Consider the following 109,035-nt stretch of genomic DNA (forward strand, 5'->3'; position numbering starts at 1 on the left):
CCATGGCCGGAACGAAGGGGCTCATGCCGTACCGCCCGGCCGGACGCCCGCCGGGGCGGGGGGCGCTCACTCCGCACCGTCCACGAGTGCGCGCCCGGTGGCCTCGGCCCAGTCGTCGGGCCCGCCCTCCAGCACCCGCAGATCCCGGTGGCCGGTGCGCTGCAGCAGGCTGGCGGCGGTCATGGCCCGCTCGCCGTGCCCGCACATCACCGTCACCGGTCCGCCCGGCACGTCACCGGCCCGGGCGGGCAGGGCGCCGAGCTCGATGTGCAGCGCACCGGGGACGTGGCCGGAGGCGTACTCGGCGTCCTGGCGCACGTCCAGCACGTGCGTGCCGTCGAGCCGGTCGGCGCCGACCAGGCCGATGCTCTGCGCCGGGCCGGTCCAGGCGCTCATACCGCCGGTCAGCTCCCCGGCGCACGCCTCGTAGCCGATCTTCGCGGCCTGCCAGGCGATCTCCGCGGCGTCCTGGGCGGGGTCGCGGACGATGACGTACGGCGTGGCCGGGTCGAGCAGCCAGCCCAGCCAGGAGGCGAACTGCGCGCGCAGCGGGATGGAGATCGCACCGGTGATGTGCGCGGCGGCGAAGGCCCGCGCCGGCCGTACGTCCACCACCACCGCACCCCCGGCCCGCAGCCCGCCCACCGTCTCGGCGTCCAGCGGGGTGAGGGCGGGGGCGCCGGTCATGATGGCCGGGCCGCGCCGGTTGGCCTCGGGCAGGTGCAGGAAGTACGGCGGGAAGCTGCCCAGGCCGCCCAGCAGGGCGGCGACGAAGGCGTCCTCGTCCGCGGTCCGCAGCAGCGGGTTGGTGGCCTTCTCCGTGCCGATGGTGGAGGTGCGCTCGGCGCCGGGCGGCGCCGAGCAGAACGAGCCCGCGCCGTGGGTGGGCCACAGCGCGGCCTCGTCCGGCAGCTCCGCCAGGCGCCGCAGCGAGCGGTACTGGGCACGGGCCAGCGCTTCGGTCCGCTCTGCTCCGGACAGGTCGGTGCGGGCGGCCGAGCCGACGATCAGCGACCCGCCGGAGAACACTCCCAGCGGCGCCGCGCCGTCCAGCAGCACGAAGGCCAGGTGCTCACCGGTATGACCGGGCGTGGCCAGGGCTCGCAGGGTCAGGCCGCCCAGGTCGACCTCGTCGCCGTCGGCCAGGGCGGCGTGGTCGAAGGCCCGCATCCCGGCGGCCGAGGCCAGCACCCGGGCGCCGTCGTCGGCGGCCAGCTGGAGGGCGCCGGACAGGAAGTCGGCGTGCAGGTGGGTGTCGGCGGCGAAGGCCACCGTCAGGCCGTGCGACGCGGCGGCGGCGCGCAGGGCGCGCAGGTCCCGGCCGGCGTCCACCGCCAGCGCCCGGCCGTCACCGAGGTCGACCAGGTAGGACGTGTTGCCCAGTCCTTCATCCACGATCGGAATCACCATGTTGTCCCCTCCGCTTCCACCTTTTACACTATTCCATGGACTTATGGAGGAATGTCAATGGGTGACGTGATTGCCAAAACGGCGCTGTTCGACGGCTTCGCGCAGGTCGGCAAGGCCTTGGCCTCGGCCAAGCGGCTGGAGCTGGTGGATCTGCTGGCCCAGGGCGAGCGCTCGGTCGAGGCCCTCGCGCAGGCGGCCGGCCTCGGGCTGACCACCGCCTCCAACCACCTGCAGGTGCTGCGCCAGGCCGGGCTGGTGGCCACCCGCAAAGAGGGCACGAAGGTCTTCTACCGGCTGGCCGGCACCGACGTGGCCGCACTGTGGGCGAACCTGCGAGGCGTCGCCGCCGCGCACCTGGCCGAGGTCGAGCGGGCCCGCGCCGCCTATCTGGGGCCCGACGACGCCGAGCAGCTCACCCGGGAGGAGCTGCTGGAGCGCATCCGGACCGGAGACGTCATCGTGGCCGACGTGCGCCCGGCCGTCGAGTACGCCGCCGGGCACATCCCCGGCGCCGTGTCGATCCCGCTGGACGAGCTCGCCGACCGGCTGGCCGAACTGCCCGCGGACGGGCACATCGTCGCCTACTGCCGGGGCGCCTACTGCGTGATGGCCCACGAGGCGGTGCGGGAGCTGGCGGCCCGCGGCCGCAGCGCGGCGCGGCTGGCCGAGGGCATGCTGGAATGGCGCCTGGCCGACCTGCCGGTGGCCGTATGAACGAGCCGACCTGCGGCGATCCGGTCGTGCTGGACGGCGGCGATCCGGTCGTGCTGGACGGCGATGATCCGGTCGTGCTGGACGGCGGCGATCCGGTCGTGCTGGACGGCGGCGACCGCCGCTGCGTGCAGCTGCTGATCGAGCTGCGCCGTCTCGTCACCGGCCTGCCCCCGGGCACCGTGGTGCACCTGATCGCCGCCGACCCGGCCGCGCCCATCGACCTGCCCGCCTGGTGCCACCTGACCGGCCACACCTATCTCGGCCCCACCGGCGCCTACGCTCCCCGAGCGGCCTACGCCCTCGCCGTGGCCGCCCACGCCCGGACCACCGCACCCGGGCGGCCCTGGCATTCCGGCGACCATTGAGAACTCATGGTCTCCGGCCCCGGGGAAGGGCTGCCCGGGGAAGGGCTGATCAGTCCCAGCGCAGCCGCTCTTCCAGCAGGGCCTGCTGGGCGGGGTTGGCCGTCAGTTCCAGCGCCCGCGCGTCAGATGTCCTGGCCTCGGCGCCCCGGCCCAGATCCCGCAGCAGCTCCGCCCGGGTGGCGTGGAAGAGCGGATAGCGCTCCAGCGCCCCGCCGAGCTCCTCCAGCTCGGCCAGCGCCGCCTCGGGGCCGACGGCATAGCGCAGCGCGACGGCCCGGTGCAGCCGGGTCACCGGGGACGGGGCCAGCCCCAGCAGCAGGTCGTACAGCACCACGATCTGGCGCCAGTCGGTGGCGGCGAAGGACTCGGCCTCGGCATGGCAGGCCACGATCGCGGCCTGCAGCTGGTACGGCCCCGGCCGCCGGTGCGTGCGGGCGGTGCGCGTCAGCAGCGCTATAGCCTCCCCGATCGCCGCCCGATCCCACCGGGTGCGGTCCTGATCGGCCAGCAGCACCAGGCGGCCGGCGTCGTCGAATCGGGCCGCGCCGCGCGCCCGGTGCAGCCGGATCAACGCCAGCAGCCCGGCCGCCTCCGGTTCCCCGGGCAGCAGGCCGACCAGCAGTGCGGCCAGCCACTCGGCGTCGTCGACCAGGTCGCGGGCCTGGGCGCGCTCGGCCGTACTGGACAGATATCCCTCGTTGAACAGCAGGTAGACGACCGCCAGCACCTCGCCCAGCCGCTCCGGCAGTTCCCCGCCCGCCGGGATCCGGTACGGGATCCCGGCCTCGGCGATCTTCTTCTTGGCGCGGGTGATGCGCTGGGCCACCGTGGTCTCGGGCACCAGGAACGCCGCGGCGATCTGCGCGGTGCTCAGCCCGCACACCACGCGCAGGGTCAGCGCGATCTGCGCGGGCCGCGACAGCGCCGGGTGGCAGCAGGTGAACACCAGCCGCAGACGGTCGTCCGGCTCGGCGGGGACCGGCCAGGTCAGCTGGGTCAGCTTGGCCCGGTAGGTCGATTCGCGGCGCAGCACGTCCAGGCCGCGCCGCCGGGCCACGACCAGCAGCCAGGCATCGGGCCGGTCCGGGATGCCCTCGACCGGCCAGCGCTTGAGCGCGGTCTCGACGGCGTCCTGCACCAGGTCCTCGGCCGCGGAGAAGTCGCCCAGCAGCGACACCAGGGACGCGGCCAGCCGGCCCGCGTGCTCGCGCACCACGCGGGCCAGCACCTCACGCGTCGCCGCCTCGTCCACGCCCCGGCCCTCGTCCACGACTCAGCCCCTGCTGCCCTCGTCCACGCCCCGGCCCTCGTCCACGCGTCGCCGCCTCGTCCACGACTCAGCCCCTGCTCACGCCTCGGCCCTCGTCCACTCCGCCGGTCACGAAGCGGGACGGATCTCCACGATCGGGCACGCCGGCCAGGATCTCGCCAGGACCAGGGCCTCGTCCAGATCGGCCACCTCGACCTCGGCGAACCCGCTGACCACCTCCTTGCCCTCCACGAACGGCCCGTCGGTGACGACCGGTTCACCGCCGTCCAGCCGTACCGTGGTGGCGGTGTGCACCGGGTACAGGTGCGTGTGGTGGGTGATCTTGTCGGCGTGCTCGGCGAACCAGCGGCCCACCGCCGCGTAGGCCGCCTCCCGCTCGGCCTCGCCCATTGCCTCCAGGTCCCGGGCGAACTGCTCGGTCTCGACGAACATCAGCACGTACTTCATGCGCGTTCTCCTCACGGATCGGCGGATCGGCGGATCGGCGGGCCGGTGTCAGGTGGCGGGCAGGGCGGCGTACAGGTCGACGCCGGTGCCGTCGGGGTCGGTCACGGTGGCGTACCGCATACCCCAGAAGGCGTCGAACGGCTCGGCGATCCCGCGGTAACCGGCCCCGGTCAGCTCGGCGTACTTGGCGTCCACTCCGGCCGGGGAGTCGAACTCGAAGCACAGCAGGGCGCGGGGCCCGCCGGTCGGCGCGCTCCAGCCGGGCAGGAACGGGGTACGGAAGGCCTCGCCGTCCAGCATCAGGTGCAGCCCGCCGGGCAGGTCGCACGAGGCGTGCTCGGGAGTGGCCGGGTCGAGCTTGAACTCCAGCCCGAGCCGGGCGTAGAAGGCGATGGCCGCCCGCATGTCGGAGACCACGATGTCGATGGTGTTCAGCGTCGGATTCATGACCTGCTCCGTTCGGAATCATCGGACTGTCCCGGCTCGGCGGCAGCCGCCCCAGGGTGATGAGCGGGTCCGGTCTCCTCGTTCATCACCCTGCCGGGCGGTCTGCTCACCGGCCTCACCTGCAAGACGATTCGCGGTCAGGCCTGTACGACACTTTCCCGAAGATTTTTGTGCTCGAATCGCGCCACGGTCGCATGGACGCCTCGCGGCTACGGGTGCTCGTCCGTCCAGCCGGCCTCGAGGATGGTGTTGGTGTTCCACACCGTCCCCGGCTCCAGTCCGGCCTGCATGCCGCCCGGCTTGACGACGACGCTCTCGCGCGCCAGCGCGCGGCCGGACCGCTCGTCGATGATCAGCCGCACCTGCACCACGCCCTTTTCGGTGTCACCGGCCTTGGGCTGCGAGGTGCCGTCGATCGCGATCGCGGTGCCCGTGCGCCCGGCGGCGTCGGTGACCTGGCCGAGCGAGGTGACCGACGGCAGGTCCGCGAGCATCCGGAAGGCCGCCGCGCGCACCTCCGGGCTCACCGGCATGTCGGTGATCAGCCCCTCGGTCACCCGGAACAGCCAGGCGTCCTCCGCCATCGGGGCGCCGGACTCGGTGTCCTTGCCCTCGTAGAAACCGAGCAGATGGGCCTTGAGCGCCTCCGGACCGGTCGGCAGGTTCCGCAGGTCGGCCATGGTGACGTTGCGGCCGAGCCAGAAGAGCTCGTCACTCTTCGTGTGACCGGTGTGCGGCTTCCCGGCACTCTCCTTGATCGGGATTCTCTTGCGGCCCGCGAAGGTCAGCTCGCGCGGCGAACCCGCCTTCTCCCAGGCCGTCCGGTCGGCGTCGGTCGCGGGCCTGATGGCGAGGATGCGGCCGGAGCCCCACTGCTCCCTCGCGCCCACCCAGCTCTCGCTCTCCTGCTCTATGGTGATCACGAAGCCCTCGTTGACCGGCTGGAGAGTGCGGGAGCGGCTGGAGACGTGCCAGTAGTCGCCGGTGGCGGGCTGGCGCTCCGCGCTGGTCGCGGCCACGAGCAGCACCTCCTTCGCCGAGAGGGCGACCGGCCGCGTCGCCGTACCCGATGCCGTCGAGGTCACGACGGACGCCGGCCCCTGGGCCGGACCGCCGACCAGCACGACCGCGGTCACGACCGCCGTCGCGCCCGCCAGGCCCAGGCCCCAGCCCAGCGACTTCCTGCCGCGCCGCGGCACCTGCCTGGGCTGGGCGAAGGCACGGGCCAGTTCGGCCTGCCGGGTCCGCGGGTCGATCGGCCCGTCGGCCAGATGGGCCGGGCGGGCGGCACGCAGTTCTTCCATAGCATTCATGACAATTCCTCCACAAGCCCGGTCTGCGACGGCACTGGCGATTCGAGTTCGGCCCGCAGGCGTTTCCTCGCCCGGTGCAGCCTGACCCGGAAGGCCGGCACCGAGCAGCCGAGCACCTTGGCGGCGTCTCTCATGCTCAGGCCCTGCCAGGCGACGAGAATGAGGATCTCCCGTTCGTCCTGGGTGAGCCTGGCCATGGCCTTGAGGACGCCCAGGCGCTCGGCCACGTGGTCGGCCACGTCACCGGTGATCCACTCGCGCATCTCACGCCGGATCCCCTCCCGCCTGACCTCGGCCCTGATGGTGTCGCGCAGCACGTTGCGCGCCACACCCAGCAGCCACGGCAGGGCGTTCTGCGGCACCTGGTCGAACTTGCGCCAGGCGATGGCGAACGTCTCGCTCACCACCTCGTCGGCCACCTGCCGACCGGCGCGGCTGACCACGTAGGCCCAGACCCGCTGCCGGCATTCGTCGTAGATGGTGGTGAAGCGCTCTCGATCGCTCGTCACCGCCCCAGCCCCTCACATGTCCCGGAAACCGCTGACAGGAGGAAGTGGTCCGGGATCCTCAAAAGTTACAAGCCATCTCCTGACCGAGCACGGGCCTGCGGGACGGTGAAGGTGCACGGCAGGCGTTTGCAGCCGTTGACGAAGCTGGACAGCAGCCGGTCGGGCTCGCCTGCGGTGATGTCGGGCAGACGGGTGAACAGCTCGCGGAACATCACGGTGATCTCCCGGCGGGCCAGGTGCGCGCCCAGGCAGAAGTGCGGTCCCGGACCGCCGAAACCGACGTGCGGGTTGGGAGAGCGGGTGATGTCGAAGGCGTCGGGATCGTCGAAGACGGTCTCGTCGCGGTTGGCGGAGGCGTAGAACAGCATCACCTTCTGCCCGGCCCGGTAGTGGTGGCCGTTGATCTCGACGTCGCGGGTGACGTTGCGGCGCATGAAGATGACGGGGGTGCTGTGGCGGACGATCTCCTCCACGGCGCCGGCGATGCGGCCCTCGAAGTCGGCCGTCAGCAGCCGCCGCTGGGCGGGATGGTCGGTGAACAGCTTCAGGCCGTGGGCGATCGCGGTGCGGGTGGTCTCGTTGCCGGCCACCACCAGCAGCAGGAAGAACGCGGCGAACTCACGCGGGCTCAGCCGTTCTCCGTCGATGTTGGCGTTGACCAGCGCGGAGGTGAGATCTCCGGTCGGCGAGTTCCGGCGTTGCCGGCCGAGCCGGGCGGCCAGCCGGTGCAGCCGCCATCCGGCCAGCGCCACCGTGGTCAGGGTGCGGATCACGCCCAGCGGTGAGACCTTCACCCGGGCGCCGGCGTAGGCCGCCGTCTCGCCGACGTACTCGGGGTCGGTGTAACCGACGACGATGTTGGTCAGCTTCACCACCCGCGCGTGGTGATGGGGCGGGATGCCGAGCATGTCGCAGATCACCTCGACCGGCAGCCGCATCGCCACCCGGGCCACGAAGTCACCCGGGCCTGCCGCGATCAGCTCGTCGACGATCCGCGCGGCCCGCCGCGCGATGTCGGCCTCCGCCGCGGCCAGCACCTTGGGGGTGAACGCCCGGGAGATGATCCGGCGGATCTTCGCGTGCCGCGGGTCGTCCATATCGATCATCGAGGTGAAGTAGCCGCTCATCCAGCGCGGCATGTCGGTGGGGCTGGTGGCGCTGGGCTCGCTGCTGAAGATCTCGGGACGGCGGCTGGCCTCCACCACGTCGGCGTGCCGGACCAGCGCCCAGTAGCCGGGGTCGCGCCGCAGGAAGGGAACCTTCGGCAACCGGAAGTACGACAGGTGGGGCTGGGCGCGCAGCAACGCGAAGGCCCGGGCGCGCTCGGCCGGCGGCCGGGCCCAGAACCGCAGGTCGCTCAGGTCGATGGCGGACACCGTGAGGGGGGAAGAGGATGGCGAGTCTTGGGTGGTCACAGGCGACCGCCTTTCCCTGAGCGGGCAGAGGACCGCATTTCTGGTGATTGCCAACACCAGAAATTATGGTGTCAACCATCACCAGATTCGACCGGAGTGTCAAGGGCTACGGCACAATCGGATGTCGTGACCTCCTCGACGCCCTCCGCGCGTCCCTACCGCGGGATGCCGGCCGAACAACGCCGGGCTCAGCGCCGCGCCGCACTCCTGGAGGCAGGCCTGGAGGTGCTGGGCGGCCACGGCTGGGCCACCGCGACCGTGCGAGGCGTGTGCAAGCAGGCCGGCCTGAACGACCGCTACTTCTATGAGAGCTTCACCGACCTGGACGCCCTGCTGCTGGCCGTCGTCGACGATCAGGCCGCCCAGGGCACCGCCGCGATCCTGACCGCGGCCGCGGCCGCCCCCCACCGCCTGCGCGCCCGCGCCCGCGCGGCGGTGGAGGCCATCGTGGACTTCCTGTCCGCCGACCCGCGTCGGGGCCGCATCCTGGCCCACGAGTTCTCGGCCCATCCGCTGCTGCAGCAACGCCGCCGCCGCATCATCCAGACGCTGGCAGGCATCTTCACCGCCCAGGTCCACGAACTGCTGGACGAGGTCCCCCTGTCGGCCGCCGATCTCGACCTGACCGCCCTGACCGTCACCGCCGGTCTGTGGGACCTGCTGACCAGCTGGTTCCGCGGCGACCTGGACATCGGTCGCGACCATCTCATCGACTACGTCGTGGCCTTCCTGCTGACCACCACCGAACTGGCCCCGGCGCTGCAGCACCGGCTGCAATGACCCCCGGCCGGCATCCCCGGGCTTCATTGGCGTGACCGGGCGCCCAGCTAAAACGATCTTGTCGGACAGGCCCCGCACGCGTCCCCGCACGGATGGGACTTCAGCCGGCTACGCGACCGGACGAGCGGCGGGAACCCGTCATGGCGGTACGTCGAGCGAGCCTCGGCGCTCCCCCCGGCGGCACCGTGGTCTTCCACCTGCGAGCCGTCCCGCGGCAGATTCGCGACTTCGATCCCGAACGCCACGAGCGGCCGCTACGGAGTCTTCATGAGCGCATCCGCGCGGATGGCGCCTTCACCGTTCGCAACCATCGCTTTCCCGTCGAGGCCGTACGCGAGGTCCGGATGCCGGTGAGCACGGCCGATCATCATGGGGAGTGACCTGGGCGCGTGGTGTCACCCAGGCCTGACGACCTTGCGCGTCCCATGGGCGGAGACCCGTGTTAGCGCTAACACTCCGTGGTGCAGCCTCCTTCGACACCCCGGCGTCTCTCGTGGTGATGGCGGCGAGTAAATACAGCCGGACCGGACGCCGTCAAGGGCGGGCGGTCCTGCACGCGACCGCGCAGGGCAGGCCCCGTCGGCCTGTACAGCCGATTTCCGGTTTCGCAACTTGCGATTCCACTATGAAAGTTTCATCGTCGATATCGGCACATCCCTGTCATATCCGTATACATGGGCCGCTTGCTGCTCGGAAGCACCGGCCGTCGAGCGCCACTCGCGACCGATCGATCCGAAAGTTTCGCTTAAGTATTGACATGTTTCGGTCGCGTTTCCACACTGATCTCCGAAGCGGTCGGCCCCGCCTGATGTGGTGATCGGCGGGGGCCGCCGGTCATGACGCCGTCGTGGTGTGCGCCTCCGGTCCGGGGTGCGGCGTCGTCCGCCGGGTTCCCGCATATCCCTCTTTCCGTGATTTCAGTATGGAGTCAGGCATGGGTATGAAGGCTTCACCCTCATCCGCGCGCAAACGCCTCGGTGCCCTGCGCGGCCTCGTGAGCACCGTGAGCGTCGCGGGTGTCATAGGCGCGGCGCTGATGGTGTCGGCCCCCGCGGACGCGGCGGCGAGCACGCTGGCCGCCGCCGCCCAGCAGAGCGGCCGGTACTTCGGCACGGCCATCGCCGCCGGCAAGCTGGGCGACCAGACGTACACGACGATCGCGAACCGCGAGTTCGACATGATCACCGCCGAGAACGAGATGAAGATCGACGCCACGGAACCCAACCGGGGGCAGTTCAACTTCAGCGCCGGCGACCGGGTCTACAACTGGGCGGTGCAGAACGGCAAGCGGGTACGCGGGCACACCCTCGCCTGGCACTCCCAGCAGCCGGGCTGGATGCAGGCGCTCTCCGGCAGCAGCCTCCGGCAGGCGATGATCAACCACATCAACGGTGTGATGGGGCACTACAGAGGCAAGATCTACGCCTGGGACGTCGTCAACGAGGCCTACGCCGACGGCAACTCCGGCGGCCGGCGCGACTCCAACCTCCAGCGGACCGGCAACGACTGGATCGAGGTGGCCTTCCGCACCGCGCGGGCCGCCGACCCGTCCGCCAAGCTCTGCTACAACGACTACAACATCGACAACTGGAACTGGGCCAAGACGCAGGGCGTCTACAACATGGTCCGCGACTTCAAGCAGCGCGGCGTGCCGATCGACTGCGTCGGCCTGCAGTCGCACTTCAACAGCAACAGCCCCTACAACAGCAACTACCGCACGACCATCCAGAGCTTCGCGGCCCTGGGCGTCGACGTGCAGATCACCGAGCTGGACATCCAGGGCGGCTCGGCCACCACGTACGCCAACGTGGTCAACGACTGCCTGGCGGTGCCGCGCTGCACCGGCATCACCGTCTGGGGAGTCCGTGACAGCGACTCCTGGCTCGGCGCGAACACCAGCCCGCTGCTCTTCGACGGCAACGGCAACAAGAAGGCCGCGTACAACTCCGTCCTGAACGCGCTCAACAACGCGAACCCGAACCCCTCGCCCACGCCGACCGTGACGCCCACGCAGAACCCCGGCGACGCGGGACAGATCCGGGGTGTGGCCTCCGGGCGGTGCGCGGACGTGCCGAACGCCACGACGACCGACGGCACGCAGCTCCAGCTGTGGGACTGTCACTCCAACTCCAACCAGCAGTGGTCCTACACCTCGGCGCAGGAGATCCGCGTCTACGGCAACAAGTGCCTGGACGCCGCCGGCACCGGCAACGGCGCCAAGGTGCAGATCTACTCCTGCTGGGGCGGCGACAACCAGAAGTGGCGCGTCAACTCCGACGGCTCCATCGTCGGCGTGCAGTCGGGGCTGTGCCTGGACGCCGCCGGCACCGGCAACGGCGCCCTGCTCCAGCTCTACTCCTGCTGGGGCGGCAACAACCAGAAGTGGACCTGGAACCGGGGCTAGCCAGATCCGATCATGAGACGGCGCCGGCCGGCGCCGATCGAGGCCGGACGGGATCTCCTGGGACGACGCGAGCGGGCCGCTTCGGAAATCGACTTTCCGAAGCGGCCCGCACGGGTGTCCGGGTCGTTTTCGTCCGGGGACGGCGAGGCCCCGCCCCCGGTGCGTGTGCGCGGTGGGGGCGGGGCGGCGGCCGGGGGCGTGCCGTGGTGGTCGGGCGGCGTGGTGGTCAGGCGAAGGAGACGGCGGCCAGGGCGATGGCCGAGCCGGCGAAGACCACGGTGTTGCGGATGTAGGTCTGGGCGCGGACCCAGCCGGGGAAGGCGCTCTCGGCGGCCTCGAGGAAGGGGGCGACCTGGACGCGGGCCAGCTCGGGGTCGCCCTTGCGGGCGAAGGCGGCCTGGACGGACTTGACCGCGGTGAGGTTGCTGTAGACGATCCCGGCGTTCATCAGCAGGACCAGGGAGCAGAAGATCCAGGTCAGCGGCTGGGCCAGGGCGGCGCCGGCGAGGTTGAGGGCGGCGGTGGCGATCATGATGGCGGCGACGGTGGCCGGGGCGGCGGTCTCGTGGCCGCCGGCGTCGAAGCGGAGCTTGTTCTCTTCGAGGATCTCGGGGCGGATGTTCTGGCGGCGCAGTTCGGCGACGGCGGCGTTCTTGGCGGCGGGGCCGAAGCGGTGGCGGACCAGGGGGATGCTGACGAAGGCGACGGCGACGAGCAGCTGCATGAGGGCGGCGAGGGTGTTCATGGGGGGTCCTCTCAGATCCGGTCCTGCACTTAGTTCAAGTGGCTGATGGGTAAACCGTACCCCACCACTTGAACTAAGTGCAAGAGCCTATTGAACTAAGTTGAAGACGTGCCCGCCGACAGGCCGGAGATCGCGCGCCGCGGTCGCGTCCCCGCTAGTCCCCGGTCATCACGGTGAAGGCGAAACCGGTGCTCGTCGGACGGCGCAGCGGGATGTCGCACTTGATCCGGCGCAGCACCTCGGCCCTGCTGAGGCCGAGCCCCTGCGCGATGAGCCGCTCCGGACGCACCGGCACCGGATCCTCGAAGACGACCTCCACCCGGACCGGCCACGCCTCCTCCAGCCGTGCCGACGGGGTGTCCAGCCGCCAGGCCCCCGTCCAGTCCAGGGTGAAGCGGTTGCGCCGGGCGAGCAGCGGATCCAGCAGCCTGGACGCCACCAGCTCCGGATCGTTGGCGTGGTAGCCGTCGAGCTCGGCCGGGTCGAAGGAACCGACCGGCGCCCGCTCGTGCACGGTGAGCTTGCCCGTCCGATCGCAGGACACGCAGCGCACCAGCAGCCACACGTCCAGCAGCTTGCCGTTGGCGTTGACGCGGAACCTGCCCTCGCCGGTGGTGGCCGACTCCGACCGGCAGTCCACGCACCGCAACGACAGCAGAGGCAGCCTGGTCCGGCGGACGACCCAGGGCAGCACAGTATGAGGTTGTGAAGACATGATCTCTCTAGACCTGACACGAGGCCGATTGCGCGCGGCCTCAAACGCTGTGTGACCGGGCGCACGCGGGCAGCCCGGCAGAGCCGGCGGGAGGGCCGGCCTGAAGGTGAGCGGAAGAAGGTGTCAGGTCTGAAGAGCAGGCGGGGTCACGCGGTTCTGTCCTCTGTCCTCACTGCGACGGGGCCGCAGGCAACCTACGGGAGCGCGGAAGGAGGGCTCAACCGGTTTTCCGGCGGCGGAGCGTCCCTCGGATCGCGTGAACGCGCAAAGCAGAAGGGCGCGGATGGAGCGTGCATTTGGTCACTGAGCCGCCCACCCCGCCTGCCGCACCCTGAGACACCGGCGTTTCGACATGGAACGCAGGTCAGCCAAGGGAGAAACGACATGCGATCTCACAAGCTCCTCGCGCTCGCGCTGACGGCGGGCCTGGCCGTCCCGGCGGCCGTGTCCGCGGCCTCACCCGCCGGCGCGGCGACCGCGGCCGCCACCTGCCGGGTGGAGGTGAACTACGTCGACGCCTACGACACCGAGGAGAACAACGGCGACGAGATCCGGATCAACCTCGCCGGGTACATGTATCCCGGCGGCGGCAGCTACGTCGCCATGAACAACGGTGACACCGCCTACTCCGGCAACTTCGGCAACCCGACCACCACCATCGGCGTCACCGCGTCGGCGAAGTTCAGCCTGCGCGAGGTCACCCCGCCCGTCATCGGCCAGGGCGACGAGCTCGGCTCGGTCACCGCGCAGGGCTCCACCTGCGCCACGCTCTCCACCGGGCAGATCGCCTACATCTCCAAGCACATCTTCGGCAACGGCTACTGGTACTACATGAGCCTGGTGATGACCGGCCTGTAGTTCCCGGGGATGGAGCCCCGGCGTTCGCCCCGGCCGGGTGGCAATCCACCGATCGGTTGATTCGGCGTCCCCACCGATCGGCAGTCAGGTCCCGTCTGCCGGTCGGTGCCGGGAAAAGCGCCGGTCCAGCAGGCTTGAGGCACGCCCGAACGACGAGGGGCCAGCCTGAAGGGACCACGCAGATGCCAGCAGTGATCGAGGTGCGCAACCTCCACAAGCGTTACGCCGACAAGATCGCGGTCGAGGATGTCTCCCTCACCGTGCAGGAGGGTGAGATCTTCGGGATCCTCGGCCCGAACGGCGCCGGCAAGACCACGAGCGTGGAGTGCGTCGCGGGTCTGCGGGTGCCGGACCGGGGCGAGATCAGCGTGTGCGGGCTGGACCCGCAGCGGGACCGCACCGAGCTGACCCGGCGGCTGGGCGTGCAGCTGCAGGCCGGTCAGCTGCCCGATCGGCTGCAGGTGGCCGAGGCGCTGGAGCTGTACGCCTCCTTCTACCCCCACCCGGCCGACTGGCGGGCGCTGATGGGTGACCTGGGTCTGACGGACAAGGCCAAGACCGCCTACGCCAAGCTGTCGGGCGGGCAGAAGCAGCGGTTGTCGATCGCGCTGGCGCTGGTCGGCAACCCCCGGGTGGCGATCCTGGACGAGCTCACCACGGGCCTGGACCCGCAGGCCCGGCGCGACACCTGGGAGCTGATCGAGGGCGTGCGCTCCCGCGGGGTGACGATCGTGCTGGTCACCCACTTCATGGAGGAGGCCGAGCGGCTGTGCGACCGGCTGGCGCTGATCGACGGCGGCCGGGTGGTGGCGGTGGACACCCCGGCCGGGCTGACCGCGCGGGCCCGCATCGAGCAGCGCATCCAGTTCCGCCCGTCGAAGCCGATGGCCGACCACCTGCTCACCGACCTGCCGGAGGTCTCCGGCCTGACCCGCCGCGGTGAGCTGGTCATCGTCAGCGGCAACGACAACGCGCTCAACGCGGTGACCGCCGTACTGGCCCGCAACCAGATCGTCGCCGAGCGGCTGCGGGTGGAGCAGGCCAGCCTGGAGGAGGCCTTCGTCCAGCTGACCGGCAGCCGCCTCGACTCCGAGTAGACACCCGACCCCGCAGCCCGGCCCCCGCGAAGAGACCAGTAGAGAAAGGCCACCCCCGTGTCAGTCCTGAACACCACCACCGCCGTTCCCGCCCCCGCCACCTCCGGTTCCGCGACCTGGCGGCTGATCAAGGCCGAGAGCAGGTTGAGCATCCGGGACAAGGTCGGTCCCCTGTGGGGAGTCGGCTGCCCGCTGATCGTGCTGGTCATCCTCGGAATGGTCCCCGCCCTGCGGGAGCGGGTGGAGGCCGCCGGAGGCCTGACGTACTTCGACCTGTACGTTCCGGTACTGATCTTGTTCAACCTGGCGATCCTGGCGATGACGGCCCTGCCGACCACGCTGGCGGGCTACCGGGAGAACGGGGTGCTGCGGCGCCTGCAGACCACCCCGATCGGCCCGGCCCGTGTCCTCACCGCCCAGCTCGTGGCCAACTTCGCCATCGCGCTGGTCGCGACGGTCCTGTTCCTGGCGGTGGCCGGGCTGGGCTTCGGTGTCGACCTGCCCCGGCACCCGGCCGGTTTCGTCCTGTCCTGGCTGCTGGGAGCGGCCGCGCTGCTGGCCATCGGCCTGCTGATCACCGCGCTGACCCCCGGGCGCGGCCCGGCCACGGCGGTCGGCACGGTGCTGTTCTTCCCGATGATGTTCTTCGCCGGGCTGTGGGTGCCGGTCGCGCAGATGCCCGAGGTGCTGCAGACCATCAGCCACTACACCCCGCTCGGCGCCGGCATGCAGGCCTTCCAGGCGGCCTATCTGGGCGACTTCCCCGCCGCCGCTCCCCTGCTGACCCTGGCCGCCTACGCGATCGGGTGCACGATCATCGCGATCCGCTGGTTCCGCTGGGAATAGGGCCTCCCGGAGGTCACCGGCGAGCAGATCGGCGATCTCGAACCACGGAAACGGCACCACCGCAGCCGGCAGGTGCGGGTCGGAGACCCGCACCTGCCGGCTTGTCGATCGCGAGGGCGGGCATAGCATCGATGGTGGTGTCTCTCCTGCCGGGAAGTCTTGACGATGTTGGATGAGCAGGAGGCTCAGGCGGTCGCGAGGCTGTTGGAAGCGATGGCCGGCCTACTGGAGAATGATCCGCTGGCTGACGAGGCCCGGCGGATGGCCGCGGTGATGCGCGGGCGCCTTGACCCGGCCCGCCACGGCGACCGGCCGGTCCCACCGCGGGAAGGCACCCATGCGCACCCGGAGGCGGCCTTCGCCCGGGATGAGGCCGCCGCGCAGCGCGATCTGGCCGCCCACCGGCGCGACGACGCGGCGTCCCGCCGTGACGAGGCCGCCGTGACACGCCACCAGGAGCAGCAGCGGGCCCAGGATGCGGCCGCCGCCGCCGATCGCGCCTTCCACGATGTGCTGTGGGCGGCCGAACAGCGCGACCGGGCGGCCGAACAGGCCGGCTTCTCGGACGACGCCGACCCGCAGAGGCAGGCCGTCGATCGTGAGCACAACCAGTGGGACCGCGCCGCGCTGCGCAACGCCTGGACACAGGTGCGCAAAGACCAGACGGCGGCCCAGACGGACGCGGCCGCGGCCCAGCAGGATCGGCTGCAGGCGCAACGCGACCGTCAGGCGAGCGCGTACGACCGGACCGCCGCCCAGACCGACCGGCAGGCGGCCCAGGCGGACCGAGAGCAGGCCATCGTCGAAAGCCAGCAGCGCTGGCCGCCGTGGCACGATGAGACCCCGCAGGACGACCTCACCATCGGCGACCGGACCGGCCGGCTCACCGAGGCGGTGAGCGACATGCGACGACAGGCCAGAGACGCCGTCCGGGGAGCCGAACGGGCCCACCACGACGCTGTGGCGGCCCACCGCCGGGCCGAGCAGATATCCCGGCGCCTGTCGGAGCTCCAAGCCCGCCGGGAGAGTACGGCCGGCGGCGATGAGCAGGCCACGTCGTGACCGCCCGGCGGACGGCGGGCCGGAACATCCCGGTGACGGTGCGCCGCCCGCGAACCGGCCCCCGCGAACCGGCCGCTGCCGCAGAACCTGTCGTCCCGGCGTTAGAAGACCGTGCATCCGGGTAACTGGAACGCTTGGCCCAGTCGCAACGTTGGGGGGCCGACATGCTCTTCGCCCCCGGGGATGCCCGGCTCACACTCATCGCGGCGCTCCGCCACGACAGCGATGCGATCATCATTCAGGTGGGAGGGGAATTCGACATCGCCTCGGTGCCCACCTGGCGCGAGCATCTCGGCCGGGTCTGGGAGCTGTCCGGCGTGCCCGCCCTCGTCCTTGACTTCACCGACCTGGTCTTCTGCGACACGGCCGGGCTCGGCGAACTCGTCAGGGCCTTCAAACGCAGTCAAGCCCGGGGCACCCGCCTGGTCCTCACCGGTGTCGACGGCCCCATGAGACGGATCCTGGACCTCACCGGCCTACGCGAGATCTTCGAGATCCGTCCCACCACAGCCGACGCGATGAGCGTCCTGTAAGGCCCTCCCCTACTCCCTCACTCCCCCGCGCGGGGGACAACGGAATGGGCGGCGTCGGCGATGTGCCGGAAGGGGGGTCCGCGGGAGCCTTACGGCATGTTCCTGAAGCTGATCACCGCCTTGGTCCTCGCATCCACCCCGGCGCAGGCCGCCCAACCTTCTGATCTTCCAGGGGTCGGCACACTCGTCGACGAGCACGTCACCTCGGTCATGGCCGAGGAGAAGATCCCCGGCGTGACCGTCACGGTGGTGGCCGACGGCCGGGAGGTGGTCGACAAGGGGTACGGCTGGGCCGACGTGGAGCGCCGTCTCCCGGTGGATCCCGAGCGCACGCGTTTCCTGATCGGGTCGGAGACGAAGCTGTTCACGGCCCAGGCGGCCCTGCAGCTGGTCGGTGAGGGCAGGCTGGACCTGGACGCCGACGTCAACACCTACCTGACCACCTTCAAGATCCGTGACACCTACCCGGGCCGTCCGGTCACCCTGCGCCACCTGCTCACGCACACGGCCGGGTTCGACGAGGACCACGTCCTGGGCAGCGGCTCGGATGTCCGGCCGCTGGGTGAGGGGCTGGCCGCGACCCAGCCCGCCCGGCTGCGCCCGCCCGGCACCGGCGTCTCCTACAACAACTACGGCGTCGCTCTGGCCGGATACCTGGTGGAGACGGTCTCGGGGATGCCGTTCGAGAAGTATGTCGAGCAGCACGTGTTCGCCCCCCTCGGCATGAAGGACTCGGTGATCGCCTGCGGCGGGCTGGGGGACACCAGGGCCTACCTGACGGACGGCTCGACGACCACGGCCGACTGCGCGGACTTCGCCGCCTCCGGCGCGGGGCCCGCGTCGACCGCCTCGGACATGGCCGCGTACATGCGGGCCCAGCTGGAGCTGGACCCCCGTCTCGGGACCGGGGTGGCGGCCGAGATGCAGCGGCAGCAGTACACCGAGGACCCCCGGCTGCCCGGTATGGGCTTCATGTGGGAGGAGTCGCCGTACAAGGGGCACCGCGTGCTCTTCAAGGCCGGTGACATGCCCGGCATGCACACCTACATGCTCCTGCTGCCGGAGCAGGGCATCGGCATCCACGTCATGTCCAACGGTGACGGCACCGGAGGGCACGGGCTGGACGGGTTCGAGCTGGCCCACAAGATCATCGACCGCTACCTCCCGGACGCGCGCCCGCCGTCCGTCAAGGCGCTGCCCGGCGCCTCCGCCGAGCAGTACGAGGGCTGGTACCAGAGCAGCCGGACCAGCCACGGCAGCCTCCTGAAGGTGCAGGCGCTCACCGACTCGCCGATCCACGTCACCGCGACCGCCGACGGCGGCATCCTCACCACCGGCGTCAAGCGCGGCCAGCGGCACTGGATCCAGTTCCAGCCCGGCGTCTTCCAGGAGGAGGGCGGCTGGGACCGGATCGCCTTCCCCGAGCCGGGGCAGCTGGCGATCAGCCGCAGCTCGGTCGTCTTCGACCGGATCGGCCCGCTGGACCACCCGTCGCTGCACCTCGCCCTGCTGGCCCTCGCGCTCCCCACCTCCCTGGCCGCGCTGCTGGGATTCCCCGTGGCGGCGGCGGTCCGGGCGGCTCGCAGGCGGTCGTCCCCGCCCTCCGCCGGGTCCCCCGCCGGGTCCCGCCTCCCGCGCCTGCTCGCCTGGTTCGCCGGTGCCGTCGTGGTCGTCTTCACCGTCGGCTTCGGCAGCCTGCTCGCCGACCAGAGCCGGGCGCTGCCGCTGGTCCTGGAAGGGGCTCCCATGCTGATCGCGCTGCTGGTGCTGGCGTCGCTGACGGTTCCGCTGGCCGCCGCCCTGCTGGCCTGTACGGCGATGGCCTGGTGGAAGCGCTGGTGGAGGACGCCGGGCAGGATCGCCTACACGCTGGTCGCCCTCGGCGTGACCGCGTTCGCCGTCGTGGCGGTCACGTACAACCTCGTCGGCCCCTCGTTCACCTGAACCCCTCGCCCATCTGAACCCCTCCGCCGCCTGACCCCCTCCGCCACCTGAACCCCTCTGAGTGCCTGAACTATGATTCATTCACTTATGCGATCTTCCGTCCGTGTCGTCCGCCAGATTCCACCGCTCGCCGTGGACATCGCCGTCGCCCTGGCCGTCCTCGCCGCGCACTCGGCTCCCTTCCTGCTGACGATCCGGGCGGCCGACCCGGTGACGGGCTACACGATCCAGCAGTACCTTCCGGTGCTCGGCCAGGCGCTGCCGCTGATCTGGCGGCGGCGCGCACCGCTGGCGGTCATGGTCGCGGTGATGGCCGCGACCGGCGCGTACCTGCTGAACGATCCCGACACCGCGCCGCAGCCCGTCCCGTACGCCCTGCTGATCGCGGTCTACACGGTGGCCGTGCACGGCTCGCGGCGCGAGCGGACATGGGGGCTGACCATCCTCGCCGTCGCCGCCGCCGCCCAGCTCGCCGGACTGATCCTGCGCATGCCGAGCGCGGACACGACGGTGCGCGGGCTGGTGATGTACGTCGCGGCCTGGGCGTTGGGGCGGGCGGCTGCCAACCGGCAGGCCCACGCCCGTCAGCTCGAACGCGAGAAGGAGATGGAGGCGCGCCGGGCCGTCGAGCGGGAGCGGGCGGCCATCTCCCGGGACATGCACGACATCCTCGGCCACGCGATCAGCCTGATGGTGGTGCAGGCGGAGGCCGGTCCGCTGGCCGTACGGCCCGATCCGGACCGCGCAGAGGCGGCCTTCGACGCCATCGCCGCGACCGGGCGTGACGCGATGGACCAGCTGCGCCGCCTGCTCGGCCTGTTGGGGGAGGACTCGGCCGAGGCCACCCCGACGGTGGCCCGCATCGGGGAACTGGTCGAGAACGTGGACCGCGCCGGGCAACCCGCCGCCCTGACCGTCAGCGGGACACCGCGCCCGCTGCCGCCGGACGTGGAGGCCGCCGCCTACCGGGTGGTCCAGGAGGCGCTCACCAACGTGGTCAAGCACGCCCGCGCGAGCAAGGTCTCGGTCGAGCTCGGCTGGCGGGCGGACGCGCTCGTGATCGACGTGACGGACGACGGCCGCGGCCACACCGGCGGGACGGGGCACGGACTGGTCGGCATCCGCGAGCGCGCGGCGGCCTGCGGCGGCTCGGTGTCCTTCGGCCACGGGCCCGGCCGGCGCGGCTTCGCCGTCTCGGTGCGCCTGCCGGGAGCCGCCGCGTGACCATCCGCGTCGTGGTCGCCGACGACCAGGAGCTCGTGCGCAGCGGTTTCGCCCTGATCCTCGACACGCAACCGGACATCACGGTCGTCGCGGAGGCCGGCGACGGCGCCCAGGCCGTGGAGGCGGCGCGCCTGCACTCACCCGACGTGGTCCTGCTCGACATCCACATGCCCGTCATGGACGGCATCGAGGCCGCCGGGCGGATCTGCGCCGAGACCGACGCCAGGATCATCATCCTGACCACGTTCAACAACGACGAGTACGTCTACGCGGCCCTGCACGCGGGGGCCAGCGGCTTCCTGCTGAAGGACGTGCGACGGGACGACCTCGTCCACGCCGTCCGCGTCGTCGTGGCCGGGGAGTCGCTGCTCGCCCCGGCCGTGACCCGCAAGCTCATCGACGACATCCTCCGGCGCGACACCCGCCCGCCGGTCGCGGTGCCGGGCATGGACACCCTGACCGCCCGCGAGCGGGAGACCCTGGCCCTCCTCGGCCGCGGCCTGTCCAACCCCGAGATCGCCGATGCCCTGGTGGTCAGCGAGCACACGGTGAAGAGCCACGTCAGCAACGTGCTGTCCAAGCTGGGCCTGCGCGACCGGATCCAGGCGGTCATCTGCGCCTACGAGTCCGGTCTCGTCCAGCCGGGCCACTGGCGCCGCTGACGCCCGCGGCCGGTCCGCCGGCCGGGACGGGCACCCCGGTCACGCGGATCCGGGCGGGGGGAAGCGCAGTACCCAGCGGCGCTGCCACGGAGTCTCGACGGCCCGGTGGTGGTGGTGCTCGCGCGTCCAGGCGACGGCGTCGGCCGGGTCGAGACCGGCCAGGACGGCGAGGCAGGCGATGACCGTGCCGGTACGGCCGACGCCGCCTCCGCAGGCGACCTCCACCGCGGCACCCGCCCGCGCCCGCTCGTGCAGAGCGCGGATCCGCCGTACGGCCAGATCACGGTCCCGGGGCAACAGGAAGTCGGGCCACTCGATCCACTCGTGCGGCCACGGCAGTCCGCCCTCGTGGTCGCGCCGGAGCCGGCCGGAACCGAGGTAGAGGCCGAAGTCGGGCGCCGGCCCCTCCGGCGGCGGACGGCGCAGGCCGCGGCCCCGGATCCAGGAGCCGTCCGGCAGCCGCAGGGCGCCTGCGAGCGGCGGCTCGCTCACCGGCCCGCCGGGTGCCGCTTCGTCCATGGGGTCTTCCATCGGGATTCTCCTTGCCTGTCTCGTCGAAGCCGGGGTGCCCGCCGTACGGCCTCAGGAGCCGAGATAGCGCAGGACCGCCAGGACCCGGCGGCTGTAGCCGGTGGTGTGGGACAGCGAGAGCTTGTCGAACAGCGCGTTGACGTGCTTCTCCACCGCGCTCTGCGACACGTGCAGCGTCTGGGCGATCGAGGCGTTGGTCAGGCCCTGCGCCATCAGCTCCAGCACCTCGCGCTCCCGGCCGGTCAGCCGGGCCAGGGGGTCGGCGTGGCTGGTGCGGGCCAGGAGCTGCCGCACCACCTCCGGGTCGAAGGCCGTGCCCCCGGCGCCCACCCGCTCCAGCGCGTCCAGGAAGTCGCCGACCTGCGCCACCCGGTCCTTGAGCAGGTACCCGACGCCGTCGATGTCCCCGCTCATCAGCTCGGTGGCGTACTTCTTCTCCACGTACTGCGACAGCACCAGCACCTTCACGTGCGGCAGGCGGCGCCTGATCTCCAGGGCGGCGCGCAGTCCCTCGTCGGTGTGCGTGGGCGGCATCCGCACGTCCACGACGACCGCGTCGGGTTCCCGTTCGGCCACCGCGTCGACCAGCGCCCGGCCGTCGCCGACTGCGGCGAGCACCTCGTGGCCCTCCTCCTCCAGCAGCCGCACGAGGCCTTCGCGGAGCAGGGTGGAGTCCTCGGCCAGGATCACGCGCACGGCGGCCCCGCCGTGGTCGGGGCGGGCCCGCCCGCCCGGTCGTCGTGATGTATGAGCACGAGGATCATTGTGTCGTGAACGCGCGCCTCCCCTTGCGGCGTTCCGTCAGCCGGACGCCCACGAAGACGAGCACGGCCAGCAGGACCAGGACGATCACCAGGTTGGTGCCCACTCCGACGTAGGTCTCCACCAGCGACCAGTTCTCGCCCAGGACGTAGCCGGTCAGCACGAAGATCGTGTTCCAGATGAGGCTGCCGGCCGCGGTCAGCAGTGTGAAGACGCCCAGCGGCATGCGTTCCACCCCGGCCGGGATCGAGATGAGGCTGCGGAAGATGGGGATCATGCGCCCGAAGAACACCGTCTTGCGTCCATGGCGGAGGAACCACGCCTCGGTCCTGGTGATGTCGGAGATCTTCAGCAGCGGGATCCGGGCGGCCAGAGCGAGCGTGCGCTCGCGGCCGAGCAGGGCGCCCGCCCAGTACAGCGCCAGCGCGCCCACGACCGAGCCCGCCGTGGTCCAGGCCAGCGCGTTCAGCAGGTTCATCTCGCCTCTGGAGGAGGTGAAACCGGCCAGCGGCAGGATCACCTCGCTGGGGAGGGGCGGGAAGAGATTCTCCAGTGCGATGGCCAGGCCCGCGCCCGGCGCTCCGAGGATTTCCATCAGTTCGATCAGCCAGTCCGTCATGCCCCAGAGGCTATGGACGATCATGGCGGGCCCGGAATGAGGCGCATGGCCGTTCCGGTACTGCGGAAAACCGCAGATACCGGCGGGCAGGGCCGGGGCGTGGGCCTGCGGACCGCGAATGTCCGCGAATCGGAGCGCGGAAGGTGTCCGGAAACGGGAGAGGCCGTTCGTCCTCTATATGAGGACCCTCCAGATGGGGGTTCCGTAGAGCAGGCGTTACGGGAGGACCATCATGAGCGAGCGGGACCAGACACTCGTCACGGGGATTCGGACGGTGGGGGTGCCGGTCACCGACCAGGACCGGGCGGTCGAGTTCTACGTCGGCGTACTCGGGCTGGACAAGCGGCTGGACATGCCCGTGGAACAGCTCGGCGGGCGATGGATCGAGGTGGCGCCGCCCGGGGCGGCGGTGTCGATCGCGCTGGTCCCGGCCCGGGAGGGCGTGCCCGCCGGGGTCGAGACGGGGATCCGGCTGACGACCGGCGACGCCGACGCGCTCCAAGCCGCGCTGCGCGCCCATGGCGCCGACGCCGACGACGTGCTGCGCTGGGACGGCGTCCCGGCCATGTTCGCCTTCCGCGACCCCGACGGCAACGGTCTGGAGGTCGTCGAGGCGGGGGCCGCCGATGACTAGCGCGGGACCGTCGCAGGCCGGAGGTACGGTGATCGTCGTGCCGTCCGGACGGACCGCGCCGCCGAGGAGGTCCTGATGCCGCTGTACATCGCACTCACCTACACCGGCGAGGTCGACTGGACCCGGCCGGAGTACGCCGAGGGCCTGCGGGAGTACGCCGCGTTCGAGGAGGCGCACGCGGCGGTGCTGAGGGGCGGCCACGCGCTCTACCCCACGGCGACCGCGACGACCGTGCGCGTCCCCGGCGGCGGGGGCGGGGACCCGATCATCAGCGACGGGCCGTACGCCGAGACGAAGGAGGCGCTGACGGGCTACTACCTGATGGAGTGCGCGGACCTCGACGAGGCGCTCGCCGTCGCCGCGGAGATCCCCGCGGCCCGGTACGGCACGATCGAGGTACGGCCCGTCCACCCCTCGCTCGACACCTGAGGATGGACTCCCGCGACGCGGTGGAACGGCTGGCACGCGAGGAGGGCACTCGCGTGCTGGCCACGCTGATCCGCGTGACCGGCGACATCGACCTGGCCCAGGACGCCGTCCAGGACGCCGTGGTGCGGGCGCTGGAACGGTGGCCCCGCGACGGCGTGCCCGACAGCCCGCGCGCGTGGATCACGGTGACGGCGCGGCGGCGGGCGATCGATCTCATCCGCAGGGAGGCCGGGCGCGCCGGGAAGGAGGCCGAGGCGATGTCGCTGCTCGACCCGGAGGGCGAGCCCGCCGAGACGATCCGCGACGACCTGCTGCGGCTGATGTTCACCTGCTGCCACCCGGCCCTGTCGTCCGAGGCCCAGGTCGCGCTCGCCCTGCGGACTCTCGGCGGGCTGTCCACCGCGGAGGTCGCCCGCGCCCTGCTGGTGCCGGAGCCGACCATGACCAAGCGGCTCACCCGCGCCAAGCAGAAGATCACGCACGCCCGCATCCCGTTCCGGGTGCCGCCCGCGCAGGAGCTTCCCCAGCGGCTGGCGGGCGTGGCCGCCACGATCTATCTGATCTTCAACGAGGGTTACACGGCCGGGGCGGGCGCGGATCTGATCAGGACCGAGCTGTCGGCGGAGGCCGTACGGCTGGCCAGGCGGCTCGCCGAGCTGATGCCCGGCGAGCCGACTCCGCTCGGCCTGCTCGCGCTCCTGCTGCTGCACGACGCCCGGCGTCCCGCCCGCCTGGACGAACAGGGACATCCCGTGCTGCTCGCCGACCAGGACCGGTCGGCATGGGACGCCGCGCGGATCAGGGAGGGCGTCGAGCTGGTCGGCGCCGCCCTGCGGCACTCCCCCGAACGGCCCGACCCGTACGCCGTGCAGGCCGCCATCGCCGCCTGCCACGCGCTGGCCCCCTCCTACGCCGGCACCGACTGGGACGCCGTCATCTCCTGGTACGACGTGCTGCTCACGGTGCACGACACCCCGGTCGCACGGCTCAACCGCGCCGCCGCCGTGGCCGAGCGGGACGGCCCGGCGGCGGCGCTCGCCCTGGTCGACCGGCTCGGCGGGCTGGACGGCTATCCGTGGTGGCACGCCACCCGGGCCGAGCTGCTGCACCGCCTGGGCCGTACGGAACCGGCGCGGTCGGCGTGCCTGCGGGCGGTGGAGACCGGCCTGAGCGAGCCGCTGGCCGAACGGCTGCGCCGCCGCCTGCGTGCCTGAGGAGCTCACCTGGAGGAGCTCACCTGAGCGAAGAGGCCGCGAGCGGGCCCGCCGCGGACCGCTTCCCCGTGACGCGGCGGCGCCGGACCGGCAGCCCCAGCGTCGGGTTGGCGACGCTCCAGGCGGCGCCCTTGCAGACCAGTTCCTTGTAGACGGCGGCGAGCCGTCCGGTCAGGGCCGCCCGCACGGCGCGGTCGTCGGCGGTGACGTACTGGATCAAGCCTTCCTTACGGCCCAGCGAGATGCACTGGTTGAAGTAGCGGAGCGGGACGTTCGGGAGCTTCCCGCCGGTCAGGCGCGCCGCGATCGCGTCGGCGGCCTGCCACGCGGTCGGGCCCCCCGTGGCGCACGACATCCGCAGCGGCTTGTCCCCGGGGCCCATCACCATGGCCGCGTCGCCGACGGCGTACACCTCCGGGTGGGAAACCGAGCGCATGGTCCCGTCGACCACGATCTGGCCGGTGCCGGTGACCTCCAGGGCGGTCGCCGCCGCGATCGGATGGACCGCGAAGCCGGCGGTCCACACGGTGACCGCGGCGGGGACGGCCCCGCCGCCGGCGGTGGTGACACGGTCGGCTTCGACGCCGGTGACGGCGGTGTGCTCGTGCACGGTGATCCCCAGCCTGCCGAAGACCTTCCGCAGGTGCTCACGCCCCTTGGGCGAGAGCCAGTCGCCGAGGCCGCCGCGGGCGACGAGGGCGACGTCCAGGTCGGGGCGGGTCTCGGCGATCTCGGTCGCGGCCTCCAGGCCGGTGAGGCCGCCGCCGACGACGACCACGGTCTGCCCGGCGCCGAGGCCGGCCAGGCGCTCGCGCAGCCGGAGCGCTCCGGGCCGGCCGGCGATCTCGTAGGCGTGCTCGGCCGTCCCGGGGACGCCCCGGGTGTTCCAGCCGCTGCCGAGGGCGTAGACGAGCGTGTCGTAACCGATCTCCCCGGGGCCGTTCGCGTCGGTGACGGCGACCGTCCTGCGGTCGACGTCGACGCCGGTGACCTTCGCGAGCCTCAGTTCGACGCCGGTGCCCGCGAACATCCGGCTGAACGGCCGGGACCTGAGGTCCTGGCCGGTCGCCAGCTGGTGCATGCGGACGCGTTCGACGAAGTCGGGCTCGGCGTTGACGAGGGTGACGGTCACGTCCTCGCGGCGGAGCCGCCTGGCGAGGCGGCCGGCGGCGCTGGCTCCGGCGTATCCGGCGCCGAGGACTACGATGCGGTGCTGCATTTCCCTGCTCCTGTCTTGCGCGGATCTTGTGCGGATCTTGTGCGGATTCGCCCCTTGAACCGGGCGGCCCGCCGTTTCCTGACAGGAACGCGGTGTGAAACACCTCACACGGCACTCAGAAGGCGTGGAACAGGGGCTCCCCGTGCTCGGCGGCCGCCCACTGCGCGGTCGCGCGCTCGAGCTTGTCGGGGTTGACCTGGCTGCGGAACGCGGCGATGCCCCCGGCGGTGACCTCCAGGCACATGACGGCGACGACCCGGCCGTCCACGACGGCCACGACGGCGGGGTCGCCGTTGGCGGTCCAGGCGTACACCCCGGGCGCGCCGCCGACCAGGGCGCGCTTGGCCTCGCCGGGCCTGAACAGGCCCCACAGGAACTTCGCGACCGCGACGGCGCCCTCGAACGCCTTGGCGCGGGCGGGGACCTTCCCGCCGCCGTCGCCGATCGCGATGGCGTCCTCGGTGAGCAGGCGCACGAGCGGCTCGATCCGGCCGCTGTTGGCGGCCGCCAGGAACTCCTCGACGATCCGCCGGGCGGCGGCCTCGTCGATCTCGGTGCGGGCCCTGCCGTCCGCGACGCGCTTCCCGGCCCGGTGGAAGATCTGCTGGCTGGCTGCCTCGGTGATGTCGAGGATCTCGGCGATCTCCCGGTGCGGGTAGCCGAAGGCCTCCCGCAGCACGTACACCGCCCGCTCGCCGGGAGACAGGCGCTCCATGAGGGTGAGGACCGCGTACGAGACCGATTCGCGCTGCTCGGCGGTCTCGGCCGGGCCGAGCATCGGGTCCCCGGCGAGCAGCGGCTCGGGGAGCCACTGGCCCACATAGGTCTCGCGGCGCGCCCGCGCGGAGGCGAGCTGGTTGAGGCACAGGTTGGTGAGGACCTTCGTCAGCCAGGCCTCGGGGACCTCGATGCGGCCGACGTCGGCGGCCTGCCAGCGCAGGAAGGTCTCCTGCACGGCGTCCTCGGCCTCCCCGGCGGAGCCGAGAAGACGGTAGGCGATGGCCTCCAGGCGCGGTCTGGAGGCTTCGAACCGGTCGACGTCGTCCGCCGTCAGGGGCATGACCCGATCCTAGATCGCACGTAGATCGCACGACGCGGACCGGCCGCCGTCATCCCAAGGTGTTCATACGGTGACCACGACCTTGCCCCTCGCGTGTCCCCGTTCGAGATAGCGGACGGCCTCGGCGGTCTCGTCCAGCGGGTAGGTCCGGTCGATGACGGGGGTGACCTTCCCCGATTCGATGAGCCCGCTGACGGCGGCGAGATCGTCGGCGCTGGTGCGGGACAGGAAGAACGCCATCCGGGGCATCATCGCGACCTTGACCATCCCGAGCACCGGCCCGATCCACTGCCCCTTCGACGGCGCGCACTCCACGAAGACGCCCGTGGGCGCGAGCACCCGCCGGTTCGCCAGGAGACCGTGGTTGGCGACCAGGTCGAGCACCACGTCGTACCGCTTCCCGGAACGCGTGTAGTCCTCCTTGGTGTAGTCCACGACGTGGTCGGCGCCGATCGAGCGGACCAGCTCCGTGTTCCCGGTGCCGCACACCCCGGTCACCTCGGCCCCCATGGCCTTGGCGATCTGCACCGCGAACGTCCCCACGCCGCCGGAAGCACCGTTGATCAGCACCCGGTGCCCGCGCCGGACCCGGCCTCTGTCGCGCAGCCCCTGGAGTGCGGTGAGCGCCGCCACCGGGACGGCCGCGGCCTGCTCGAACGTCAGCCCGGCCGGCATCTCGCGCAGCATGCCGTCCTGACGCAGACAGGCGTACTCGGCCAGGCCCGTCGTGCCCGGCACGAGGTCCAGACCGCAGCCGCCGTACACCTCGTCCCCCGGCCGGAAGGCGGTGACGTTACGGCCCACCGACTCGACGACGCCCGCCAGGTCGGCGCCCAGGGCTGTGTGCCTGGGACGGGTCAGGCCCATATCCAGGCGGGCGAAGTACGGCTCGCCCCGCATGTTGTGCCAGTCCAGCGGGTTGACGGAGGCGGCGCGTACGCGGATCAGCACGTCATCGGCCCCGACGGCGGGCATGTCCGCGTTCTCCAGTCGCAGCACCTCGGGCGGGCCGTAGGCGTGGTAGCGGATGGCTTTCACGGTTCCCAGAGTCGGACAGGCACCGGGCCCTGGGAATCACGTGAATTCGTGATTGGGCGAGTAGTGTCCGAGTCACGATGGCCAGACCCCCTCGCCGTCCGGGCAACCTGCCCGCCGAGGCGACCAGTTTCATCGGCCGCCGTCGTGAGCTCGCCGCGGTCAGGAGAAGGCTCGCCGAGGCCCGCCTGGTCAGTCTCGTCGGGCCCGGCGGGGTCGGTAAGACGCGTCTGGCGCTGCGGGCGGCGGGTGATCTCGGACGCGGGTTCCCCGGCGGCGCGTGGCTGGTGGAGCTGGCCGAGATACGCGATTCCGCGCTGGTCGGCGACGCCGTCATGGCGGCCCTGGACCTGCGCAGCCAGACCGCGGCCGGGCCGTCGGCGGTGCTGGCGGCGTACCTGCGGGACAAGAGGCTGCTGCTGGTGGTCGACAACTGCGAGCACCTGCTCGCGGCGACGGCCCGGCTGGTCGCGGAGATGATGCGGGCGGCGCCGGGCGTACGGGTGATCGCGACCAGCCGGGAACCGCTGTCGGCGCCCGGCGAGCACGTGGTGCCCGTACCGCCGCTCGACCTGCCCGCGCCGCCGATCGATCCGGCCGCGTCACCGCTCGATCCACCGCTACCGCCGCCGGCGGCGGGGCTGCGGCGGAACGAGGCGGTCATGCTGTTCACGGAGCGGGCCGCGGCGGCGTCGGGCACGTTCGAGCTGACCGCGGCGAACCAGGCGGCGGTGGCCGGGCTGTGCCGCCGTCTCGACGGCCTGCCGCTGGCGATCGAACTGGCGGCCGTACGGACGCGTGTGTTGTCCGCCGAGCAGATCCTCGACCGTCTCGACGACCGGTTCGGGCTGCTCACCGGTGGCGTCACGGCGCTCCCCCGCCACCAGACGCTGCGCACCACCATCGACTGGAGCCACGACCTGCTGGATCCGGCGGAGCAGGTGCTGTTGCGGCGGCTGTGCGTCTTCGCCGGCCGGTTCACGCTGGAGGACGTCGAGGCGGTCTGCGCGCAGGAGGGCCTGCCCGCGCTGGACCCGCTGGCGTCGCTGGTCGACAAGTCGCTGGTGATGAAGGAGGACGCCGGGGACCTGGCCTGCTACCGCCTGCATGAGACGATGCGCGAGTACGCCGCGCTCAGGCTGCGCGAGGCCGGCGAGGAGGAGGCGCTCGGCCGGAGGTTCGCCGACCACTACACCGCGCGCTGCCTTCGGGCCGCGCCTCAGGTCCGGCGGCGGCTGGCCGGGTGGCTCGACTGGATGGACCTGGAGATCGACAACGTACGCGCGGTGCTGCGGGGCTGCGTGACCCGTGACGGGGCGGCGCGCGGCATGAACCTGGTCTACGCCATCGGCTACTACTGGATCACCCGTGCGCCCAGCGAGGGGGTCCGGTGGGCCGGGGAGCTGCTCGCCTGCGAGGGAGCCGGGCCGGCCGAGCGGGCCAGGGCCGCCTTCGTGCGCGGTTTCCTGGCGGTGCTGCAGTCGGACGCGGCGAGCGCGGGCCCCGCGCTGGAGGAGGCGGTGACCGGGGCCGGGGAGGCGGGACTGCCGTCCCTGCTGGCGCAGTCGCTGTCACTGGCGTCGATGGCGGCGAGCATGTCGGGGGATCGCACGGCGGCCGGGCGGCTGGGCGAGCGGGCCCGTGCCGTCGTGGAGGGGCTCGACGACGACGCGGCCGTGCTCATGTTCCTGCAGTCGCGCGCGCTGAACGGCCTCTTCGAGGGAGACCTCGACGCGGTCGCGGAGGCGGCGGCGGAGGGCGTGCGCCTCGGCCGGGAGACCGGCGACCTCTACAGCCTGGGCATGATGCTGCTGAACCTGGGCTCCGCCCGGTTGATCGCGGGCGCGCTCGACGAGGCGGGGCCGCTGCTGACGGAGGCGCTGCGGGTCGCGCACCGGATCGACGACCGGGTGGGGCAGTACGTGCTGCTCGACGCACTGGGCTGCGTCGCGGCCGGTTCCGGGCGGGCGCGGCCGGCGGCGCTGCTGATGGGGGCGGCCGAGACCGTGCGCACGGAGGCCGGGGCGAGCGTCCTTCCCTTCCTCCCGCCGTTGCTGGCCCGGGCCGGGGAGGCGGCCAGGGCGGAGCTGGGGGCGGCGGCGTTCGAGGAGGAGTACGCGGCCGGGAGGCGTCTGAGCAGGGACGCCGCGATCGGGCTGGCGCTCGGCGGGCCGGCGCCGCCCGCCGGGACGCAGGAGGGGGCACCGGAGGAGACGCCTGAGGAGACGCCGCTCGGCAGGCGGCAGGCGGAGGTGGCGCGGCTGATCGCCGAGGGGCTCAGCAACCGGCAGATCGGCGAGCGGCTGTTCATCTCGGAGCACACGGTGGACAGCCACGTGCGGTCGATCATGAACAAGCTGGGCTTCAACTCCCGGGCGCAGATCGCCGCCTGGACGGCCTCCTCCGGCCCGTAGTCCCGCGCGTGCGCGCCGGCACGGGCGACGATCCTCTGGGCTGCGGCCGATGACCGTGGGATCCGAGCGCACACGCCTGATCGTGCTGCGCGGCAACTCGGCCTCGGGCAAGAGCACGATCGCCGCGCGGCTGCGCGCCGACACCGGCCTCACCGACGGCGGTCCACCCCCGAGGCGATGGGCCGGGGTGATTGCCGAATCATGACACCGTGCGTTCTTTCGTCCGGCCGCACGGGGGCATGGAGGGAGTGCCCCGGGAACGGACGACACGGTGGAGGTGATCGCGGTGCCGGTGCCGGAGAGGTCCCTGCCGCACCCCGGGCCGGAGGAGGGCGCGCGGCACGGCCGGCTCACCGCCCGCCCGGCCGCGAACCCCGTGACCGTCGAACCCGGGACACACCGGCTGGACGGCCAGGCGCTGCTGTACGTGCCCCCGTTCCCGCAGGGCGGGCCGTCCCGGCTGGCCGTGGTGCTCCACGGCGCGGGCGGCACCGCCGGACAGGCCCTGGGCTGGCTGTCCCCGCACGCCGACGCCGCCGGATCGCTGCTGCTGGCGCCGCAGTCCGTCGCGTCCACCTGGGACGTGATCACCGGCGGATACGGCCCCGACGTGGCCCGGCTCGACGCCGCGCTGCAGGAGGTGTTCGCGCGTACGGCGATCGCCGCCGGCCACGTGGCCGTGGCCGGGTTCTCCGACGGGGGCTCCTACGCGCTCTCGCTGGGAGTGGCCAACGGCGACCTGTTCCGCGCCGTCCTGGCCTTCTCCCCGGGCTTCACGGCGGCGATGGTGCACCACGGCCACCCGCGGTTCTTCGTCTCCCACGGCACCGGGGACCGCGTGCTGCCGATCGACCGGTGCAGCCGGCGTCTCGTCCCCGCGCTGCGGGAGAACGGATACCAGGTCACCTACCAGGAGTTCGAAGGCGGTCACGAGGTGCCGCCACAGGTGGTGAGCACGGCGGTGCGCTGGTGGACGGAATCCCCGTCGGCCGACGATTCCCAGACTCCCGGCGTTTCCGATACTTGAGCCCCGAGGACTTCCAGAGAAACGCTCAGGAATCGCTATGAGAAATCCGGCACCTGCATAAATAGACGCGTTTTCCGTACGGTCCCATCGACCGAGACAAGCGGCACAGGATTACAGTGGCCCGACCCTCGGAAAACCGGCCGACGGGAGCGGCGGATATTGTGATCATCGGGTCCGGCCGAGGCGCCAGACCGGCCCGTACGCGAGGGAACAACCGCCTCCTACGAGGAATCCGCCATCACCGGATCCGGCACCGGAGCGAAAGCACAGGCCTCTCCGCACTTCCGGGAAGACACCGGAGACTTCCGGGGACGGTGGAGCCGTCATCGTGGAGTCCGGCGATATCAGCACCCGGGGCCGGCGCCGCACACGGATACCCGCCCGGTCACGTGACCCGGCAGATGTCTTCCAATTCGCACCGATCAGCCACTGACGCTTGATCCGGCTTTCCCGTCGGCCCGATGGCCGCTCGTCATGGTCGGGCGGTCGCCGCGGGCGGGACCGGCACGGTCCGCGCCACCCGATCGGCGGCACCCGCCGACCGCCCGGACCGGTTCCGGACGGGAGGGCTTGACGGCGTGAGCCTCGGGGCGACCGGGCGATCGGGCCTCCGCACCCCGCCCTCCCGGCCCGGCGTTCATCGACATGATCATTCAGGCGGCGCCCCGGGGGCGCGGGCGCGCCGCCTGACCTGGGCGGATGAACTTTCCGTATCCGCACTCTTGCCAATACGACAAGTGCGACCCTATTCTCCCGAAGGGGAAAGCGCTTTCCTAATTTACCAGGCTCGCTCCGGCGGAGGCGACATCGCGACACCCACGGCGACTTCGCACATGAGCCCTTACCGGTCCGCTACGAGGGCTTGACCCAGGATGTCGACACCCTGCGGAACGCAGGGTGCGCGCCATTACAACGACGTATCGCGCCATCCACCGCGGTTTTAACGGCGACGGCTTCTCCTGACAGGCGGCCGGTCACACCCCCGGCGCGGAGCAGCACCCGGCATTCGACGAAAAGGGAAGGCGAGAATGAAACGACGAGTCGCACCGCGGCTTTACGCGGCCCTGGCCACGGCGACCATCGCGGCGGCGACCGGTGTGGTCCTGTCGAGCCCCGCGGCCTCGGCCGCGGCCGGCGGCGTCACCGGCTACGCGACCCAGAACGGCGGGACCACCGGCGGCGCGGGCGGGCAGACGGTGCGGGCCACCACGGGGACCGCGATCCACGCGGCCCTGTGCAACCGGGCCAGCACCAGCACCCCGATCATCATCCAGGTCGAGGGGACCATCAACCACGGCAACACCGCCAAGGTGTCGGGCGACAGCTGCAGCACCGCCGCCGGTGTGATCGAGCTCAAGGGAATCAGCAACGTCACGATCGTCGGGGTCGGCGCCGGAGCCGTCTTCGACCAGGTGGGCATCCACATCCGCGACTCCAGCAACATCATCATCCAGAACGTGACGGTCAGGAACGTCAAGAAGTCGGGCTCCCCCACCTCCAACGGCGGTGACGCCATCGGCATGGAGAGCACGGTCCGCAACGTCTGGGTCGACCACACCACCCTGGAGGCCTCGGGCGGGGAGTCGGAGGGCTTCGACGGCCTCTTCGACATGAAGGGCAACACCCAGTACGTGACCCTGTCCTACAGCATCCTGCGCAACTCCGGCCGCGGCGGCCTCGTCGGGTCCAGCGAGAGCGACCTCTCCAACGGTTTCATCACCTACCACCACAACCTGTACGAGAACATCGACTCCCGTACGCCCCTGCTGCGCGGCGGCATCGCGCACATCTACAACAACCACTACGTGAGCCTCAACGAGTCCGGCATCAACTCCCGCGCCGGCGCCCGCGCCAAGGTGGACAACAACTACTTCAAGGACTCCAAGGACGTCCTGGGCACCTTCTACACCGACGCGGCCGGTTACTGGCAGGTCAGCGGCAACATCTTCGACAACGTGACCTGGTCCAGCCCCGGAACCGACAACAAGCCCGCCGGGCCCAACCCGCAGTCCAACACCACCGTCGGCATCCCCTACTCCTACAGCCTCGACGCGGCCGGCTGCGTGCCGAGCATCGTGAACCAGACCGCGGGCGCCAACAAGGGCCTGAAGGTGTCGAACGGCAGCTGCTCGCCGCAGACGCCGACCGCGACCCCCACCGCGACGCCGACCAGCACCCCCACGTCGACGCCCACCTCGACGCCGACCAGCACCCCCACCTCCACGCCGACCCAGCCCGGCGGGACCAACCTCAGCATCGGGGCCGGCGCCGACGGCTCCAGCAAGGCCGACGGGACGAGCTACGGCAACGTGCGGGACGGGAACCTGAGCACCTTCTGGTCGCCGGCCGGCTCGACCGGTTCCGTCTCGATCAAGTGGGGCTCCGCCACCGCGGTGTCCAAGATCAACATCCGGGAGGCCTCGGGCTCCACCGGCGCCATCAGGACCTGGAGGGTCCTCAACGGTGACACCGGCGCCGTCCTGACCTCCGGCACCGGAGCGGGCGTCATCACCTTCCCCCGGACCTCGCTGCGCAAGATCACCTTCGAGATCACCGGCTCGACCGGCACGCCGAAGGTCGCCGAGTACGAGACCTACGCCGGCTGACGACGCGGTCCCGCCGGACACCGGCGCCGTGACCGCCGTCCACCGCCGATCACCCGGACCGGGGGCCGTCGAAGCTGACGGCCCCCGGTTTCGCGTATGTCCGCGGTACCGGGACGGTGCCCGCGGCAGGGGGCAGCCTTGCCGGCCCGAGCTTAATCGATTATCGTCGATTGACGATGAATGAGAGTCCGGAACCGCTGGACCGCGCCTCCGCCGAGGAGTACGCGAGCTGGTTCAAGGCGCTGGCCGACGCCACGCGCATCCAGATCGTCTCGCTGCTGGCGCGGCGCCGTACGCCCATGACCGTCGGGCAGATCGTGGAGGCCTCCGGGGTGGGCCAGTCCACGGTCTCCCACCACCTGAAGATCCTGGCCGAGGTCCGGTTCGTCCTGGTGGAGCGGCGCGGCACCGCGAGCCTGTACCGGATCAACGAGGCGTGCGTGCGCTGCTTCCCCACCGCCGCCGACGTGGTGATGGGCAACCCCGTCCCGGCCGCCCCCGCCTGCGAGTGAAAGGAGCCGGCGATGGCCCACGAGGAGATCGTCGAGCGCTACTCCGGCCTGGCCCGCGCGGCCCTGTCCGGCGAGAGGATCACAGACTGCGGTACCGCCGAGTTCGGCGAGGGCCGTTTCGGGGCGGCCGGCTACGGCGACGCCGCGGGTCTGCCGGAGGAGGCGCTGCGGGCCAGCCTGGGCTGCGGCGACCCGGTCGCCGTCGCCGAACTGCGGGCCGGGGAGACCGTGCTGGACCTGGGCTCGGGCGGCGGCGTCGACGTGCTGCTCTCGGCCCGCCGGGTCGGCCCCGAGGGCCGCGTGTACGGCCTGGACGCCAGCACCGAGATGCTCGAACTGGCCCGGCGCAACGCCGGGCGGGCCGGTGCGGCCAATGTCGAGTTCCTGCACGGGGTGATCGAGGCCGTGCCGCTGCCGGACCGCACGGTCGACGTGATCGTCTCCAACTGCGTGGTCAACCTCTCCGACGACAAGGCGGCCGTGCTGGCCGAGGCGTTCCGGGTGCTGCGGCCCGGCGGGCGCCTGGGGATCAGCGACGTCGTCACCGACGACGGCGTCGACGCGGTACGGCGGGCCGCGGCCGAGGCCCGGGTGGGCTGCGCCGCCGGCACCCTGGCCGTGGGCGAGTATCGCGGACTGCTCGCGGCGGCCGGCTTCACCGGCGTGGACATCACCCTGACCGCCGATCACGGCGACGGCGTGCACTCGGCCATCGTGCGCGCGGCCAAGCCCGCGATCGGGCCCGGCCTGGAGATCCGGCCGATGCGCGAGAGCGACGCCGCCCAGGTGCTGGAGATCTACCAGGCCGGGCTGGACACCGGTCAGGCCAGCTTCGAGACCACCGCCCCGTCCTGGGAGGACTTCACCGCAGGCAAGCTGGAACGGCTGCGCTATGTGGCCGCCGACGTCGCCACCGGTGAGGTCGCCGGCTGGGTCGCGGCCTCACCGGTCTCCTCGCGTTGCGTGTACGCCGGGGTGGTCGAGCACAGCGTCTACGTCCACCCGCGCCACCACTCGCGCGGCGTCGGCCGGGCACTGCTGACGGCCTTCGTCTCCGCCTCCGAGGACGCGGGGATCTGGACGATCCAGTCGGGCGTCTTCCCGGAGAATCTCTCCAGCCTGCGCCTGCACGAGGCGCTCGGCTTCCGGGCGGTGGGCGTACGCGAGCGCGTCGGCCGCCACCACGGGACCTGGCGGGACGTGGTGCTGCTGGAGCGGCGCAGCCCGGTCGTCGGCCGGTGACCGCCGAATCCGGCATGAGCATGAACCGGTGACGGCCGGTACGGAGCGCGGGCCGGTGACCGCCGGAGTTCAACCGCCGCAGTCGCAGCCGGGCCCGGCCTCCTCACCGGACCCGGCCTCCTCCTCGGAGGCGCAGCAGGCGCCCGCGGCAGGCGTGCCGCTCCCGCCGAGAGTGTCGGCGTCGGCCTTGACCACGTAGACCTCCCAGGGCTCGGCGCCGGGGCCGTGGACCCAGACCTTGTCCTGCAGGGCGTAGCAGCAGGAGGTGTCGTTCTCCTCGAAGGTGGCCAGACCGGCTCGCTTCAGGCGCTCGGTGGCGGCGCCGACCTCCTCGGTGGAGGCGACCTCGACGCCGAGGTGGTCCAGGCGGGTGTCCTGACCGGCCCGGCCCTCGATGAGGACGAGCTTGAGCGGCGGTTCGGCGATGGCGAAGTTGGCGTAGCCCTCGCGGCGCTTGGCCGGGGTGGTGCCGAACAGCTTCGAGTAGAAGGCGATCGAGCCTTCCAGGTCGGCGACGCGCAGGGCGAGCTGGACGCGGGACATGACGGCTCCTCGGTCTTGATTTGATGTCCGTCTATATAGCCGAGGTTGTCACTCTGAATAGATGACTGTCAACATAGAGATATGTCGAACCAGGTCACCGGAGAGTGCTGCACGCCGCTGGCGCGTGAGCCGCTCAACCAGACGGACGCGGTCGAGGTGGCGCGGATGTTCAAGGCGCTGGCCGACCCGGTCCGGCTGCGGCTGCTGTCGCTGATCGCCTCCCACGAGGGCGGCGAGGCGTGCGTGTGCGACCTGACCGGCCCGTTCGACGTCTCCCAGCCGACGATCTCGCACCATCTGAAGGTGCTGCGAGAAGCCGGGCTGGTGGGCTCCGAGCGGCGGGGGACCTGGGTGTACTACTGGGTGCGCCCCGAGGTCCTCGCCCGCCTGTCGGCTCTGCTGGGCGTCCCGGCCGGAGCGGGCACGTGACCCCACCGGCCCGTTCCGCGCTGGCCGAGTTCCTGGGCACCGGGTTGCTGGTGGCCGTGGTGGTCGGCTCCGGAATCATGGCCCAGTCCCTGTCGCCGCAGGATGTGGGCCTGCAACTGCTGGAGAACGCCATCGCCACGGTCTTCGGCCTGGGCGTGCTGATCACCGTGCTCGGACCGGTCTCCGGCGCGCACTTCAACCCGGTGGTCTCCCTGGCCGACTGGTGGCAGGGGCGCCGCACCCGCACCGGGCTGACGGCCCGCGAGCTGGCCTTCTATCTCCCGGCGCAGATCGGCGGCGCGATCGCCGGAGCGGTGCTGGCCAACGCCATGTTCGCCAGACCGGCCGTCAGCTGGGCGACCACCGAGCGCGCCGCGGGCCATCTGTGGCTGGGGGAGGTCGTCGCCACCGCCGGGCTGGTCATGGTCGTCTTCTGCCTGGTGCGGGCGGGCCGTACGGCTGTCGCCCCGGTGGCCGTGGCCGGCTACATCGGCGCGGCCTACTGGTTCACCTCCTCCACCTCCTTCGCCAACCCCGCCGTCACGATCGGCCGGGCGTTCTCCGACAGCTTCGCCGGCATCGCCCCGGCGTCGGTGCCCGGCTTCGTCGCCGCCCAGCTGCTCGGCGGGATCATCGGCCTGCTGCTGGTGACCGGCCTGTTCGGCCGCCCGACGGCCGGGGTCGCCCAGGAGGCGGTCATGGCGCACCCGGGCGAGCACACCGGCCACCACCCACCTCAGGAAAGGACCTCCAAGCGATGAGTGACAGGCCCAGCGTGCTGTTCGTGTGCGTGCACAACGCCGGCCGCTCCCAGATGGCCGCCGCCTGGCTGGCCCACCTGGCGCAGGGGCGCATCGAGGTCCGCTCGGCCGGCTCGACCCCGGCCGGGAGCGTCAACCCCGTCGCCGTGCGGGCCATGGCCGAGGTCGGCGTCGACATCACCGCCGAACGGCCCAAGGTGCTGACCACCGAGGCGGTGCGGGACTCCGACGTGGTGGTCACCATGGGCTGCGGGGACGCCTGCCCGTTCTTCCCCGGCAAGCGCTACGAGGACTGGAAGCTGGACGATCCGGCCGGTCAGGGCATCGAGGCCGTACGGCCGATCCGCGACGAGATCCGCGCCCGCGTCGAGCGGCTCGTCGCCGAGCTGCTGCCCGGCTGAGGCTCGCCCCGCCGCGCCGCCCTCATCGGGCGAGGACGGCCGGAAGGACCCGCAGGACGAGCAGGACGCGCAGCGTGCTGGCCGTCACGGCCAGCACCGCGGGCCAGGCCGGGACGGGACCCGCCACGGCGGCCGTGACCGACATCAGGACGTCGAGCGCGATGAGCGAGGCGAGGGCGCCCGCGGTCATCGCCCGGCTGCGGCGATAGGAGTGCCGTTCCCGGACGGTCATGAGCAGGAGCGCGACCGTGGCCGCCAGCGCGCCCCCGAACAGCAGCCTCCCCGCGAGCGGGACCGGCCAGGCGGGCGCGTGGGCGGTCAGCAGGGCCGTACCCCACAGGACCGCCATGACCGGGCCGCCGGCCAGCAGCGTCAGGGCGACGCGTCGCTGCGGCGATTGCCGCAGGAAGGCGGCCGTGATCACGTCGGCGTCACCGAAGTCGGCGATGGCGGTGCGGGCGGCGCGATCGGGGTCGCCGCACTCGCCGAGCCGGTGCTCGTAGGTCTCCCGGAGCCCGTCGGCGAGTTCCTCGGCCGCCGGGGCGGGCAGCCGCGCGGCCAGCACGTCGAGCTGGGCGGTGATCAGGGGGTGGCCGGCCACGGACGGGCCTTCAGGGCGAAGGTGACGGCGGTGGCGAACTCCTGCCAGCCGGCCCGCTCGCCGCTGAGCGCGGCGTGCCCGGCCTCGGTGAGCCGGTAGGTACGGCGGCGCCGCCCGTTGGCGACGCCCCAGGCGCCGCTGATCAGGCCGGCGCCCTCCAGGCGGTGCAGGGCGGGGTAGACGGTGCCGGTGGGCAGGTCGATCCGGCCGCCGGTGACCTCGCGCAGGGCCTCCTTGACCGCGTAGCCGTGCAGCGGCCCGTCCTCCAGCGTGGCCAGGAGCAGACCGTCGAGGTGGCCTTTGAGCGCCTCCGCCCTCATAGGTAGTAACGCTATATCGGGCCTCTCCCCCGGACAAGCGCTCCTCCTCGCGGAGATCGCGGCCCCGGCCTGCCGGTCTCCGCCCGCCCGGGCCGGGGCGCGGCGGAGACCGGTGGGTCCAGTGGGTTCAGGCGGGTCCAGGCGGGTCCAGGCGGGTCCAGGCGGGTTCAGGCGGGTTCAGCCGCAGCAGGCGCCTCCGGCGGTCGCCGTCGCCAGGGGCAGCGGCGCGGCCAGCAGGCCGCCGCTGACTCCGGTGGCCAGCCCGACGCGGGCCTCCTGGGCCTCGGCCAGGCCGGAGGAGCACACGCCGGTCTCGGGCAGCTCCAGCTGGACATCGCGGGCGGCCTCCCAGTCCCCGGCCAGGGCGGCGACCACCGAACGGACCTGCTCGTAGCCGGTGGCCAGCAGGAAGGTCGGGGCCCGGCCGTAGCTCTTGACGCCGACGGCGTAGTAACCGGGCTCGGGGTGGGCCAGCTCGTCGGCGCCGTGCGCGGGCACGGTACCGCACGAGTGGTGGTTGGGGTCGATCAGCGGGGCCAGCGCGCGGGTGGAGCCGAGGATCGCGTCCAGGTCCAGGCGGAGCTCGCCCGCGATGGAGTGGTCGGGACGGTAACCGGTGGCGGCGACGATCCGCTCGGTCACCACCTTCTGCTCCTCCCCCGACGGATCCCGGCTGACCACGGTGACCGTCTCGCCGTCGACGGTGAGGGCGTGGGCGAAGAAGCCGGTCAGCAGCGTGATGCGGCCGGACTCGACCAGCGCGCGCAGTCGGGTGCCGAGCGCGCCACGGGCCGGGAGCGCGTCGGCGGCGCCGCCGCCGTAGGTGCGGGTGGCGTTCCCTCCGCGGATCGCCCAGGTGATGCGGGTGCCGGGCGCCTCGTCGGCGAGCGCGGCCAGGGCGAGCAGGGTGGTGGCGGCCGAGTGCCCGGCGCCGACGACCAGGGTGTGCCTGCCGGCGTACCGGTCCCGGTCGGCGCCCAGCACGTCGGGCAGGGCGTGGTCGACGAACGCGGCGGCCTCGGCCTCGCCGTACGCGGGCAGACCGGAGGCGCCCAGCACGTTCGGGGTGGTCCAGGTGCCGGAGGCGTCGACGACGGCGCGGGCGGCGATCTCCTGACCGTCGGCGAGGCGGATCAGGAACGGAGCCCGCTCCCGTCCGGCGGTGCGGACGCGGTCGTATCCGGCCCGGCTGATGCCCGTGACCTTCGCGTTCAGGCGCAGGTGCGGGGCGATGGCGGGGTGGGCGGCCAGCGGCGCCAGGTACTGCTCGACGATCTCGGACCCGGTGGGCAGCCACTCGGGATCCGGCGCGGTCCAGCCGTGCGCGTCCAGCAGGCGGCGGGCGGCGGCGTCGATGTCGTACTTCCACGGGCTGAAGGTGCGCACGTGCCCCCACTGGGCGATGGAGGCGCCCACCCGGGATCCGGCCTCCAGCACCAGGAAGTCGAGGCCGCGCTCGGCCAGGTGGGCGGCGGCGGCCAGGCCTGCCGGGCCTGCGCCGATCACCGCCACCGGCAGGTGGTCCGGGCCGGGCGTGGCGCCGGTGGCCGGCACGGTCCGCTCGGCGGTGGTGACGGGTACGGCCTGTTCGGCGGTGGTGGCCGGGCCGCAGCATCCACTACTCATGATCCGTTCCTTCCGGGCGGCGGCGTGGGCGCACCCTTGATTTGAAGGTTGTCTAAGTAGGGCTCAGCTTGCCACTCTGATTAGAGAGATGTCAAATTAGACGAAAATCGAATCCGAGCGGTCCCAGGGTGCATCCGTTCGCCGGATCCGCCGTCTATCCCGGTGAAGTGTTTTCCTGAAGATGGAGGATCCGTCATGACCACGACCGACACCACCGGCGCCGCGGCCTGCTGCTCGACGACCACGCTGCAGACCTGCTGCGCACCCGAGGACAAGAGCGCCTGCTGCGGCACCCCGGCCGAGACCGCCGGCCAGGACGCCCCGGCGGCCCCCGCGACGTGCGGCTGCCGGTAACCCCAGCATCCGCCCGGGGCCGGGCCGACCGGCCCCGGGCACTCTCCGGAAGAAGCATGACCGTGACGACACACACCCACCAGGCCGCCGACATCACGGCGATCACGCAGATGCGCGCCCGCCTGGTCGCCTTCGTCGCCGCCCGCATCGACCGGCCCGACGAGGCCGAGGACATCGTCCAGGAGGTGCTGGCCCGCATCAGCCGCGGCGCCTCGGGCCCACGCGACGCCGGACGGCTGGAGGCGTGGGTCTACCAGATCACCCGCAACGCGATCATCGACCACCACAGGGCGGCAGTCCGCGCCGGGCGGGCGCGGGCCCGGGCGGTCTTCGACCGCAGCCTGACCGCCGAGGCGGCCGACCCCGGCGCGCTGAGCGCCCTGGCGGACTGCCTGGCGCCGATGCTGGCGCGGCTGCCGGAGCGCGACCGCCAGGCCATCACGATGGTCGACTACGAGGGCCTGACGCAGACCGAGGCCGCCCGCCGGCTCGGGCTCTCGGTGCCGGGGATGAAGTCCCGCGTCCAGCGGGCCCGCACCCGGCTGCGCGCGCTGCTGCTGGCCTGCTGCCGGATCGCCGTCGACGCGCGGGGCGACGTGCGCGAGGTGGTACGGCCCGCAGGCCCGTGCCCGTGCGGCTGACCGTGCCCGTGCGGTCGACCGTGCCCGTGCGGCTGACCGGGCCCGTCCCGCTCCGCGTCCCGTCTCGATCTACCGGCTCGGCGACTCGCCGGTCAACGTGGTCACTCCGCTGATGGTGTATCTGCCGTTCATCGTTCTGCTGGCCCAGCGCTACCGGCGGGACGCCGGGATGGGCACGGTCGTGTCGCTGATGATTCCGTACACGCTGGTGGTGGCGGTGACCTGGCTGCTGTTCTTCGTGGCGTGGTACCCGCTCGGACCCAACTCGCCCATCAAGGCCTGACCGCGCCGGGAGGCGCCGGCGCGGCCGCTCCGGGAGGTCAGCGGTTGTCGCGCCGGGCCTGCCGCCGGGCACCGGTCGCCCGGGTCGAGGCGTGGCGTTTGGGGATGCCGGCGTGGTCGGGCTGCCGGTCCAGCCGCTGCGACTCCAGCCGCTCGGACCCCGGACGGGTGAGCGGCCCCGGCGGGACCGGGTTGCCCGTCCGCCGCGCGGCGGCCAGCCGCTCGTCCTGCAGCGCCGCGGCGCTGGCCCGCGCCGCCGTGGCCAGCTGCTCGCTCACCCGGGCCAGGGCGTCCTCGAACACCTCCGCCTTGGCCCGCGTGCGGCTGTTGCGCGCGTACGCCTTGCCACGGCCGCCGGTCTCCTCGACCCGCGCGGCGGCCTGGCGGCGGTAGACCTTCACGTGCTTGGTACGGGCCCGCCGGACCCGGATGTGCAGGTCGAGCAGGGCGTCCTCGTCCAGCTCGGCCAGGCGCTCGGGCGCGGTCTCCCGTACGAGCAGGAGTTCCGCCTCGGTCAGTGAGTTGAGCAACGCGTCCATCTCAGCGTCCCTATCTCTCAGCGTCCCCCTTCCGGCAGGTCCCGTCCGGCAGGTCCCCGTCCGTCAGGCCTTTCCCGGCAGTCCCCCCTACCGGGCCATCAGGCCGGTGAGGGCGGCCGTGCGTTCGGCGCTCCACCCGTCCGGCGGGGCGATCTGCGCCCACGCCGCGACCGGCGCGGCGCCGTAGTTGTGCCCGTGCCCGGCCGGCGCGCCCCCCGCAACCGCCATGTCCGCGGTGACCTGCCAGAAGGTGACGAACGGGTACCACCGCATCGCCGGCAACACGTCGCCGCCCCGCGGCTCGTCGAGCCAGTCCGGCCGGCGCAACGCGAGCCGCGGCGACCACCAGGTGATCGGGTCGGAGGCATGCTGCAGATACACCACCCGGGGCCGGCCCCAGGCGGTCGGCGGGTTCACGAGGTCGGCGGCCGGGTCCGCCGCGAACCGGATCGTCTCGCCCCCTTCGTAGCCGGGCAGCACCTGCCGGGTGCCCGGATCCCGGTCCGCGGTGAACTCGCGCCACAGCGTGTTGCTGGACGGCGGGCCGACCAGCAGCATCCCGTCGACCCGGTTGCGCATGTCACCGCTGCCGCTGAACGCGGTCTCCGCGCCGAACGAGCCCAGGCTCTCACCGAACACCAGCAGCAGCGGACGCCGGTCGACCGGCAGCCGGGACCACACCCGGTACACCGCGTCGAAGAGCTCCCGGCCCGCCTCACGCGCCCGCTCCGCGTCGACGAGGAACGATATCCAGCTCGGCAGGTAGGAGTACTGCATCGACGCCAGCGCCGTATCGCCGTTGTACAGGTACTCCAGCGGGTCGACCCCCTGCGCGTTCACCCACCCGCTGCCCGTCGTGACGATCACGCACAGCACCCGGCGGGAGAACCCGCCGGTGCGCTCCAGCTCCCGCACCACCAGTTCCGCGCGCTCGCGCGTGCCCGGCGCCGAGTCCAGGCCGGCGTAGACCCGGATCGGCGACATGGCCGGCGTCCCGGAGAAGCCTTCCAGCTCGGCCACGCTCGGGCCGCCGCCGATGAAGCTGCGCCCCTGGTTGCCCAGCGACGCCCACGACACCGCCGATCCCGGGCCGCCGGAGCGGTCCGGGCTGCCCGGCGCCGCCACGCCGGGCGAGGTCTCCCCGTTGACCGCGGCGAACGTGCGGTCGGCGGCGCCGAACAGCCCCTGCAGCACCACCCCGTTGCCCACCCCGACGATCAGGGCGACCACCACGATGACGCCCAGCGCCCGCGCCGCAGGGGCCGCCATCCCCCGGCCGAGCAGGCGGGACAGCGCCCGCGTGGCGCGGCGCAGCAGCCGGGCCGTGCCCACCAGCGCCGCGAACAACAGCGCGGCCAGCAGTACGACCAGAACGTAACCGCCGCGCGGCGGAGGGGCCAGCCCCATCAGCCGGTGGATGTCGTGCTGCCAGCCCGAGCCCAGCCAGCAGAAGACCACGATCAGCACCACGGCGGCCGCGGAGAGGACCCGCCGTGCGGTTCCGCCCGGTGCGGGCAGGGCCGGGCGGCCGGAGACCCATCGGGCCAGCCAGGTGATGAGCACGCCCAGGCCGTAGCCGGTGGCGGCCAGCAGCCCGCTGATCACCCCCTGGAACACCCAGCCCCGCGGCAGCAGCGACGGAGTGACCGACGCGCAGAAGAACAGCGTCGCCCCCACCAGCCCGGACAAGGTGTAACGCCGGCGGCCGAGGAACCGCCGGACCCGCTGCGACCGGCCGCCCGGCGCGTGCTCGGGTCCGGTCATCCTGGTCGCTTGCTCCGGGGACGTCATGTTCAGCACGGCCTCGCTTCCGGGACCGGGCCCCGGTGAACAGGGCGGGCGGCCATCGTCGAGCCTCTCCGGTCACCGGCGTGACCGGCCTCATCCGCCGCGGGTGAATCAACGTCGGGCGCCGCCGTACGGGTGAACCGGCGGCGGGCGTGGTCGAGGTGGTCGTCCCGCCGCGCTCGCCGCTGGTCGGCGAGACCGTGTTCCCCGGCATGCTGCGCGCCTCGGACCTCGGCATCCTGGCGGTACGGCGGCGCGGCAGGGACCGCGGCAACCGCCCGACCGAGCTCGCCGAGGACGACACCCTCCTGCTGCGCGGCAGCTGGCCGGCGATCGAGTCGCCGGCCGACCACCGCGACATCCTCGTCGTGGACTCCCCGGACCTGGTACGCCACCGGGCGGTGCCGCTGGGCCCCGGCGCCGCGTCGTCATCCCGCTCGTCCGGCGCTTCCGAGGGGTAGGCCCCGCCGGGGCCGGGTAGGGGCCGGTCCCTGCCGCCGAAGGGAGTAACCGATGCGCGCGCTGACCGTCACACCGTCGCGGGCGGGCACGGCCGAGGTGCGGGAGCTGCCCGACCCCCGGCCCGCCGAGGGGGAACTGCTGGTCGAGGGCCTGGCCGTCGGCGTGTGCGGCACCGACAGGGAGATCGTCTCCGGCGTCTACGGCTGGGCCCCGCCCGGCCGCGACCACCTGGTGCTCGGCCATGAGTCGCTGGGCCGGGTGCGCTCGGCGCCGGAGGGCGGCGGCTTCGCCGTGGGTGACCTGGTGGTCGGCGTGGTGCGCCGGCCGGACCCCGAGCCGTGCGGGGCGTGCGCCCGCGGCGAGTTCGACATGTGCCGCAACGGCCGCTACACCGAACGCGGCATCAAGCAGCTCGACGGGTACGGCAGCCAGCTGTGGACGGTCGAGCCCGGCTACGCCGTACGGCTCGATCCCCGGCTGGAGCACGTGGGCGTGCTCATGGAACCGGCCACGATCGTGGCCAAGGCGTGGGAGCAGATCGAGAGGATCGGTGCCCGCGCCTGGTTCGCGCCCGAGCGGGTGCTGGTGACCGGGGCGGGACCCATCGGGCTGCTGGCCGCGCTGCTCGGCGTGCAGCGGGGGCTGGAGGTCCACGTCCTGGACCGGGTCACCGGCGGGCCGAAGCCCGAGGTGGTCAAGGCGCTGGGGGCCGAGTACCACACGGCCGGGGTGGCCGAGGTCGCCGGCCGCGTCCAGCCCGACGTCGTCATCGAGGCCACCGGCGTCTCCGGCGTGGTGTTCGAGGCGACGGCCGAGACCGCCTCCTACGGGATCGTCTGCCTGACCGGGGTGTCGTCGGCGGGGCGCAGGATCTCGGTGGACATCGGCGCGGCCAACCGCGAGATCGTGCTGGAGAACGACGTCGTGGTCGGCTCGGTCAACGCCAACCTGCGCCACTACGCCCTCGCGGCCGACGCCCTGGCCGGGGCCGACCTCGACTGGCTGGAACGGCTGATCACCCGCCGGGTGCCGCTGGAGCGCTTCGCCGAGGCGCTGACCGCCCGGCCCGACGACATCAAGGTCGTTCTCACCCTGACCTGAGTCTCACGCTGAGACCCGAGTCCCGCCCTGAGTCTCGCGCTGAATCAGGATTGGCGATATCACAGAGGGTACGGCCACAGCGGACATCCATCGAAGGAGGCAAGATGACCACCACGACGATGCCGATGCTGGAGACGTACCCGGCCGAGATCAACCTCGACCGCACCAAGCTCGCCGCCACCATCGACGCGCTGATCGCCTGCAGCGAGGCCTGTACGGCGTGCGCCGACGCCTGCCTGAGCGAGGGCATGGTCGCCGAGCTGACCAAGTGCATCCGTACCAACATGGACTGCGCCGACATCTGCGCCACCACCGCCCGGGTGCTGTCACGGCACACCGGCTACGACGCCAACATCAGCCGCACCCTGCTGGAGGCCTGCGCCATGGCCTGCAAGGCCTGCGGCGACGAGTGCGGCTCCCACGCCGACATGCACGAGCACTGCCGCATCTGCGCCGAGGCCTGCCGGGCATGCGAACAGGCCTGCCGCGACCTGCTCGCCACGATGTAGCCGATCACGGTCGCGCACGGCCCCGTCTCCGGGGCCGGAGCGGCCGCTCCGGGGTGTCCCCGCCCGGTGCGGAAACCACGGCGACCGTCACCGCGGTTTCCGCGCCGGGCTTCCAGGAGGGCCGGTTTTCCGAGGAAGGCCGGGCTTCCGGGAGGGACGACGGGCTGTGCCGATCGGACGCGCGGCTCGGTGGATGGACGGCTTCATCAGTCACAAGTAGGGCATAACGGCAGCGGCGATGTTTCTCCCGGCGGGAGGTCCACAGATGCTGGACGAGCACGAGGCGCGGGCGGTCACGACATTGCTGGAGACGCTGGCCGACCGGCTGGGGGACGACCCGCTCGGCGCCGACGCCCGGCGGATGGCCACGGCGTTGCGCAGGCGCCTCGACGGGGCCGCCGTCATCCCGGGGCGGACGGATCACCGGGCGGCGCAGGCCGGCCGCGAGCGGACCGATCCCGGGCAGACCGGCCGCGGACGGGCCGACCGTGAGCGGACCGTCGTCGAGCGCGGGCCGACCGTCGTCGAGCGCGGGCGGCAGGGGCCGCCGTGGCCGGACGGCGAACCCGCCCGCAGCGAGAGCACCCGGGCCCGCCGGCTCCTGGCGGACCTGCGCGACGCCCGGGGACGGACCGAGGACGTCATCGGGCGGTGCGAACAGGCCCGCCAGAACGCGATGGCGGCCCAGCGCCGGGCCGAGCAGCTGACCCGGCGCGTGCTGGAGCTCCAGGCCCGCCGGCAGGGCGCATCCGACGGCGGCGTACAGCACATGTGATGACCGACCCCCTGCACAGCGGGCCGTCTCCTCGACACATGAGTTCCCCGTAGCGGCCCGCTCCCGAATCGACGACCCGCTCCCGATTCGCGGATGCGAACACACAACCGCCCATCATGCCGCTTCTGCGCCACCGTTGCGGGCTTCATCCTGGAATCTGCGAAGTGTATGGTGATGGTCTGTGACGACGTTCCGGATCAGTGAGGCCGCCGCCCTGCTGGGGGTCAGCTCCGACACCGTGCGCCGCTGGGTGGACGCCGGACGGCTGGCCGCGCAGCGTGACGAGCACGGCCACCGGCGCGTCGACGGCGCCGATCTGGCCGCCTTCGCCCGCGCCCAGATCGGGACCGAGGACGGCGGCGGCCGCTCCTCTGCGCGCAACCGCTTCCGCGGGATCGTGACCGAGGTGATCCGGGACGCGGTGATGGCCCAGGTGGAGATCGCCGCGGGCCCGTTCCGGGTGGTCTCGCTGATGAGCCGCCAGGCCGCCGACGAGCTCGGCCTGGAGCCGGGCGTGGTGGCCCTGGCCGTGGTCAAGTCCACCAACGTCGTCGTGGAGATCCCCGACCGTGAACACGTGACCGGCAGCTGACGAGGAGCCCCGTTGGTGTTCAGACCCCTTTCCCGGTGGACCGCGGCTCTCGCGCTCGCACTGGCCGCGGTGTCCGGGTGCGGTTCCGGCGGGCCCGCCACCTCCGCGACGGCCCCGGCGGCCGGCGGGGACGCACGACAGCTGACGGTGTTCGCCGCCGCCTCGCTGACCGGGGCCTTCACCGAACTCGGCAGGATCTTCAAGGACGCCCACCCCGGCACCACGGTGATGTTCAACTTCGGCTCCAGCGCCACGCTGGCCCAGCAGATCACCCAGGGTGCCCCGGCCGACGTGTTCGCCGCGGCCAGCCCGGCCACCATGAAGACCGTCACCGACGCCGCCCTGGCCACCGCCCCGACCACCTTCGCGCGCAACAGGCTGCGGATCGCGGTGCCGGCCGGCAACCCCGCGGGCGTCGACGAGCTCAAGGACCTGGCCGACCCGGAGGTCAAGGTCGCGCTGTGCGCCGCGCAGGTGCCCTGCGGGGCGGCGGCCGTCAAAGCGCTGGAGGCGGCCGGGCTCGAGGTCACCCCGGTGACGCTGGAGCAGGACGTCAAGGCCACCCTCACCAAGGTCGAACTCGGCGAGGTCGACGCCGCCCTGGTGTACGCCACCGACGTGCCGGCCTCCGGCGGCAAGGCCACCGGCATCGACTTCCCCGAGGCCGACAAGGCGATCAACGACTATCCGATCGCCGCCCTGACCGAGGCGCCCGCCGGGCCGCTGGCACGGCAGTTCGTCGACCTGGTCCTGTCCCGGCAGGGCAGGGACGTGCTGGCCGAGGCCGGATTCCAGGTTCCCTGACGTGACGACCGCCACCACGCCCGCCTCCGCTCCCGGCCGCGCCTCCGGCCGGGAGCGGGGCGGCGTGCCCGGCCGCCTGCCCTGGCCGCTGGTGATACCGGCCCTGCTCGGGCTGGCCTTCCTGGTGCTGCCGCTGGCCGGGCTGCTCGTGCGCGCCCCCTGGTCCACGCTGCCGCAGCGGCTGGCCGAGCCGCAGGTCCTGCAGGCGCTGCGACTGTCGCTGGTCACCGCCACCATCGCCACCGCCGTGTGCCTGCTGCTGGGGGTGCCGCTGGCCTGGCTGCTGGCCCGCACCGCATTCCCCGGCCGCCGTCTGATCCGCGCCCTGGTCACCGTCCCGCTGGTGCTGCCCCCGGTGGTCGGCGGCGTGGCGCTGCTGCTGGTCCTCGGGCGGCGCGGCCTGATCGGCTCCTGGCTGGAGGCCGCCTTCGGCGTCTCACTGCCGTTCACCACCGCCGGGGTCGTCGTCGCCGAGGCGTTCGTGGCGATGCCGTTCCTGGTGATCAGCGTCGAAGGCGCGCTGCGCGCCGCCGACGCGCGCTTCGAGGAGGCCGCCGCCACGCTGGGCGCCTCCCGCTGGACCGTCTTCCGCCGCGTCACCCTGCCGATGATCGCCCCCGGCGTCGCCGCCGGGGCCGTGCTGTGCTGGGCCCGCGCGCTGGGCGAGTTCGGCGCCACCATCACCTTCGCCGGCAACTTCCCCGGCACCACCCAGACCATGCCGCTGGCCGTCTATCTGGCGCTGGAGACCGAACCGGAGGCGGCCGTCGTGCTCAGCCTCGTGCTGCTGGCCGTCTCGGTGGTCATCCTGGCCGGTCTGCGCGAGCGGTGGGTGAGCCGGATATGAGCGGACCCGCCCCGGACCTCCCGCCGCACGGCGGGCTGCACGCCCGCCTGGCCGTCGAGCGGCCCGCCTTCCGCCTGGACGTCGAACTGGAGGTGGCGGCCGGAGAGGTGGTCGCGCTGCTCGGGCCCAACGGGGCGGGCAAGACCACCGTGCTGCGCGCCCTGGCCGGACTCACCGGCCTGACCGGCGGGAGCATCACCCTGGACGGCCGGTCCCTGCACACCCTGCCCGCCGAGCAGCGCCGGATCGGCATGGTCTTCCAGGACTATCTGCTCTTCCCCCACCTGTCGGCGCTGGACAACGTCGCCTTCGGCCCGCGCTCCAACGGCGCCTCCAAGGCCGAGGCCCGCCGTACGGCCGAGGCCCTGCTGGAGCGGGTCGGCCTGGTGGAGTACGCCGCCGTCAAGCCCGGACGGCTGTCGGGCGGCCAGGCCCAGCGCGTGGCCCTGGCCCGGGCGCTGGCCGTACGGCCCCGCCTGCTGCTGCTGGACGAGCCGCTGGCCGCCCTCGACGCCCACACCCGCCTGGAGATCCGCGCGCAGCTCCGCCGCCACCTGGCCGACTTCGACGGCGCCACGGTCCTGGTCACCCACGACCCGCTGGAGGCCATGGTGCTGGCCGACCGGCTGATCGTCGTCGAGCACGGCTCCGTCGTCCAGCAGGGCACCGCCGCCGAGGTCGCCCGCCGTCCGCGCACCGACTACGTGGCCCGCCTGGTCGGGCTCAACCTGCACCGCGGCCGCGGGGACGGGGCCCACGTCAAGGTCGGCGAGCTGCTGCTCAGCACGTCCGACCACGTCGAGGGGCCGGCGTTCGTGGCCTTCGCCCCCGCCGCCGTGGCCCTGTACCGCACCCGCCCGGACGGCAGCCCGCGCAACCTGTGGCGGGCCCGCATCGACGGCATCGAGCGGCACGGCGACAACGTCCGCGTCCACCTGGACGGCCCGGTCACCGCCTCCGCCGACGTCACCCCCGCCGCCGTCGCCGAGCTCGACCTGAGCCCCGGGCAGGAGATCTGGGCGTCGGTCAAGGCCGCCGAGACCCACGCCTACCCGGCGTGAGCCCCGGACGGCCGCGACGCGATCAGGCGGCGAAGACGCCCTCCCGGCGGATCGTCTGCCAGGGCAGGCGCGCCCCGAGCACGGCGGTCGCCACCGACTGGATGACCACCAGATACATGAGCTGCCGGTAGAACAGCTGCTGCAGGGGCAGCGCCCACAGCACCGAGGCCGGTTCGCGGTCCAGCCGCAGCGCGTACCAGCCGCCGAGCGCCTGGAGCAGCCCGATGCCCGCCCAGACGGCGACCGCCGGCAGCGGGTCGCCCGTCACCGCGCCGTAGACGGCCATGACGTCCACGACCGGCGCGAGCAGCGGCAGCGCCACGTGGAACAGGGCCAGATAGCCCAGGCACCGGCGGCCGAACGGCCCCGGCTCCACGATCGCGCGGCGGTGTTTCCACATGGACTGCAGCGTGCCGTAGCACCACCGGTAGCGCTGACGCCACATCTGCCCGAGCGAGGCCGGCGCCTCGGTCCAGGCGATCGCGTCCTCGGCGTAGACCACCCGCCAGCCGCCCCGGCACAGGGCCATGGTCAGGTCGGTGTCCTCGGCCAGGGTGTCACCGCTCAGTCCTCCGGCCGCCCGCAGCGCCGAGCGCCGGAAGGCGCCGACCGCCCCCGGCACGGTCGGCATGCACGCCAGCAGGTCGAAGGCGCGGCGGTCGAGGTTGAAGCCGATGACGTACTCGATGTGCTGCCAGCGCCCGATCATGCCGCCCCGGTTGCCCACCTTGGTGTTGCCGCTGACCGCGCCCACGGCCGGGTCGGCCATCGGCCGGACGAGGTTGCCGACGGTGGCGGGCTCGAAGACCGTGTCACCGTCCACCATGACGATGATCTCGTACGAGGCGTGCGCGACACCGGTGTTCAGCGCGGCGGCCTTGCCCCCGTTGCGCCGCCGGATCATCCGCACCCCCGGCAGGCCGAGCGCGGAGACGACGGCGGCGGTGCCGTCGTCGGAGCCGTCGTCGACGACGATGACCTCCAGCGCTCCGGGATAGTCGGCGGCCACCAGTGAGCGCACGGTGGCCTCGATCCCGGCCTCCTCGTTGTAGGCGGGGACGATCACGGTGACGCCGGGCGGTACGGCGTGCGCCGGGTCACGCCGGACGTCTCCCGTACGGCCCCGCACGCGGCGGGTGTGCACCCGGGCCAGGACGAGGAAGACCACCAGCCGCAGCAGGGTGAGCGCCGCGGCGACGGCCATGATCCACGACATCGCCGAGGTGAAGACGGCGGCCGCGCGCTGGAGGAGGATCAGCCCTGAGCCGACGAAGCGGTCCGTGTGCCCGGCCGGAGTATGGGCCCCTGGCACGCCGAGCGCCGAGGTGAGCGTCGTCACCCGGTATCCGCGCCCGGCGAGCCGGGTGAGCAGCAGGTCCACCTCCTCGACCGTCTGCCCGGGGTCGTCTCCGGAACCGCGCATCATGACCACCGCGCTCCTGCGCGAGGCGGCCAGCCGGGCGATCCGCCCGGTTCCCAGCTCGGCCGGGTCCGTGGCGTCCAGGTCGCCGAGCGCGAGGAGATAGCCCTGCGCGCTCATCGAGCGCAGCGCCTCCAGCTCGGCGCCGGTGAGGGCGGGCGGCGCGGAGGAGTACGGCGGGCGCGCCAGGCGGGTGTGCACGCCCGCGGCGCCGGCCAGCGCCTTCTGGGTCAGCGACAGCTCCAGCCGGAGCCGCCAGGCGGGCGCGGCGGCGAGGTCGGCGTGCACGTAGGTGTGGTTGCCGATCTCGTGCCCCTCGGCGACGATCCGCCGGGCCAGCTCGGGATGCTCGGCGATCCTGGCGCCGACGGCGAAGAAGGTCGCCTTGGCGCCGTGCTCGGCGAGCGCGTCGAGGATCCGCGGCGTCCACCGGGGATCCGGGCCGTCCTCGAAGGTGAGCGCCACCGTCCGGGCCGGGAGCCGGGCGCCGGTCCACGCGCGGCCGGCCGGGCCGAGCACGGGTCCGCCGCGCCGTACCCGCTCGAGCTCGGCGGCGGCCGCGCCGGACGGCGGTCCGGCGGCGGCCCGGCCCGGCGGCGGCTGGACGGCGAGCGCCCCGCCCGCCCCGCCGGCCACGTCGGCGACGTAGGCGTTGAGCAGCAACGCCCCCGCCGTCAGGACCATGACGGCCGCGACCAGGAACCAGTGCCCCCGCGGATCGGCCTGCCGCCGACGCCGCCGCCGACCGGTGGACCGCCTCCCGTCCCTGCGCCCCGCCGTACGGCCCGACCTGGGAGGTTGACCGTTCCCTTCCCCGCGCCCCGCCGTACGGCCCCGCCCAGGCGACAGGCCATCGCCCTCACGCCCCGCCGTACGGCCCGGCCTGGACGGTGGGACGGCGACATGCCTCCTCAGGTCGTCCGAGCCCGGCGGCAACGGCCGCGGCCGCGGTCTTTCGCGCCGGGTCACTCTCCTGTCCCGACGTCCGTGCCGATGTCCTGGGCGTCCTGGCCGGGCATGGTCCCCTCCGATGACCCGGCGAGCTCCCGGCCGGGTCCGTCCGTGCCGGTCAGCTGCTCCTCCGGCTCCGGGGAGGAGGACTCCGGCTCGGCCGGGGAGGTCCGCCCGGATGACGGGGACGGCCGGTCGGAGCGCTCCCGCGAGGCCGTCGCCCCGGGCCGGGGGGAGGCCGGGGCCTGCGGGGTGCGGGAGGCCGCGCGGGCCGGGCGTTCCCCGGTGGGCGTCTGCGCGGCGTCGGGGCCGGGGGTGCGCTGCGCCGTCCGCGTGGGCCCGTCCTGAGCGGGGCGGGCGGTGGGCCGCGTGGGGGAATCCTCGGGCCAGCCGGCCTCCGGGAGCGGAGTCGGTGCGAACAACCCGGCCACCATGGTCACCGCCAGGGCGAACCCCAGCGTGCCGACGACGCCTCCCGCCGCTCTCAGAAGCCGCCTGCGCCGTCCGGTCCCGTCGACGAACACGGCGGCGCCGGTGGGCGGATACCTATCGTTCACGGGCGGAGAGCGTAGTGACGCCCGGCGACAATCCTGCTCAGAGGGTCTCATCCCGGGCGAGAGCGGCGTTCACCGCGGGACGGCTCAGTCGAGGATCTCGGGGACGCCGGGGGTGAGCCAGTGGAGGCGCTCGGCGAGTCCCGCGGCGGCGAAGGACGCGGTGACCTGCTCGCGGTCCTCGGTGAAGTGCTCCCAGGAGGCGTAGTGGATCGGGCAGACCCTGCGGGCCCCCAGTGAGCGGGTGAGCGCCGCGCCCTGCGCGCCGTCCATGCAGATCAGCTCGCCGCCGCCGAAGTTCTCGATGCGCGGGGCCCCCAGGTGCAGCAGCGCGGTGCCGATGGCGAACCGGCGGCCGATCTCGTCGAGTTCGTCGAAGTAGACGGTGTCGCCGGAGATGTAGAGGGCCTCGTCGTCGCCGGGTTCCTCGACGACGAAGCCGGTGACGTCCCCGAAGGGGCCGTGCACGCCGGGGGTGCCGGTGACCCGCAGGGTCGTGCCGCCGACGGTCAGCTCGCGGGTGGTCCACGGCTCCAGGCCGACGGCGCCGCGGCCCAGGCGCCCGGCGCCGCTGACGGTGGTCAGCACCGGACGTCCGTCGAGCAGCGTGCGGCCGATGGTGTCCAGGTTGTCGTAGTGCTCGTCATGGCTCAGCAGGACGGCGTCGACCGGCGGCAGGTCGCCGGCCTCGATCGCCGGGCCCGCGGTGCTGCGCAGCACGACGGGACCGTAGTCGAACTCGGCCGGGGCGGGGTCGAAGACGGGATCGGTGAGCAGGCGCAGCCCGCCGATCTCCAGCAGGACGGTCGCGGTGCCGATGTGCGTGACGGTGATCTTCATGTCGCTCTCTTTCGCGTGTCGTTGTTCTGCGGGGGCGCGCGTGCCGTGCCGGGACGCGCGGGATCGACCGGCGCCGCGGACGCGGCCCGGTTACGGGAGGGGTGGGGGTACGGCCGGCGGATCGGCCAGCCGCGGATCAGCCGGGGACGGTGGTCCGGAACCTGCTGCGGTACTCGCCGGGCGTGGTGCCCAGCCGGTCGCGGAAGACCCGGTGCAGGGTCTCCACCGAACGGAACCCGCACGCCCTGGCGATGTCGGACGGCAGGCGGCCGGTGCGCTCCAGCAGCCGACGCGCGGCCTCCAGCCGCATGCTCTCGACGAACGCGCCCGGCGTGCTGCCGGTCTCGGCGTGGAAGACCCGGGCGAAGGTCCGCTCGCTCATCGCCGTCCGCGCCGCCAGGGCGGGCACCGACAGGTCGGCGTCCAGATGCTCGCCGATCCACAGCCGCAGGTCGCGGATGTCGTCGCGGCCGCCGGGCCGCTGCGCCAGCGGCACGCTGAACTGGCTCTGCCCGCCCGGTCGCTGCAGGTACATGACCATCGCGCGGGCGACGTCGAGGGCGACCTGGTCACCGTGGTCCTCGGCGACCAGAGCGAGTGCCAGGTCCATCGAGGAGGTGATGCCGGCGCTGGTCCACATCCGGCCCGAGCGCACGAAGATCGGATCGGACTCGACCCGGATCTCGGGGTGGTCGGCGGCGAGCCGTCCGACGGTCGCCCAGTGCGTGGTGGCGCGGTGCCCGTCCAGCAGCCCGGCGGCCGCGGTGATGTGCGCGCCCGCGCACACCGACGCCACCCGGCCGGCTGCGGGGCCCACCTCGCTCAGCCAGGCCACCACGCCCGGGTCGATCTGCGGGACCGGGCCTCCCGGGCCGATCAGCATCCGCCCCGGCACCAGCAGCGTGTCGATCGCCTGGCGCTGCTCGGCGAAGACCTCCTCCACGCAGAGCCGTACCCCCGAGAAGGTCGGCACCGGGCCGCGCCGCTCACCGGCCAGGCGCACCTCGTAACCGGGGCGCCGCCCGCCCAGGAACTGGCCGGCCATCGCGAAGACCTCGGCCGGGCCGGTCACGTCCAGCGTGTCGACTCCGGGGAACATCGCGATCACGACGACGTGGGGCGGGGTGGGGCAGGCGCTCATGTCTCAACTATCCGGGCGGGCGCCGACTGTCGGCAATGACAGGTTATTGCAAGATCCTGCCATGATCGTCAGTACCCGCCGTCAGTACTGGTTCGTCTCGGCGTCCCGGGCCAGTCCCTCGTCGATCGCCTCGGTGGACACCCCCGCCAGGCCCAGGTGGTCCTTGGCGATCCGCCCGAGCGTGGGCAGGCTCGCGCGGTCCGGCCAGGTCCCGGGATCCCACAGCGACGAGCGCAGGAACGCCTTCGCGCAGTGCATGTACAGCTCCTCGACCTCGACGAGGACCGCCAGCCGCGGCCCTGTTCGTGTACACCGTCGGTTCCCTCGGGCGCGGCGGGGCCACGCAACTCAAACTCGCGCTCTCCGGGGCCGCCACCTCGGCGGCCTTCGCGTCCATCGTCAGCGCCGTCGTCCTGCCCCGCAACGGCATCGCCGGAAGCTTCCGGCTGTGGCAGATCGGCGGGGTCGGCGGCGCTCTCCTGGTCCCCGTCGCCGACTTCGCCGGCCAGTTCGCGTTCGACACCCGCTATCCGGTCGGCGTCGTCACCGGCGTCCTCGGCGCGCCGTACCTCGTCTATCTGATCGCCCGCACCCACCGGGCCGGAGGCTCGATGTGACCGTACGGGGCCGCGGACCGGGCGTCCGGATATTTGGCGAGTTGTCCGGATGAGATAGATCGGCTCGGCTACTGTCACCTCCATCCCCCATGAGAGGACCCCCGATGCGACGCCTGACCGCCGTTCTCGCAGCCGTGCTCGCCGCGAGCCCGCTCCCGCCCGCCCAGGCCCTGGCGGTGTCCGCCCGGGACGGGGCGGACAGCGCGGCTTCGGAGACGGCCGGAGCCGGAGCGGTCAAGGGGAAGGCGACGTTCTACCGGCTGCGCTCCGGGAGCGGCAACTGCTCGTACCCCTCGAACCCGGCCGGTGACCTCTACGTCGCGCTCTCCCCCCGCGAGTACGCCGCCGCGGCGGCCTGCGGCGGCTACCTGAACGTCACCGGGCCCATGGGCAGCGTCCGGGTCAAGGTCGTCGACCAGTGCCCGGAGTGCCCGGCGGGGCACATCGACCTGAGCCGTACGGCCTTCGCCCGCATCGCGGACCCCGGCAAGGGCACGGTGGGGGTCACCTACCGCCCGGTCCGCGACCCGCGGGTCGGCGGGCCGCTCTCCTTCCGCGTCAAGGAGGGGTCGTCGCGGTGGTGGCTGGCCCTGCTGGTCGTCGACCACGGCAACCCGCTCGCCTCGGTCGAGGTGAGGCCGGCCGGGGGTGCGTGGCGCAAGCTGGTCAGGGCCGACTACAACTACTGGATCGCCGAGTCCGGCGTGGGCCGGGGCCCGTTCACCGTACGGGTCACCGACATCCGAGGCCACCGGGCCACGGCCCCGCGCGTCCGCCTGGCCCCCGGCGTCGTCCAGCGCACCGCCGTGAAGATGTACTGACGCGGGCGGGACTCCCGGCGCGGGCGGCATGGGTGCCCCGGAGCCGGGTAAGCAGGGTGGACATGACAGGAAGACACACGGCGGACGGCCGCGGGACCGCGACGGCCGGGTGGTCGTGATGGGCGGCAGGGAGCACCACGGGACGCGTGCGCTGGGCGCGCTCGCCGAGGTGGCGTTCGGCACGGCCAGCGACCTGACCCGGCTCGACCGCTGGCTCCCCGAGGGGATCTCGGCCGTCCCGGCCGACGGCGACGCCGTGACGGTCCGCTGGCGGGCCGGTGACCGGGAGGGCGAGACGCGCTGCACGGTCTCCGTCGTCCCGGAACGGCTGCGCCTCGAATGGCGGGCCGAGGGCCCGGCCGGCGCCTCGGGGTGGCTGGAGGTCGGCGAGAACGGCGCCGGCAGCTCCCGGGTCGAGGTATGCCTGCGGACCGCCGGAGGCGGACCGGGCGAGGAGACCGTGGACGAGCTTCTGGAACAGGCGCTGCGCAACCTCGACCGCGAGGTCGGCGAGAACTTCACGGCGGGCTGAGCCGGCCGCCGGGGAGACCGGACCGAGCCCGCGATCGGGAACACCGCGCTGAACCGGCCGCCGGGGACACCGGACCGAGCAGGCGGCCGCGGGGACACCGGGTCCGGCCGCGCGGGACGGGTGGGTCCGTCCCGCGCGGCCCGGGCGGCCGGGTGGTCAGTCGGCCACGGTGAGGACCGTGCCCGCGCCGACCGTGAGGCCGCCCTCGCGGATCGCGAAGCCGAGGCCGGGCTCGACCGCCACCGCCTTGCCCAGCTCCACCGAGACCTCCACGGTCTCGCCGGGCTGCGCGGGCGACGGCAGCGTCAGCTCACCCGGCACGTCGGTGGTGCGCAGGTAGAACTGCGGCCGGTACCCGGAGGCGACCGGCCGCCGCCGTCCGCCCTCCTCGGCGGTCAGGAGGTACAGCCGGGCGGTGAACGACCGGTGGGCCCGCTGGCTGAGCGGGGCCGCCAGCACCATGCCGCGCCGCACCTGCTCCCGCTTGACCCCGCGCAGCAGGACGGCGGCGTTGTCGCCCGCCTCGCCCCGCTCCATCGTCTTGCCGAACGTCTCCACCCCGGTGACCACCGCGGTGAACCCGTCGCCGAAGCCGACGACCTCGACGGAGTCGCCCACGCGTACGGTGCCCCGCTCGATCGCGCCGGTGACGACCGTGCCCCGGCCGGTCACCGTGAGCACGTTCTCCACCGGCATCAGGAAGGGCGCGTCCACGTACCTGACCGGCACGGGGATGTGCTCGTCGACCGTCCGGAGCAGCGCCTCGATCGACGCCGTCCACGCCGGGTCGCCCTCCAGCGCCCGCAGCCCGGACACCCGTACCATCGGCACGTCGCGGTAGCCGTGCTCGGTCAGCAGGTCGGCCAGCTCCAGCTCGACCAGGTCGGTCAGCTCCGGGTCGGCGCCGTCGGCCTTGTTGACCGCGACGACCAGGTGCTCGACGCCCACCCGCCGGGCGAGCAGCACGTGCTCCCTGGTCTGCGGCATGATGCCGTCCTGGGCCGACACGACGAGGATCGCGCCGTCGAGCTGCGCCGCCCCCGTGATCATGTTCTTCACGTAGTCGGCGTGGCCGGGCATGTCCACGTGCGCGTAGTGGCGGGTGGCGGTCTCGTACTCGACGTGCGAGATGTTGATCGTGATGCCCCGCAGGTGCTCCTCCGGGGTCCGGTCGATCCGCTCGAACGGCGTGTAGGTGGCCTGGCCCCGCTCGGCGAGCACCTTGGTGATCGCGGCGGTCAGCGTGGTCTTGCCGTGGTCGACGTGGCCCATCGTGCCGATGTTGAGGTGCGGCTTGTTGCGCACATAGGCCTGCTTGGCCATTGGTTCTCTTCCTTGGTCTGCCTGGATCCGTCGTGACCCGTCTCGGGCCGACAACCTCTCCCCGCCGGGTCACATCGGGACTTACGGGAAGAGGTCAGCGCTCCAGGCCGTCGCAGACACGCTCGAACACACCCGCGGCGGCGGGCGTCACGAGGCGAGCGTGCTGGAACATGGTGACCATAGTGGCCCGCTCAGCACCGGCGGGCAACGGATTATTCCCGGGCCTCCTCAGGGCCCGGGGCCGGTCGGTCCCCGGATCAGTCCTTGAAGTAGACCAGCTGGTGGCTGGAGGCCAGCAGGGTGCCGTCGCGGCCCCACAGGTGGGCGGTCTGGTCGAAGTAGCCGCGCGAGAAGCGGTTGGTGCGCGCGGTGCCCAGGACGTAGTCGTCGCCGTGGGCAGCGATCTCCGCGGCGTCGGCGTGGAAGTACACGGTCAGGGAGACGGTCCCGGCCGCCATGTACCGGCCGCGCCGCAGGAAGACCCGCGGATAGAAGACGTCGCACATCGACGCCAGGGCCGGGAAGTCCAGCGGGCGGGCCGGGGCGTCGCGCACCCACAGGGTCGTGGTCGAGTCGGGGTGCTCACCGGCGTCCTGGTCGGGCACGGCCCCCTCGACGAAGCGCATCTCGTAGTTGCGGGCCCAGGCGATGAAGTCCGGGAAGTCCTGCGCCGGGACGGCGTCCGGCGGCGGCACCGGCGGCATGCCGGCCTCGGTGTCCGACCACGTGTCGCGGTGGATGCCGAACACCGCGGTGGCGGTGGTCCTGACGGAGCCCTCCTGCGACAGCTCCAGCGTCCAGTGCTGGTTGGTGCGGTTGCTGCGCACGAGCCGCGCGGTGATGTCGAAGTCGCCGTCGGCGACGGGGGCGGCGTAGTTGACGGTGAGGGAGAGCGGATCGCCGAGCCGGTCGGGGTGCTGCTGGACGGCCCGCACCAGGGTGGCGGCGGTGATGCCTCCGAAGGGGCCGACCATGTTCGCGTACTCCGGCCTGGTCCGCGTCGTCGTACGGCCGTCGACCGCGGCGGGCAGGGCGATGGCCGCGTCGAACGGGTGCGGCGGAGCGTCGGTCTCGATCACGCTGTCTCCTCGGGGGCAGGAAGGGGATTTCCAGTGCATACCGGATCTATGTATGACAACATACATAGAAGCCGAGGTACCGGGAGCAGCGGGATGACCAGACGACAGGACGCGGCCGGTCCCCGGGCGGCGATGATCCGCAGTGCGATCAAGCTGATCCGTCAGCGCGGCGTCGCCGCGGTCTCGTTCGCGGACGTGCTGGCCGACAGCGGCGCGCCGCGCGGCTCGATCTACCACCACTTCCCGGACGGCAAGGCCCAGCTCGTCGAGGAGGCCACCCGCGGCGCCGCCGAGCACCTGAGCGCCGGGGTGACCCGGATCCTCGACGCCTCGGACACGCCCGGCGCCCTGCACGCGCTGGCCGACCTGTGGCGCCGCGGCCTGGAGGCCGGTGACTACGCCGTCGGCTGCCCGATCGTCGCGGCGGCCCTGGGCACCGAGCGATCCGCCCGCGACGTCGCCGGGGCGACGTTCGGGGCCTGGTGCGACCTGATCGCCGACAAGCTCGTCGCGGACGGAGCCGACCGGCGCAGGGCGCGCTCCGTGGCGGTGCTCGTCGTCGGCGGGCTGGAGGGCGCGCTCGTCCTCGCCCAGGCCCAGCGCAGCTCGGCCCCCCTCGACGCGGTGGTGGACGAGCTGAGCGCGCTGTGCCGGTCGGTGATCGACGCCGCCCCCTGAAAGGGCGGGCGCGCGACCAACGGGCGCCCGGCCCTCCCGGTCAGAGCGACAGATCCCTGCGGCGGAACAGCGCCAGCCCGGCCGCCGCCAGCGCCGCAGCCACCGCGGCCAGCGCCACGAGCGGCCCGGCGGTCATCTCGGCCGCCGGAAGCGCGGGCACATGGCTGAACGGCGACAGGTCCCGCACCGCCTGCGGCAGCCCGAACACGTCCCCGAGCAGCCCGAAGGCGATGCTCGCCACGAGCCCGGCCCACGCGAGCGGGACCGTCAGCCTCGGCAGAGTGCCGTAGACCAGCACGACGAAACCGGCCAGGGCCAGCGCGGCGGGCAGCTGCGCCAGTCCTGCGCCGACCAGCGGGCCCACGCCGGTGCCGCCGCCGACCGCGGCGTCGGCCAGGCCCATGCCCGCTCCCGCCGCCACCAGCAGCGCCGCCGCACCGCCCGCCGCACAGGCCAGGTGGGCGATCACCCACCGGACCCGGCCGACCGCGGTGGCCAGCACCGCCTCGGCGTGTCCGCCAGCCTCCTCCGAGCGCAGCCGCAGCAGCGCCTGGACGACGAAGCCTGCGGCCAGCACGCCGAAGACGTTCATCATCGCCGCGTACAGCGTGTTCACGAGGGGGGCGCCGCCTCCACCGGCGAGCTGGTCCAGGAGATCGGCGACCCCGGTGTTCCCGATGGCCGCCTCGTCGACGGCCGGGCCGAGCGTGCCGATCCCCGCACCGGCCAGCGCGCCGCCGGCCACCCAGCCCAGGGTCGCACCCCGGTTCAGCCGCCAGGCCAGCCCGATCGGGCTGAGCAGCGCCCGCGAACCGGACTCCGGTCCCGGCCGGTCGGGTATCAGGCCCGCCCCGAAGTCCCGGCGGTCGACCAGGGCGAAGGCGGCGGCCGTGCACGCGGCCAGCAGAGCGAGCGGCAGGGCGAGCACCCACCAGGCCTCCTCCCCGAACGGGCGCACATGCGTGCCCCAGCCGATGGGCGACACCCATGACGGCCACGCGCCGATCACCCGGATGCCGTCCGCGGCCCGCTCGCCGAGGGCGTCGCCGACGCCGCGGACCAGGAAGTCGACGCCGACCGCGGTCGCGGCGGCGGCGTTGGCGGCGCGGGAGCTCTGGAACAGCTGGGCGGTGAGCGCGGCCGCCCCGGCGAACGCCAGCCCGGTGGCGGCGCACGCGGCGCCGAACGCGAGCGAGCCGTCGAGCGGCATGCCCGCGCCCAGCAGCGTGCCGGCCAGCGCGGCGCCGAGCAGCACATCGGCCCCCGCGACCACGACAAGGGCGGAGGTGAGCCCGGCGTGCCTGCCCACGGACCCCGCCCCGACCATCTCGGCCCGGCCCGTCTCCTCGTTCTGCCGGGTGTGCCGGACCATCGCGAAGGTGCTCATGAGCGCGGCCAGCACCAGCAGGGAGATGAGGTTGCGGAAGTTCACCAGGGCGCCCAAGTCGGTGCCGACCGGTGTGCCGCGCATCAGCAGGACGGCGGGGCTGCTCCCGGCCCCCCGCAGCGCGGTCACCCGTCCGGCCTCGTCGGGGAACTCGTCGGCCACGGCCGCGGCCCCGGCCGCCGCCAGCACGACCGCGGCGACGATCCAGACCGGCAACTGGACGCGGTCACGCCGCAGGGCCAGCCGGATCAGCCTCCCGGTGCCCGCGTAAGCACTCGCCGGGGCGCTCACCGGGACGCCTCCTCCATGACCGCGTCGCCGTAGTGGCGCATGAACAGCTCCTCCAGCGTCGGCGGACGGCTGGTCAGCGAGCGGACCTCGAAGCCCGCCAGGTGACGCAGGACCTCGGGCAGCCGCTCGGAGTCCACGTCGAACCGGGCCCGCGCGCCCTCGTCCAGCAGGTCGTGGACGCCGGGCAGAGCGGCCAGCCCGATGATCGGCTCGACCGCCTCCACGGTGACCGAGGTCCTGGTCAGGTGCCGGAGCCCGGCCAGGGTGCCGGACTCGACGGTGACCCCGTCGCGGATGATGCTGACCGTGGAGCAGAGGGCCTCGACCTCGGAGAAGATGTGGCTGGACAGCAGCACGGTCGCGCCGCGGGCGCTCACCTCGCGGACGGTCTGCTGGAAGGCCGCCTCCATCAGCGGGTCCAGGCCGGAGGTGGGCTCGTCCAGGATGAACAGCTCCACCTCGGAGGCGAACGCGGCCACCAGCGCCACCTTCTGCCTGTTGCCCTTGGAGTAGGTACGGCAGCGCTTGGCGGGATCGAGCCGGAACCGCTCCAGCAGCTCCGCGCGGCGGGTCCCGTCCAGCCCTCCGCGCAGGTCGCCGAGCAGGTCGACGGCCTCGCCGCCCGTCAGGTTGGGCCACAGGCTCACATCGCCCGGCACGTAGGCCAGCCTGCGGTGGAGCCGTACGGCCTCGCGCCACGGATCGCCGCCCAGCAGCCGCACCTGCCCGGCCTCGGCCCGCAGCAGGCCCAGCAGGACCCGGATCGTGGTCGTCTTCCCGGCGCCGTTGGGCCCCAGGAAACCGTGCACCTCGCCGGTGCGGACGGTGAGGTCCAGGCCGTTCAGGGCCCGGGTGGTGCCGAACGTCTTGATCAGACCGGACACCGCTATGGCGTCAGTCATCGCGACTCTCCTCGGGAGGTCCGGACTCGGCCTCGTCGAGGGCGGCCAGGATGCGCTCCGCGTCCTCGCGGCCGAGCATGGGGTGTGAGTGGATGTCGATCAGCGCGCGGGCGAGCAGGCGGTCGCCTTCGGGGCTGAACACGTCGACGCCCATGGCCCGGGAGATGTGCTCGTGCAGGATCCCGACGGACAGGGCCATCGCCGTGCCGACGGCCGCGCGGGCCCTGGCGTCGACCCTGGGCGGATCGGGACGGTCCCGGTCGGCCTCGGTCAGCCACTCCTCGCTCAGCCGGGCGAGCTCGTCGAACAGGGCGGTCGCCGAGCCCTCGGCCAGGGCCCGCGCCATGTAGTGCCGATAGGGCCCCACCGCGGCCCGGGCGGCGATCACGGAGCCCAGCGCGCCGGAGGCGAGGCCGGCCCTGGTCTCGTCGTTGACCCGGCGGATCATCGTGAGCAGGTGCTCGTCGCACGCCTCGCGCAGACCCTGCTTGGACCCGAAGTGATGACGCACGAGACCGAGCGAGACCCCGGCGGTCTCGGCGATCCCGCGCAGGGTCGCCCCCTCGTATCCGCGCTCCCCGAAGTGCCGGATGGCCGCGTCCCTGATGCGCGCCCGAGCGGTGAGGTCCTCCGGATCCACTGGCGTCGCCACCGTCACATCCCTGTTCGTCCGTACAGCTAACTGTTCAAACGTACACCTGACTGCACGCTTGAACAGTCTGCTGGGCAGGGAAACTTCACAGCCCGATCGGGGAGCCCGCCGGTGGTTACCCGGCCTTGCCGGACCGGTCCTTCTCGTAGACGTCCGGCACGCCGTCGTTGTCGAGGTCGGCGGTCTCGATCTCGTGGATGCGGCGGTAGGCGCGGTCGCGCAGACGCAGGATCACCGCCGCCAGCAGCGCCGCGATCACCGAACCGGACAGCACCGCCACCTTGACGTACTCGCTGCGGTCGGCGCCGAAGGCCAGCTCGCCGATCAGCAGGGAGACGGTGAACCCGATCCCCGCCAGCACCGACAGCCCGACCATGTCGATCCAGGCCAGGTCCTCGTCCAGGTCGGCGCGGGTGAAGCGGGCCGTCAGCCAGGTCGCGACCAGGATCCCGAGCGGCTTGCCCACGACCAGTCCCGCCACGATCCCCACCACGACCGGGTCGCCGAAGGCCCCGAGCAGGCCGTCGAGGCCGCCCAGGGACACCCCCGCGGAGAAGAACGCGAACACCGGCACGGCCACCCCGGCCGACAGCGGGCGGAACCGGTGCTCGAAGTGCTCGGCCAGACCGGGCCCGGCCTCCGGGCCGCCGGCCTTCTCGCTGCGCAGCACCGGGACGGCGAAGCCCATCAGCACGCCGGCGACGGTGGCGTGCACGCCCGAGGCGTGCACCAGCGCCCAGACGGCGACGGCCAGCGGCAGCAGCAGCCACCACGACCGCACCCGGCGCTGGACCAGGACGGTGAAGGCCGCCAGCGGCACCAGCGCCGCCAGCAGCGGGACCGGAGCCAGATGATCGGTGTAGAACAGCGCGATGATGACGATGGCCACCAGGTCGTCGACCACGGCCAGGGTGAGCAGGAAGGTGCGCAGCGCCGTCGGCAGGAAGCGGCCGACGACCGCCAGCACCGCCAGGGCGAAGGCGATGTCGGTGGCGGTGGGGATCGCCCATCCCCGCCCCGCGCCCTGCACGCCCTGGACGATGAGCAGGTACAGCAGCGCCGGGACGATCACCCCGCCGAGCGCGGCCGCGATCGGGACCGCGGCCCGCCGTACGTCGCGAAGGTCACCGGCGACGAACTCCCGCTTGAGCTCCAGCCCGGCCACGAAGAAGAAGATCGCCAGCAGTCCGTCCGCGGCCCAGGTGGCCAGGGAGAGGTTCAGGTGCAGCGCCTCGGGCCCGAAGCGGACGGCGCGCAGCGCCTCGTAGGCGTCCGCCCACGGGGAGTTGGCCCAGATCATCGCCGCCATCGCACCGGCCAGCAGCAGGGCCCCGCCCACGGTCTCCTTGCGCAGGATGTCGGCGATGCGGCTGGCCTCGGCCCACGAGCCCCGGCCCAGCAGGGCGGGCGGGCGCGGCGGAGTGGAAGAAGAGGTCATGGGCGCTCCGGGTCTCCAAGGGCGGATCGGACGTCCCCTACCGGACTTCCCGGCAGGAATCAGACACTGCCGACCAGACTTCCCGGCACACCATCATTCACCCTATCGAACGCCCTCATACGCATAACACCCGGCCGGGGCGACCCGTCAGCCGTCGTCCTCGTCAGCCGTTGTCGACGGTGAGCAGGCCGCGGCGGAAGGCCACGGCGACGGCGGCCGCGCGGTCGTTGACGCCGAGCTTGGCGTAGATGTGCAGCACGTGGCTCTTGACCGTGGCCTCGCTGATGAACAGGCGGACGGCGACCTCGCGGTTGGTGGCGCCGTCGGCGATGAGGTGGAGGATCTCCAGCTCCCGGGCGCTCAGCGGGTCGGCGGGGGTGCGGACCTGGCCGAGCAGGCGGGTGGCGACCGACGGGGAGAGCACGGCCTCGCCGCGCGCCGCCGTACGGACCGCGCGCATGAGCTCGTCGCGGCCGGTGTCCTTCAGGAGGTAGCCGGTGGCCCCGGCCTCGATTGCCGGCAGGACGTCCCGGTCGGTGTCGTAGGTCGTCAGAACCAGGACGCGGGCCGCTATGCCCAGCCGGGCGAGCTCCTTGATGGCGGCGACGCCGTCCGTCCCGGGCATCCGCAGGTCCATGAGGATCACGTCCGGGTTCAGCGTCCGGGCGAGCTCGACGGCCCGGGCGCCGTCGGAGGCCTCACCGAGGACCTCGAAGTCCGGGTCGCCGGTGAACATGCCGCGGATGCCGTCGCGGACGATGGGGTGGTCGTCGGCGATCAGCAGCCGGATCGGGCTTCCGGGGGTCGCGGGGGTCTCAGCCATGAGCCACCGCCGGGACGCTCCCAGGGATCCGGTAAGTCACGGGGGTCCGGGAAGGCTCAGCCACGGGCCACCGCCGGGACGCTCGCGGAGATCGCGGTGCCCGTGCCGGGCTCGGACTCGATCTCCAGGGTGCCCGCCAGCCGGCTCACCCGCTTGCGCATCGCGGTCAGGCCGAACCCCCCGGCCTCGCGGACGCGCTCCGGGTCGAACCCGGCGCCGTCGTCGCGGACGTCAAGGGTGACCACGTCCTCCATGTACGACAGGGTCAGGCCGACCCGGGAGGCGCCGGCGTGCTTGGCGGCGTTGGCCAGAGCCTCCTGCGCCGTGCGCAGCAACGTCTCCTCGACCTCCGGATGCATGGGACGGACCGTACCAGTGACGGTGAAATCCGCACGCACCCCGTTGAGCTCGCCCCACCGGGCCACGACGTCCTCCAGCGCCTCGGGCAGCGGCGCCGCCTCCAGCTGGCCGGGGCCCACCGCGTGCACCGAGCGCCGGGCCTCGGCGAGGCTCTCCCGCGCCAGTCCTATCGCGTTGTCCACGTTGCGCCGCCAGTCCTCGGCCTGCTCGGCCGCCTGGAGCTGGGTGATGATGCCGGTCAGGCCCTGGGCGAGGGTGTCGTGGATCTCCGCCGCCATGCGCTGCCGCTCGTCCATCACGCCCGCCTCGCGGGCCTGGACCAGCAGCTGGGCCTGGAGTCCGGCGTTCTCCCGCATGGCCTCTTCGAGCCGCGCCACCATGCGCCTGCGCTCGTCGCTCCGCTCGGCGGTGACCTCGCCGACGAAGCTGAACAGGCTCACCCCCGCGACGATGGCGGCGGTGAAGAACAGATAGGTGAAGATCGCAGAAGGGGTGGGCTCGGGCAGTCCCCCGTTGTAGGCCACGACGCTGATCGCCGCCGTGGCGCCCACTCCGGCCAGCCGCCACTTCCCCTTCAGGTACTGCCAGGAGTAGAGATATCCGATGAAGCCGAAGAAGCTCGCGAACCACACCCCCTGCGTGCAGAGGGCTCCGATCAGGACCACCAGCCCGGCCACGTAGACCGGGCCCCGCGGCGCCAGCCACAGCCACGCGGCCGCGGCCGCGGACAGGGCGAGCGTGATCCACGGGTCGTCGCCGGTGAGCAGGGTGAGCACCGCGGAGATCACCAGCAGGACGTACGGCGCGGCCGCCATCTGGCGCTCCAGCAACCGTTCCCATCGGTCGAGCCGGCCGGTCATCCGTCACTCCCAGCGGAAGAACTTGGCCGCCGCGATGCTGACGACCAGGGCGTATCCGGCCAGCACACCCAGCAGCAGGGGGCTGGGGGCAGCACCCGCCCAGATCTCTCGCATGCTCTGCCCGAAAGCACCCAGAGGGGTGTACTCCCCGATGCGGGCCACCATAGCGGGCATCTGATCCTTGGGCTGCATGAGTCCGGCGAGGTAGGCCATCGGGAAGTACAGCAGGACCCCGATGCCGTTGGCGGCCCGGCCGTTGGGCGCCAGCGCCGCGATGAGCAGGCCGATCGCGAACAGGCTCGCCGTACCGAGGAGGAACACCAGCACGGCGGACAGCACCCCGGTGGGCAGGTGGGCGCCGAGGACGGTGCCGGCGACGGCCAGCAGCAGACCGCAGGCGGTCACCGCGAGGATGAGCTGCAGGATCAGCTGCACCACCAGCAGGTTGCCCGGCCGCACCGGGGTGGCCGACAACCGGCGCAGGATGCCCCGTTCGCGGTAGGTGGCCAGGGTGGTGGGCAGCAGGTAGAGGCCCACCATCCCCACGGCGATGGCCAGCGCCATCGGCAGCAGCACGGTGTCGCCCGGCTGGATCGAGCTGCCGAAGACCACCAGGATGAACAGCGGGATGAGCAGCGAGAACAGCGCCCCGGGCTCCCGGGTCAGCAGCTTGGTCTCGACGACGGCGAGCTTCATCATGATCTGAATTCCTTTACTCGAAGGACCGGCCGGTCAGGGCGGCGAAGGCGTCGTCCAGGGTGCGCTTGTCGATGCGGAGATCACTGACCAGGACGTGGTGGCGGGCCAGGTGCGCGGTGACCGCCGTGGCGAAGTCGCCCCGGCCGGTGACGACCACCCGGTTCCCCTCCCGGGACACCTCGATCACCTCGGGCAGGTCCTCCAGACCGGCCACGCCGCTCGCGTCCCCGGCCATCAGCGTGAACCGCATCCGGTGCTCGCCGCCGACCAGTCCGGCCGGGGTGTCGACCGCCACGACCTTGCCGCGGTTGAAGACGGCCACGCGGTCGCACAGCTCCTCCACCTCGTCCATGAAGTGGCTGACCAGCACCACCGTCACACCGCTCGCCCGGACCCGCTTGACCAGCTCCCAGGTGGTACGGCGGGCCTGCGGGTCCAGGCCCGTGGTCAGCTCGTCCAGGAAGGCCACCTTCGGGTTGCCGACCAGCGCCAGCGCGATGAACAGCCGCTGCTTCTGGCCGCCGGACAGCTTGCCGAAGCGGGCGTTGCGCTTGTCGGCGAGCCCCCACTCCTCCAGCAGCTCCCGCCAGTCGCGCGGATCGGCGTAGAAGGAGGCGTACAGGTCGAGGGCCTCCCACACCTTGATGGTCTCCGGCAGCTGGGTCTGCTGGAGCTGCACCCCGATCAGCTCTCGCACCTTGCGCGCGTCCTTGACCGGGTCGAGCCCGAAGATCCTGATCGACCCGCTGTCGGGCCGGCGCAGGCCCTCCACGCACTCCACGGTGGTTGTCTTGCCGGTGCCGTTGGGCCCGAGGATGCCGAAGATCTCGCCCTCCTCCACGGAGAACGACACCCCGTCCAGAACGTTCAGGTCCGCGTAGCTCTTGCGGAGGTCTGTGACTTCGATGACTGCCATGGCTCAAGCTTCTTCCGCCTGCGCCCGGGGCGAATCGATCTACCGGCCACACTCGTCGGTGAATGGTGCTGACCGCAGAATCCACCGAACGGTTGATGCCGCCGGGAGGCCGTACTGTGCTCTCCCTCCTGCGCTCTCCCCTCCTGCGGCGTCCGGGGGCCGTTCACCGCAGGAAGAGCACCGCGTCCCCGCGCGGGACCAGCTCCCCGATCACCGGCGCGCCCGGGATCTCCCCGGCCAGCAGCAGCCCGCCGGAGGTCTGCGCGTCGGCGAGCAGCAGCCGGGTCTCCTCATCCGCCCGGCCGAAGTCGGTGTGCGGGGCGACCCAGTCGAGGTTGCGCCGCGTCCCGCCCGGCACGTACCCGTCGCGCACGGCCTCACGGGCGCCCGCCAGGTACGGCACGGCCGCCGTGTCGATCACCGCCGACACCCCGGACGCCCGGGCCAGCTTGTACAGGTGGCCGAGCAGCCCGAACCCGGTGACGTCGGTGGCGCACCGCACGCCCGCCGCCACGGCGGCCCGGCTCGCCTCGGCGTTCAGCCGGGTCATCACCTCGACGGCCTCCTTGAACACCTCGCCCGTCGCCTTGTGCCGGTTGTTGAGCACCCCCAGACCGAGCGGCTCGGTGAGCGTCAGCGGCAGGCCGGCCTCTCCCCGGTCGTTGCGCAGCAGCCGCTGCGGGTCGGCGATCCCGGTCACCGCCATGCCGTACTTGGGTTCGGCGTCGTTGACGGTGTGCCCGCCCGCCAGGTGGCATCCGGCCTCGGCCGCGATCGCCGCGCCGCCGCTCAGCACCTGCCGGGCGATCTCGTACGGCAGGACCTCCCGGGGCCAGCAGAGCAGGTTGACCCCGATCAGCGGCCGCCCGCCCATCGCGTACACGTCCGACAGCGCGTTGGCCGCCGCGATCCGCCCCCAGTCGTAGGGGTCGTCCACCACGGGCGTGAAGAAGTCGGCGGTGGCCACCACGGCCGTGCCGCCCTCGATCCGGACCACGGCCGCGTCGTCGCCCGTCTCCAGGCCCACCAGGAGGTCGCCCGCCGTCCGCTCCGGCAGCGGAGCGCCCAGCCCGGTGAGCACCTCCTCCAGCTCCCCGGGCGGGATCTTGCAGGCGCAACCGCCGCCCCGGGCGTACTGCGTCAGCCGCATCGTCGTCCCCCTGCTCCTCGAATGACGTCACGGGCGCGCGGCGCGGACGCATTCTGATCCGGGCCGTTTTCCCGAGTGCGCGGGAATGGCATTCTTCGCCATCGGAACAGCATGATCAAGTGCTGTCACCGGCCGATCGCATTCAGCGACAGTCACCTACCGCAGCCAGACAACGGCCGATCGCGCAGAATTCACCGGCCCCGGTCGGGCAGGTGGGATTTCCCGATTTCCCTCTTGCGTGTGCGCGCTCCCACAATCAACCATGGGGAGGCTTTACACGGGGCGCGAACACGGGGCGGGGTCGACGGGGAATCTTTTCAGCATGCTCTTCCGTGCTGCTCGGCATGCCTTTCGTTCATCTCTGCGCTGCGACTCCCCGTGTCGTTTCCGCCATGGGATGAAGGGCGAACGGAATGGTACAAACATCAACTGTCCGCGCGATAGACAATTCTTTGGTCACTCTCGATTTGGACGGAGTGACCGCCGAGGAACTGCACTCCTGGACCGGGCACATCCGCTATACCCCGCGATACGGCGCCCGCGGAAACACCGCCGACATCTGGGCGATGGAACTGGCGCCCAAGAGCTCGCTGGCCGCCGGAGTGAATTCGGTCCGCGGCACGGAGCGGGAGCGTTTCGCCTACAACGGGGGCGAGGTCGTCATCTACGACTGCGGTGACATCCCCGACGCCAGGTGGGCGGCCTGGGTGGGTCCGTGGAACATCGCGCACGGCATGTTCTACGCGCCGCAGTGGGAGGCCAACGACGTCCTTCAGGTCCTGTCCCGGGTCCGGTGGACCGACACGCCCGAGGGGCTGACCGCCTCCGCCGGGCGGCGGTTCAACCTCCAGCTGATGCAGTACTTCCTGCCCGTGGCGGGGGTGGGCACCCTGCAGGTCGAGCCGAAGGTCATGACCTCCACCCCGGTGCCGGGCTGGCGGGGGCTGTCCACCCCGGCCGGTGAGATCTGGCGGATGACCAGCTCCGAGGGGCCGAAGTACGAGTCGCTCGTGCTGGCCACCGAGAGCGCGGTGGTCACGCTCGACCCGTGGGCCGTACCGCGCAAGGGGCAGCAGGGACAGCCGCAGGCCCGGTCGGCGCAGGGGGACGACGCGCTGGGAGTCGCGGCCGACTTCCTGTCCCGGGTCAAGAGCGCCCGCTGGGGAGCGTGAGGGGTGGAGCCGACCACCGCCGCGCTCGTCATCCTCTTCGTGCTGGTGGCCCTGCTCGCGGCGGCCGGGGCCGGGCTGTTCCGCCGGGTCAGGGAGCTGGAGCTGGCCACCTACAACGGCGTGGGGGTGCAGCTGCCGCCGGAGAGCCTGTCCATCCGGCGCGCGGGCGCCACCACCCTCGTGGCCAAGATCAACCGCCGCTGTCCCATCTGCGACGACGTCGTGGAGGCCATCGCCAAGCTGGCTCCGGAGCTGCCCGGCGACGTGGACTTCGCCGTCGTCTCCGACGACCCCGCCTTCGACAAGGCGCTGCCGGAGAACGTCCGGGTCATCACCGACGCGAAGGTCTGGAACTCGATCAACGTGCCCTACACGCCCGCCCTGCTGGTCGTCGACGAGCACGGCACGGTCGTCTTCACCACCCCCGCGGGTTCGGGGGAGGCCGTGGCCACCCTCGTCGAACGCGCCGCCGCCAGAAAGGAAGACTCCCTGTGACGGACATCCTCAGCCGCATCCCCAGCGGCGACACGATGCCGGAGAACGCCGAACCCAGCCGCCTGATCCCGAGGGAGCCCGGCCGCCTGAGCCGCCGCAGGCTCCTGGGCACCGTCGCCGGCGTCACCGTCGCCGCCGGTCTGGGGGCGCTGGACCTGCTGCCGTGGTCCAAGCCGAAGGCCGCCGCCGCCCTGACCCAGTGGGGAATGGGAGACTGCCGCGGCTACTTCGACTCCACCACCGTCTGCGTGCCCAGCAACTCCCTGTTCAGCGGCAACTGCTCGGGCAGCTGGCACAAGGACCAGGGCGGCTCGGGCACCTGCTACAACTTCCGCTACCGCCCGAAGCCCACCGCCTGCGACGGCAGGAACGCCTGGCGCTGGACCGGCCGTACCGCCCGGCGCAAGTGCTCGGACGGCCACTACGAGTACCACGACTGCGGCGGCGGCAACATCTCCCGCTGGTCCATCTGCCGGACCGCGATCTGATCGATGACCGCAGCCACTCGCCTGCTCGTCCCGGGGCTGACGGCCGTCGTCGTGGCCGAGATCGCCGCCCTGTGGCACGGTCCCGGCGGCTTCGTCTGGCTCACCGCCGCGCTGGTGGCCGGGTTCTCCCTGTCCGGCTCGGTTTGAAGCCTCAACAGCGCCTGGGTGCTGTCCTCGTCGGTCCGGCGAGGTTCTGACGCGGCCGGCTTCATCACCGGTCTTTTCCTCGGGGCGCTGCCGACCGCGCTCGCTTTCACGATCGTCGGTTCGGTGCTCCGTGTCCCGCTGCCCGAACCCGCCCGCCAGATCCTGGCCGGGCTGGCGGCGGCGGTGTTCCTCCTGCGGGAGTTCGGCGTGCTGAAGTTCCCGCTCCTGCAGAACGCCCGGCTGGTGCCGCAGTTCGTGGCGCTGACCCCCTTCTGGGGATCGGTGCAGTTCGGCATGGAGATGGGCACCGGTATGCGCACCTACTCGCCCACCGGTCTTCCGCACATCACGGCGCTCTGCCTGCTCCTGCTCGGCTCGTGGTCCGACGCCCTCATGGCGGGCGCCGGGTTCGCGCTGGGCCGGGCGCTGATGCTCCTGACCTTCCTGCTCGCCCGGGACAAGATGGCGGCGGACAAGGCCTTCGACTTCGCTCTCCCGGAGATCAAGCCGCTGTTCGTCCTCGCCTTCGTCCCCCTGCTGCTCGTCATGGTGGTCCTGCGGTGATCGCGCTCCTCGCCCGGTACGGCCTGGCCGTCCTGCTCGCCCTAGCCGTGGCGGGCAAGGCACGGCGCTTCACCGCGTTCCGCCGCTCCCTGGGCCGCTACGGGCTGTACGGCCCGGCGGCCCGGGCGGGCGCCTCCACGGTCGTCGCCGTGGAGGCGCTCGCGGTGGCGCTGGCCGTCTCCCCCGCGCCCGCCGTACTGGTGGGGGCGGTGGGGACGGTCCTCGGCACGGTGTTCACCGGCCTGCAGTCCTTCCTGCTGGCCACCGGGGACCGGGCTCCCTGCCTGTGCTTCGGCACCGAGGCCCCCGTCTCGGCCGCCTCCTTCGCGCAGGCGGCCGCGGTGCTGCTGGCCGGGCTGCTCCTGCTCTTCTCGGTGTGAAGTTCCCGTCCCGGGACCCCAACCTTCCGCACACCCGCGTCGGTTTACCCGGGTGAGAACATCCACGAGGTGAGGGGCGTCCGTGACAGATCCTGACGGGTTCCACGAGTTCGTGGCCGCTCGCGGCCCCGCGCTGTCGCGGACCGCCTACCTGCTCACCGGCGACCACCACACGGCCGCCGACCTGCTGCAGGAGGCGCTGACCAGGACGGTCGGGCACTGGCGCAGGGTCTCGGCCGGCGGCAACCCCGAGGCCTACGTCCGCACCGTCATGCTCAACCAGCTGCGGAGCTGGCGCAGGCCGCGCCGCCTGAGGTTCCTCACCGCCGCCGAGGTGCCCGAGCCCGCGACGGCCGACGGTTCGGGCGACAGCGATCGCAAGGTCATGCTCGTCCGCGCGCTGGCCGTACTGTCGCCTCGCCAGAGAGCCGTGCTCTATCTGCGCTTCTACGAGGACCTCCCGCAGGAGCAGATCGCCGCCCGGCTGAACTGCTCGCCCGGCACGGTCAAGCGGCACCTCCACGATGCTCTCGCCCGGCTGCGCAAGGTCTCGCCGGAACTGCTCGGGACGGCCGAGGAGACGCAGCCGTGAACACCGGACCACAGGAGGGGAGCCGTTCCATGCAGGACCCGGAGGACAGGGAGGCCGAGGTGCTCCGCACCGCGTACGGCGAGCTGGAGCGGGAGGCACGCGACTACGCCGACCCGGTGCGGGCCGTCACCGCGGCCCGGCGCCGCAGGGCCGGGCGCACGGCGGCGGGCGCCGTCCTGGCCGCGGCCGCGGTGGCGGGGGTGGTGGGGCTGGCGGGCTATGGGCCGTGGGCGCCGGGGGAGACCGGACCGGCCACCGGCGCGACGGCCTCCGCGACGGCCTCGGTGACAGCCTCCGTGACCACCGGGCCCACGGCCGGGCCGATCACCGTCAGACCGCCGGCGAGCGCGCCGCCGCTTCCCGAGGGGGGCGCCGGCGCCGCCGGGCTGCTGATCTACACGAGCTGCGTGAACGACTGCCCGACCTATCTGCTGACCGCCGACGGCCGCCAGTATCTGCTGGGCGGGAAGACCGCTCCGCCGCCGGGCAACCTGACCCTCTCGCCCGACGGCCGCTGGCTCGGCCGGCCGACCGGCACCGGCTACGAGCTGCGCGATCTGGTCGGCGGCGCCGTCCACACGGTCGACGCGCCGCGCGACGGCGCACCGGGCGCCGTCTACAGCCCGTGGACGTGGTCGGCCGACGGGCGGCGGCTCGTGCTCGGCCACCACGCCAGCGGTGAGGTGGGGTCCTACGCCGAGGTGAACCTGGCCGACGGCCGTACCACCGCCCTCACCCCGGACCCGGGCTTCGAACCGGTCGGCATGCTCACCTCCGGTGAGCCGCTGCTGTTCGAGGAGAGCCGGTACGGCGAGCGGGCCACCCGCGTCGCGCTGGCCGCCGGCACGCCGGGGCGGCGGATCACGCTGGACGCCGGTTCCACCCCGCTGGTCTCCGCGGACGGCGGCCCGTCGATCCAGGTGAGGGGAGAACGGATCTACGCCGTGGCGCCGGACCTCACGGCGGTCGTGGTCTTCGGCGCCGACGGCGGGGAGCTGGCCCGGCTGCGGCTCAAGCCGGGCGAGACGCCGCTCGCGCCCGAGGGGGACGGCTTCGCCGTACTGACCGGATCGCGGCTGGAGCGGTGGACCGCCTCGGGGAGCCGGACGCCGCTGTACGACCTGCCGCAGGAGGCGCTGACCGTGCTGCCCGGCCAGGCCAGGCACTGAGATCGCGGAGGACTGGCGGAGGCGGACGGGAATCGAACCCGCCGCGCCGAGATGCTCGGCGCCACCGGTTTTGAAGACCGGGAGGGCCACCAGGCACCTGCACGCCTCCGTTGATCACCCTAGTGCCGCGGGGATCCCGGCCGGAAACCCGGACGCGTTCACACCCGGCGGATCACCGGCCGTTCAGGCCCGGTGGATCACTCCCGTCCGGCTCCGCGGGTCACCTCCCGCAGGGAGTCGGTGGTCCTGCGAGTACGGCCCAGCCGGTCCAGATGTTCCAGCAGCGGGATCGTCACCCGGCGGGTGGAGTTCAGCGCCTGCCTGGCCTGCGCCGCGGTGAACGGCTGCGGCAGCGCCGCGAGGATCTCCACCGCCCGGTCGGCGCAGCCGGGGGCCAGGACGACGCCGGGCGCGATCCGCACCAGCCGGCCGGCCGTCTCGGCCGCCGCCAGATCCCCGGGCCGCAGCCCGAGCCCGGCCAGGCGCTCGGCCGTGGGCGCCGCGAAAGGCTCCCGTTCCAGCTCCGCGGTGAGCGTCTCCAAAGCGCGGGCGAGCCTCGGGGGCAGTTCGGGGGCCGCCGCGCTCAGCCGCCCCCGCACCCGGGACAGCCCCGTCCCGGCGGCCAGCGCGTCCACCAGGGAACGGTCCGGCAGCTCCAGCGCCTGCCGGACGGCCTCCGCCGGCAGCCCGGGATCGTGCGGATGCTCCGCGGCCCGTGCCGTCACGACCCGTACGAGCCGGTCACGCAGGGCGTCCCAGCGTCCGGGGTCGGCCAGCCACTCCCCCGCCGCCAGTGCGGACTCCGGCGGATCGGCACCCATCGCGACGAGCTCCGCGCGCCGTACCAGACCGCGCCGCCGCAGTTCCGCCGTCCCGTCCGGCACCCCGTCCATGCTCCGCAGCTCCTGCGCCCGGGCCGCGGCCGCACCCCGCCGCCGCAGTTCGGGCGGGCGGACGTCGAGCACGGTGGCGCCCCACACCCGGCGGCTGCCGGGGTCGCGCAGCAGCGCGCGGTCGCCGATGCGCAGGGGCAGCTCCCGCGCCAGGGTGATCCTGGCGGTGTCGTCGCCCAGACGCCTGACCCGGGCCGGTACGGCGGCCGCTCCCTGGTGCCAGACCGCCTCCCGGGCGGGAGGCCGCGGCGGCGCGGAACCACCGTGCCGGGCCGCCTGCCGCCAGGTCCCGCCGGGAGGACGCAACCGCACGTCCACCACCGCGGACGGCAGCCAGCGGTCGGGCGTGACCAGCACCGTCCCGCGCCGGATCCCGGAGGCGGCCGCGCCGCGGAGGTTGACCGCGACCCTCGCCGGGCCCGAGACCTCCTCACGCGGGGTCCCCAGGCTGTGCAGCCCCCGGACCCGGACCGGCTCGCCGTCGGCCAGGAGGGTGTCGCCGACCCGGACGGTCCCCTCGCCCAGGGTCGCGGTGGCCACCGTCCCCCTGCCCTCGGCGGTGAACACCCTGTCGGCCCAGATCCGCGTGCCGGCCGCGGGGTCGGGCTCCGGCATCGCCCCGGCCAGCTCAGTCAGCACAGCGCGCAGCCGCGGCAGCCCCTCACCGCTGAGCGCGCTGACCGCCGGCGCGGGCACGCCCTCCAGGCCGGTGCCGGCCAGCCTCTCCCGCGCCTCGGCCAGCGCGCGGTCCGGGCCTGCCAGGTCGCAGCGGGTGACGACGAGCAGACCGTGGCGGATGCCGAGGGCGTCGACGATGTCCAGGTGCTCCTGCGTCTGCACGCGCCAGCCCTCGTCGGCCGCGACGACGAGCATCACCGCCGGGACCGGGCCCACCCCGGCGAGCATGTTGGTGACGAACCGCTCGTGGCCCGGCACGTCCACGAAGGCCGTGTCACCGGTCCAGACGAACCCGAGGTCGATGGTCAGCCCCCTGCGGCGCTCCTCCTCCCACCGGTCGGGCTCCATCCCGGTCAGCGCCCGCAGCAGCGTGGACTTGCCGTGGTCCACGTGTCCCGCGGTGGCGATCACCTGCATGCGGCGACCACCACGGCGAACAGCTCGTCGTCGCCCGTCTCCGCCACGGTTCTCAGGTCCAGCAGGCACCGGCCGTGCTCGACCCGGCCGAGCACGGCCGGGTCGCCCTCGCGCAGCGGCCCGGCCAGCGCCTCGTCGAGTGCGACGGCCGCACTGGCCAGCGTGACCCCGGGCGCGCTCCCGCCGCCGACCCTGGCCTCGCTGTCCACGGCGGACGCGGGGATCCCCGCGTCCGTGAGCCGGGCCGCCAGCGCCCGCGCCCGCCGCCGCAGCCGTACGGGGTCGGCGTGCAGCGCGTCGGCGACGGGATGGCCTCCGGCCGTGAGAGCGGTGAGCGTGGCCTCCAGCGCGGCGAGGGTGAGCTTGTCCACCCGCAGCGCCCGGGCCAGCGGGTGGCGGCGCAGCCGCTCCACCAGGTCCGCCCGACCCAGCAGCAGGCCGCACTGCGGGCCGCCGAGGAGCTTGTCCCCGCTCGCGGTCACCAGGTCGGCGCCCTCCTTCAGCCAGGTCGCCGCGTCGGGTTCGTCCGGCAGCAGGGGTTCGGGGCGCAGCAGGCCGGACCCGGCGTCGGCCACCAGCGGCAGTCCCGCCTCCCGGCAGACCCCGGCGAGCTCCGCGATGCCGGGCGTGCCCGCGAAGCCCTCGATCCGGTAGTTGGAGGGGTGCACCTTCAGCACGAACCCGGTCTCCGGGCCGATGGCCGCCGCGTAGTCGTCCACGCTCGTGCGGTTGGTCGTGCCCACCTCGCGCAGTCGCGCCCCGGTGGAGACCAGCAGGTCGGGCAGGCGGAAACCGTCGCCTATCTCGACCATCTCCCCCCGGCTGATGACGATCTCCTTACCTCCGGCGAACGCGGTGGCGGCCAGGACCAGCGCCGCGGCGTTGTTGTTGACCAGGTGGACGGCCCCGGCCCCGGGCACCGCGGCCGCCAGCGCCGCCAGCGCCGTACGGCCGCGCCGTCCCCGGCGGCCGGTGGCCAGGTCGAGCTCGACGTCGGTGGTGCCCGCGGCGACCGCCAGCGCCTCGACCGCCGCGGCGGGCAGCGGAGCCCGGCCCAGGTTCGTGTGCAGCAGGACCCCGGTGGCGTTGACGACCCTGCGCGGCCCCGTCCCGGCCAGCGCGGCCAGGGCCGCCGCCGGCACGTCATCGGGGGTGATCACGCCCTCGCGGGCCAGCCGCTGCGCCTCGTTGACGGCCGCCTTCACCCGCGCACGCCCGAACTTCGTGAGCGGCGCGGTGAAATCCGGATCCGCCAGGACCGCGTCCGTACGCGGGATGAGCCGCCGTATGTCGGTCATGTGATCAATTATCGGAGTTTTCACCCGGGTCGCGGATCATGGATCGCCCACATCGGCGCGACGGCACCGGAGCGGGCCATAAAAAATCTTGGAAGTCGGTGTAACCATCCGCCCTGATCGCCCCTCTTATCTGACGAACCCACCCGAACAGAACGGAAACGACAATGAGCGAGTTCTACGTCACCACCACCGACTACGTCGACTACGACGGCGACGGCGGCACCGACGCCCAGCTGATCGACACCGACGGCGACTACGTGGCCGACGAGGAGCGCTACGACACCGACGGCGACGGCGTCACCGACGTGGTCTACCTCGACCACAACGGCGACGGCTACGCCGACGAGATCCGCGTCGACCTCAACGGCGACGGCGTCTCCGACTACACCGAGTACCAGGGTCCGTTCCCGACCGCCTGATCCCGATCAGGCTGAGCCACTCGGAGCGGGGGTCCCGAGGCGGGCGAGCTGCCGGTCGTGCAGACGGCCGAACAGCAGCAGGGAAGCGATCGCGCCGATGAGGGCGCAGGCCATGTCCCACTGGGTGTCCCACTGGTCGCCCTGCACCGCCAGAAAGGCGTCGGCGGCCTCCCCCACGGCCAGCGCCGACCACCACTCCAGCATCTCGAAGAACGCGCTGAAGGCCAGGCACACGCAGACCGTCAGCGGCGCCAGCCAGGCGCTGCCGCGCAGCGGCGAGGTCCGCACCAGCACCTCGCGCATCAGGATGGCGGGCACGAAGCCCTGGAACAGATGGCCGATGCGGTCATAGGGATTGCGCGACAGCTCCAGCACGTCCTGCAGCCAGTGACCCATCGGGACCCGGGCGTAGGTGTAGTGCCCGCCGACGATCAGCACCAGCGCGTGCACGGCCAGCAGGCAGCACGTCAGCGAGGTCAGCGGGAAACGCCGCCAGAACACCGCCGCCAGCGGCAGCCCGGCGATCACCCAGAAGACCTCCAGCACCCAGGTGAACCTGTCGTACGGCCGCAGCCCCGAGACCACCAGGGCGACGAGCACCAGCACGGCCAGCACCACGGGCAACCGCCGTACGGCAGACGTACGGGTCATCACTCAACCTCCCGGACGTCGGATGACGGTACGGTACGGCACCGCGCCCGGATCATCACGGTGCCACCGCCGGGACCGGTGAGATGCCAGACTTGCCGGTGAGCATCGGAGGCGGCAGGTGATCGGCAAAGAACCTCGGCGGTTCGCGCCGGGACGGGCGTGGCGCCGCCGGTCGGCGCTCGTTCCGGTCGTCACCTCGGTCGTCGCCCTGATCGTCACCTCGGTCGTCGCCCTGGTCGTCGCCTCGGTCTTCGCGGTCGCCGTGCACCTGACCGGCCGCGACGGCGCGGAGGAGGTGAGCCGGCCCGCCGCCACGCCGGCGGAGGAGTCCGACCCGCCGGACGCCCTGATCACCGACAGGGAGCAGGTCATCGATCTCGCCACCCTCGGCCCGGACTCCCCGCCGGAGCACAGGGAGTTCCTCGAGGACCTCCGCCGGAACGGCCTCCTGGAGGAGGGGCCGCCGAGCGGGGAATGACCACGCCGCCGGGTGCGGGGATCGGGCTCGTTAGAATCCCAATCCCCGAATCTGGCTCGCTTTGGAGGCCGGCATGCCGGACGTCATCGACAGTTTCTACACCGCCGCCCAGCAGGGGGACGGTGCCGGGATCCTGGCCCTGCTCCATCCGGAGTTCGAGGCGCACACCGCGCCCGGCCTGCCGTGCGGGGCCGGTGGCGTGTTCCACGGGCCGCGCGAGACGCTCACCCGCGTCTGGGGCGCGATCTTCGCCGAGTACGACACGGCACCGTACGCCGAGAGCCGGCACGAGACCACGGACGGGACGACCGTCGTCACCGGAAAGTACCGCGGTACGGCGCGGGCCAGCGGGCGCGCCTACGAAGCCGAGTTCGTCCACCTGTGGCGGGTCACCGACGGCCGGATCTCCTGGCTGCACCAGTACACCGACACGGCGCGCTGGCACGAGGCCCTGACCGGCCGGTGAGCCGGTCCCGGCCGTCTTGAGCCCCCCGGCGCCGGACTCGGTGGAGCGGACGGTCCTCCTCCGTGCGATCGTTGCCTCGTTCCCCCGGCACACCAGTTTCCCCGGCACACCAGCTTCCCCGGCACACCAGGAGGTTCCATGACCCAGCAGGAATCCCGTACCGCCGTCGTCACCGGCGCGGCGCGGGGCATCGGCGCCGCGACCGCCAGGCGGCTGGCCGGTGACGGCTTCGCCGTGGCCGTCCTCGACCTGAACGCCGACGCCTGCGCGCCGGTCGTCGAGGAGATCGTCTCCGCGGGCGGGCGGGCCCTGGCCGTCGGCGCGGACGTCTCCGACGAGCAGTCCGTGGCCGAGGCGGTGGCGCGCGTGGCGGGCGAGCTCGGCGCGCCGACCGTGCTGGTCAACAACGCCGGCATCATCCGCGACAACCTGCTGTTCAAGATGAGCACCGACGACTGGGACGCGGTCATGGGGGTGCACCTGCGCGGGGCGTTCCTGATGAGCCGGGCCGTCCAGAAGTTCATGACCGAGGCCCGCTGGGGCCGGATCGTCAACCTGTCCAGCACCTCGGCGCTGGGCAACCGCGGCCAGGCCAACTACGCGGCCGCCAAGGCGGGCCTGCAGGGCTTCACCAAGACCCTCGCCCTGGAACTGGGCAAGTTCGGCGTCACCGTCAACGCCATCGCCCCCGGCTTCATCGAGACCGAGATGACCGCGGCCACCGCCGAGCGCCTGGGCGTGCCGTTCGAGGACTTCAAGGCCGCCGCCGCCGCCCAGATCCCGGTGCAGCGGACCGGCCGTCCCGAGGACATCGCGCACACCGTGTCGTTCTTCGTCAGCGAGGGCGCCGGGTTCGTCTCCGGCCAGGTCATCTACGTGGCCGGAGGCCCGCGCGCCTGACCGGGACCCCTGGTCGCGTTCTCCCGCGCCCGGTCCGCCGTGACCGGGCGCGGAAAGCGCATCCTCCCGAACGCCGAGCCGGCATTGGACGCGATCTCCGGGCGTTGGCTACACTCGTGTTAATCGATTAACACGAGGGATCACCATGAGCGAGCAGCCGACCCTCAAGTCGGTGGCCGCGGCGGCGGGCGTCTCCACGGCCGCGGTGTCCTACGCCTTCAACCGGCCGGACCGCCTGTCCACCCGGGTGCGGGAGCACATCCTCGCCGTCGCCCGCGAGCTGGGATACCCGGGGCCGGACGCGGCGGCGCGCTCGCTGCGGACGCGCCGGGCCGGCGCCATCGGCGTCATCTTCACCGTCGGCCTGTCCTACGCCTTCTCCGACCCGTACGTGCTGGCCATGCTCAGCGGCCTGACCGAGGTCACCGAGCGGACCCGGACCGGTCTCGTGCTGATCCCATTCGACCTGACCACGACCGGCCTCGGCGAGGACGAGGTACGGCACTCGCTGGACGCGGTGCACCGGGCCGTCATCGACGGCGCCGTCGCGGACGGCCTCCCCGACGACCACCCGGCCGTGCTGGCGCTGGCGGCCAGGAAGATCCCGCTCGTACGGTCGTCGGAGACCGCCTCCGGGCGGTGCGTGGTCATCGACGACCGGGAGGCGGGCCGGGAGATCGGCCGGCACCTGGCCGCCCTGGGCCACCGGGACGTCGCCATGGTGGTGGCCTACCCGGAGCCGCCGGGCGTGGCGGTGCCCGTCGTGGACGAAGCCGCGCTGTATCCGTACTCCCGGCTGCGGCTGGCCGGGGTCCGGGAGGGGCTGGGCCCGCACGCCCGGGTGCGGGTGGTCAGCGCCGGCCGCAACGCCCAGGAGTCCGGACGGGTCGCCGCGGCCTCGGCCCTCGGCGGCCCCGACGTCCCCTCGGCCGTCGCCGCCGACAGCGACGTGCTGGCCGCCGGTGTGCTCGACGCGGTACGGCTGCGCGGGCTCGAACCGGGGCGCGACGTCTCGGTCACCGGGTTCGACGACGTGCCGGCGGCCGAGCCCGCCGGACTCACCACGATCCGCCAGCCGATCCGGGACAGGGGCAGGCTGATGGGCCGCATGCTCCTCGATCCCGGGTTCACCGCACGGCGGGTGGTGCTGCCCGCCGAGCTCGTCGTGCGCTCCAGCACGGGACCCGCACCCCGATGACCGTCCCCCGCCCGCCACATCCTTCAGAACCCCTCAGAAAGGTCCACACCCTCAGGAAAGGACATCCGGCATGCCGAACGATCTTCTGACCGATCCCGCGGACCAGGCCCGGCCCGACACCGGCGAATGGCGCACCGACCGGCTCGACCTCGACGCCTACCTGCGGCGCGTCGGCCATACGGGCCCGCTCGCGCCCGACGAGGAGACCCTGACCGCGCTGCACCGGGCGCACCTGGCCGCCATCCCGTTCGAGAACCTGGACGTCATGCTGGGCCGGGGCGTCTCGGTCGACCTCGACGACGTCCAGGCCAAGCTGGTCGCCCGCGGCCGGGGCGGCTACTGCTACGAGCACGGGGTCCTGTTCGGCGCCGTCCTGTCGCGGATCGGCTTCTGGGTGGACCGGATCCTGGCCCGCACCGGCGACCCGGCGGAGCAGCCGCGGCCGCGCTCGCACATGGTGCTGCTCGTCGGCGCCGGTGAGCGGCGATGGCTCGCCGACGTCGGGTTCGGCTCGGGCCTCCTGGCTCCGCTCCCCCTGGCCGCCGCCGGCCCGCGACGGCAGGGGGCCTGGCAGTACGAACTGGTCCGGGGCCGGGACGGGGCCTGGCGGCTGCGGGAGCACGACGGCCAGCGCTGGGCCGCGATCCAGACCTTCACCGAGGAGCCCCAGTACCTCGTGGACGTCGAGGTCGCCAACTACAACACCGCGACGAACCCGCACTCGCCGTTCGTCCAGCGGCCCATCGTCGTGCGCAAGGACGACACGTCGGTACGGCGGCTCCTCGGCCGCGAGTTCAGCGTCGAGCGGCCCGGCCACCCGGTGGTGCAGCGAACGCTGACCGACGACGAGTTCGCCGACAGGCTGCGCGCCGAGTTCGGCGCGGCCCTGTCGCCCGGGGAGATCGCGGCGCTCGTCGCCACGCTCCCTCCCGCCGACGGCCTGCCGGCCGCCCCGCACGGGAGTGGGTGACGGGGCTGCTGTTGACCCCGTGAGCGGTCATCGCACAGACCACGACACAACCGGACGGTTGCGTCCGGTTGAGGGGAGGGCAGCCCCGCGCCGGCGTCCGGGACTCCGCCGAGGAGGCCCTGCGGTACATGGACGAGGTCATCGGCGACGTCGGACCGGCCTCCTCGCCCGAGCACAGGAGGGCCTTCGTCCACACCGTCCCCGAGGTCGTGGCCTTCCTCGGCCGCCGCGGCGTCCGGTGGCGAGGTCCCCCGGCTATCCCGACTACTACCCGGACCGCCCGGGCGGCAAGGTGGGCCGCCCGATCGAGGTCGCGCCGTTCGACGCCAGGCGGCTCGGCGACTGGTACGCCACCAAGCGCGCCGAGGAGAGCGGCATCCCGGGCCGCTCCTCCGCTCCCGAGGGCGACCTGGGCACGGCCATCGAGCGACGTCGCCGGCCCGATGTGGCTGATCAGCGACGCCAGGCACGCGCGGCGCTATCTCAACACCGCCCACCTCGGCCGCAAGAAGGAGTGGGTGCGCGCGGGCCTGCTCGCCGAGGCCCCCTCCCCGCACGGGCTGGCGGAGGAGATCGGCGTCGAGCCGGGGCGGCTGGCGGCCACCGTGGAGCGGTTCAACGGCTTCGCCCGCACCGGCGTCGACGAGGACTTCGGCCGCGGCCGTACCGTCTACGACTTCGGCTATCGCGCCGCGCGGCACGCCGCGGCCCGGTGAGCGAAGACGACGGCGCGGGACGGGATCCGGCCGCGGGATGACCCCGGCCGGCCTCCCGTCAGGACCGGGAGAGCGGGATCAGGCCTCGATCCCGTGGCGGAGCAGCCTCCACATCCGCCCGGTGGTCTCGGTGCGCTCGGACGCCGGAAGGTTGGACAGCAGGACGGCCACCATGCCGACGGCCAGGACCAGGTCGTCGGCCGTGATGTCCGGGCGGACGCGGCCGGTGCGCCGGGCCTCGGGGAGCACGCTCTCCAGCACCCGCGCCACCCGGTCGCGCACCTCGACGATGCGGGGGTCGGGGCGCGGGGGCACGCTGACCATGGTGATGAACGCGGTCGAGGCGACGGTCTGCTCGGTGATCAGGTTCAGCACGTCGTCGAGCGTGGTGCCGGGCCTGGCCGCCAGCGCCTCCAGGTCGGCGACGCTGTCCTCGAACACCGCCAGCGCCAGGCTGACCCGGTCGGGGAAGTGCCGGTAGAGGCTGCCCTGCCCCACCCCGGCCGCCCGCGCGACCTCGGTGAGCGGGGCGTTGTATCCGGCCGTGGCGAAGGCCTCACGGGCCGCCGTGATCAGTGCCGCCCGGTTCTCCGCCGCGGCACGCGGTCCTCTGTTGGGTCGACGCACGGCAGTCACAGCGGCTATGTTAACAACCGGACGTTATCGTCCGGTTGCCCGGCGGGCGGCAGCGCCCCGACCGAAAGGATCACTTCGTGACCTCCTTCGACACCAAGGTCTGCCTCGTCACCGGCGCGGGCTCGGGCATCGGCCGGGCGATGGCCCTGGCCTTCGCCAAGGCCGGCGCCCGCGTCGTGGTCTGCGACATCGACGCCGGCAGCGCCGGGCGCACCGCCGCCGAGATCGGGGACGCGGCCGTCGCCGCCGCCGCGGACGTCTCCGACGAGGCGTCGGTGGCCGCGCTGGCGGAGACCGCGATCGAGGCCTGCGGCCGCGTCGACGTGCTGTGCAACAACGCCGGGATCATGGACACCATGGCGCTGCCCGCCGACATCACCGTCGAGCAGTGGGAGCGGGTGCTGCGCGTCAACCTGACCGGCACCTTCCTGGTCACCCACGCGGTGCTGCCGCACATGCTCAGCCAGGGCGGCGGCGCGATCGTCAACACCGCCTCCGAGGCCGGCATCCGCGGCGGCGCGGCCGGGGCCGCCTACACCGCTTCCAAGCACGGCGTGGTCGGCCTGACCAAGAGCGTGGCCTGGGCGTACGCCAAGGACGGCATCCGCTGCAACGCCATCCTGCCCGGCCCGACCATGACCAACATCGCCGACGGCACCGCCTTCGACCCGGCCGGCGCCGCCCGGCTGGGTCCGGTGCTCGCCCTCGGCGAGCGCCTGGCCCAGCCCGAGCAGATGGCCGAGGCCGCCCTCTTCCTCGCCTCCGACGCCGCCTCCTTCGTCAACGGCGCCATCGTGCCTGTGGACGGCGGCTGGTCGGCGGCCTGACGACCGGCCGGTGGCTCACCGGCCCGACGACCGGCCGCGCGCACCGGCGCCGGGGCCTACCGGCCCGCCCGGCCGTACCGCTGCTTGAAGCGCTCGACGCGGCCGGCGCTGTCGAGCACCCTGTTGCGGCCGGTGTAGAAGGGGTGGCTCGCCGAGGAGACGTCGACGTCGACCACCGGATAGACGGCTCCGTCCCCCCACTCGACCGTCTTGGCGCTGCCGATCGTCGAGCGGGTGAGGAAGGCGGTGCCCGCGCTCGGGTCGCGGAACACCACGGGACGGTAGTCGGGGTGGATGCCCTTCTTCATGGGGTCATCGCTCCTCTCGGAACGGCACGTGCAGGCGGATGATCGGGTCGTACTTGCTGAGGGTGAGCCGGTCCGGAGTGGTGCGCCGGTTCTTCCTCGTCACATAGGAGTAGCCGGTGCCCGCGCTCGACCTGAGCTTGATCACGGGCCGGAGTTCGTTTCTCGCCATCGGATTCCTCTCGAGTCGGCAGACCGCACAACACGGTGGCAATGGTTTTCATTCCATGCCCGAGACCCTCCGGACCGCACGGCCTCAGCGGTGCTCGTGGACCAGGTCGTAGGCGGCCTGGGCGAAGGCCCGGACCCGGGCGGTGGCCGCGTCCGCCCGCCACAGCAGCCCCCACTCCAGGGGCGGGGCGTCCTCGAAGGGGACGTAGACGACATCGGGGCGGGCGTAGTAGCGCCTGGCCTGGGCACCCATCGGGAAGACGCCCTGTCCGGCGCCGACGAGGGTGAGGATCTCCTGGAAGGTCGCGCCCGCGGGACCGGCCGCGACCGGCCGTCCCGACGGGGTCCGCGGCGGGGTGTACGCGGCGCGGAAGGCTTCGGGCAGCGTGTCCGGCAGCTGGAGCATCGTGACGCCCGCCAGGTCGTCGAGCGAGACCGACGACCGGCGGGCGAAGGGGTGCCCCGGCGGCACGGCCAGCATGCGCGCCTCCCGCACCAGCACCGGCCCGCTGATAATGCCGGGTTCGGGCATCGGGACGTGGGTCAGGACGAGGTCCGCCTCGCCGTCCCGCAGCCACGGCACGACCTGACCGAGCTGCGCCTCCCGGAGCCTGACCGCGCAGCCCGGCCACCGGTCCCGCATCAGCTCGCCCGCGCCGACCAGCAACTGGCCCGCCGCCGCGCCGGTGAAGGCGGCCTCCAGCGTGCCGGTGATCCCCCGGCCGGCGTCGACGGCCCGCTCGAACGCGACGCCGATCCGGGTCCAGGCGGGCCGTACCTCCTCGTACAGCTGCCGCCCCACCGCCGACAGCTCCACCCGGCGGCTGGTGCGGTCGAACAGCGGGACGCCGACGCGCCGCTCCAGCTTGGCGATCGTCTGGCTGATCCGGGAGGTGGAGACATGCAGCCGCTCGGCGGTCCGGCCGAAGTGCAGTTCCTCGGCCAGCGTCAGGAACGCCTCCAGCTCGTGCCTGTCGAACATGCCACCTCCATCGTTGAGCGAGGCTTCACGATCCTTGCACAGACGCCCGTTGATCACGGGTGCGGCCGGGACGAGGGTGGAGGGGCTCGCAGAAACCATCCGACACGCGCGGGAGCCATCATGCACAGGATCGACGCAGAGGCCGTCGCCCGGGAGCTCAGGGACCGTACGGAGATCGTCGACGCGCTGTACCGCTTCGGGCTCGGCCAGGACCTCGGGGACCGGCGCCTGTTCGCCTCGGCCTTCGCCGCCGACGCCGAGCTGGACTTCCGTCCGGCCGCCGCCAGGTGGGGATCCGAACCGCCGGTGATGACGGGTCGGGAGACGATCGTCTCCACCATCCTGGAGTTGTTCGCCGGCCGGGTCGCCACCACCCACCAGGTCACCAACCCGCGCGTCGTGATCGAGGGCGACACCGCCCGCCTCACCGCGCTGGTCGAGGCGCAGCACCTGCTGACCGCCGACCACGGCACGCACGCCCTGCTGAAGAACCTCTACGACGTCGGCCTCGTCCGCGACGGCGACCGCTGGGTCATCCGCCGCCTGCGCATCGAGAACGTCTGGTTCACCGGCGACCCCGTCGCGATCTTCAACGCTCCGGGCTGAGCGGCCGGCTACCCGCTGAGACGGTCGACGGCGAAGGCCAGCAGGAACCCGACGGAGGTGATGAGCCCGGTGAAGATATGGGTGCGCTCGAACGCCTCGGGGATCATCGTGTCGGCGATCATGGTGAGGATGGCGCCGGCGGCCACGGCGGTGATGACCGCGATGGTGGCCGGCGAGGCGTCTTGGAGGGCGACGTAGCCGATGACGGCCGCCAGCGCGCTCGCCAGCGCGATCCCGCCCCAGACGCCGAAGACGTACCGGGCCCCGCGCCCGGCCCGTTTCATGCCCGCGGCGCTGGAGAGCCCCTCCGGGACGTTGGAGATGAAGACGGCGACCAGGACCGCGACGCCGACGCCCTCCCCGCTCAGCAGCGACAGGCCCAGGACCACCGACTCGGGCACCCCGTCGAGCAGGGCGCCGACGGCGATGGCCAGGCCGCTGCCCTCGACGCCGCTCTCGCTCGCCTGCTGGCCGCCGGAGCGCTTGCGGTGCCGGGCGCCGTGACGGGCGAGCACGAGATTGGCCGTGATGTACGCCCCGGCCCCGGCCAGGAAGCCGATCGATGTGGGGCCCAGCCCTCCGGTGCGTTCGGCCTCGTCGACCAGGTCGAACGCCAGCGCCGAGATCAGCACGCCGGCGCCGAAGGCCATCACCCCGGCGACCACGCGGGCCGGCACACGCACCAGCCAGGCGATCCCGGCTCCGAGGACCAGGGCCCCACCGGCGACGAGGCCCCACAGTCCCGCCTGCAGCCACTGCGGCACAGCGGTCTCCCCATTCTCATGGCACTGCTCTCACGGCCGCCGTGTCAGCGCCCGCCGTCGCCCCCTTCCTTCCCTCTCCGTGTCCCTCACAACGGCATCCCTCACAACAACGTCCCCCCGGAGACCTCGAACCCGGCGAGGGCCTGGTCGATCCGGGCGAGGGTGTCGCCGTGCAGGGCGAAGCCGGCCGCCGCCGCGTTCTCCCGGATGTGGTCGGGGGTACGGCTGCCGGGGATCGCCACGACGTGCTCGTCCTGGTGGAGCAGCCAGGCCAGGGCGAGCTGGGCGGGAGTGATCCCCAGGTCGACCGCCAGGTCGCGGATCGGGGCGTAGCGGTCGTTGTTGGCCGCGAGGTTCCCGGCGGAGAAGCGCGGCGCGTTGTGCCGGAAGTCGCCCTCGCCCAGGGACCGCACGGACCCGGTGAGGAACCCGTTGCCCAGCGGGCTCCAGGCGACGACGCCCACACCCAGCTCGCGGGCGGCGGCGAGCAGCCCGGCGTCGATCGGCCGCCACATCGACCACTCGTTCTGCACCGCCGTGATCGGGTGCACCGCGTGCGCCCGGCGCAGCTGCTCCGCGGTCACGTTGGACAGCCCGAGGTGCCTGACCAGGCCGTCGTCCACCAGCGCGGCCATCGCCCCGACGGTCTCCTCGATCGGCACGCCGGGGTCCGGATAGTGCGCGTAGTACAGGTCGATCACGTCGATCCCCAGGTTGGCCAGGCTCCGCTCCGCGTAGCGGCGCACCAGCCGCGCCTCGCCGTTCACCCGCAGCTCGCCGAAGGAGTACCCGACGGGGAAGGACCTGGCGCTCTCCCCCTCCGGTACGGCCAGGCCGAACTTCGTCGCGACGACCACCTCCTCCCGCCGCCCCCTGACGGCCCGGCCGACCAGGCGCTCGTTGTGCCCGTCCGCGCCGTAGGCGTCGCTGGTGTCCACGTGGACGGCGCCCGCGTCGAGCGCCGCGCCGATCGCCCGTTCGGCCCGGTCGTCGTCGATGTCGCCGTACATGCCCGGCGAGAGCACCATGGCGCCGAATCCGATCGCCGGGACCTTCAGGTTTCCGAGTTCGCGTGTCCTCATGCCCTCGATCATGTGACCCGTACGGCCTTGCCGTCCAAGACCCCTTGCGATAACCAATGGTTATGGACGTGCACCTGCGCGAGCTGCGCTACTTCGTCGCCGTGGCCGAGGAGCTCAACGTCACGCGCGCCGCCCGGCGGCTGTTCGTGTCGCAGCCCGCGCTGTCCAAGCAGCTCGGCGCGCTGGAGCGGCAGCTCGGCTTCCCGCTCTTCACCCGGGTGCACGGCGGGATGGTGCTCACCGAGCAGGGGCGGGCGCTGCTGCCCGCCGCCCGCGAGCTGCTGGAGCGGTGGGGCGCCGGGATCGAGGCCGCGCGGGCGGCCGCGCCCAGCGGCACCCTGGTCGTCGGCATGCAGACCGCCGTCGGCAGGGGGATCCAGCAGGACGCGCTGCGGAGGTTCCGGGCGGCCATGCCGGGATGGGAGATCTCCCTGAGGCTGGTCGGCTGGACCGACCCGAGCGGGGGACTGGCCGACGGCACCTCCGACGTGGCCTTCGTCTGGCTGCCCGCGGCGCCCGGCCTGCGGGCCCGCGTGCTGTCCGTCGAGCGCAGGCTCGTCGCCCTGCCCGAGTCCCACCCGCTGGCGGGCAGGCGGGAGCTGTCCTTCGGCGAGCTGCGGGACGAGCCGTTCATCGCGTTGCCGGCGGAGGCCGGGCCGCTGCGGGACTTCTGGCTGGCGCGGGAGGCCAGGGACGACGATCCGGTGGTCGGGGCCACGACGAGCACCGCGGACGAGACCTTCGAGGCGATCACCAGCGGCCTCGGTGTGGCGCTGATCGCCGAGGGCAACGCCTCCCTCTACACGCGACCGGGTGTGGTGTACCGGCCGGTGCGCGGGCTGGCCCCGGCCGAGCTGGCCATCGCCTGGCGGCGCGACGACCGCCGCCCCCAGGTGCGGGCCTTCCTGGACGCCCTTCCCGCGGCCGGCGCCCTCCCATGACCGGAGCCCTTCCATGACCGGAGCCCTTCCATGACCGGAGCCCTTCCATGACCGGTGCCCGCCATAGCCGGTGGTTATGGGCACAGGTCTTGGACGTCGCCGGACGGGCGCGGCGATGCTCCGTACATGACCGAGAACCTCATCCGGACCCTCTGCCTGGCGGCGGTTCTGGCCGCTCTGACCACCGCCTGCTCCGCCGGGACCGAGGCCGGGCCCACGGCGTCCGGACCGGCGGCGTCCGCCGCCCCGGCGCGGGACGCGACGCCCTCCGTCCCCGTACGGGACACCGTGCCCGCCGAGCACCGCGCCCTGGTGGACCGCTTCGTCGAGGCGATCAACGCGGGCGACGCCGGGCGGGTGGCCGCCGTCTTCGCCCCGGAGGCCAGCTTCGACAGCGTGGGCCGCATCTACGAGGGCAGAGAGCAGATCATGGACCGCTTCCTGGTCCCCGAGGTGATCGAGGCGCGGGGGCGCTACACCCTCCTGTCGGTCGCGCCGGGCGCCGGCGGCCGGGTGGTCGCCGAGTACGACTTCGCCACCGGCCACGGCGGGCGCGAGCACTTCACCTACGACTGCTCGGTGCGGGAACGGCGGTTCGCCGACTGCGTCGGCCGCTACGTCTGAGGAACCGCTACGTCTGAGGAACCGCCACGCCTGAGGAACCGCCACGCCTGAGGAACCGCCACGTCTGAGGAACCGCTACGTCTGAGGCGCCGCGGTCCCCACCCCGTCGCCCGCGCCGGGCTCCGGTGCGGCCTCCCGCTCCGCACCGGGGCCCGCCGCGGCCTCCCGGTCCCTCCGAAGCAGGCGGACCAGGTCAATCGCCATGGCCGTCACCGGCACGGCCAGGATCACCCCGGCCAGTCCCGCGACGATGCCCGCCGCGACGGTGACGAGCAGGACGATCAGCGGGTGGATCTCCAGGGCGGAGCCGAACACGAACGGCGCGATCATGTTCTGCAGGCTGCCGTTCGCCAGGATCACCACGAGCAGCATCCACAGCGCGGTGCCGGGGCCTCCTGAGCCGAGCGCGATGAGCACGGCGAAGGCGCCGGAGATGAACGCGCCGAGATAGGGGATGTAGGCCCCCATGAAGGTCGCCAGGGCGATCGCCCCGATGACCGGGAGCCGCAGGATCAGCGCGCCGGCGGCCACCAGCACGGTGTTCACCAGGGCGATCAGGGTGACGCCCAGGAGATAGCGGCGGACGAGCACGGCCGCCCGGCCCGCCGCCTCGTGACCGAGGGCGGACGGCAGCGGGAGCGTCCGCACCACCGCGGACTCCATGATCTCGGCATCCTTGAGCAGGAAGAACATGATGTAGAGCCCGAGGACGACACCGAGGACGACCTGCATCACGGCGGCCGCGCCGTCGGCCAGGCCGGAGACCAGGCCGGTCACCACAGCGGGCGCCGCTTTGACGACGTCCTGCTTGACGGAGGTCACCTGCTCCTGGCTGAGCCCCAGGCCGGCGGCGACCTCCCGCAGGTGGTCGACGGCCCTGTCGAGTACGGTGCCGATCTCGCCGGCCTGGCCGTACAGGCTGACGGCCAGGATCACGGCGCACAGCACGACCACCCCGATGAAGGCCAGGCAGCACAGGACCGCCACGATCGAGCGCGGGATCCGCCGGGACGCGATCCGGTCCACGAGGGGGAGGAAGACGACGGCGAGGGCTGCGGCCACGAGGAGCGGCATGAGCAGCGACCGCAGCACGAACAGCAGGAACAGGACGATCGCGCAGGCCGCCACCAGCCCGGTGAACTGCCAGCCGGCCGTCCCCAGCGCGCGCATCCGCGCCGACGCCGCCGGCCGCGAGGTGGTCACGCGGTCTTCCCTGGTGCTGTCCCCGTGGTCGCCGGCCTCATCGAAACTCCCGGATGGTGCGCCGCGGGATCGACGATCCGGTCTCTCCCTGTGCCGAGGGTCCCCTCGCAGGGTCCTCCCGCGTATCACCCCGGGCGGGTGACCGGGCGCGCCGTCCCCCTCCGGGGGTGACCGGGTGTGCCGATCCGTCTCCCGCCAGTGACCCCGCCCTCCGCCGAGACCGCCCCCGCCCCGGCCGCGAGGCGTCCCGGGTCCTCCCGGGACAGCACCTATCCATTAATACGGCGCTGTCCGTTGTCCCGTCGCCGCAGCCCCTCACCCGCCGCCCGTCCTCGTGACCTTGGACGGAGCTCACACCTTCCGGGTGAGGGAGGGATCTCACCCGGGTGAAATCGCCCGCGGGTGATGTCCCATCACCCGCGTGGAACGGAATGTCGAGGCGAGGGGACGCTCAGGCGAGGATAGGGGCCGCTGATGATTCCGAGGACGTTATCAGACTGGCGGGACGCGATGGCGATCAACTCCAAGGTCGTCGTCCCGGAGCAACCGCAGTGGATGGTCTGCCGGGCACGGATCATGGAGCGCCTGCGCAGGGGGACGGCGGGCTCGCTCACCGTCGTCACCGGCCCGCCGGGAGCGGGCAAGACCTCGGCCGTGGTCTCCTGGGCCACCGCCGACAAGAGTCCCGGGCCGGTCGCCTGGGTCACGCTGGATCCGGAGGACGTCCAGCCCGAGACCTTCTGGCCGCTGGTGGCCATGGCGCTCTACCACGCGGGGATCAACGTCTCCTGGGAGGCGATGGACTGGGGCAGGGCCCCCGGTGAGCTGGCCCTGGACGTCTCCGCCCACGGCGGGCCCGTCGTCCTGGTGCTGGACAACCTGCACATGTCCCACAACTCGGAGGTGAGCAGGGGGCTGACCTCCCTGCTGGAGAGTGCGCGTCCGTGGCTGCGGCTGGTGGTGACCGCGCGGCGGGACCCGGCTCTGCCGTTGCACCGCTACCGCCTGGCCGGGCAGCTCACCGAGGTGCGGGTCGGGCACCTGGCCTTCGCGGAGCGGGAGGCCGAGCCGCTGCTGGCCCAGCACGGGGTCCGGCTCGCCCCGGCGTCCCTGCGGGCGCTCGTACGGCGGACGGAGGGATGGGCGGCGGGCCTGCGCCTGGCCGCGATATCGCTGGAGGGCCACCCGGACCCGGAGGGCTTCGTCGCCCAGTTCGCCGGTGACGACAAGTCCGTCGTCGCCTACCTGATCGAGGAGGTGCTGGAGGCCCATCCCGGCGACCAGCGGCACCTGCTGCTCGTCACGAGCGTCCCCGACCGGGTCAACTCGGAGCTGGCGGCCGAGCTCGGAGGCGCGGACGCGGGGAGATCGTTCGCCGAGATGGTGCGGGACAACCCGTTCGCCACCCAGCTGGACCACGGCTGGTACCGGTACCACCCGATGTTCGCCGAGGCGCTGCGCCTGATCCTGCGGCACGAGGCGCCCGCCGACGTCGCCGCGCTGAACCTGCGCGCCGCGGCCTGGTTCGCGCGCAGGGGCCTCCTCCTGGACGCCGTACGGCACGCCGTACGGGCCGACGACTGGGCCTACGCCTCCCGGCTCGTCATCGGCCAGACGGCGGTGGGCCGGCTGCTCGGGCTGCGGCCCGACCGCTCGCTCGTGGACGCCCTGCGCGAGATGCCGGACCACGTGACGCGGACGGAGGCCGAGTCCGGCCTCGTCGCGGCCGCCGTCGCCCGCGCGGGCGGCGACGACGTCTCCTGCGCCCGCGCTCTGCGCACCGCGACCGATCTGATCGGGCGGCTGCCCGCCGCGCGGGTCCTGCCCGCCCGCCTGGCCGCCGGCGTGATCCGGCTGACCGACCCGGGCCCGGACGACGCGGGACGGGCCCGGGCCGTCACCGAGGTCGAGAACCTCCTGCGGCGGCTCCCGGCCCGCTCGCTCGACGACCACCCCGAGATCCGCGCCCTGGTCCTGGCCGCCCGAGGCGGGATCGAGCTGGGGGAAGGGCGCATGACCGAGGCCGCCGACGCGTTCGGCACGGCCCTGACGTTCGCGCTGGAGACCGACGGGGAGTTCCTGCGCCGGCACTGCCTGGGGCATCTGGCGCTCGTCGAGTCCCTGCGCAGCAGGTTCGTCCGCGCCACCGAGCTGGCCGCGCGGGCGGAACAGCTCCCCGAGGTGTGCTCCGCGCCAGCCCGCCGCCGCGTCGCCGCCGCGCACCTCGCCTCCGCCTCGGTGGCCCTCCAGCACGTCGAGCTGCCGCGGGCCAGGCATGAGCTGTCCAGGGCGCGGATGGCCCTGGAGGAGTTCCCCGACACCGTGATGTCGGGCTTGGCCGCCCTGATCACCGCGGAGGTGGACCTGGTGGAGGGTCTGCCCCGGCGGGCGCTGGAAACCGTACGCGGTACCGTCGGCGGACCGGCGTGGCTGGAGCGCCGGCTGACGCTCGTCGAGGCCGACGCCCACACGCTGCTGGGAGAGCCCGTCGCGGCGCGCGAGGCCGCCGAGCGCGTCGGGGAGCCGGGCGACCCGCTGTCCGCGGTGGTCCTCGCACGCGCCTGGATCGGCGCCGGAGACCTGGGGACGGCCGCGAAGGTCGTGCACGAGGCGCTGGCCGAACCCGGGGCGATCCCCGCCGACGTGCGCGTGGACGCCTGGCTGCTGGACGCCTACCTCTCCTACCGGTTCGCCGACCCCTCCCGGGGCCGCCGCTCCCTCGACCGCGCCCTGCGCCTGGGCGACCGCGACCAGCTGCTGCTGCCGTTCGTGCGGTCGAGGGCCTGGCTGCAGCCCCTGTTCCGGCACGACCCCGACCTCGTCCGGCCGTACCTGCGCCTTCTGGAGCTCCTGCGCTTCCAGCCCGGGACGGTCCCGGCCTCCGCCGAGTCCGCGGTCTACGGGCAGCTGAGCGCGCGCGAACTGGACGTCCTGCGGCACCTGTCGAAGATGATGACCACCGAGGAGATCGCCTCCCAGATGTACGTGTCGGTCAACACCGTCAAGACACACCTGAAGAGCATCTACCGCAAGCTCGCGGTCACCAGGCGCGGAGAGGCGGTGCGCCGGGCCAAGCACCTCTCCCTGGTCTGACATCCCGTCTGGGACACCGGTGGGGATCCCGGCCGGAAGGCGGCCCCCGCGGAAGGCGGGGTAGCCGCTTCTCCCGGCCGGGACCCGTCAGGGGCGCTCCCCTGACAGGGGCAGCCGGCGGATCTCGACGAGTTCCAGGCCCAGTGTCTGAATACGCTCCAGGAGCGCGTAAAGAGCGGCCTGATCGAGGTCGTCTCCCCGCACGACGGTCTCCACCGGATTCAGGGTCACCTTCAGACCTTCGAAAAGGGACTGGAACGACTCTCCGACCCGGCCTCGGATTCTGATCTCGTAGCCGCGCGAGACAGCCGCACCGGAATCAGGCTCGCTGTTCACGCTCGCTCTCCTTCCCCTTCCGCGGAACCCCGTGGGAGGTTCACCTACGAGTCAGCCGGGTGAAACCCCTCACCGCATCCTTCGCAGGGGGTGATAGAGCACGGACATGCTCCGGCCGGTGCGGAGGACCCCGCCGGAGGAAAGCGCGTTGACTGTCCTGCTTCCCCGAACAAGACTTCTTCGCATAGACGCCGCTACGGAGAACCGAAATGCGCAGGTGGTTCCGCGAAACAGAACGTAAGAAGCAGGACTCGCACGGAATTGACCGTCTCTCATCCTCATCTCTCACCTCGTTCGCCGACATACGCACCCACCCTCCCTCGCACCGTCCCGAGTGGATCCACCGTCCTGCTCTGATCCGGACGCTGAACGGCGCCCGGAGTGCCCGGCTGGTCCTCGTCTCGGCGCCGGCCGGATTCGGCAAGTCGGCGCTCGTCGCCGAATGGCGTGCCTCGGCCGATCAGGACCGGCCGTTCGCCTGGGTCACCCTCGACCGGAGCGCGAACGCGGCCGGCGTGCTGTGGCGGGCCGTCGAGACCGCGATACGTGGGGCGATCCCGGAGCTGGACGGCGACTGGCCGGAGATCTCACTGCCGGACCAATCGCAGGACCATGCACAGGAGCAGGCACAGGATCAGGCGTCCGACGCCGACGAGCTGCTGCTGCTCCGCCTCCTCGGTGTGCTGGCCGCCCGGCGCCGGCCCTGCGTCCTCGTGCTGGACGACTTCCACACCCTGCACGACCCCCTGCGCCACCGGCAGGTCGAGACGTTCGCCGACCACCTGCCGGCCGGCGTCCAGCTCGTCATCGTCACCCGCGCCGAGCCCGCGCTCCCGCTCGCCCGCTACCGCACCGTCAACGACATCGTGGAACTGCGTACGGACGACCTGCGCTTCACGAAGGAGGAGGCCGCCCGGCTCGTCCACCGGCTCGCCGGCGTCCGGCTCCACGGCTCCGTCCTCGACGGCCTGCTCGACAGCACCGAAGGCTGGCCCGCCGCCCTGCACATGGCGGCGCTGTCCCTGCGGACCGCGACCGACCCCGCCGCGTTCGTCGCCGACTTCACCGGCACCTACCGCACCGTCGCCGACTATCTGGACGAGGAGGTGATCGGGTCGCTCAGCGCCGAGCTGCGCCGGTTCCTGCTGTGCGTCTCCGTCCTCGACCGGTTCACCGCGGCGTTGTGCGACGCCGTGGCCGGCACCTCCGACGCCGCCGGGCTGCTCCAGGAGCTGGAGCGGACGAACACGTTCCTCGTCCCCCTCGACGGCCACCGCTACGAGTACCGCCTGCACCGCCTGTTCCGGCAGGCCCTCCTGGGCGAGCTGACCCGCGCCGAGCCGGAGCTCGCCGCCACGCTGCACCGGCGTGCGAGCGACTGGTACGGCGAGCGGAAGCGGGCCCGCGACGCGATCGAGCACGCGCTGGCGGGCGAGGACGGGGAGCGGGCGCTGCGGCTGTTCCAGGCGCACTGGGCCGAGTACGTCAACGCCGGGCACCTGGCGATCGTCCAGGGGTGGATGCGGTCGATCGGCACGGCGCGGGCCGGCGGCGATCCCGTGACGGCCGTCTGCGCGGCCTGGATCTCCGCCCTGTCCGGCGACCGCCTGGCGACGCGGCACTGGCTGCACGTCGCCGAGAGCCTCCCGCACCGGGGACCGCTCCCCGACGGCTCGCCCTCGGTCCGCTTCTCGGTCTGCCTGGTCCACGCGCTGTTCGGGTTCGACGGCGTGCCGAGCATGCTCGGCGCGGCCCGCGAGGCCGTGGCCCTCGAACCCGACCCGACGGCGCAGTGGCACTCGGCCGCCCGCACCGCGCTCGGCTACGGCCTCTACCTGAACGGCGACGGAGAGGCCGCGCTGCGCCCCCTGGAGCAGGCGGCGCAGAACACGGCGGCATGGCCGATCTTCCGGATCCTCGCCCTGGCCGTCCTGTCGCTCACGCTGGGCGGCCTCGGCCGCTTCGCGGAGGCCGAGGAACCGGCCAGAGTCGCCTACGACCTCGCCGAGGCCTGGCAGCTCACCGAGTCGCCCACGACCTCACCGGCCGCCGACGCCCTCGGCGCCGTGCTCGCCCGCGAGGGACGGCCCCTGGAGGCCAGGCGGCTGCTGGAGCGCGCCCTCGACGTCCGCCGCAGAGTCGTCGGCCTGACGCCCTGGCCGACCCTGGGCCTGCTGATCAGGCTTGCGGGGGTCGCCTCCGGCTCCGGCGACCGGACGGCCGCGCGCGGCTTCGTCGACCAGGCGGAGCATCTCCTGACGGCCGAGCCGGACAGCGGCGAGCACCTGCGCGCCGAGGTCTCCCGGATCCGCCACGCGACCGACGCCGTACGGCCCGCCGTCCCGCTGGGACCGCTGACCCCGCGCGAGCTGGCCGTGCTGCGGCTGCTGCAGGGAGACCTGTCCGTGCGCGAGATCGGCCAGGAGCTCTTCCTGTCGGCCAACACCGTCAAGACCCACACCCGTTCGATCTACCGCAAGCTCGGTGTCACCTCCCGCCATGACGCCGTCCACCACGCCCGCCGGTTGGGGCTGCTGTAAGGGATCCACCGGGCCGCCGCGAGGAGCGCGGCCCGGAGAGGACGTCATCCGGAAGGCCGTCACCCGGTGAGGGTGTCACCCGGAAGGTGTGAAGCCCCCGGGCCGCCCCGAGGCCAGCATCCTGTCCGAGCAGGATCGCTGCGCCGACTGTTCCGGGAGGCCACCATGCCCGGTGACGAACAGCACGTCCGCCCCACCGAGCCGGCGGAGACCGGCCCGCCGCAGACGACCGGGCCCGGATCCCCCGCCCCGCCCGGGGCGGCCGAGGCCGGCCCGTCCTCCTCGTCCCGGACGCCCGAGACGGCCCGGACCGGCCCGTCCTCCTCGTCCCGGACACCTGAGACGGTCCAGGCGGGTCCGTCCTCCTCGTCCCGGACGGCCGAGACTGCCCAGGCCGACCCGTCCCCCCCGGCGGGCACGACCGAGGCCTCCGAGGCCGGTCCGCCTCCCCCGCCCCAGCCGCCCGAGTCGGCGCAGGCGGAGCTGGAGCGCCTGCGGGCCGAGGTGGCCGAGCTGCGCGGCCGGCTCGTCACCAGGACGCGGCAGCGCCGGCGGGGCTTCGCCGTACGGCGCACCGTCGCCGCGATCCTGGCCGCCCTGGCCGGCCTCGGCCTGGTGGCCTCCCTCATCGGGCTCTGGGGCGGGCGCACGGTGCTCAACACCGACCGCTGGGTGGCGACGGTGGAGACCCTCCCGGATCATCCCGAGGTCACCAACGCGGTGGCGACCTATCTCACCGACGAGGTCTTCAGCGTCCTGAACGTGGAGCAGCGGCTGGCCGAGGTGCTGCCTCCCCGGGCGACGTTCCTCGCCGGGCCGGTGACCGGCGCCGTGCACGGCTACACCAGGGACCTCGTCGCCAAGTTCATGGCGTCCGAGCAGTTCCAGACGCTGTGGGTCACCGCGAACCGGTTCGCGCACGCGCGGATCGTCGCGATCGCCGAGGGCACCAGCCCGTCGGTCTCCGTCGAGGGCAGCACGGTGACCCTGAACCTGCTGCCCGTCGTGAACAACCTCCTGGTCACCATCGAGAACCAGCTGCCGACCATCTTCGGCAAGGAGATCGACCTGCCGACGCTCTCCTCCGGTGAGATCCCGGCCGGCCTGCACCAGCGCATCGAGACCGCACTCGGTGTGTCGCTGCCCGCAGACTTCGCCCAGATCAAGCTCTACGACCGGCCCATGCTCGGTCAGATCCAGGACTCCGTGGTCGTGTTCAAGCGCTTCATCGTGCTCCTGGTCGCCGGGACCCTGCTCGCGCTCGTCCTCGCGCTGTGGATATCGCCCCACCGCCGGCGCACACTGCTGCAGCTGGGGATGTGGACGGCGATCTCCGCGGTCGTCCTGTCGAGTGCGCTGCGGGCCGTACGGGACCAGCTGCTCGGGCTCGTCCCCGAGGGGATGTACCGCCAGGCGGTGTCCGTCGCGGTGTACGACATCTTCTCCGACCTGCGGGTGTGGGGGCTGTGGGCCCTGTGGACGGGTGTCGCGGTCGCGGTCCTGTGCTATCTCTTCGGTCCCGGACGCTTCCCGGTCGCGCTGCGCCGCTACGTGGCGGCCGGCGCCCGCGCCGTGGCGGGGACGGCCCGCTCGGTCGGCACCGACGTCCGGCTCAGGACGTGGATCGCCCGCTACCTGGACGTGCTGCGGATCGGCGGGATCATCGTGGCCGCCGTCGTCGCGCTGCTGTTCTCCTCGTGGACGGCGCTGTTCGTGATCGCCGCCGTCCTGGTGGGCTACGAGGTGCTCGTCACCCTCGTCGCCCGCGGCGCCGGGCCTCCTCCGGACGCGGAACCGCCCGCGGGCACCGCCGCGCCGGTGACGACCGGCCGGCCTCAGGTCATCCCCGGCGGGTGATGGCCGCCCCTCTCCCGCGTGACACGGTGCCCGTAAGGACGGCACGGCAGCAAGAAGGGGCCGGCCGACGCGAGCGACACGCAGAGGAGAGGGCGGACATGGCCATCGGACCTGTGCAGCTCGTCGTGCTGGGGTTCAACCATCCCGAGTTCCACGGCGAGATCATCGGTGAGCTGGAGCGGTTGCGGCAGAGCGACACGGTACGGGTGATCGACGCGCTCGCCGTCTACAAGGACAAGGCGGGCGACATCGAGGTCGAGCACCTGAGCAACATCACCACCGACGAGGCGATCGAGCTGGGCAGCGCGATCGGCGCTCTGATCGGCCTCGGCATCGAGGGCGACAAGGAGGGCGCCGTCGCCGGCGCGGTCGCCGGCGCCGAGAAGGTCGCGCAGGAGGGCCTGCACGTGTTCACCGGGGAGGACGCCTGGGACGTCATCGAGGACATCCCGAACGACTCCGCGGCCGCGCTCATCCTGCTGGAGCACCACTGGGCGGTGCCGCTGCGGGACGCGGTGTTCCGCGCGGGCGGCTTCCGCATCAGCGACGCCTTCATCAGCCCGCTCGACCTCGTCGCGCTCGGCATGTACACGGCCGAGGAGGCCAGGCAGCTCCACGAGATGGAGACGGCCGCCGCCACCAGGAAGTGACCACAGGACCGACTCACGGAGACGGAGGTACAGCGATGTTCGGAGCCAGAAGAGTCGCCCGGCGCACATCCCGCCGCACCGCGCGCCGCGTGGCCCGGCGACGCCGCTGAGGAACCGCCGCCCGCCCGCGGAGGCCGCTTCCGGCGCCCCGCGGGCGGGCACACGGAAAACCCGACCGAGCGGTCCCAATGGGCCGGGGCCGCTCGGTCGGGTTCTTTTCTGTGCTCTCTCGCTTCCGGGGACTTCCGGGGACTTCCGGGGACTTCCGGGGACGCCGTCAGTAGGACATGTTCTGCTCGACCGCGCGCTTGTTGTAGACGCACAGCGCCCAGATCACGAACACGTCCATGGTGATCATGATCAGCGACCAGACCGGGTAGTACGGCAGGAACAGGAACTGGGTGACGGCGTTCAGCACCGCGAAGCCGATGCCGACGATGCGGGCCCAGAGCTGCCCGCTGAAGATGAAGAATCCGGCGACCACGGCGAGGGCGCCGAGGACCAGGTGGATCCAGCCCCAGACCGTCACGTCGATCTGATAGACGTAGTTCGGCGCGACGAGGTAGAACTGGTCCTCCAGGATGGCCGCGAGCCCCTGGAACGCCTGGAAGATTCCGATCATCACCATCATGATCCCGGCGAACAACGCGAATCCGATGGCCCATTCGCTGACCGGCTTGTCGTCCACCGGCTCTTCGTGTCTCGCGGATACCTGCTCTGACATGGCACCTCCCATTGGGTACTGCAGGCCGCATACGCGGCAAGGGTCACCCGGAGCGAGCGAGCGCAACTCACCCGCGACGGATGAGATTTCCCGCAGGTGCGGTCAGGACCTCATCCCCGCGTCCCGGGCCTCCTGCTTGCCGTACACGCAGAGTGCCCAGATCACGAACACGTCGATGACGATGATCAGGATCGACCACACCGGGTAGTAGGGGATGAAGAAGAAGTTCGCGATCGCGCTCAGCGCGGCCGCGGCGATGCCGACGATCCGCGCCCACATCTGGGCCGACAGAACGCCCCAGCCGGCCACGGCCAGCACGATGCCCAGGACCAGGTGGATCCAGCCCCAGACCGTCACGTCGACCTGGTAGACGTAGTTCGGCGCGACGACGTAGAACTCGTTTTCGAGGACGGCCGCGAGCCCCTCGATGGCCTGGAAGATCCCCACCATCATCATCATGACGGCGGCGAACAACGCGAAGCCCATGACCCAGCCGCTGACCGGCTTGTCGGTATAAGACCTGTTTGCCATGGTGACACCTCCCATCAAGTCGCTGTCCCACCATCGCCCCGTCCCCGGCCGCGGGGATCACCCATCGGGGGTGACATGCGCGGGACGGCGAAAAAAGCCGCAGGTCGCCCGGGGAAACCGGGCGACCTGCGGGCTGCCGGTGATCGGTCGGCTCCTCGGTGGAGCGGCCGTCACGCCTGTCCTGCCGCCTCCTCGCCGTGCAGGGCCTCCTGCAGACGCCGCTCGGCGTCCTTGGACAGGGAGGACTTCAGCACGGTGCCGCCGTACTTGCTGAGCGCCGCCACGGCCTTGTCCGGGGTGACCTTCTCCACCACCAGGAACAGCGCCGAGGTGCCCGGCTGGAGCATGTCGCGCACCTGCTGCTGGAAGGCCTTGTCGATGCCCGACTTCTCCAGCTTGCCCATCAGCGCGCCGAGGCCGCCGCCCAGCGCCATGCCCAGGAACGGGACGAAGAACAGCATGCCGAACAGCAGTCCCCAGAACATGCCCCAGGTCGCGCCGCCGGCCACCGCGTTGTGGTGGGTGCTGACGTGGAACTTGCCCTGCTGGTCGCGTGTGATCACCGCGACCGCGTCAGGCTGGATGATGAGTTCGTTGGTCAGGCGCTGAACCTCGCGCTCCGCGTCGGCGGCGGTCGACTCGTCGGGATAGCCGATCGCTATCAGATCTGCCATGGTTCGCCCTCTCCCTTGTTCGTTTCCTCGTCCTAAGGAGATCGGTCCGCCGGGCCCGCCTCATCACCCTCGCCGGGTGAAGTGTCTGATTCCGGATTTGGGAAACTCGTCACGCGCCCCTGGCCGGCACCCTCCCCTGCGGGAACGGAGAACGGCACCGGCGCCATGGCAGGGGCCACGGAAAGGCGGGCACCATGGAACTGTTCCTCGAAGTGATCGCCGGCGCCGCTGTGATCTGGTGGCTGTGCCGTTGTGCCGTCCGCTCCCGGAGGGATCGTCAGGCCGGACCCCCCGCTTCCGGTTCCCACGACGCCGGGGTGTGGGTGAACCCGGGCAGGTGGGCCCAGATCGTGGCGGAGCTGGACCCGGAGGACCGGGAGCGGCGTCCCGGCCGGCCCGAATGACGTGGCCGTGCGTGAGCGGCTGCTGAGCCTGGCGCGCTGGAGCGGGCTCGCGCTGACCCTCAGATGCCTCCAGCGGTTCCGTCACATCGACGGGCGCAACCGCAGCCTGGTCATCGCCGGGCAGACGTTCACCACCATCATCCCGCTGCTGATCCTCACGGCCAGCGTCACCGGCTCCGGCGGGAGCCACGTGGTCGGCGACGAGCTGGTGATCCGCTTCCACCTCACCGGTGACAGCGCGGAGGCCATGCGCACGCTGTTCGCCCGCCCGCCGGTCGCCGCCCAGACCATGTCCGTGATCGGTCTCATCGTCCTGCTGGCGTCGCTGCTGAGCCTGACCCGGTCGCTCCAGCGTGTCTACGAGGAGGCGTGGGGCCTGCCCCCGCACGGCATCCCCGGCACGTTCAACGGCCTGGCCGGCGTGTCGCTGCTGCTGGCGCAGCTCATCATCCTCACGTTGCTGACGTCGGCGCTGCACAGTGCGCCCGGAGGCTCGGTCATCGCCGCCTTCGTCCGGGTCCTGGCTGCGATACCGCTGTGGGCGGTGCTGCAGTACCTGCTCCTCAGCCGCCGGATACCGATCCGCCGGCTCGTCCCCGGCGCGATCGTGGCCGCCTGCGGGCAGCTGGTCGTGACGATGGCCTCGGCGTACTGGATGCCGCGGGTGATCGAGAACGACGCCGGACGGTACGGCCTGATCGGTGTGACGTTCGCGCTGATCTCCTGGCTGATCATCATCGGGCTGGCGATCGTCCTCGCCGCGGTGATCGGCGCGGAGCTCGCGCCGCCGCAGGAGACGGAACCCACGCGGGAGGACCCCGCCGCCGAGGTTCCGGCGGCGGGGTCCTCCGGGGCTTCCGACGTCGGGGCCTCCGGCGCCCCCGAGGCTCCCGGAACGTCCGGGACCCCCCGGGTCACCTAGCCGATCGGATCGCCGTGTAGCCGACCTTGGGGAGCATCGTCAGGATGACGAGCCCCACACAGAGATTGGCCAGGCCGGTCGCGAGCTGGGTCGACAGCGGCGCCTCGGCGGTGAAGGGCAGGATGGCGAAGGCGGCCGTCAGCAGCCCGATGATCGTGGAGAAGTACGCCAGCGGCCGCGGGGTGAGCGTGACCAGGATCTGCAGGATCAACGTGGCGATGAGCGCGCCCGTACCCGCGGAGATCACGTAGAGCGCCGTCCCTGACGCGCCGGTCAGTCCCCTGCTCCGCGGGGTCAGCAGCTCGACGTTGAGGATCCCCTCCGCGACGAGCACGCCGAGCCACGCCACCAGGCCGGCGACCACGGCCGTGGCCAGGCCGCCGCCCCAGAGCCTGCCCGTGTCGACGGCGGGCGGTTCCTCGGACGGCGCGGGCGAGCGGGACGGGAGCGGCCCGGCCTGCGGGTAGTCCCCGGCCTGCTGATACTCCCCGCCCTGCTGGTAGTTCCCCCGGGGCTCGTAGCCGCCGGGTGGGTCGTACATCGATCCGGACATCGTCAGGACTCCTCACACGGTCGCGGTCACCGGTTGCCCGTCCGGAGCGGTCACGGCTGCGCCGCCGGAGCCGCCCCGGGAGGTGCGGTCGCGGCCGGTTCGACCGCGAAGACGTTGCCGGCCCAGCCGTCGAGCGCGACGTACAGGCCGGGATCACGCATCTCGGCGCCGTCGCGTTCGTACGCCGTGCCGGTCAGCAGGTCGCGCAGGATCCAGCGCCGGTCGGGCAGCTCGGACCAGGCCAGCGGCAGGCGGGCCTGCGCGGCCCGGTCCTGCAGGTTGACCACGACCAGGTGCCGCCCCTGCGGGCGGGACCAGCTCCAGGCCGCCATCCCCTCGCAGGACCGGTTGTCCGGCCAGCCGGTGCACTCGACCGGCTGCCAGTCGCCCTCGCGCATGCCGCTCGCGCCGACGGCCGCCAGCAACCGCTCGTGGAAGGCCCGCAGCTCCGGCACGGGCTCCTCGTCCGGCCGCCGGGTGAGGAAGACGGGCACTCTGACCCGGCGCCCCTCGAACTGGCCCTCGTGCCACAGGGTGGCCCCCGGCAGGGTGGCGATCATCATCGCGGCGGCCCGCTCCTTGGCCGGATCGAACACCGCGGCGGCCCGGGGCTCGTCGTGGTTCTCCAGGAAGCGCACCAGCCCCTCCTGGTAGGCCAGGTCCGCGCGCAGGTGACCGCGCACGGATCCGGGGCTCTCGTGCAGCAGCCGGTCGTACAGCCGCTTGTCGTAGCAGAAGTCGAAGCCCTGCTGCTGCAGGACCCATTCCATGTCCCAGTAGGCCTCGGCCACGAACATCAGCGACGGGTGGCGCTCCCTGACCCGGCCGATGACGAACGGCCAGAACTCCTCCGCCGGGGGCGTGCCCGCCCGATCGCCCCAGGTCTTGGCGAACACCTCGGTGGTCAGCAGCATGGCCATGTCGCAGCGCACGCCGTCACACTGCTCGCCGATCCGGGTCAGCACCTCGGCGGTGGCGGCGCGCAGCCCGGGCGCGAAGGCGTTGAGCTGCGCCACGTCCGGCCAGGGCGCGAAGAACGGGTCCCGCCCGCGCGCGACGACCACGCCGTCCCGGGCGAAGAAGGCCGCCGGGTCCCGCTCCAGGTCGGCGGCATGGCCGCGGACGAAGTACTCGGGGTGGGCGGTCAGCCAGGGATGGTCGGGGGCCACGTGGTTGGGCACGTAGTCCAGCAGCAGCCGCAGGCCCCGGCGGGCCAGCGCGTCCCTCGCCGCGGCCAGTCCCGCCGTCCCGCCCAGCCTGGGGTCGACGGTGTAGTCGCGCACGCAGTACGGCGAGCCGGCGATGTCGCGGTCGGTGACGTCGGGCAGGGCGGCCCGGAAGGAGTCGCGCAGCCCGGACTGGGTCAGGGCGAGTTCGCGGCCGGCCGAGCTGCGCTGCCACACGCCCATCAGCCAGACCGTGTCGACACCGGGCAGCGCCAGCGCGTCCCACTCCTGCCCGGGCACGTCCTGCAGACCTATCGTCCGGCCGTGGCGGCGTTCCAGCTCGCCCAGCCACACCCACGTGTTGACCTCGTAGATCACCGGGGCCGGCCGCGGCCGGCGGTCGCCCGTCATCGCTCCGTCTCCTTGCCCGGTCCCCCGCTCCGGCCCGTGCTCCGGCCCGTGCTCCGGCCCGTGGTCCGGCCCGCGGTGCCGCCCTCCGCCGGGCTCACGGTCCGCTCGGCGCCGCGTTCGGCGGCCGCCCGCTCGGTGGCCGCCCGCTCAGTGGCCGCCCGCTCGGCGGCGCGGGCGGCGGCCCGTTCGGTGGCGCGGTCTATCTCCTGGAAGTCGGCGGCGGACAGGTTCTTGAACAGGGCCATGAAGACCGCGACGGTCGCGGTCCATCCGGTCTGGTGGGCGGCCCCGAGCCCGGCGCCGTTGTCGCCGTGGAAGTACTCGTGGAACTGGATCAGGTCGCGCCAGTGGGGGCTCTCCCGGTAGACGCGCTGGCCCCCGTAGACCGGCCGCCGCCCGTCCGCCTCGGGCAGGAAGATGCGGGTCAGCCGGCCGGAGATCTCCTCGGCCACCCGGTACAGGGTCATCCGGTTGCCCGACCCGGTCGGGCACTCGACGGTGAAGTCGTCGCCGTAGAACGCGTACAGGTTCAGCAGCGCCCGGATGATCAGCGCGTTCATCGGGAACCAGACCGGTCCCCGCCAGTTGGAGTTGCCGCCGAACATCCCGGTGTCGGACTCGGCCGGCAGGTACCCCACCTGGTAGGTGCGCCCGTTGACCGAGAACTCGTAGGGACGGTCGGCGTGGTGGCGCGAGAGCGAGCGGATGCCGTACGGGCTCAGGAACTCCGACTCGTCGAGCATGTGCGACAGCACGCGGGTGAGCTTGTCCTCGTTCAGCAGGGACAGCAGCCGCCGCCCGCCGATGCCCTGCCTGTTGGCCGCGGAGATGCCCTCGGTCAGCCAGGTGTGCCGCTGCGCGAAATCGGTGATCTTGCTGACGAGACGGGCGTTCTCCCCTCCGGGTCGCGGCGGGAAGACGGTGGAGGCGCACAGCGGCAGCAGCCCGACCAGCGAGCGCACGTGCAGCCGGGTGGCCGTGCCGTCGGGTTTGCGCAGGACGTCGTAGAAGAAGCCGTCCTCGTCGTCCCACATCTCGTCCTTGACCTCGCCCACCCGGTCGATCGACGCGGAGATCCACAGGAAGTGCGAGATGAACTTGACCGCGAGGTCCTCGTAGATCGGGTTGCGCTCGGACAGCTCGACGGCCAGCTGCAGCATGTTCTGGGCGTAGAACGCCATCCAGGCGGTGCCGTCGGCCTGGTCCAGCGACCCGCCGGTCGGCAGCGGGGCGCTGCGGTCGAACACGCCGATGTTGTCCAGGCCGAGGAAGCCGCCCTGGAAGACGTTGCGGCCGTCGGGGTCCTTGCGGTTGACCCACCAGGAGAAGTTCAGCAGCAGCTTCTGGAACACCCGCTCCAGGAAGTCCCGGTCGGTCCGGCCCCTCAGCTGGGCCTCCAGCAGGTAGATGAAGTGCGCCGCCCAGGCGTGCACCGGCGGGTTGACGTCGCCGAAGTTCCACTCGTAGGCCGGCATCTGCCCGTTGGGGTGCAGGTAGCGGTCACCCAGCAGCAGCTCTATCTGGTGCTTGGCCAGGTCGATGTCGACGACGGCCAGCGCGACCGCGTGGAAGGCCAGGTCCCAGGCGGCGAACCAGGGGTACTCCCACTTGTCCGGCATCACGATGATGTCGTGGGCGTCCATGCCGAACCAGCCGTGGTTGCGCATGCCGGAGGCCGACCACGGGTCCAGGCCGTGGTCGCTCAGCCAGTTGTCCAGCTCGAAGCAGTAGAACTGCTTGCTCCACAGCAGCCCGGCCAGGGCCTGGCGCAGCACCTGGGCCTCGTCCCGGCCGGTGCCGAGCGGGGCCAGGGCGGCGTAGAAGGCGTCGGCCTCGGCCAGCCGCTCGCCCATCACCTGGTCGAACCCGAGTCCCAGCGGGTCGCTGACCCGGTCGGCGGTGAGCCGGACCCGCACGCTCGCCTCTCCGCCGGCGGGCACGGTCAGGATGTGGTGGACCGCGGCCTTGGTGCCGGTCCGTTCGGGGTTCACTGCGGCGGTCTCCCCCTCGACGACGAAGCGGCCGATGCCGTCCTTGACGTACGGCGAGGAGTTCTCGCCGCCGAACAGCCGCTCGTTGTCGGTCTGGTTCTCGGTGAACAGCAGCGCCGCCCCGTCCTGGCAGTGCAGGCGGTAGGCGCCCAGTTCCGGGTGGTCGGCCTGGATCACGCCGGGACCGGTCGCGCGCAGCTGCGGCTTGGCCGTACCGCCGGGCCAGGACCAGGTGTTGCGGAACCACAGCGTCGGCAGCACGTGGACGGTGGCCTCCTGCGGGCCGCGGTTGGCCACGGTGACCTTCACCAGCACGTCCTCGGGGCCGGCCTTGGCGTACTCGACGAACACGTCGAAGTAGCGGTCCTCGTCGAAGACGCCGGTGTCGAGCAGCTCGTACTCGAAGGCCTTGCGGTCGCGGGCGGCGTTGACGGCCACCAGGTCGTTGTAGGGGAAGGCGGCCTGCGGGTACTTGTACAGGAACTTCATGTACGAGTGGGTCGGGGTGTTGTCGAGGTAGAAGTAGTAGTCCTTGACGTCCTCGCCGTGGTTGCCCTCGCCGTTGGTCAGGCCGAAGGGCCGCTCCTTGAGGATCGGGTCGCGGCCGTTCCACAGCGCCACCGACAGGCACAGGCGCTGGTGGTCGTCGCTGATGCCGCCCAGGCCGTCCTCGCCCCAGCGGTAGGCCCGCGAGCGGGCGTGGTCGTGCGGGAAGTAGTTCCAGGCGTCACCGCCGTGGCTGTAGTCCTCCCGGACCGTGCCCCACTGCCGCTCGCTCAGGTACGGGCCCCATCGGCGCCAGGGCGCGTCCGGGGCGGCCGACTGGCTCAGCCGTTCCTGCTCAGTGCTCATCTCCGCAGCACCTCCACGATCGTCGCCGACGGTTGTGCGCAGCACGCGGCGCGACCCCGGCGGGCGCCGCTCTGGCGCCCGCCGGTGCCGCTCGCCCACAGCCGACCGTCGCACCGCGGGACGGGCCCTCCCATCACCCGGCGAGGGTGATGAGGCCGCTCCGGC

Annotated in this window: 118 protein-coding genes, 1 tRNA gene and 1 pseudogene; 65 read left to right on the forward strand and 55 right to left on the reverse strand. The window is 72.8% G+C overall.

Features of this window, described 5'->3' with window-relative positions; translation table 11 throughout:
- Nucleotides 1–66: 66 nt before the first annotated feature.
- Entirely contained in the window at nt 67–1,410 is a 1,344-nt protein-coding gene (locus Psi01_RS31170; protein WP_204067710.1) for an MBL fold metallo-hydrolase, read from the reverse strand.
- Nucleotides 1,411–1,467: 57 nt separating this feature from the next.
- Here Psi01_RS31170 and Psi01_RS31175 point away from each other — a divergent pair, with 57 nt between their 5' ends.
- Both Psi01_RS31175 and Psi01_RS31180 read left to right on the forward strand, forming a co-directional pair.
- Complete coding sequence (locus tag Psi01_RS31175) at nt 1,468–2,124, forward strand: metalloregulator ArsR/SmtB family transcription factor (RefSeq protein ID WP_204067711.1); 657 nt, start codon at nt 1,468–1,470, stop codon at nt 2,122–2,124.
- On the forward strand, nt 2,121–2,489 hold the full coding sequence (locus Psi01_RS31180) for a sulfurtransferase TusA family protein (RefSeq protein ID WP_239128151.1): 369 nt from the start codon (nt 2,121–2,123) through the stop codon (nt 2,487–2,489). Before Psi01_RS31175 ends, Psi01_RS31180 begins: the two co-directional genes overlap by 4 nt.
- Nucleotides 2,490–2,538: 49 nt before the next feature.
- Here the strand turns inward: Psi01_RS31180 and Psi01_RS31185 are convergent, their stop codons facing one another.
- The 6 genes from Psi01_RS31185 to Psi01_RS31210 all read right to left on the reverse strand — a co-directional run bounded on the left by Psi01_RS31185 (nt 2,539) and on the right by Psi01_RS31210 (nt 7,851).
- Entirely contained in the window at nt 2,539–3,759 is a 1,221-nt protein-coding gene (locus Psi01_RS31185; RefSeq protein WP_239128152.1) for an RNA polymerase sigma factor, read from the reverse strand.
- Nucleotides 3,760–3,867: 108 nt separating this feature from the next.
- Complete coding sequence (locus tag Psi01_RS31190) at nt 3,868–4,206, reverse strand: YciI family protein (protein ID WP_239128153.1); 339 nt, start codon at nt 4,204–4,206, stop codon at nt 3,868–3,870.
- Nucleotides 4,207–4,254: 48 nt separating this feature from the next.
- Nucleotides 4,255–4,653 (reverse strand): VOC family protein, encoded by a 399-nt coding sequence (locus tag Psi01_RS31195; protein ID WP_204067712.1) that lies wholly within the window; start codon nt 4,651–4,653, stop codon nt 4,255–4,257.
- A 209-nt stretch (nt 4,654–4,862) separates the two neighbouring features.
- Complete coding sequence (locus Psi01_RS31200; RefSeq protein ID WP_204067713.1) at nt 4,863–5,957, reverse strand: CU044_5270 family protein; 1,095 nt, start codon at nt 5,955–5,957, stop codon at nt 4,863–4,865.
- Between the two features lie 5 nt (nt 5,958–5,962).
- Nucleotides 5,963–6,475: an RNA polymerase sigma factor gene (locus Psi01_RS31205; RefSeq protein ID WP_239128154.1), complete on the reverse strand. Its 513-nt coding sequence runs from the start codon at nt 6,473–6,475 to the stop codon at nt 5,963–5,965.
- Nucleotides 6,476–6,540: 65 nt separating this feature from the next.
- Nucleotides 6,541–7,851, reverse strand: coding sequence for a cytochrome P450 (locus tag Psi01_RS31210; RefSeq protein WP_239128155.1), 1,311 nt, complete (start codon nt 7,849–7,851; stop codon nt 6,541–6,543).
- Between the two features lie 165 nt (nt 7,852–8,016).
- Between Psi01_RS31210 and Psi01_RS31215 the strand changes: the two genes are divergently transcribed.
- The 3 genes from Psi01_RS31215 to Psi01_RS31225 all read left to right on the forward strand — a co-directional run bounded on the left by Psi01_RS31215 (nt 8,017) and on the right by Psi01_RS31225 (nt 11,074).
- Nucleotides 8,017–8,670 (forward strand): TetR/AcrR family transcriptional regulator, encoded by a 654-nt coding sequence (locus Psi01_RS31215; protein ID WP_204067715.1) that lies wholly within the window; start codon nt 8,017–8,019, stop codon nt 8,668–8,670.
- A 185-nt stretch (nt 8,671–8,855) separates the two neighbouring features.
- A complete protein-coding gene (locus Psi01_RS31220; RefSeq protein WP_204067716.1) occupies nt 8,856–9,050 on the forward strand; it encodes a hypothetical protein in 195 nt (64 codons plus the stop codon).
- Between the two features lie 614 nt (nt 9,051–9,664).
- Nucleotides 9,665–11,074 carry an endo-1,4-beta-xylanase gene (locus Psi01_RS31225; protein ID WP_239128156.1) on the forward strand — a complete coding sequence of 470 codons (1,410 nt, stop codon included), beginning with the start codon at nt 9,665–9,667 and terminating at the stop codon, nt 11,072–11,074.
- Between the two features lie 226 nt (nt 11,075–11,300).
- On the opposite strand, the gene Psi01_RS31230 is transcribed toward Psi01_RS31225, so the two are convergent.
- A complete protein-coding gene (locus Psi01_RS31230; RefSeq protein WP_204067718.1) occupies nt 11,301–11,819 on the reverse strand; it encodes a hypothetical protein in 519 nt (172 codons plus the stop codon).
- Nucleotides 11,820–11,973: 154 nt separating this feature from the next.
- Nucleotides 11,974–12,513 (reverse strand): DUF1062 domain-containing protein, encoded by a 540-nt coding sequence (locus tag Psi01_RS31235; RefSeq protein WP_239128157.1) that lies wholly within the window; start codon nt 12,511–12,513, stop codon nt 11,974–11,976.
- A 405-nt stretch (nt 12,514–12,918) separates the two neighbouring features.
- Here Psi01_RS31235 and Psi01_RS31240 point away from each other — a divergent pair, with 405 nt between their 5' ends.
- From Psi01_RS31240 to Psi01_RS31275, 8 genes are all read left to right on the forward strand, one after another.
- Nucleotides 12,919–13,392, forward strand: coding sequence for a hypothetical protein (locus Psi01_RS31240; RefSeq protein WP_204067720.1), 474 nt, complete (start codon nt 12,919–12,921; stop codon nt 13,390–13,392).
- A gap of 182 nt (nt 13,393–13,574) precedes the next feature.
- Nucleotides 13,575–14,489 carry an ABC transporter ATP-binding protein gene (locus tag Psi01_RS31245; protein ID WP_204067721.1) on the forward strand — a complete coding sequence of 305 codons (915 nt, stop codon included), beginning with the start codon at nt 13,575–13,577 and terminating at the stop codon, nt 14,487–14,489.
- A 57-nt stretch (nt 14,490–14,546) separates the two neighbouring features.
- Nucleotides 14,547–15,335 carry an ABC transporter permease gene (locus Psi01_RS31250; RefSeq protein WP_239128158.1) on the forward strand — a complete coding sequence of 263 codons (789 nt, stop codon included), beginning with the start codon at nt 14,547–14,549 and terminating at the stop codon, nt 15,333–15,335.
- 165 nt (nt 15,336–15,500) lie between these two features.
- Complete coding sequence (locus Psi01_RS31255; protein ID WP_204067722.1) at nt 15,501–16,397, forward strand: hypothetical protein; 897 nt, start codon at nt 15,501–15,503, stop codon at nt 16,395–16,397.
- Between the two features lie 164 nt (nt 16,398–16,561).
- The gene (locus Psi01_RS31260) at nt 16,562–16,930 is read left to right on the forward strand and encodes an STAS domain-containing protein (RefSeq protein ID WP_204067723.1); all 369 of its coding nucleotides are present in this window, start codon (nt 16,562–16,564) and stop codon (nt 16,928–16,930) included.
- A 96-nt stretch (nt 16,931–17,026) separates the two neighbouring features.
- Nucleotides 17,027–18,874 carry a serine hydrolase domain-containing protein gene (locus Psi01_RS31265; RefSeq protein WP_204067724.1) on the forward strand — a complete coding sequence of 616 codons (1,848 nt, stop codon included), beginning with the start codon at nt 17,027–17,029 and terminating at the stop codon, nt 18,872–18,874.
- 87 nt (nt 18,875–18,961) lie between these two features.
- Entirely contained in the window at nt 18,962–20,098 is a 1,137-nt protein-coding gene (locus Psi01_RS31270; protein ID WP_239128159.1) for a sensor histidine kinase, read from the forward strand.
- Nucleotides 20,095–20,760: a response regulator gene (locus tag Psi01_RS31275; RefSeq protein WP_204067726.1), complete on the forward strand. Its 666-nt coding sequence runs from the start codon at nt 20,095–20,097 to the stop codon at nt 20,758–20,760. The genes Psi01_RS31270 and Psi01_RS31275 overlap by 4 nt, the downstream gene beginning before the upstream one ends.
- A 39-nt stretch (nt 20,761–20,799) precedes the next feature.
- Here Psi01_RS31275 and Psi01_RS31280 read toward each other — a convergent pair whose 3' ends face one another.
- The 3 genes from Psi01_RS31280 to Psi01_RS31290 all read right to left on the reverse strand — a co-directional run bounded on the left by Psi01_RS31280 (nt 20,800) and on the right by Psi01_RS31290 (nt 22,672).
- On the reverse strand, nt 20,800–21,291 hold the full coding sequence (locus tag Psi01_RS31280) for a protein-tyrosine phosphatase family protein (RefSeq protein ID WP_239128160.1): 492 nt from the start codon (nt 21,289–21,291) through the stop codon (nt 20,800–20,802).
- A 51-nt stretch (nt 21,292–21,342) separates the two neighbouring features.
- Entirely contained in the window at nt 21,343–21,987 is a 645-nt protein-coding gene (locus Psi01_RS31285) for a response regulator transcription factor (protein WP_204067727.1), read from the reverse strand.
- A 64-nt stretch (nt 21,988–22,051) separates the two neighbouring features.
- Complete coding sequence (locus tag Psi01_RS31290) at nt 22,052–22,672, reverse strand: DedA family protein (RefSeq protein ID WP_204067728.1); 621 nt, start codon at nt 22,670–22,672, stop codon at nt 22,052–22,054.
- A gap of 232 nt (nt 22,673–22,904) precedes the next feature.
- Here Psi01_RS31290 and Psi01_RS31295 point away from each other — a divergent pair, with 232 nt between their 5' ends.
- The 3 genes from Psi01_RS31295 to Psi01_RS31305 all read left to right on the forward strand — a co-directional run bounded on the left by Psi01_RS31295 (nt 22,905) and on the right by Psi01_RS31305 (nt 24,949).
- Nucleotides 22,905–23,306, forward strand: coding sequence for a VOC family protein (locus Psi01_RS31295; RefSeq protein WP_204067729.1), 402 nt, complete (start codon nt 22,905–22,907; stop codon nt 23,304–23,306).
- Nucleotides 23,307–23,381: 75 nt separating this feature from the next.
- Nucleotides 23,382–23,735 carry a YciI family protein gene (locus Psi01_RS31300; protein WP_204067730.1) on the forward strand — a complete coding sequence of 118 codons (354 nt, stop codon included), beginning with the start codon at nt 23,382–23,384 and terminating at the stop codon, nt 23,733–23,735.
- Nucleotides 23,736–23,737: 2 nt separating this feature from the next.
- A complete protein-coding gene (locus Psi01_RS31305; RefSeq protein ID WP_204067731.1) occupies nt 23,738–24,949 on the forward strand; it encodes an RNA polymerase sigma factor in 1,212 nt (403 codons plus the stop codon).
- 19 nt (nt 24,950–24,968) lie between these two features.
- Here the strand turns inward: Psi01_RS31305 and Psi01_RS31310 are convergent, their stop codons facing one another.
- The 3 genes from Psi01_RS31310 to Psi01_RS31320 all read right to left on the reverse strand — a co-directional run bounded on the left by Psi01_RS31310 (nt 24,969) and on the right by Psi01_RS31320 (nt 28,266).
- On the reverse strand, nt 24,969–26,168 hold the full coding sequence (locus Psi01_RS31310) for an NAD(P)/FAD-dependent oxidoreductase (RefSeq protein WP_204067732.1): 1,200 nt from the start codon (nt 26,166–26,168) through the stop codon (nt 24,969–24,971).
- Between the two features lie 115 nt (nt 26,169–26,283).
- Nucleotides 26,284–27,228, reverse strand: a complete 945-nt coding sequence (sigJ, locus tag Psi01_RS31315; protein ID WP_204067733.1) for an RNA polymerase sigma factor SigJ — start codon at nt 27,226–27,228, stop codon at nt 26,284–26,286.
- A gap of 63 nt (nt 27,229–27,291) precedes the next feature.
- Entirely contained in the window at nt 27,292–28,266 is a 975-nt protein-coding gene (locus Psi01_RS31320; protein WP_204067734.1) for an NAD(P)-dependent alcohol dehydrogenase, read from the reverse strand.
- A 77-nt stretch (nt 28,267–28,343) separates the two neighbouring features.
- On the opposite strand from Psi01_RS31320, the gene Psi01_RS44220 reads away from it, so the two are divergent.
- The 6 genes from Psi01_RS44220 (at nt 28,344) to Psi01_RS31350 (ending at nt 36,064) form a co-directional block, all read left to right on the forward strand.
- Nucleotides 28,344–30,677 (forward strand): LuxR C-terminal-related transcriptional regulator, encoded by a 2,334-nt coding sequence (locus Psi01_RS44220; protein ID WP_204067735.1) that lies wholly within the window; start codon nt 28,344–28,346, stop codon nt 30,675–30,677.
- 49 nt (nt 30,678–30,726) lie between these two features.
- Nucleotides 30,727–30,882 carry a hypothetical protein gene (locus Psi01_RS31330; protein ID WP_204067849.1) on the forward strand — a complete coding sequence of 52 codons (156 nt, stop codon included), beginning with the start codon at nt 30,727–30,729 and terminating at the stop codon, nt 30,880–30,882.
- A 66-nt stretch (nt 30,883–30,948) separates the two neighbouring features.
- Nucleotides 30,949–31,704: an alpha/beta hydrolase gene (locus Psi01_RS31335; RefSeq protein WP_204067736.1), complete on the forward strand. Its 756-nt coding sequence runs from the start codon at nt 30,949–30,951 to the stop codon at nt 31,702–31,704.
- Between the two features lie 1,028 nt (nt 31,705–32,732).
- A complete protein-coding gene (locus Psi01_RS31340; RefSeq protein WP_204067737.1) occupies nt 32,733–34,310 on the forward strand; it encodes a pectate lyase family protein in 1,578 nt (525 codons plus the stop codon).
- A gap of 176 nt (nt 34,311–34,486) precedes the next feature.
- On the forward strand, nt 34,487–34,822 hold the full coding sequence (locus Psi01_RS31345) for an ArsR/SmtB family transcription factor (RefSeq protein ID WP_204067738.1): 336 nt from the start codon (nt 34,487–34,489) through the stop codon (nt 34,820–34,822).
- A gap of 12 nt (nt 34,823–34,834) precedes the next feature.
- Complete coding sequence (locus Psi01_RS31350; protein ID WP_204067739.1) at nt 34,835–36,064, forward strand: GNAT family N-acetyltransferase; 1,230 nt, start codon at nt 34,835–34,837, stop codon at nt 36,062–36,064.
- 69 nt (nt 36,065–36,133) lie between these two features.
- Here Psi01_RS31350 and Psi01_RS31355 read toward each other — a convergent pair whose 3' ends face one another.
- Nucleotides 36,134–36,607, reverse strand: coding sequence for an ArsI/CadI family heavy metal resistance metalloenzyme (locus Psi01_RS31355; protein WP_204067740.1), 474 nt, complete (start codon nt 36,605–36,607; stop codon nt 36,134–36,136).
- Nucleotides 36,608–36,688: 81 nt separating this feature from the next.
- Here Psi01_RS31355 and Psi01_RS31360 point away from each other — a divergent pair, with 81 nt between their 5' ends.
- Genes Psi01_RS31360 through Psi01_RS31370 form a run of 3 tightly spaced genes read left to right on the forward strand, consistent with a single transcriptional unit; the run spans nt 36,689 to nt 38,198 of the window.
- A complete protein-coding gene (locus Psi01_RS31360) occupies nt 36,689–37,036 on the forward strand; it encodes an ArsR/SmtB family transcription factor (RefSeq protein WP_204067741.1) in 348 nt (115 codons plus the stop codon).
- A complete protein-coding gene (locus Psi01_RS31365; protein ID WP_204067742.1) occupies nt 37,033–37,797 on the forward strand; it encodes an aquaporin in 765 nt (254 codons plus the stop codon). The genes Psi01_RS31360 and Psi01_RS31365 overlap by 4 nt, the downstream gene beginning before the upstream one ends.
- Nucleotides 37,794–38,198 (forward strand): arsenate reductase ArsC, encoded by a 405-nt coding sequence (locus Psi01_RS31370; protein ID WP_204067743.1) that lies wholly within the window; start codon nt 37,794–37,796, stop codon nt 38,196–38,198. Before Psi01_RS31365 ends, Psi01_RS31370 begins: the two co-directional genes overlap by 4 nt.
- A gap of 22 nt (nt 38,199–38,220) precedes the next feature.
- On the opposite strand, the gene Psi01_RS31375 is transcribed toward Psi01_RS31370, so the two are convergent.
- The 3 genes from Psi01_RS31375 to Psi01_RS31385 all read right to left on the reverse strand — a co-directional run bounded on the left by Psi01_RS31375 (nt 38,221) and on the right by Psi01_RS31385 (nt 40,745).
- Nucleotides 38,221–38,799 (reverse strand): hypothetical protein, encoded by a 579-nt coding sequence (locus tag Psi01_RS31375; protein WP_204067744.1) that lies wholly within the window; start codon nt 38,797–38,799, stop codon nt 38,221–38,223.
- Nucleotides 38,781–39,119 (reverse strand): PadR family transcriptional regulator, encoded by a 339-nt coding sequence (locus tag Psi01_RS31380; protein WP_204067745.1) that lies wholly within the window; start codon nt 39,117–39,119, stop codon nt 38,781–38,783. The genes Psi01_RS31375 and Psi01_RS31380 overlap by 19 nt, the downstream gene beginning before the upstream one ends.
- A gap of 177 nt (nt 39,120–39,296) precedes the next feature.
- Entirely contained in the window at nt 39,297–40,745 is a 1,449-nt protein-coding gene (locus Psi01_RS31385) for an FAD-dependent oxidoreductase (RefSeq protein ID WP_204067746.1), read from the reverse strand.
- Nucleotides 40,746–40,940: 195 nt separating this feature from the next.
- On the opposite strand from Psi01_RS31385, the gene Psi01_RS31390 reads away from it, so the two are divergent.
- The 3 genes from Psi01_RS31390 to Psi01_RS31400 all read left to right on the forward strand — a co-directional run bounded on the left by Psi01_RS31390 (nt 40,941) and on the right by Psi01_RS31400 (nt 42,023).
- A complete protein-coding gene (locus Psi01_RS31390; protein WP_204067747.1) occupies nt 40,941–41,099 on the forward strand; it encodes a hypothetical protein in 159 nt (52 codons plus the stop codon).
- A gap of 56 nt (nt 41,100–41,155) precedes the next feature.
- On the forward strand, nt 41,156–41,740 hold the full coding sequence (locus Psi01_RS31395; protein ID WP_204067748.1) for a sigma-70 family RNA polymerase sigma factor: 585 nt from the start codon (nt 41,156–41,158) through the stop codon (nt 41,738–41,740).
- A 67-nt stretch (nt 41,741–41,807) separates the two neighbouring features.
- On the forward strand, nt 41,808–42,023 hold the full coding sequence (locus Psi01_RS31400; RefSeq protein WP_275424621.1) for an AbgT family transporter: 216 nt from the start codon (nt 41,808–41,810) through the stop codon (nt 42,021–42,023).
- Between the two features lie 37 nt (nt 42,024–42,060).
- Here Psi01_RS31400 and Psi01_RS31405 read toward each other — a convergent pair whose 3' ends face one another.
- A complete protein-coding gene (locus tag Psi01_RS31405) occupies nt 42,061–42,561 on the reverse strand; it encodes a hypothetical protein (RefSeq protein ID WP_204067750.1) in 501 nt (166 codons plus the stop codon).
- A gap of 87 nt (nt 42,562–42,648) precedes the next feature.
- On the reverse strand, nt 42,649–44,325 hold the full coding sequence (locus Psi01_RS31410; protein WP_204067751.1) for an alpha/beta hydrolase: 1,677 nt from the start codon (nt 44,323–44,325) through the stop codon (nt 42,649–42,651).
- Nucleotides 44,326–44,501: 176 nt separating this feature from the next.
- Between Psi01_RS31410 and Psi01_RS31415 the strand changes: the two genes are divergently transcribed.
- From Psi01_RS31415 to Psi01_RS31450, 8 genes are all read left to right on the forward strand, one after another.
- A complete protein-coding gene (locus tag Psi01_RS31415; protein ID WP_204067752.1) occupies nt 44,502–44,810 on the forward strand; it encodes a hypothetical protein in 309 nt (102 codons plus the stop codon).
- A gap of 52 nt (nt 44,811–44,862) precedes the next feature.
- Entirely contained in the window at nt 44,863–45,912 is a 1,050-nt protein-coding gene (locus Psi01_RS31420) for a glucose 1-dehydrogenase (RefSeq protein ID WP_204067753.1), read from the forward strand.
- A gap of 104 nt (nt 45,913–46,016) precedes the next feature.
- The gene (locus Psi01_RS31425) at nt 46,017–46,421 is read left to right on the forward strand and encodes a four-helix bundle copper-binding protein (protein WP_239128162.1); all 405 of its coding nucleotides are present in this window, start codon (nt 46,017–46,019) and stop codon (nt 46,419–46,421) included.
- Nucleotides 46,422–46,686: 265 nt separating this feature from the next.
- A complete protein-coding gene (locus Psi01_RS31430) occupies nt 46,687–47,196 on the forward strand; it encodes a hypothetical protein (protein ID WP_204067754.1) in 510 nt (169 codons plus the stop codon).
- A gap of 181 nt (nt 47,197–47,377) precedes the next feature.
- Nucleotides 47,378–47,788, forward strand: a complete 411-nt coding sequence (locus Psi01_RS31435; protein WP_204067755.1) for a TOBE domain-containing protein — start codon at nt 47,378–47,380, stop codon at nt 47,786–47,788.
- A gap of 15 nt (nt 47,789–47,803) precedes the next feature.
- The gene (gene modA, locus Psi01_RS31440; protein ID WP_373872519.1) at nt 47,804–48,592 is read left to right on the forward strand and encodes a molybdate ABC transporter substrate-binding protein; all 789 of its coding nucleotides are present in this window, start codon (nt 47,804–47,806) and stop codon (nt 48,590–48,592) included.
- A gap of 1 nt (nt 48,593) precedes the next feature.
- Complete coding sequence (locus Psi01_RS31445) at nt 48,594–49,439, forward strand: ABC transporter permease (RefSeq protein ID WP_204067757.1); 846 nt, start codon at nt 48,594–48,596, stop codon at nt 49,437–49,439.
- Nucleotides 49,436–50,500: an ABC transporter ATP-binding protein gene (locus Psi01_RS31450; RefSeq protein ID WP_204067758.1), complete on the forward strand. Its 1,065-nt coding sequence runs from the start codon at nt 49,436–49,438 to the stop codon at nt 50,498–50,500. The genes Psi01_RS31445 and Psi01_RS31450 overlap by 4 nt, the downstream gene beginning before the upstream one ends.
- 22 nt (nt 50,501–50,522) lie before the next feature.
- Here the strand turns inward: Psi01_RS31450 and Psi01_RS31455 are convergent, their stop codons facing one another.
- From Psi01_RS31455 to Psi01_RS31475, 5 genes are all read right to left on the reverse strand, one after another.
- Nucleotides 50,523–52,604: a bifunctional polysaccharide deacetylase/glycosyltransferase family 2 protein gene (locus Psi01_RS31455; RefSeq protein WP_204067759.1), complete on the reverse strand. Its 2,082-nt coding sequence runs from the start codon at nt 52,602–52,604 to the stop codon at nt 50,523–50,525.
- Nucleotides 52,605–52,885: 281 nt separating this feature from the next.
- Nucleotides 52,886–53,428 carry a hypothetical protein gene (locus tag Psi01_RS31460; RefSeq protein WP_204067760.1) on the reverse strand — a complete coding sequence of 181 codons (543 nt, stop codon included), beginning with the start codon at nt 53,426–53,428 and terminating at the stop codon, nt 52,886–52,888.
- An 84-nt stretch (nt 53,429–53,512) separates the two neighbouring features.
- Complete coding sequence (locus Psi01_RS31465) at nt 53,513–54,265, reverse strand: MBL fold metallo-hydrolase (RefSeq protein ID WP_204067761.1); 753 nt, start codon at nt 54,263–54,265, stop codon at nt 53,513–53,515.
- A gap of 136 nt (nt 54,266–54,401) precedes the next feature.
- On the reverse strand, nt 54,402–55,406 hold the full coding sequence (locus tag Psi01_RS31470; protein ID WP_204067762.1) for a GlxA family transcriptional regulator: 1,005 nt from the start codon (nt 55,404–55,406) through the stop codon (nt 54,402–54,404).
- A gap of 81 nt (nt 55,407–55,487) precedes the next feature.
- Complete coding sequence (locus Psi01_RS31475) at nt 55,488–55,664, reverse strand: PNPOx family protein (protein ID WP_204067763.1); 177 nt, start codon at nt 55,662–55,664, stop codon at nt 55,488–55,490.
- Nucleotides 55,665–55,876: 212 nt separating this feature from the next.
- Here Psi01_RS31475 and Psi01_RS31485 point away from each other — a divergent pair.
- The 3 genes and pseudogenes from Psi01_RS31485 to Psi01_RS31495 form a co-directional block, all read left to right on the forward strand.
- Nucleotides 55,877–56,023 (forward strand): annotated as a pseudogene (locus Psi01_RS31485) (iron chelate uptake ABC transporter family permease subunit); the annotation flags it as partial.
- Between the two features lie 104 nt (nt 56,024–56,127).
- Nucleotides 56,128–56,844: an expansin EXLX1 family cellulose-binding protein gene (locus Psi01_RS31490; RefSeq protein ID WP_204067764.1), complete on the forward strand. Its 717-nt coding sequence runs from the start codon at nt 56,128–56,130 to the stop codon at nt 56,842–56,844.
- A gap of 118 nt (nt 56,845–56,962) precedes the next feature.
- The gene (locus Psi01_RS31495) at nt 56,963–57,376 is read left to right on the forward strand and encodes an SRPBCC family protein (RefSeq protein WP_204067765.1); all 414 of its coding nucleotides are present in this window, start codon (nt 56,963–56,965) and stop codon (nt 57,374–57,376) included.
- Nucleotides 57,377–57,532: 156 nt separating this feature from the next.
- Here Psi01_RS31495 and tuf read toward each other — a convergent pair whose 3' ends face one another.
- Both tuf and Psi01_RS31505 read right to left on the reverse strand, forming a co-directional pair.
- Entirely contained in the window at nt 57,533–58,699 is a 1,167-nt protein-coding gene (gene tuf, locus Psi01_RS31500; RefSeq protein WP_204067766.1) for an elongation factor Tu, read from the reverse strand.
- A 257-nt stretch (nt 58,700–58,956) separates the two neighbouring features.
- Entirely contained in the window at nt 58,957–59,778 is an 822-nt protein-coding gene (locus tag Psi01_RS31505; protein ID WP_204067767.1) for a thioesterase family protein, read from the reverse strand.
- 93 nt (nt 59,779–59,871) lie between these two features.
- On the opposite strand from Psi01_RS31505, the gene Psi01_RS31510 reads away from it, so the two are divergent.
- Nucleotides 59,872–60,456: a TetR/AcrR family transcriptional regulator gene (locus Psi01_RS31510; protein WP_204067768.1), complete on the forward strand. Its 585-nt coding sequence runs from the start codon at nt 59,872–59,874 to the stop codon at nt 60,454–60,456.
- A 40-nt stretch (nt 60,457–60,496) separates the two neighbouring features.
- Here Psi01_RS31510 and Psi01_RS31515 read toward each other — a convergent pair whose 3' ends face one another.
- From Psi01_RS31515 to selD, 9 genes are all read right to left on the reverse strand, one after another.
- On the reverse strand, nt 60,497–62,134 hold the full coding sequence (locus Psi01_RS31515) for an ABC transporter permease (protein WP_204067769.1): 1,638 nt from the start codon (nt 62,132–62,134) through the stop codon (nt 60,497–60,499).
- Nucleotides 62,131–63,036 carry an ABC transporter ATP-binding protein gene (locus Psi01_RS31520; protein WP_204067770.1) on the reverse strand — a complete coding sequence of 302 codons (906 nt, stop codon included), beginning with the start codon at nt 63,034–63,036 and terminating at the stop codon, nt 62,131–62,133. The genes Psi01_RS31515 and Psi01_RS31520 overlap by 4 nt, the downstream gene beginning before the upstream one ends.
- Nucleotides 63,029–63,688: a TetR/AcrR family transcriptional regulator gene (locus Psi01_RS44225; RefSeq protein WP_275424618.1), complete on the reverse strand. Its 660-nt coding sequence runs from the start codon at nt 63,686–63,688 to the stop codon at nt 63,029–63,031. Before Psi01_RS44225 ends, Psi01_RS31520 begins: the two co-directional genes overlap by 8 nt.
- 115 nt (nt 63,689–63,803) lie before the next feature.
- Nucleotides 63,804–65,126 (reverse strand): Na+/H+ antiporter NhaA, encoded by a 1,323-nt coding sequence (gene nhaA, locus Psi01_RS31530; RefSeq protein ID WP_204067772.1) that lies wholly within the window; start codon nt 65,124–65,126, stop codon nt 63,804–63,806.
- Nucleotides 65,127–65,289: 163 nt separating this feature from the next.
- Nucleotides 65,290–65,949 (reverse strand): response regulator, encoded by a 660-nt coding sequence (locus tag Psi01_RS31535; protein WP_204067773.1) that lies wholly within the window; start codon nt 65,947–65,949, stop codon nt 65,290–65,292.
- A gap of 56 nt (nt 65,950–66,005) precedes the next feature.
- Complete coding sequence (locus Psi01_RS31540; RefSeq protein ID WP_204067774.1) at nt 66,006–67,169, reverse strand: sensor histidine kinase; 1,164 nt, start codon at nt 67,167–67,169, stop codon at nt 66,006–66,008.
- A 3-nt stretch (nt 67,170–67,172) separates the two neighbouring features.
- Complete coding sequence (locus tag Psi01_RS31545) at nt 67,173–67,868, reverse strand: ABC transporter permease (RefSeq protein ID WP_239128163.1); 696 nt, start codon at nt 67,866–67,868, stop codon at nt 67,173–67,175.
- Nucleotides 67,869–67,881: 13 nt separating this feature from the next.
- Nucleotides 67,882–68,784, reverse strand: coding sequence for an ABC transporter ATP-binding protein (locus Psi01_RS31550; RefSeq protein WP_204067775.1), 903 nt, complete (start codon nt 68,782–68,784; stop codon nt 67,882–67,884).
- Between the two features lie 163 nt (nt 68,785–68,947).
- A complete protein-coding gene (gene selD / locus Psi01_RS31555) occupies nt 68,948–69,934 on the reverse strand; it encodes a selenide, water dikinase SelD (protein WP_204067776.1) in 987 nt (328 codons plus the stop codon).
- Nucleotides 69,935–70,401: 467 nt separating this feature from the next.
- Between selD and Psi01_RS31560 the strand changes: the two genes are divergently transcribed.
- The 8 genes from Psi01_RS31560 to Psi01_RS31595 all read left to right on the forward strand — a co-directional run bounded on the left by Psi01_RS31560 (nt 70,402) and on the right by Psi01_RS31595 (nt 74,941).
- Complete coding sequence (locus Psi01_RS31560; RefSeq protein ID WP_204067777.1) at nt 70,402–71,106, forward strand: hypothetical protein; 705 nt, start codon at nt 70,402–70,404, stop codon at nt 71,104–71,106.
- Between the two features lie 3 nt (nt 71,107–71,109).
- Entirely contained in the window at nt 71,110–71,601 is a 492-nt protein-coding gene (locus Psi01_RS31565) for a hypothetical protein (RefSeq protein ID WP_204067778.1), read from the forward strand.
- A complete protein-coding gene (locus tag Psi01_RS31570) occupies nt 71,598–72,089 on the forward strand; it encodes a twin-arginine translocation signal domain-containing protein (protein ID WP_204067779.1) in 492 nt (163 codons plus the stop codon). The genes Psi01_RS31565 and Psi01_RS31570 overlap by 4 nt, the downstream gene beginning before the upstream one ends.
- Nucleotides 72,090–72,092: 3 nt before the next feature.
- On the forward strand, nt 72,093–72,236 hold the full coding sequence (locus tag Psi01_RS31575) for a hypothetical protein (RefSeq protein WP_203872914.1): 144 nt from the start codon (nt 72,093–72,095) through the stop codon (nt 72,234–72,236).
- A 123-nt stretch (nt 72,237–72,359) separates the two neighbouring features.
- Nucleotides 72,360–72,800 (forward strand): hypothetical protein, encoded by a 441-nt coding sequence (locus Psi01_RS31580; RefSeq protein ID WP_204067780.1) that lies wholly within the window; start codon nt 72,360–72,362, stop codon nt 72,798–72,800.
- A complete protein-coding gene (locus tag Psi01_RS31585; RefSeq protein WP_204067781.1) occupies nt 72,797–73,180 on the forward strand; it encodes a MauE/DoxX family redox-associated membrane protein in 384 nt (127 codons plus the stop codon). The genes Psi01_RS31580 and Psi01_RS31585 overlap by 4 nt, the downstream gene beginning before the upstream one ends.
- Nucleotides 73,181–73,262: 82 nt before the next feature.
- On the forward strand, nt 73,263–73,772 hold the full coding sequence (locus Psi01_RS31590; protein WP_204067782.1) for a SigE family RNA polymerase sigma factor: 510 nt from the start codon (nt 73,263–73,265) through the stop codon (nt 73,770–73,772).
- Nucleotides 73,769–74,941, forward strand: coding sequence for a TolB-like translocation protein (locus tag Psi01_RS31595; RefSeq protein WP_204067783.1), 1,173 nt, complete (start codon nt 73,769–73,771; stop codon nt 74,939–74,941). Before Psi01_RS31590 ends, Psi01_RS31595 begins: the two co-directional genes overlap by 4 nt.
- 13 nt (nt 74,942–74,954) lie before the next feature.
- Here the strand turns inward: Psi01_RS31595 and Psi01_RS31600 are convergent.
- From Psi01_RS31600 to selA, 3 genes are all read right to left on the reverse strand, one after another.
- Nucleotides 74,955–75,050, reverse strand: a tRNA-Sec gene (locus Psi01_RS31600).
- Nucleotides 75,051–75,138: 88 nt separating this feature from the next.
- Complete coding sequence (locus tag Psi01_RS31605; RefSeq protein ID WP_204067784.1) at nt 75,139–76,929, reverse strand: selenocysteine-specific translation elongation factor; 1,791 nt, start codon at nt 76,927–76,929, stop codon at nt 75,139–75,141.
- Nucleotides 76,920–78,227, reverse strand: a complete 1,308-nt coding sequence (gene selA / locus Psi01_RS31610) for an L-seryl-tRNA(Sec) selenium transferase (RefSeq protein WP_204067785.1) — start codon at nt 78,225–78,227, stop codon at nt 76,920–76,922. The genes Psi01_RS31605 and selA overlap by 10 nt, the downstream gene beginning before the upstream one ends.
- A 164-nt stretch (nt 78,228–78,391) precedes the next feature.
- Between selA and Psi01_RS31615 the strand changes: the two genes are divergently transcribed.
- The gene (locus Psi01_RS31615; protein WP_204067786.1) at nt 78,392–78,646 is read left to right on the forward strand and encodes a hypothetical protein; all 255 of its coding nucleotides are present in this window, start codon (nt 78,392–78,394) and stop codon (nt 78,644–78,646) included.
- 6 nt (nt 78,647–78,652) lie between these two features.
- On the opposite strand, the gene Psi01_RS31620 is transcribed toward Psi01_RS31615, so the two are convergent.
- Nucleotides 78,653–79,297: a DUF2238 domain-containing protein gene (locus Psi01_RS31620; protein ID WP_204067787.1), complete on the reverse strand. Its 645-nt coding sequence runs from the start codon at nt 79,295–79,297 to the stop codon at nt 78,653–78,655.
- A gap of 118 nt (nt 79,298–79,415) precedes the next feature.
- Here Psi01_RS31620 and Psi01_RS31625 point away from each other — a divergent pair, with 118 nt between their 5' ends.
- The 6 genes from Psi01_RS31625 to Psi01_RS31650 all read left to right on the forward strand — a co-directional run bounded on the left by Psi01_RS31625 (nt 79,416) and on the right by Psi01_RS31650 (nt 84,025).
- Entirely contained in the window at nt 79,416–79,775 is a 360-nt protein-coding gene (locus tag Psi01_RS31625) for a hypothetical protein (protein WP_204067788.1), read from the forward strand.
- 73 nt (nt 79,776–79,848) lie between these two features.
- Complete coding sequence (locus Psi01_RS31630) at nt 79,849–80,241, forward strand: nuclear transport factor 2 family protein (protein WP_204067789.1); 393 nt, start codon at nt 79,849–79,851, stop codon at nt 80,239–80,241.
- 138 nt (nt 80,242–80,379) lie between these two features.
- Nucleotides 80,380–81,141: a 3-oxoacyl-ACP reductase FabG gene (gene fabG, locus Psi01_RS31635; protein WP_204067790.1), complete on the forward strand. Its 762-nt coding sequence runs from the start codon at nt 80,380–80,382 to the stop codon at nt 81,139–81,141.
- Nucleotides 81,142–81,286: 145 nt separating this feature from the next.
- Nucleotides 81,287–82,339, forward strand: coding sequence for a LacI family DNA-binding transcriptional regulator (locus Psi01_RS31640; protein WP_204067791.1), 1,053 nt, complete (start codon nt 81,287–81,289; stop codon nt 82,337–82,339).
- Nucleotides 82,340–82,409: 70 nt separating this feature from the next.
- Entirely contained in the window at nt 82,410–83,309 is a 900-nt protein-coding gene (locus Psi01_RS31645; protein ID WP_204067792.1) for an arylamine N-acetyltransferase family protein, read from the forward strand.
- A 443-nt stretch (nt 83,310–83,752) separates the two neighbouring features.
- On the forward strand, nt 83,753–84,025 hold the full coding sequence (locus Psi01_RS31650; RefSeq protein ID WP_204067793.1) for a hypothetical protein: 273 nt from the start codon (nt 83,753–83,755) through the stop codon (nt 84,023–84,025).
- A 78-nt stretch (nt 84,026–84,103) separates the two neighbouring features.
- Here Psi01_RS31650 and Psi01_RS31655 read toward each other — a convergent pair whose 3' ends face one another.
- The gene (locus Psi01_RS31655) at nt 84,104–84,661 is read right to left on the reverse strand and encodes a TetR/AcrR family transcriptional regulator (protein WP_204067794.1); all 558 of its coding nucleotides are present in this window, start codon (nt 84,659–84,661) and stop codon (nt 84,104–84,106) included.
- A gap of 77 nt (nt 84,662–84,738) precedes the next feature.
- Between Psi01_RS31655 and Psi01_RS31660 the strand changes: the two genes are divergently transcribed.
- Nucleotides 84,739–85,488 (forward strand): SDR family NAD(P)-dependent oxidoreductase, encoded by a 750-nt coding sequence (locus Psi01_RS31660; protein WP_204067795.1) that lies wholly within the window; start codon nt 84,739–84,741, stop codon nt 85,486–85,488.
- 56 nt (nt 85,489–85,544) lie between these two features.
- Here Psi01_RS31660 and Psi01_RS31665 read toward each other — a convergent pair whose 3' ends face one another.
- The 3 genes from Psi01_RS31665 to Psi01_RS31675 form a co-directional block, all read right to left on the reverse strand.
- Nucleotides 85,545–85,796 (reverse strand): type B 50S ribosomal protein L31, encoded by a 252-nt coding sequence (locus tag Psi01_RS31665; RefSeq protein WP_204067796.1) that lies wholly within the window; start codon nt 85,794–85,796, stop codon nt 85,545–85,547.
- Between the two features lie 4 nt (nt 85,797–85,800).
- Nucleotides 85,801–85,965, reverse strand: a complete 165-nt coding sequence (rpmG, locus tag Psi01_RS31670; protein ID WP_204067797.1) for a 50S ribosomal protein L33 — start codon at nt 85,963–85,965, stop codon at nt 85,801–85,803.
- Between the two features lie 84 nt (nt 85,966–86,049).
- Nucleotides 86,050–86,946 carry a LysR family transcriptional regulator gene (locus Psi01_RS31675; protein WP_204067798.1) on the reverse strand — a complete coding sequence of 299 codons (897 nt, stop codon included), beginning with the start codon at nt 86,944–86,946 and terminating at the stop codon, nt 86,050–86,052.
- Between the two features lie 120 nt (nt 86,947–87,066).
- Here Psi01_RS31675 and Psi01_RS31680 point away from each other — a divergent pair, with 120 nt between their 5' ends.
- On the forward strand, nt 87,067–87,552 hold the full coding sequence (locus Psi01_RS31680; RefSeq protein WP_204067799.1) for a nuclear transport factor 2 family protein: 486 nt from the start codon (nt 87,067–87,069) through the stop codon (nt 87,550–87,552).
- An 8-nt stretch (nt 87,553–87,560) separates the two neighbouring features.
- On the opposite strand, the gene Psi01_RS31685 is transcribed toward Psi01_RS31680, so the two are convergent.
- Nucleotides 87,561–88,316, reverse strand: a complete 756-nt coding sequence (locus Psi01_RS31685; RefSeq protein WP_204067800.1) for a ZIP family metal transporter — start codon at nt 88,314–88,316, stop codon at nt 87,561–87,563.
- 101 nt (nt 88,317–88,417) lie between these two features.
- Nucleotides 88,418–89,398, reverse strand: coding sequence for an aldo/keto reductase (locus Psi01_RS31690; RefSeq protein WP_204067801.1), 981 nt, complete (start codon nt 89,396–89,398; stop codon nt 88,418–88,420).
- A 62-nt stretch (nt 89,399–89,460) separates the two neighbouring features.
- Between Psi01_RS31690 and Psi01_RS31695 the strand changes: the two genes are divergently transcribed.
- Together Psi01_RS31695 and Psi01_RS31700 are read left to right on the forward strand one after the other, a co-directional pair.
- Nucleotides 89,461–90,339, forward strand: coding sequence for a LysR family transcriptional regulator (locus Psi01_RS31695; RefSeq protein ID WP_275424619.1), 879 nt, complete (start codon nt 89,461–89,463; stop codon nt 90,337–90,339).
- A gap of 126 nt (nt 90,340–90,465) precedes the next feature.
- Nucleotides 90,466–90,963, forward strand: a complete 498-nt coding sequence (locus Psi01_RS31700) for a YybH family protein (protein ID WP_204067803.1) — start codon at nt 90,466–90,468, stop codon at nt 90,961–90,963.
- A gap of 75 nt (nt 90,964–91,038) precedes the next feature.
- On the opposite strand, the gene Psi01_RS31705 is transcribed toward Psi01_RS31700, so the two are convergent.
- Complete coding sequence (locus tag Psi01_RS31705) at nt 91,039–92,166, reverse strand: AI-2E family transporter (RefSeq protein WP_204067804.1); 1,128 nt, start codon at nt 92,164–92,166, stop codon at nt 91,039–91,041.
- Nucleotides 92,167–92,676: 510 nt separating this feature from the next.
- On the opposite strand from Psi01_RS31705, the gene Psi01_RS31710 reads away from it, so the two are divergent.
- Nucleotides 92,677–95,259 (forward strand): winged helix-turn-helix domain-containing protein, encoded by a 2,583-nt coding sequence (locus tag Psi01_RS31710; protein ID WP_204067805.1) that lies wholly within the window; start codon nt 92,677–92,679, stop codon nt 95,257–95,259.
- A gap of 87 nt (nt 95,260–95,346) precedes the next feature.
- On the opposite strand, the gene Psi01_RS31715 is transcribed toward Psi01_RS31710, so the two are convergent.
- On the reverse strand, nt 95,347–95,595 hold the full coding sequence (locus Psi01_RS31715; RefSeq protein ID WP_203872894.1) for a DUF8691 family protein: 249 nt from the start codon (nt 95,593–95,595) through the stop codon (nt 95,347–95,349).
- Nucleotides 95,596–95,804: 209 nt separating this feature from the next.
- Between Psi01_RS31715 and Psi01_RS31720 the strand changes: the two genes are divergently transcribed.
- The 3 genes from Psi01_RS31720 (at nt 95,805) to Psi01_RS31730 (ending at nt 100,642) form a co-directional block, all read left to right on the forward strand.
- Entirely contained in the window at nt 95,805–98,135 is a 2,331-nt protein-coding gene (locus Psi01_RS31720; protein ID WP_204067806.1) for a helix-turn-helix transcriptional regulator, read from the forward strand.
- Nucleotides 98,136–98,300: 165 nt separating this feature from the next.
- Nucleotides 98,301–99,992 carry a hypothetical protein gene (locus Psi01_RS31725; protein ID WP_204067807.1) on the forward strand — a complete coding sequence of 564 codons (1,692 nt, stop codon included), beginning with the start codon at nt 98,301–98,303 and terminating at the stop codon, nt 99,990–99,992.
- A 98-nt stretch (nt 99,993–100,090) separates the two neighbouring features.
- The gene (locus Psi01_RS31730; RefSeq protein ID WP_204067808.1) at nt 100,091–100,642 is read left to right on the forward strand and encodes a hypothetical protein; all 552 of its coding nucleotides are present in this window, start codon (nt 100,091–100,093) and stop codon (nt 100,640–100,642) included.
- 277 nt (nt 100,643–100,919) lie between these two features.
- On the opposite strand, the gene Psi01_RS31735 is transcribed toward Psi01_RS31730, so the two are convergent.
- From Psi01_RS31735 to Psi01_RS31745, 3 genes are all read right to left on the reverse strand, one after another.
- Complete coding sequence (locus Psi01_RS31735; RefSeq protein ID WP_204067809.1) at nt 100,920–101,366, reverse strand: DUF7144 family membrane protein; 447 nt, start codon at nt 101,364–101,366, stop codon at nt 100,920–100,922.
- A gap of 102 nt (nt 101,367–101,468) precedes the next feature.
- Nucleotides 101,469–101,897 carry a DUF7144 family membrane protein gene (locus Psi01_RS31740; RefSeq protein WP_204067810.1) on the reverse strand — a complete coding sequence of 143 codons (429 nt, stop codon included), beginning with the start codon at nt 101,895–101,897 and terminating at the stop codon, nt 101,469–101,471.
- A gap of 170 nt (nt 101,898–102,067) precedes the next feature.
- Nucleotides 102,068–102,571 (reverse strand): DUF1269 domain-containing protein, encoded by a 504-nt coding sequence (locus Psi01_RS31745; RefSeq protein ID WP_204067811.1) that lies wholly within the window; start codon nt 102,569–102,571, stop codon nt 102,068–102,070.
- 194 nt (nt 102,572–102,765) lie between these two features.
- Between Psi01_RS31745 and Psi01_RS31750 the strand changes: the two genes are divergently transcribed.
- Together Psi01_RS31750 and Psi01_RS31755 are read left to right on the forward strand one after the other, a co-directional pair.
- Nucleotides 102,766–102,975 carry a hypothetical protein gene (locus Psi01_RS31750; RefSeq protein ID WP_204067812.1) on the forward strand — a complete coding sequence of 70 codons (210 nt, stop codon included), beginning with the start codon at nt 102,766–102,768 and terminating at the stop codon, nt 102,973–102,975.
- Nucleotides 102,976–102,982: 7 nt separating this feature from the next.
- A complete protein-coding gene (locus Psi01_RS31755) occupies nt 102,983–103,897 on the forward strand; it encodes a YhjD/YihY/BrkB family envelope integrity protein (protein ID WP_204067813.1) in 915 nt (304 codons plus the stop codon).
- Here the strand turns inward: Psi01_RS31755 and Psi01_RS31760 are convergent.
- The 3 genes from Psi01_RS31760 to Psi01_RS31770 are packed head-to-tail and all read right to left on the reverse strand — an operon-like array spanning nt 103,890 to nt 108,870.
- Nucleotides 103,890–104,450, reverse strand: a complete 561-nt coding sequence (locus Psi01_RS31760) for a DUF6069 family protein (RefSeq protein WP_204067814.1) — start codon at nt 104,448–104,450, stop codon at nt 103,890–103,892. The two genes, Psi01_RS31755 and Psi01_RS31760, sit on opposite strands and share 8 nt — an antisense overlap.
- Nucleotides 104,451–104,500: 50 nt before the next feature.
- Nucleotides 104,501–106,027 carry an alpha-amylase family protein gene (locus Psi01_RS31765; RefSeq protein ID WP_204067815.1) on the reverse strand — a complete coding sequence of 509 codons (1,527 nt, stop codon included), beginning with the start codon at nt 106,025–106,027 and terminating at the stop codon, nt 104,501–104,503.
- Entirely contained in the window at nt 106,024–108,870 is a 2,847-nt protein-coding gene (locus tag Psi01_RS31770) for an MGH1-like glycoside hydrolase domain-containing protein (protein WP_204067816.1), read from the reverse strand. The genes Psi01_RS31765 and Psi01_RS31770 overlap by 4 nt, the downstream gene beginning before the upstream one ends.
- Nucleotides 108,871–109,035 lie beyond the last annotated feature (165 nt).

This window comes from Paraplanobispora siamensis (genome assembly GCF_016863175.1).
In the GTDB taxonomy this organism is placed as follows: domain Bacteria; phylum Actinomycetota; class Actinomycetes; order Streptosporangiales; family Streptosporangiaceae; genus Planobispora; species Planobispora siamensis.

Bases quoted from the DNA above. Each gene is read 5' to 3' on its own strand.
- Psi01_RS31170 (WP_204067710.1), bottom strand. From the start codon at position 1,410: ATGGTGATTCCGATCGTGGATGAAGGACTGGGCAACACGTCCTACCTG.
- Psi01_RS31175 (WP_204067711.1), top strand. From the start codon at position 1,468: ATGGGTGACGTGATTGCCAAAACGGCGCTGTTCGACGGCTTCGCGCAG.
- Psi01_RS31180 (WP_239128151.1), top strand. From the start codon at position 2,121: ATGAACGAGCCGACCTGCGGCGATCCGGTCGTGCTGGACGGCGGCGAT.
- Psi01_RS31190 (WP_239128153.1), bottom strand. From the start codon at position 4,206: ATGAAGTACGTGCTGATGTTCGTCGAGACCGAGCAGTTCGCCCGGGAC.
- Psi01_RS31195 (WP_204067712.1), bottom strand. From the start codon at position 4,653: ATGAATCCGACGCTGAACACCATCGACATCGTGGTCTCCGACATGCGG.
- Psi01_RS31200 (WP_204067713.1), bottom strand. From the start codon at position 5,957: ATGGAAGAACTGCGTGCCGCCCGCCCGGCCCATCTGGCCGACGGGCCG.
- Psi01_RS31230 (WP_204067718.1), bottom strand. From the start codon at position 11,819: ATGAACACCCTCGCCGCCCTCATGCAGCTGCTCGTCGCCGTCGCCTTC.
- Psi01_RS31240 (WP_204067720.1), top strand. From the start codon at position 12,919: ATGCGATCTCACAAGCTCCTCGCGCTCGCGCTGACGGCGGGCCTGGCC.
- Psi01_RS31245 (WP_204067721.1), top strand. From the start codon at position 13,575: ATGCCAGCAGTGATCGAGGTGCGCAACCTCCACAAGCGTTACGCCGAC.
- Psi01_RS31255 (WP_204067722.1), top strand. From the start codon at position 15,501: ATGTTGGATGAGCAGGAGGCTCAGGCGGTCGCGAGGCTGTTGGAAGCG.
- Psi01_RS31260 (WP_204067723.1), top strand. From the start codon at position 16,562: ATGCTCTTCGCCCCCGGGGATGCCCGGCTCACACTCATCGCGGCGCTC.
- Psi01_RS31265 (WP_204067724.1), top strand. From the start codon at position 17,027: ATGTTCCTGAAGCTGATCACCGCCTTGGTCCTCGCATCCACCCCGGCG.
- Psi01_RS31270 (WP_239128159.1), top strand. From the start codon at position 18,962: ATGCGATCTTCCGTCCGTGTCGTCCGCCAGATTCCACCGCTCGCCGTG.
- Psi01_RS31280 (WP_239128160.1), bottom strand. From the start codon at position 21,291: ATGGAAGACCCCATGGACGAAGCGGCACCCGGCGGGCCGGTGAGCGAG.
- Psi01_RS31290 (WP_204067728.1), bottom strand. From the start codon at position 22,672: ATGACGGACTGGCTGATCGAACTGATGGAAATCCTCGGAGCGCCGGGC.
- Psi01_RS31295 (WP_204067729.1), top strand. From the start codon at position 22,905: ATGAGCGAGCGGGACCAGACACTCGTCACGGGGATTCGGACGGTGGGG.
- Psi01_RS31300 (WP_204067730.1), top strand. From the start codon at position 23,382: ATGCCGCTGTACATCGCACTCACCTACACCGGCGAGGTCGACTGGACC.
- Psi01_RS31305 (WP_204067731.1), top strand. From the start codon at position 23,738: ATGGACTCCCGCGACGCGGTGGAACGGCTGGCACGCGAGGAGGGCACT.
- Psi01_RS31310 (WP_204067732.1), bottom strand. From the start codon at position 26,168: ATGCAGCACCGCATCGTAGTCCTCGGCGCCGGATACGCCGGAGCCAGC.
- sigJ (WP_204067733.1), bottom strand. From the start codon at position 27,228: ATGCCCCTGACGGCGGACGACGTCGACCGGTTCGAAGCCTCCAGACCG.
- Psi01_RS44220 (WP_204067735.1), top strand. From the start codon at position 28,344: ATGGCCAGACCCCCTCGCCGTCCGGGCAACCTGCCCGCCGAGGCGACC.
- Psi01_RS31330 (WP_204067849.1), top strand. From the start codon at position 30,727: ATGACCGTGGGATCCGAGCGCACACGCCTGATCGTGCTGCGCGGCAAC.
- Psi01_RS31340 (WP_204067737.1), top strand. From the start codon at position 32,733: ATGAAACGACGAGTCGCACCGCGGCTTTACGCGGCCCTGGCCACGGCG.
- Psi01_RS31345 (WP_204067738.1), top strand. From the start codon at position 34,487: ATGAATGAGAGTCCGGAACCGCTGGACCGCGCCTCCGCCGAGGAGTAC.
- Psi01_RS31350 (WP_204067739.1), top strand. From the start codon at position 34,835: ATGGCCCACGAGGAGATCGTCGAGCGCTACTCCGGCCTGGCCCGCGCG.
- Psi01_RS31355 (WP_204067740.1), bottom strand. From the start codon at position 36,607: ATGTCCCGCGTCCAGCTCGCCCTGCGCGTCGCCGACCTGGAAGGCTCG.
- Psi01_RS31360 (WP_204067741.1), top strand. From the start codon at position 36,689: ATGTCGAACCAGGTCACCGGAGAGTGCTGCACGCCGCTGGCGCGTGAG.
- Psi01_RS31370 (WP_204067743.1), top strand. From the start codon at position 37,794: ATGAGTGACAGGCCCAGCGTGCTGTTCGTGTGCGTGCACAACGCCGGC.
- Psi01_RS31380 (WP_204067745.1), bottom strand. From the start codon at position 39,119: ATGAGGGCGGAGGCGCTCAAAGGCCACCTCGACGGTCTGCTCCTGGCC.
- Psi01_RS31385 (WP_204067746.1), bottom strand. From the start codon at position 40,745: ATGAGTAGTGGATGCTGCGGCCCGGCCACCACCGCCGAACAGGCCGTA.
- Psi01_RS31390 (WP_204067747.1), top strand. From the start codon at position 40,941: ATGACCACGACCGACACCACCGGCGCCGCGGCCTGCTGCTCGACGACC.
- Psi01_RS31395 (WP_204067748.1), top strand. From the start codon at position 41,156: ATGACCGTGACGACACACACCCACCAGGCCGCCGACATCACGGCGATC.
- Psi01_RS31405 (WP_204067750.1), bottom strand. From the start codon at position 42,561: ATGGACGCGTTGCTCAACTCACTGACCGAGGCGGAACTCCTGCTCGTA.
- Psi01_RS31410 (WP_204067751.1), bottom strand. From the start codon at position 44,325: ATGACCGGACCCGAGCACGCGCCGGGCGGCCGGTCGCAGCGGGTCCGG.
- Psi01_RS31420 (WP_204067753.1), top strand. From the start codon at position 44,863: ATGCGCGCGCTGACCGTCACACCGTCGCGGGCGGGCACGGCCGAGGTG.
- Psi01_RS31425 (WP_239128162.1), top strand. From the start codon at position 46,017: ATGACCACCACGACGATGCCGATGCTGGAGACGTACCCGGCCGAGATC.
- Psi01_RS31430 (WP_204067754.1), top strand. From the start codon at position 46,687: ATGCTGGACGAGCACGAGGCGCGGGCGGTCACGACATTGCTGGAGACG.
- Psi01_RS31450 (WP_204067758.1), top strand. From the start codon at position 49,436: ATGAGCGGACCCGCCCCGGACCTCCCGCCGCACGGCGGGCTGCACGCC.
- Psi01_RS31455 (WP_204067759.1), bottom strand. From the start codon at position 52,604: ATGGTCCTGACGGCGGGGGCGTTGCTGCTCAACGCCTACGTCGCCGAC.
- Psi01_RS31465 (WP_204067761.1), bottom strand. From the start codon at position 54,265: ATGAAGATCACCGTCACGCACATCGGCACCGCGACCGTCCTGCTGGAG.
- Psi01_RS31470 (WP_204067762.1), bottom strand. From the start codon at position 55,406: ATGAGCGCCTGCCCCACCCCGCCCCACGTCGTCGTGATCGCGATGTTC.
- Psi01_RS31475 (WP_204067763.1), bottom strand. From the start codon at position 55,664: ATGCACTGCGCGAAGGCGTTCCTGCGCTCGTCGCTGTGGGATCCCGGG.
- Psi01_RS31490 (WP_204067764.1), top strand. From the start codon at position 56,128: ATGCGACGCCTGACCGCCGTTCTCGCAGCCGTGCTCGCCGCGAGCCCG.
- Psi01_RS31495 (WP_204067765.1), top strand. From the start codon at position 56,963: ATGGGCGGCAGGGAGCACCACGGGACGCGTGCGCTGGGCGCGCTCGCC.
- tuf (WP_204067766.1), bottom strand. From the start codon at position 58,699: ATGGCCAAGCAGGCCTATGTGCGCAACAAGCCGCACCTCAACATCGGC.
- Psi01_RS31510 (WP_204067768.1), top strand. From the start codon at position 59,872: ATGACCAGACGACAGGACGCGGCCGGTCCCCGGGCGGCGATGATCCGC.
- Psi01_RS31520 (WP_204067770.1), bottom strand. From the start codon at position 63,036: ATGACTGACGCCATAGCGGTGTCCGGTCTGATCAAGACGTTCGGCACC.
- nhaA (WP_204067772.1), bottom strand. From the start codon at position 65,126: ATGACCTCTTCTTCCACTCCGCCGCGCCCGCCCGCCCTGCTGGGCCGG.
- Psi01_RS31535 (WP_204067773.1), bottom strand. From the start codon at position 65,949: ATGGCTGAGACCCCCGCGACCCCCGGAAGCCCGATCCGGCTGCTGATC.
- Psi01_RS31540 (WP_204067774.1), bottom strand. From the start codon at position 67,169: ATGACCGGCCGGCTCGACCGATGGGAACGGTTGCTGGAGCGCCAGATG.
- Psi01_RS31545 (WP_239128163.1), bottom strand. From the start codon at position 67,868: ATGATGAAGCTCGCCGTCGTCGAGACCAAGCTGCTGACCCGGGAGCCC.
- Psi01_RS31550 (WP_204067775.1), bottom strand. From the start codon at position 68,784: ATGGCAGTCATCGAAGTCACAGACCTCCGCAAGAGCTACGCGGACCTG.
- selD (WP_204067776.1), bottom strand. From the start codon at position 69,934: ATGCGGCTGACGCAGTACGCCCGGGGCGGCGGTTGCGCCTGCAAGATC.
- Psi01_RS31575 (WP_203872914.1), top strand. From the start codon at position 72,093: ATGACCGCAGCCACTCGCCTGCTCGTCCCGGGGCTGACGGCCGTCGTC.
- Psi01_RS31605 (WP_204067784.1), bottom strand. From the start codon at position 76,929: ATGCAGGTGATCGCCACCGCGGGACACGTGGACCACGGCAAGTCCACG.
- selA (WP_204067785.1), bottom strand. From the start codon at position 78,227: ATGACCGACATACGGCGGCTCATCCCGCGTACGGACGCGGTCCTGGCG.
- Psi01_RS31615 (WP_204067786.1), top strand. From the start codon at position 78,392: ATGAGCGAGTTCTACGTCACCACCACCGACTACGTCGACTACGACGGC.
- Psi01_RS31620 (WP_204067787.1), bottom strand. From the start codon at position 79,297: ATGACCCGTACGTCTGCCGTACGGCGGTTGCCCGTGGTGCTGGCCGTG.
- Psi01_RS31630 (WP_204067789.1), top strand. From the start codon at position 79,849: ATGCCGGACGTCATCGACAGTTTCTACACCGCCGCCCAGCAGGGGGAC.
- fabG (WP_204067790.1), top strand. From the start codon at position 80,380: ATGACCCAGCAGGAATCCCGTACCGCCGTCGTCACCGGCGCGGCGCGG.
- Psi01_RS31640 (WP_204067791.1), top strand. From the start codon at position 81,287: ATGAGCGAGCAGCCGACCCTCAAGTCGGTGGCCGCGGCGGCGGGCGTC.
- Psi01_RS31645 (WP_204067792.1), top strand. From the start codon at position 82,410: ATGCCGAACGATCTTCTGACCGATCCCGCGGACCAGGCCCGGCCCGAC.
- Psi01_RS31650 (WP_204067793.1), top strand. From the start codon at position 83,753: ATGTGGCTGATCAGCGACGCCAGGCACGCGCGGCGCTATCTCAACACC.
- Psi01_RS31665 (WP_204067796.1), bottom strand. From the start codon at position 85,796: ATGAAGAAGGGCATCCACCCCGACTACCGTCCCGTGGTGTTCCGCGAC.
- rpmG (WP_204067797.1), bottom strand. From the start codon at position 85,965: ATGGCGAGAAACGAACTCCGGCCCGTGATCAAGCTCAGGTCGAGCGCG.
- Psi01_RS31675 (WP_204067798.1), bottom strand. From the start codon at position 86,946: ATGTTCGACAGGCACGAGCTGGAGGCGTTCCTGACGCTGGCCGAGGAA.
- Psi01_RS31680 (WP_204067799.1), top strand. From the start codon at position 87,067: ATGCACAGGATCGACGCAGAGGCCGTCGCCCGGGAGCTCAGGGACCGT.
- Psi01_RS31690 (WP_204067801.1), bottom strand. From the start codon at position 89,398: ATGAGGACACGCGAACTCGGAAACCTGAAGGTCCCGGCGATCGGATTC.
- Psi01_RS31695 (WP_275424619.1), top strand. From the start codon at position 89,461: ATGGACGTGCACCTGCGCGAGCTGCGCTACTTCGTCGCCGTGGCCGAG.
- Psi01_RS31700 (WP_204067803.1), top strand. From the start codon at position 90,466: ATGACCGAGAACCTCATCCGGACCCTCTGCCTGGCGGCGGTTCTGGCC.
- Psi01_RS31710 (WP_204067805.1), top strand. From the start codon at position 92,677: ATGGCGATCAACTCCAAGGTCGTCGTCCCGGAGCAACCGCAGTGGATG.
- Psi01_RS31720 (WP_204067806.1), top strand. From the start codon at position 95,805: ATGCGCAGGTGGTTCCGCGAAACAGAACGTAAGAAGCAGGACTCGCAC.
- Psi01_RS31725 (WP_204067807.1), top strand. From the start codon at position 98,301: ATGCCCGGTGACGAACAGCACGTCCGCCCCACCGAGCCGGCGGAGACC.
- Psi01_RS31730 (WP_204067808.1), top strand. From the start codon at position 100,091: ATGGCCATCGGACCTGTGCAGCTCGTCGTGCTGGGGTTCAACCATCCC.
- Psi01_RS31735 (WP_204067809.1), bottom strand. From the start codon at position 101,366: ATGTCAGAGCAGGTATCCGCGAGACACGAAGAGCCGGTGGACGACAAG.
- Psi01_RS31740 (WP_204067810.1), bottom strand. From the start codon at position 101,897: ATGGCAAACAGGTCTTATACCGACAAGCCGGTCAGCGGCTGGGTCATG.
- Psi01_RS31745 (WP_204067811.1), bottom strand. From the start codon at position 102,571: ATGGCAGATCTGATAGCGATCGGCTATCCCGACGAGTCGACCGCCGCC.
- Psi01_RS31750 (WP_204067812.1), top strand. From the start codon at position 102,766: ATGGAACTGTTCCTCGAAGTGATCGCCGGCGCCGCTGTGATCTGGTGG.
- Psi01_RS31760 (WP_204067814.1), bottom strand. From the start codon at position 104,450: ATGTCCGGATCGATGTACGACCCACCCGGCGGCTACGAGCCCCGGGGG.
- Psi01_RS31765 (WP_204067815.1), bottom strand. From the start codon at position 106,027: ATGACGGGCGACCGCCGGCCGCGGCCGGCCCCGGTGATCTACGAGGTC.
- Psi01_RS31770 (WP_204067816.1), bottom strand. From the start codon at position 108,870: ATGAGCACTGAGCAGGAACGGCTGAGCCAGTCGGCCGCCCCGGACGCG.